General features: G+C 65.2%; 80 protein-coding genes and 5 tRNA genes (1 of these 85 running past the window's edge). 27 read left to right on the top strand and 58 right to left on the bottom strand.

What is annotated here, in order from left to right; translation table 11 throughout:
• Window positions 1-615 precede the first annotated feature (615 nt).
• The 3 genes from BLU17_RS32550 to BLU17_RS21625 all read left to right on the top strand — a co-directional run bounded on the left by BLU17_RS32550 (window position 616) and on the right by BLU17_RS21625 (window position 1,897).
• Window positions 616-900: a hypothetical protein gene (locus BLU17_RS32550; protein ID WP_143189308.1), complete on the top strand. Its 285-nt coding sequence runs from the start codon at window positions 616-618 to the stop codon at window positions 898-900.
• A complete protein-coding gene (locus BLU17_RS34580; RefSeq protein ID WP_425434127.1) occupies window positions 888-1,136 on the top strand; it encodes a helix-turn-helix domain-containing protein in 249 nt (82 codons plus the stop codon). Before BLU17_RS32550 ends, BLU17_RS34580 begins: the two co-directional genes overlap by 13 nt.
• A 257-nt stretch (window positions 1,137-1,393) precedes the next feature.
• Complete coding sequence (locus BLU17_RS21625; RefSeq protein WP_092000985.1) at window positions 1,394-1,897, top strand: hypothetical protein; 504 nt, start codon at window positions 1,394-1,396, stop codon at window positions 1,895-1,897.
• Window positions 1,898-2,084: 187 nt separating this feature from the next.
• On the opposite strand, the gene BLU17_RS21620 is transcribed toward BLU17_RS21625, so the two are convergent.
• A tRNA-Pro gene (locus BLU17_RS21620) sits at window positions 2,085-2,161 on the bottom strand.
• Window positions 2,162-2,336: 175 nt separating this feature from the next.
• On the opposite strand from BLU17_RS21620, the gene sixA reads away from it, so the two are divergent.
• Window positions 2,337-2,801, top strand: coding sequence for a phosphohistidine phosphatase SixA (sixA, locus tag BLU17_RS21615; protein WP_092000982.1), 465 nt, complete (start codon window positions 2,337-2,339; stop codon window positions 2,799-2,801).
• A 203-nt stretch (window positions 2,802-3,004) separates the two neighbouring features.
• Window positions 3,005-3,823 carry a GNAT family N-acetyltransferase gene (locus BLU17_RS21610; RefSeq protein WP_092000979.1) on the top strand — a complete coding sequence of 273 codons (819 nt, stop codon included), beginning with the start codon at window positions 3,005-3,007 and terminating at the stop codon, window positions 3,821-3,823.
• A 113-nt stretch (window positions 3,824-3,936) separates the two neighbouring features.
• On the opposite strand, the gene ppx is transcribed toward BLU17_RS21610, so the two are convergent.
• Window positions 3,937-5,526, bottom strand: coding sequence for an exopolyphosphatase (ppx, locus tag BLU17_RS21605; protein ID WP_425434126.1), 1,590 nt, complete (start codon window positions 5,524-5,526; stop codon window positions 3,937-3,939).
• A 215-nt stretch (window positions 5,527-5,741) separates the two neighbouring features.
• On the opposite strand from ppx, the gene ppk1 reads away from it, so the two are divergent.
• Window positions 5,742-7,805 carry a polyphosphate kinase 1 gene (ppk1, locus tag BLU17_RS21600; protein ID WP_092000976.1) on the top strand — a complete coding sequence of 688 codons (2,064 nt, stop codon included), beginning with the start codon at window positions 5,742-5,744 and terminating at the stop codon, window positions 7,803-7,805.
• A gap of 78 nt (window positions 7,806-7,883) precedes the next feature.
• Here the strand turns inward: ppk1 and phoR are convergent, their stop codons facing one another.
• From phoR to BLU17_RS21545, 11 genes are all read right to left on the bottom strand, one after another.
• The gene (gene phoR / locus BLU17_RS21595) at window positions 7,884-9,197 is read right to left on the bottom strand and encodes a phosphate regulon sensor histidine kinase PhoR (RefSeq protein ID WP_092001029.1); all 1,314 of its coding nucleotides are present in this window, start codon (window positions 9,195-9,197) and stop codon (window positions 7,884-7,886) included.
• A 160-nt stretch (window positions 9,198-9,357) separates the two neighbouring features.
• On the bottom strand, window positions 9,358-10,059 hold the full coding sequence (gene phoB, locus BLU17_RS21590) for a phosphate regulon transcriptional regulator PhoB (protein WP_092000975.1): 702 nt from the start codon (window positions 10,057-10,059) through the stop codon (window positions 9,358-9,360).
• A gap of 59 nt (window positions 10,060-10,118) precedes the next feature.
• Window positions 10,119-10,823, bottom strand: coding sequence for a phosphate signaling complex protein PhoU (gene phoU, locus BLU17_RS21585; RefSeq protein ID WP_092000972.1), 705 nt, complete (start codon window positions 10,821-10,823; stop codon window positions 10,119-10,121).
• Between the two features lie 20 nt (window positions 10,824-10,843).
• Entirely contained in the window at window positions 10,844-11,704 is an 861-nt protein-coding gene (pstB, locus tag BLU17_RS21580; protein ID WP_092000970.1) for a phosphate ABC transporter ATP-binding protein PstB, read from the bottom strand.
• A gap of 14 nt (window positions 11,705-11,718) precedes the next feature.
• Window positions 11,719-12,615 carry a phosphate ABC transporter permease PstA gene (gene pstA / locus BLU17_RS21575; protein WP_092000967.1) on the bottom strand — a complete coding sequence of 299 codons (897 nt, stop codon included), beginning with the start codon at window positions 12,613-12,615 and terminating at the stop codon, window positions 11,719-11,721.
• Window positions 12,612-13,598 (bottom strand): phosphate ABC transporter permease PstC, encoded by a 987-nt coding sequence (pstC, locus tag BLU17_RS21570; RefSeq protein ID WP_092000966.1) that lies wholly within the window; start codon window positions 13,596-13,598, stop codon window positions 12,612-12,614. Before pstC ends, pstA begins: the two co-directional genes overlap by 4 nt.
• Before the next feature lie 196 nt (window positions 13,599-13,794).
• Entirely contained in the window at window positions 13,795-14,826 is a 1,032-nt protein-coding gene (gene pstS / locus BLU17_RS21565; RefSeq protein ID WP_092000964.1) for a phosphate ABC transporter substrate-binding protein PstS, read from the bottom strand.
• 391 nt (window positions 14,827-15,217) lie between these two features.
• Complete coding sequence (gene glmM, locus BLU17_RS21560; RefSeq protein ID WP_092000963.1) at window positions 15,218-16,570, bottom strand: phosphoglucosamine mutase; 1,353 nt, start codon at window positions 16,568-16,570, stop codon at window positions 15,218-15,220.
• 120 nt (window positions 16,571-16,690) lie between these two features.
• Window positions 16,691-17,518: a dihydropteroate synthase gene (folP, locus tag BLU17_RS21555; protein WP_092000962.1), complete on the bottom strand. Its 828-nt coding sequence runs from the start codon at window positions 17,516-17,518 to the stop codon at window positions 16,691-16,693.
• 219 nt (window positions 17,519-17,737) lie between these two features.
• Entirely contained in the window at window positions 17,738-19,627 is a 1,890-nt protein-coding gene (ftsH, locus tag BLU17_RS21550) for an ATP-dependent zinc metalloprotease FtsH (RefSeq protein WP_092000960.1), read from the bottom strand.
• Between the two features lie 192 nt (window positions 19,628-19,819).
• Window positions 19,820-20,482 (bottom strand): RlmE family RNA methyltransferase, encoded by a 663-nt coding sequence (locus BLU17_RS21545; protein WP_092000958.1) that lies wholly within the window; start codon window positions 20,480-20,482, stop codon window positions 19,820-19,822.
• Between the two features lie 272 nt (window positions 20,483-20,754).
• Here BLU17_RS21545 and BLU17_RS21540 point away from each other — a divergent pair, with 272 nt between their 5' ends.
• Window positions 20,755-21,300, top strand: coding sequence for a YhbY family RNA-binding protein (locus tag BLU17_RS21540; RefSeq protein WP_092000956.1), 546 nt, complete (start codon window positions 20,755-20,757; stop codon window positions 21,298-21,300).
• 54 nt (window positions 21,301-21,354) lie between these two features.
• Here the strand turns inward: BLU17_RS21540 and BLU17_RS21535 are convergent, their stop codons facing one another.
• The 6 genes from BLU17_RS21535 to gloB form a co-directional block, all read right to left on the bottom strand.
• On the bottom strand, window positions 21,355-21,816 hold the full coding sequence (locus BLU17_RS21535; RefSeq protein ID WP_092000955.1) for a DUF4149 domain-containing protein: 462 nt from the start codon (window positions 21,814-21,816) through the stop codon (window positions 21,355-21,357).
• An 87-nt stretch (window positions 21,817-21,903) separates the two neighbouring features.
• Window positions 21,904-22,380, bottom strand: coding sequence for a transcription elongation factor GreA (gene greA / locus BLU17_RS21530; RefSeq protein ID WP_092000952.1), 477 nt, complete (start codon window positions 22,378-22,380; stop codon window positions 21,904-21,906).
• 217 nt (window positions 22,381-22,597) lie between these two features.
• Window positions 22,598-25,852 (bottom strand): carbamoyl-phosphate synthase large subunit, encoded by a 3,255-nt coding sequence (gene carB, locus BLU17_RS21525; protein WP_092000949.1) that lies wholly within the window; start codon window positions 25,850-25,852, stop codon window positions 22,598-22,600.
• 129 nt (window positions 25,853-25,981) lie between these two features.
• Window positions 25,982-27,139, bottom strand: coding sequence for a glutamine-hydrolyzing carbamoyl-phosphate synthase small subunit (carA, locus tag BLU17_RS21520; RefSeq protein ID WP_092000946.1), 1,158 nt, complete (start codon window positions 27,137-27,139; stop codon window positions 25,982-25,984).
• Between the two features lie 607 nt (window positions 27,140-27,746).
• Window positions 27,747-29,390, bottom strand: coding sequence for a transglycosylase SLT domain-containing protein (locus BLU17_RS21515; protein ID WP_092000943.1), 1,644 nt, complete (start codon window positions 29,388-29,390; stop codon window positions 27,747-27,749).
• A 154-nt stretch (window positions 29,391-29,544) separates the two neighbouring features.
• A complete protein-coding gene (gene gloB / locus BLU17_RS21510) occupies window positions 29,545-30,375 on the bottom strand; it encodes a hydroxyacylglutathione hydrolase (protein ID WP_092000940.1) in 831 nt (276 codons plus the stop codon).
• A gap of 20 nt (window positions 30,376-30,395) precedes the next feature.
• On the opposite strand from gloB, the gene BLU17_RS21505 reads away from it, so the two are divergent.
• From BLU17_RS21505 to BLU17_RS21490, 4 genes are all read left to right on the top strand, one after another.
• Window positions 30,396-31,232 carry a class I SAM-dependent methyltransferase gene (locus BLU17_RS21505; RefSeq protein ID WP_092000937.1) on the top strand — a complete coding sequence of 279 codons (837 nt, stop codon included), beginning with the start codon at window positions 30,396-30,398 and terminating at the stop codon, window positions 31,230-31,232.
• Window positions 31,229-31,678 (top strand): ribonuclease HI, encoded by a 450-nt coding sequence (gene rnhA, locus BLU17_RS21500; RefSeq protein ID WP_092000935.1) that lies wholly within the window; start codon window positions 31,229-31,231, stop codon window positions 31,676-31,678. Before BLU17_RS21505 ends, rnhA begins: the two co-directional genes overlap by 4 nt.
• A 28-nt stretch (window positions 31,679-31,706) precedes the next feature.
• Window positions 31,707-32,495 carry a DNA polymerase III subunit epsilon gene (dnaQ, locus tag BLU17_RS21495; RefSeq protein WP_281247852.1) on the top strand — a complete coding sequence of 263 codons (789 nt, stop codon included), beginning with the start codon at window positions 31,707-31,709 and terminating at the stop codon, window positions 32,493-32,495.
• 49 nt (window positions 32,496-32,544) lie between these two features.
• Window positions 32,545-32,619, top strand: a tRNA-Val gene (locus BLU17_RS21490).
• 167 nt (window positions 32,620-32,786) lie between these two features.
• Here the strand turns inward: BLU17_RS21490 and BLU17_RS21485 are convergent.
• The 3 genes from BLU17_RS21485 to BLU17_RS21475 form a co-directional block, all read right to left on the bottom strand.
• Window positions 32,787-33,248: a DUF2214 family protein gene (locus tag BLU17_RS21485; protein WP_092000930.1), complete on the bottom strand. Its 462-nt coding sequence runs from the start codon at window positions 33,246-33,248 to the stop codon at window positions 32,787-32,789.
• Window positions 33,249-33,358: 110 nt separating this feature from the next.
• Complete coding sequence (locus tag BLU17_RS21480) at window positions 33,359-34,321, bottom strand: hypothetical protein (protein ID WP_092000928.1); 963 nt, start codon at window positions 34,319-34,321, stop codon at window positions 33,359-33,361.
• Window positions 34,322-34,545: 224 nt separating this feature from the next.
• A complete protein-coding gene (locus tag BLU17_RS21475) occupies window positions 34,546-35,610 on the bottom strand; it encodes a glycosyltransferase family 4 protein (RefSeq protein ID WP_092000925.1) in 1,065 nt (354 codons plus the stop codon).
• A gap of 756 nt (window positions 35,611-36,366) precedes the next feature.
• Here BLU17_RS21475 and BLU17_RS21470 point away from each other — a divergent pair.
• On the top strand, window positions 36,367-38,202 hold the full coding sequence (locus BLU17_RS21470) for an ABC transporter ATP-binding protein (RefSeq protein ID WP_092000922.1): 1,836 nt from the start codon (window positions 36,367-36,369) through the stop codon (window positions 38,200-38,202).
• A gap of 100 nt (window positions 38,203-38,302) precedes the next feature.
• Here BLU17_RS21470 and otsA read toward each other — a convergent pair whose 3' ends face one another.
• On the bottom strand, window positions 38,303-39,733 hold the full coding sequence (gene otsA, locus BLU17_RS21465; RefSeq protein ID WP_092000919.1) for an alpha,alpha-trehalose-phosphate synthase (UDP-forming): 1,431 nt from the start codon (window positions 39,731-39,733) through the stop codon (window positions 38,303-38,305).
• Between the two features lie 100 nt (window positions 39,734-39,833).
• Window positions 39,834-40,586 (bottom strand): trehalose-phosphatase, encoded by a 753-nt coding sequence (gene otsB / locus BLU17_RS21460; RefSeq protein WP_092001026.1) that lies wholly within the window; start codon window positions 40,584-40,586, stop codon window positions 39,834-39,836.
• A 339-nt stretch (window positions 40,587-40,925) separates the two neighbouring features.
• On the opposite strand from otsB, the gene BLU17_RS21455 reads away from it, so the two are divergent.
• The 3 genes from BLU17_RS21455 to BLU17_RS21445 all read left to right on the top strand — a co-directional run bounded on the left by BLU17_RS21455 (window position 40,926) and on the right by BLU17_RS21445 (window position 43,102).
• Window positions 40,926-41,576, top strand: a complete 651-nt coding sequence (locus BLU17_RS21455) for an SCO family protein (RefSeq protein WP_425434125.1) — start codon at window positions 40,926-40,928, stop codon at window positions 41,574-41,576.
• A gap of 75 nt (window positions 41,577-41,651) precedes the next feature.
• Window positions 41,652-42,107: a copper chaperone PCu(A)C gene (locus BLU17_RS21450; RefSeq protein WP_092000913.1), complete on the top strand. Its 456-nt coding sequence runs from the start codon at window positions 41,652-41,654 to the stop codon at window positions 42,105-42,107.
• Window positions 42,108-42,217: 110 nt separating this feature from the next.
• The gene (locus BLU17_RS21445; protein WP_092000911.1) at window positions 42,218-43,102 is read left to right on the top strand and encodes a cytochrome c oxidase assembly protein; all 885 of its coding nucleotides are present in this window, start codon (window positions 42,218-42,220) and stop codon (window positions 43,100-43,102) included.
• Window positions 43,103-43,131: 29 nt separating this feature from the next.
• Here the strand turns inward: BLU17_RS21445 and BLU17_RS21440 are convergent, their stop codons facing one another.
• From BLU17_RS21440 to uvrC, 7 genes are all read right to left on the bottom strand, one after another.
• Window positions 43,132-43,620, bottom strand: coding sequence for a GNAT family N-acetyltransferase (locus BLU17_RS21440; protein ID WP_092000907.1), 489 nt, complete (start codon window positions 43,618-43,620; stop codon window positions 43,132-43,134).
• An 85-nt stretch (window positions 43,621-43,705) separates the two neighbouring features.
• Window positions 43,706-43,978, bottom strand: coding sequence for a DUF2164 domain-containing protein (locus tag BLU17_RS21435; protein ID WP_092000904.1), 273 nt, complete (start codon window positions 43,976-43,978; stop codon window positions 43,706-43,708).
• Between the two features lie 134 nt (window positions 43,979-44,112).
• Window positions 44,113-44,186 (bottom strand) — tRNA-Cys (locus tag BLU17_RS21430).
• 137 nt (window positions 44,187-44,323) lie between these two features.
• A tRNA-Gly gene (locus BLU17_RS21425) sits at window positions 44,324-44,399 on the bottom strand.
• Window positions 44,400-44,467: 68 nt separating this feature from the next.
• Window positions 44,468-44,543 (bottom strand) — tRNA-Gly (locus BLU17_RS21420).
• A gap of 167 nt (window positions 44,544-44,710) precedes the next feature.
• On the bottom strand, window positions 44,711-45,301 hold the full coding sequence (pgsA, locus tag BLU17_RS21415; protein ID WP_092000901.1) for a CDP-diacylglycerol--glycerol-3-phosphate 3-phosphatidyltransferase: 591 nt from the start codon (window positions 45,299-45,301) through the stop codon (window positions 44,711-44,713).
• A 113-nt stretch (window positions 45,302-45,414) separates the two neighbouring features.
• Window positions 45,415-47,652 carry an excinuclease ABC subunit UvrC gene (uvrC, locus tag BLU17_RS21410; protein ID WP_092000898.1) on the bottom strand — a complete coding sequence of 746 codons (2,238 nt, stop codon included), beginning with the start codon at window positions 47,650-47,652 and terminating at the stop codon, window positions 45,415-45,417.
• Window positions 47,653-47,891: 239 nt separating this feature from the next.
• Between uvrC and earP the strand changes: the two genes are divergently transcribed.
• The 4 genes from earP to BLU17_RS21390 all read left to right on the top strand — a co-directional run bounded on the left by earP (window position 47,892) and on the right by BLU17_RS21390 (window position 51,948).
• A complete protein-coding gene (earP, locus tag BLU17_RS21405; RefSeq protein ID WP_092000895.1) occupies window positions 47,892-49,085 on the top strand; it encodes an elongation factor P maturation arginine rhamnosyltransferase EarP in 1,194 nt (397 codons plus the stop codon).
• A 152-nt stretch (window positions 49,086-49,237) separates the two neighbouring features.
• Window positions 49,238-49,795 (top strand): elongation factor P, encoded by a 558-nt coding sequence (gene efp, locus BLU17_RS21400; RefSeq protein WP_092000892.1) that lies wholly within the window; start codon window positions 49,238-49,240, stop codon window positions 49,793-49,795.
• A 282-nt stretch (window positions 49,796-50,077) separates the two neighbouring features.
• Complete coding sequence (locus BLU17_RS21395; RefSeq protein WP_092000887.1) at window positions 50,078-50,287, top strand: CsbD family protein; 210 nt, start codon at window positions 50,078-50,080, stop codon at window positions 50,285-50,287.
• Window positions 50,288-50,562: 275 nt separating this feature from the next.
• On the top strand, window positions 50,563-51,948 hold the full coding sequence (locus BLU17_RS21390) for a sigma-54-dependent transcriptional regulator (RefSeq protein ID WP_092000884.1): 1,386 nt from the start codon (window positions 50,563-50,565) through the stop codon (window positions 51,946-51,948).
• Between the two features lie 103 nt (window positions 51,949-52,051).
• Here BLU17_RS21390 and nagZ read toward each other — a convergent pair whose 3' ends face one another.
• From nagZ to BLU17_RS21280, 22 genes are all read right to left on the bottom strand, one after another.
• Window positions 52,052-53,092: a beta-N-acetylhexosaminidase gene (gene nagZ / locus BLU17_RS21385; protein ID WP_092000881.1), complete on the bottom strand. Its 1,041-nt coding sequence runs from the start codon at window positions 53,090-53,092 to the stop codon at window positions 52,052-52,054.
• Window positions 53,093-53,145: 53 nt separating this feature from the next.
• Entirely contained in the window at window positions 53,146-53,544 is a 399-nt protein-coding gene (gene acpS, locus BLU17_RS21380) for a holo-ACP synthase (protein WP_092000878.1), read from the bottom strand.
• Window positions 53,545-53,596: 52 nt separating this feature from the next.
• A complete protein-coding gene (gene pdxJ / locus BLU17_RS21375; protein WP_092000875.1) occupies window positions 53,597-54,361 on the bottom strand; it encodes a pyridoxine 5'-phosphate synthase in 765 nt (254 codons plus the stop codon).
• Complete coding sequence (gene recO, locus BLU17_RS21370) at window positions 54,358-55,335, bottom strand: DNA repair protein RecO (RefSeq protein WP_092000873.1); 978 nt, start codon at window positions 55,333-55,335, stop codon at window positions 54,358-54,360. Before recO ends, pdxJ begins: the two co-directional genes overlap by 4 nt.
• A 17-nt stretch (window positions 55,336-55,352) precedes the next feature.
• Window positions 55,353-56,258: a GTPase Era gene (gene era, locus BLU17_RS21365; protein WP_092000870.1), complete on the bottom strand. Its 906-nt coding sequence runs from the start codon at window positions 56,256-56,258 to the stop codon at window positions 55,353-55,355.
• 54 nt (window positions 56,259-56,312) lie between these two features.
• Window positions 56,313-57,485 (bottom strand): ribonuclease III, encoded by a 1,173-nt coding sequence (rnc, locus tag BLU17_RS21360; protein WP_092000868.1) that lies wholly within the window; start codon window positions 57,483-57,485, stop codon window positions 56,313-56,315.
• Window positions 57,486-57,709: 224 nt separating this feature from the next.
• Window positions 57,710-58,606 (bottom strand): signal peptidase I, encoded by an 897-nt coding sequence (gene lepB / locus BLU17_RS21355; protein ID WP_092000865.1) that lies wholly within the window; start codon window positions 58,604-58,606, stop codon window positions 57,710-57,712.
• A gap of 33 nt (window positions 58,607-58,639) precedes the next feature.
• Window positions 58,640-60,433, bottom strand: coding sequence for a translation elongation factor 4 (lepA, locus tag BLU17_RS21350; protein WP_092000862.1), 1,794 nt, complete (start codon window positions 60,431-60,433; stop codon window positions 58,640-58,642).
• 180 nt (window positions 60,434-60,613) lie between these two features.
• The gene (locus BLU17_RS21345) at window positions 60,614-60,937 is read right to left on the bottom strand and encodes a glutaredoxin family protein (RefSeq protein ID WP_092001023.1); all 324 of its coding nucleotides are present in this window, start codon (window positions 60,935-60,937) and stop codon (window positions 60,614-60,616) included.
• A 16-nt stretch (window positions 60,938-60,953) separates the two neighbouring features.
• Complete coding sequence (locus tag BLU17_RS21340; RefSeq protein ID WP_092000859.1) at window positions 60,954-62,480, bottom strand: DegQ family serine endoprotease; 1,527 nt, start codon at window positions 62,478-62,480, stop codon at window positions 60,954-60,956.
• Window positions 62,481-62,505: 25 nt separating this feature from the next.
• Complete coding sequence (locus tag BLU17_RS21335; RefSeq protein WP_092001020.1) at window positions 62,506-63,567, bottom strand: MucB/RseB C-terminal domain-containing protein; 1,062 nt, start codon at window positions 63,565-63,567, stop codon at window positions 62,506-62,508.
• Between the two features lie 5 nt (window positions 63,568-63,572).
• Window positions 63,573-64,217 (bottom strand): sigma-E factor negative regulatory protein, encoded by a 645-nt coding sequence (locus tag BLU17_RS21330; RefSeq protein ID WP_092001018.1) that lies wholly within the window; start codon window positions 64,215-64,217, stop codon window positions 63,573-63,575.
• 90 nt (window positions 64,218-64,307) lie between these two features.
• A complete protein-coding gene (gene rpoE / locus BLU17_RS21325; RefSeq protein ID WP_027795258.1) occupies window positions 64,308-64,907 on the bottom strand; it encodes an RNA polymerase sigma factor RpoE in 600 nt (199 codons plus the stop codon).
• A 112-nt stretch (window positions 64,908-65,019) separates the two neighbouring features.
• Window positions 65,020-65,523: a protein YgfX gene (locus tag BLU17_RS21320; protein ID WP_245746957.1), complete on the bottom strand. Its 504-nt coding sequence runs from the start codon at window positions 65,521-65,523 to the stop codon at window positions 65,020-65,022.
• On the bottom strand, window positions 65,520-66,761 hold the full coding sequence (fabF, locus tag BLU17_RS21315) for a beta-ketoacyl-ACP synthase II (RefSeq protein ID WP_092000857.1): 1,242 nt from the start codon (window positions 66,759-66,761) through the stop codon (window positions 65,520-65,522). Before fabF ends, BLU17_RS21320 begins: the two co-directional genes overlap by 4 nt.
• A 194-nt stretch (window positions 66,762-66,955) precedes the next feature.
• Window positions 66,956-67,195, bottom strand: coding sequence for an acyl carrier protein (gene acpP, locus BLU17_RS21310; protein WP_004197638.1), 240 nt, complete (start codon window positions 67,193-67,195; stop codon window positions 66,956-66,958).
• A gap of 169 nt (window positions 67,196-67,364) precedes the next feature.
• Window positions 67,365-68,114, bottom strand: a complete 750-nt coding sequence (fabG, locus tag BLU17_RS21305) for a 3-oxoacyl-ACP reductase FabG (protein ID WP_092000854.1) — start codon at window positions 68,112-68,114, stop codon at window positions 67,365-67,367.
• A gap of 26 nt (window positions 68,115-68,140) precedes the next feature.
• Complete coding sequence (gene fabD / locus BLU17_RS21300; RefSeq protein ID WP_092000851.1) at window positions 68,141-69,076, bottom strand: ACP S-malonyltransferase; 936 nt, start codon at window positions 69,074-69,076, stop codon at window positions 68,141-68,143.
• Window positions 69,077-69,194: 118 nt separating this feature from the next.
• Complete coding sequence (locus BLU17_RS21295; protein WP_092000850.1) at window positions 69,195-70,184, bottom strand: beta-ketoacyl-ACP synthase III; 990 nt, start codon at window positions 70,182-70,184, stop codon at window positions 69,195-69,197.
• The gene (gene plsX / locus BLU17_RS21290) at window positions 70,184-71,314 is read right to left on the bottom strand and encodes a phosphate acyltransferase PlsX (protein WP_245746956.1); all 1,131 of its coding nucleotides are present in this window, start codon (window positions 71,312-71,314) and stop codon (window positions 70,184-70,186) included. Before plsX ends, BLU17_RS21295 begins: the two co-directional genes overlap by 1 nt.
• 136 nt (window positions 71,315-71,450) lie before the next feature.
• A complete protein-coding gene (rpmF, locus tag BLU17_RS21285; protein ID WP_018441573.1) occupies window positions 71,451-71,630 on the bottom strand; it encodes a 50S ribosomal protein L32 in 180 nt (59 codons plus the stop codon).
• A gap of 122 nt (window positions 71,631-71,752) precedes the next feature.
• Complete coding sequence (locus BLU17_RS21280) at window positions 71,753-72,409, bottom strand: DUF177 domain-containing protein (RefSeq protein WP_092000847.1); 657 nt, start codon at window positions 72,407-72,409, stop codon at window positions 71,753-71,755.
• Between the two features lie 394 nt (window positions 72,410-72,803).
• Between BLU17_RS21280 and BLU17_RS21275 the strand changes: the two genes are divergently transcribed.
• Window positions 72,804-73,442, top strand: coding sequence for a Maf-like protein (locus tag BLU17_RS21275; RefSeq protein WP_092000845.1), 639 nt, complete (start codon window positions 72,804-72,806; stop codon window positions 73,440-73,442).
• On the top strand, window positions 73,439-74,170 hold the full coding sequence (locus tag BLU17_RS21270) for an SAM-dependent methyltransferase (protein ID WP_092000842.1): 732 nt from the start codon (window positions 73,439-73,441) through the stop codon (window positions 74,168-74,170). The genes BLU17_RS21275 and BLU17_RS21270 overlap by 4 nt, the downstream gene beginning before the upstream one ends.
• Window positions 74,171-74,258: 88 nt before the next feature.
• On the opposite strand, the gene BLU17_RS21265 is transcribed toward BLU17_RS21270, so the two are convergent.
• From BLU17_RS21265 to BLU17_RS21250, 4 genes are read right to left on the bottom strand one after another with little or no spacing between them, the layout of a single operon-like run.
• The gene (locus BLU17_RS21265; protein WP_092000839.1) at window positions 74,259-75,263 is read right to left on the bottom strand and encodes a S49 family peptidase; all 1,005 of its coding nucleotides are present in this window, start codon (window positions 75,261-75,263) and stop codon (window positions 74,259-74,261) included.
• A gap of 16 nt (window positions 75,264-75,279) precedes the next feature.
• Window positions 75,280-75,708: a Rieske (2Fe-2S) protein gene (locus BLU17_RS21260; RefSeq protein ID WP_092000836.1), complete on the bottom strand. Its 429-nt coding sequence runs from the start codon at window positions 75,706-75,708 to the stop codon at window positions 75,280-75,282.
• A complete protein-coding gene (locus tag BLU17_RS21255) occupies window positions 75,705-76,364 on the bottom strand; it encodes an HAD-IIIA family hydrolase (protein WP_092000834.1) in 660 nt (219 codons plus the stop codon). The genes BLU17_RS21260 and BLU17_RS21255 overlap by 4 nt, the downstream gene beginning before the upstream one ends.
• A 33-nt stretch (window positions 76,365-76,397) precedes the next feature.
• The gene (locus BLU17_RS21250; RefSeq protein WP_092000831.1) at window positions 76,398-77,453 is read right to left on the bottom strand and encodes an RluA family pseudouridine synthase; all 1,056 of its coding nucleotides are present in this window, start codon (window positions 77,451-77,453) and stop codon (window positions 76,398-76,400) included.
• A gap of 869 nt (window positions 77,454-78,322) precedes the next feature.
• Between BLU17_RS21250 and BLU17_RS21245 the strand changes: the two genes are divergently transcribed.
• From BLU17_RS21245 to BLU17_RS21220, 6 genes are all read left to right on the top strand, one after another.
• Window positions 78,323-81,526, top strand: a complete 3,204-nt coding sequence (locus BLU17_RS21245) for a ribonuclease E/G (protein WP_092000829.1) — start codon at window positions 78,323-78,325, stop codon at window positions 81,524-81,526.
• 170 nt (window positions 81,527-81,696) lie between these two features.
• The gene (gene moaA, locus BLU17_RS21240; protein WP_092000826.1) at window positions 81,697-82,818 is read left to right on the top strand and encodes a GTP 3',8-cyclase MoaA; all 1,122 of its coding nucleotides are present in this window, start codon (window positions 81,697-81,699) and stop codon (window positions 82,816-82,818) included.
• A gap of 16 nt (window positions 82,819-82,834) precedes the next feature.
• Window positions 82,835-83,458, top strand: coding sequence for a molybdenum cofactor guanylyltransferase MobA (gene mobA / locus BLU17_RS21235; protein WP_092001013.1), 624 nt, complete (start codon window positions 82,835-82,837; stop codon window positions 83,456-83,458).
• 103 nt (window positions 83,459-83,561) lie between these two features.
• On the top strand, window positions 83,562-84,872 hold the full coding sequence (gene moeA, locus BLU17_RS21230; protein ID WP_092000823.1) for a molybdopterin molybdotransferase MoeA: 1,311 nt from the start codon (window positions 83,562-83,564) through the stop codon (window positions 84,870-84,872).
• A 66-nt stretch (window positions 84,873-84,938) separates the two neighbouring features.
• Window positions 84,939-85,214: a hypothetical protein gene (locus BLU17_RS21225; protein ID WP_028212919.1), complete on the top strand. Its 276-nt coding sequence runs from the start codon at window positions 84,939-84,941 to the stop codon at window positions 85,212-85,214.
• Window positions 85,214-85,711, top strand: coding sequence for a GNAT family N-acetyltransferase (locus tag BLU17_RS21220; protein ID WP_092000821.1), 498 nt, complete (start codon window positions 85,214-85,216; stop codon window positions 85,709-85,711). Before BLU17_RS21225 ends, BLU17_RS21220 begins: the two co-directional genes overlap by 1 nt.
• Before the next feature lie 92 nt (window positions 85,712-85,803).
• Here BLU17_RS21220 and BLU17_RS21215 read toward each other — a convergent pair whose 3' ends face one another.
• A protein-coding gene (locus BLU17_RS21215) for a DNA recombination protein RmuC (RefSeq protein WP_425434122.1) crosses the window boundary here: on the bottom strand, window positions 85,804-85,860 show its end. It continues 1,479 nt past the right edge of the window; 57 of the gene's 1,536 nt are visible here — the last part of the coding sequence; its start codon lies beyond the right edge, outside the window; its stop codon occupies window positions 85,804-85,806.

Genomic DNA, 85,860 nt, shown 5'->3' with positions numbered 1-85,860 from the left:
ATGTCGTCCTTCGTCGCGATTTCGACGGTGTAGTCGTAGAGCCTGCCGAGTTTCTCGATGCCCGTCAGGCGCGACACGGTGAAGAGGCATTCGTCCTGCCACTTCGGCAGGGCCGCGCCGGCAATCTCCAGCGTGCGGGGTTGGTCAAGCCATGACATACGTTGCTCCGTGGTGATTCAGGACAGGAAACCAGAAGACTTCGCGCAGACGCGGACACAGTGGCAATTGGACAACAGGACCGCGCCGACTCGAACGTGCCGGCGGTGTCCGTCCTGCCGAACGGCTTGCCACGTTGCGCGCACAACATTTGGCGATATTCTTCTGCACCCGGAGGACGACGAATTCAATTTTCGGGACCAACATTTAACAAGAATCAAGAATTAATCTATCTCCAATTTTAAATTCGCCTCACCACGGGCGTTTAAACCACTCTAGTTTTCCCAATTAACGCCAGATAGAAAGTTAATAAGACGATGGATTTCCGGGGAGGGCACCTCGTCTCAAAAATGTGGGAGTCACCGGTGGACGACGGAATTGGTTCGCTCGTTAAACCGCCGCGGCCCCGTCGAGCTGCGCGTTCGGACCTGGCTAATCGAGCAGAGGAGACACTCCTGCTTGCTCAAGCGGAACATAACGCCGCAGGAATTCGTGCAGGGGCAAAAAGGTGCCAGCAGGACGGTAAGCCAGCGCATTCGTTCGACACGGCGCACCGGGGACAGCATTGCGTCGGGTAGACGGGTTATGCAGCGACTGAAGTTCGGCGGGAAAGGGAAAGTTCAAATGAAGCAGAAATCTGAAGCCGTGAAGGCAGCGCCTAAACTGGCGAAGGGCGGCGGAAACACGTTTTCCGCGCTCGCGAAAAAGGCAAAAAAGCGACGTTGCTCACGATGGATGAAGTGACGGTAGTCATGAAGCCAGGTGTGCGGCCCACGGCAACGCAAATTGCGGATGCCTTGGGAATCGGCATTGCGAGCCTACGTCGGTTACTTGCCGAGCTTGCTGCGACAGGTGTAGTCCAGCAAGTAAAGGGCAAACGCAACTGCGAGTACTGGATGCCCACGCAGGAAGAGGAAAACTGCCTCCGTGCGGCATGCGAAGCGGAACATACCGCACCAAGGAACGATTCAGGGCTATGACGAATCACTTCGGCGGCAGCAGGCATTAAGCATGCTCGCGCGCGGACGATGAACTCCACTACTGCTGCGCAATTTTCGTGATTTCTTTCCGAGCCTCAAAGTGACGGCTTTGCGGCACCGGCTCTTGCTGGATGCGAACTACACAGAGCGAGAGCTATGGATACTGTGTCAAAACTTGTGCAGAAAAACCTAAGCGCGACGCAGAGCTTCAACTCTCAATCGGTGCTCCTAGCTCGCCGCATGTATCGAACTATCTAATGTGGGAGTTCGATAGCAAGCTCACCCGGTTCTGCGAGGCTTGCAGTGCGGAGTACACACGATATGCAGACGACATTGCCGTCTCGACCTCGTCCCCTCAGCTACTTGACGCGATCGAGGTCGAGGTTCGCCGGCTACCCGGTGAACTCGACTATCTTAGGCTTTCGTTGAATGAGGGCAAGACAGTCAACGTATCGACGAAAAACCGCCGAACTTTGGTCGGGCTAGTTCTTGCTAACGACGGAAATGTTTCGATTGGTCGAGAGGAAAAGAGGCGCTTACGAGCGGCTATGCACAAATTGACTCAAGGCAAACTGCCTGTGGAGGAAACAGCTCGCCTTCGAGGGCAGTTAGCCTTCGCGTACTCGATTGATCCTGACTTTGTGAACGATCTATGCAGGCGAAGCAACTTCGCCAACGTTGCAGCCATCAGCCAACCGGACGCGGGAAACAGCCTCATTGAAGACGATTGTGCTGACTTATTGTTTGCGCTGCAAGATTGATGGATGGATTCGCGCCGGTCCCACACGAACTCGAAAGAGGACAAGAATTCGTCATGATGTTCGCGAGTGTTCGATGCGGACCGCTGGCGTTCGTTACCCGTCACAAGATTTTCCGGTAACAGAGCGGTAACGGAAAGCAAAAACAGAAAGGGGTTACGAGAAAACTCTCGTAACCCCTTGATTCCCTTGGTCGGAGCGATAGGATTCGAACCTACGACCCTCTGATCCCAAATCAGATGCGCTACCAGGCTGCGCTACGCTCCGACGAATCAGTGATTGTATCGGTTCCGCACCCGCTCCGTCAAATCCGCGCCAAGCCGGCAGATCCGCATCCCGCGTCCCGACAACTTGCCGCACTTTCCCAGGGCAGGCACCATGGCAACAGATGCTGCGCAAACCAGCCGCGCACGCGCATCCCATTCCAGCAGAAGGAGACGCCATGCACCTCATCCTCTGGCGCCACGCCGAAGCCGAAGACACCGCCGCCACCGATCTCTCGCGCCAGCTCACCACGCATGGCCGCAAACAGGCGCAGAACGTCGCGCGCTGGCTGCGTACGCGCCTGCCCGACGACGCGCTGATCCTCGCGAGCCCCGCCACACGCACCATCCAGACCGCCGAGGCGCTCACCGACCAGTATCGCGTCGTACGCGAACTCGCACCGGACGCAAGCGTCGAACAGGTACTGAGCGCCGTTGGCTGGCCTGGAGGGCTGACCTCCACGGTCGTTGTGGTCGGTCATCAGCCCACGCTCGGCGAAATCGCAGCGTACCTCCTCTCGGGCGGCGCCGACTCGCGCAGTTGGGCCGTGAAGAAAGCCGGCGTGCTATGGCTCTCGAGCCGCGAGCGCAACGGCAACGATCAAGCCGTCCTGCACGCCGCCATCACGCCCGAACTCGTCTAATCCACGGTCCGCCGCGCTCTTCCTCACTGTTTCCTCGGGCCCGCCCGCGCGCGGCCCCGAGGCGTCTCCAGCCCCCGGCCATCAGGCCGCTTGCTCCTCCGCCTTACATGACGTCATCGAATCGTCACTGCATTTTCATGCAAACGTAACCGCGTATTACTAAATTGCCGGAAAAGTTCTCTTACTTCCGACCAGGACGCCCCATGCGAGATCTGCCGACGCCCACCCTGCCGTTCGCCTCGACGCTGTTCGAGCCGAACCGACGCTTGCCGCGCGCCGAAGAAACGGTCACCGCGCAGCATCGGCTGCAGGTGGCCTGGGCTCGCAGCGACGAAGAACTGCGCGAGGCCCAGCGCCTGCGCTACCGCGTGTTCGCCGAGGAAATGGGCGCCCACCTGAGCGGCCCCGCGGGCCTCGACGTCGACGCCTTCGACGCCTGGTGCGACCACCTGCTCGTGCGCGACCTCGACACGCTCAAGGTCGTCGGCACCTACCGCGTGCTGCCGCCGCACCAGGCAGCGCGCGTCGGCCGCCTCTACGCCGAAAGCGAATTCGATGTCTCGCGCCTCGCGCATCTGCGCCCGAAGATGGTCGAGGTGGGCCGCTCGTGCGTGCACCCCGACTACCGTAGCGGTTCGGTCATCATGTCGCTGTGGGGCGGCTTGGGCGCCTACATGACGCACAACGGCTACGAAACGATGCTCGGCTGCGCGAGCGTCGCCATGGCCGACGGTGGCCACTACGCCGCGAACCTGTACTGCTCGCTCGGCGAGAACGCGCTGACGGCGCCCGAATACCGCGCGTTCCCGCATACGCCGTTGCCCGTCGAAGAACTGCGCACCGGCGTCCCCGCGGTGCCGCCGCCGCTCGTCAAGGGCTACCTGCGTCTTGGCGCGAAGATCTGCGGCGCGCCCGCATGGGACCCCGACTTCAACACCGCCGACTTCCTCACGCTCTTCCGTCTGTCGGAGATCAACGAGCGTTACGCGCGTCACTTCCTCGGCGAAGCCGCAGGGCGCTAAAGCCGCCCCGGCGTTCAGCAGACGAAAAAAAAGCCCGGCTCATTCGCGAGCCGGGCTTTTTTCATCGGCGATTCGCTGCGATTCATTGCGAAACGCGCAGTGCGCGCGAGCGCTTACTCGTCCGTATAAACCACGCGATACGGAATGCCGATCTTGCCCCACTCCGCCGCCTCCTGGACGAGGTTGTAATCCGTCAGCGGATTGTTCTGGACCCAGGCGCTCGGCAGCAGCACCTCGTAGCCGCTGCCCTCCTCCTCCACCTTGATCTGCGGCAGACCGACGTCGGCACGGCGGCGGCACAGCAACGCGGCGAGACGCAGGCAGAACAGCAGCGGCCATTCCACGTCGCGCGTCTGGGAGAGCTTGCCGAGCTTGCCCACGTGGCCGAGCACGAGCGCCGCAAGACGCGCCTGATCGGTGCGCGAGAAGCCCGGCATGTCCGCGTTGCTGGCGATATATGCCGAATGCTTGTGATACGCGCTGTGCGAAATCGACAGCCCGATTTCGTGCAGCGACGCCGCCCAGGCGATGAACATGCGGTTCTCTTCGCGGCGTTCCTCGTCGGGCTCCTCGAACTGGTCGTAGAACTTCACGGCCAGCTCGCCGATGCGCCCCGCCTGCGCGCGATCCACGCCGTAGCGGCGCATGAAGCCTTCCACCGTCACCGTGCGCATGTCCTCATGCTGCGACCGGCCCAGCAGGTCATAGAGCACGCCGAGGCGCAGCGCGCCGTCCGTGGTGTCGACATAGTCGATGCCGAGTTCGTCGAACACCGCGATCATGATCGAGAGCCCGCCCGCCAGCACCGGCACGCGGTCGGGCTTGAGCGCGACGAGCTTGAGCCGGTTCACGTTCTCGGCCTTGATGAGCGCGCGCTTGAGGCGCTCGAGGCCGCCGCGCGTGATGCCGTGCGTCACGCCCGCATCGTTGAAGCCGTTCGCCTCGACCAGTTCCGCGAGCGCGCGCGCCGTGCCCGACGAGCCGATCGCCTGATCCCAGCCGGTCTTGCGATAATCGGAGGAAATGATCTGGATTTCGCGCGTGGCAGCCAGTTCGGCCTGGCGCATCGTGTATTCGTCGACGTTGCCCGAGGGAAAGAACTGCCGGCTATGACTGACGCAGCCGATATACAGGCTTTCCATGCGGATCGGCGTATAGTGCGCGCCGATGATGAACTCGGTCGAGCCGCCGCCGATGTCCACCACGAAGCGCTTGCCGGCACTCGCGGGCACCGAGTGCGCGGCGCCCGCGTAGATGAGGCGCGCTTCCTCGCGCCCCGCGATCACTTCGATGGGGAACCCGAGCGCGGCTTCGGCCTCGGCGAGGAACTCGCCCGCGTTCTTGGCGACGCGCAGCGTGTTGGTCGCGACCGCCCGCACCTGGTCAGGATGGAAATCGCGCAACCGCTCGCCAAAGCGCCGGAGCGCGTCCCAGCCGCGCACCTGCGAGGCGCGGTCGAGCAGCTTGTCTTTCGAAAGACCGGCGGCGAGCCGCACCGGTTCGCGCAGCGCATCTACCGGATAGATCTGGCTGCCGGCATCGGTTTCTTCGACGCGGCCGACAATCAGACGAAAGCTGTTCGAACCGAGATCGACTGCGGCAAGCAGTTGGGGATTGGTGACCATCGAGGGGGCGGGCTCCGTGCGTGCGAATGCGGCCATGCGGGCTTGCTGCGCCGCGGCCGCACTGTCCAAATGCGTCATTTTAAGCGTAGCCGACTTCACCATGTCGCTCCTCGCATTGGTAACGCTGGGCACAGTTTCATCCACTGTGCATCTTCGCAATGCGACTTGTCGATTTCGTGAAAATGCGGCGTAGAATTTATGACATCCACCGAATGTCACAATAAAGTCATATTACTGTGAGAATTTCCGAGCGTCCGTTCGAATCACTCCCTGACATTCCGTTTTCATTGCCAATGTCCATCCGCTATCCCTTACTTAATCGCGAACTGGGCATTCTGGGATTCAACGAGCGCGTGCTAGCACAGGCGTCCGATCCCGCTGTTCCCTTGCTGGAGCGCCTGCGCTTCATCTGCATCACCAGCAGCAACCTCGACGAATTCTTCGAAGTCCGCATGGCCGGGCTTCAGGAGCAGATGCGCGACAACCCGGGCGTGCTCTCGCCCGACGGCATGTCGCTGCAGCATGTGTACGACCTCGTGGTCGAGCGCGCGCAGCGTCTCGTGCATCGCCAGTACCGCATGCTGCACGACGCCGTCTTGCCCGCACTCGAACAGGAAGGCATCTATTTCCACGGCACCGACGCCTGGAACGAAGCGCAAACCGCCTGGGCACGCAAATACTTCCTCGACGAACTGCTGCCCGTCCTCACGCCGATCGGCCTCGATCCCGCGCACCCCTTCCCGCGCGTGCTTAACAAGAGCCTGAACTTCGTCGTGGAACTCGAAGGCAAGGACGCCTTCGGGCGCCAGGCCGTAATGGGCATCGTGCAGGCGCCGCGCGCGCTGCCGCGCCTCGTGCGCATGCCTCAGGAGCTTTCGGGCTTCCAGCATGGCTTCGTGCTGCTCGGCTCGTTGCTCCAGCGCTTCGTGGGCGAATTGTTCCCGAGCCTCGTCGTGCGCAGTTGCAATCAGTTTCGCATCACGCGCAACAGCGAGCTCTTCGTCGACGAAGACGAAATCACGAACCTGCGCGTGGCGCTCCAGGGCGAGTTGCCCGCGCGCCATCTCGGCAACGCGGTGCGGCTCGAAGTGTCGGCGGAAACGCCCGCGCATCTCGCCAAGCGTCTGCTCGACGAAAGCGGCCTCAACGAAAAGGACTGCTATTTCGTCGATGGGCCCGTGAATCTCGTGCGGCTCATGCAGTTGCCCGAGATGGTCGATCGCCCCGACCTCAAGTTCGTGCCGCACGTGCCCGCGATTCCGCGTCGCATCGCCGCGAACAGCAACATGTTCGACGTGATCGACCAGGGCGACGTGCTCCTGCATCATCCGTACGAGAGCTTCCAGCCCGTGCTCGAACTGCTGCTGCAGGCCGCCAACGATCCCAACGTGGTCGCGATCAAGCAGACCATTTACCGCACCGGCACCGACTCGCCGCTCATGGACGCGCTCATGCAGGCCGCGCGCAACGGCAAGGAAGTCACGGTGGTCGTGGAACTGCTCGCGCGCTTCGACGAAGAGACCAACATCAACTGGGCCTCGCAGCTCGAAGCCGTGGGCGCGCATGTCGTCTACGGCGTGGTGGGCCACAAGTGCCACGCCAAGATGATGCTGATCGTGCGCCGCGTGCCCGTGAACGGCCGCATGGTGCTGCGCCGCTACGTGCACCTCGGCACCGGCAACTACCATCCGCGCACGGCGCGTCTCTATACCGACTTCGGCCTCATGACCTCCGAGCCGAAGATGTGCGAGGACGTGCACCACGTGTTCCAGCAGCTCACGGGCATCGGCGGCGAGCTGCAACTGCACGAGATGTGGCAATCGCCGTTCACGCTGCACCCGAAGCTCATCGAGTCGATTCGCGCCGAGGCCGAGGCCGCGCGCGCGGGCAAGAAGGCGCGTATCGTCGCGAAGATGAACGCGCTGCTCGAGCCGACCGTCATCGACGAGTTGTACGAAGCATCGCAGGCGGGCGTGAAGATCGACCTGCTCATCCGCGGCGTGTGCTCGCTGCAGCCCGGCGTGCCGGGGCTTTCCGCGAACATCACGGTGCGCTCGATCGTCGGGCGTTTTCTCGAGCATCACCGCATCTACTACTTCTATGCGGGCGGCAACGAAAACGTCTACCTCTCGAGCGCGGACTGGATGGATCGCAACCTGTTCCGCCGCGTCGAAGTCGCGTTCCCGATTCACGACCGCAGGCTCAAGCGTCGCGTGATCGCCGAAGGTCTTTCGACCTTCCTCGGCGACAACCAGTCTGCATGGCTCATGCAAAGCGACGGTCACTATCGCCGCCGCCGCGCGGGCAAGGCCGTGCGCAACGCGCAGTTGAGCCTGCTGGCGAAGTTTTGTCCTTGATGGCCTGACGCCTGCGGGCGCCGGACGCAAAAAAGCCGCTTCGTATGAAGCGGCTTTTTTATTTGCGGCTACGGGCTCTTACACCGGCGCCGGCTGTCTCCTCGTCGTGCGCGACATCGGGAAACGCACCGTGAACGTGCTGCCCCGTCCTTCCTCGCTCTTTACTTCGAGCGCCGCGTCGTGGCGCTGCAGCACATGCTTCACGATCGCGAGGCCCAGCCCCGTGCCGCCCGTGTCGCGCGAACGGCTGCGATCCACGCGATAAAAGCGCTCGGTCAGGCGCGGAATGTCGGCGGCCGGAATACCGAGGCCGCTATCGGCGACCGAGAATATCGCGCAGCCTTGTTCCGCGCGCCAGACGAGATGCACCGTGCCGCCGTCGGGCGTGTAGCGCACCGCGTTGGTTGCGAGATTGCCGAGCGCGCTCAGGATCTCGGTTTCGGAACCGGTGACGCTCAACCCGTCGTCGAAGTCCGCGGTGATGTGGTGATGGCCGCCCGACAGGCTTTCAGCGTCCTCTCGCACGTGCCCGAGCACCGCACGCATATCGACGATGTGGTCGCCGGGCTGACGCCCCTCGCCTTCGAGCTTGGCGAGCACGAGCAAATCGGTGACGATGTGGCGCATGCGCGAAGCCTGCTGCTCCATCAGCTCGAGATAGCGGATGCGCTCGGCCTCGGAAAGCGGCAGCTCGCGCATCGTCTCGAGAAAGCCCGAGAGCACCGTGATCGGCGTCTTCAGCTCGTGCGAAACGTTGGCCACGAAGTCGCGCCGCATGGCGTCGGTGCGCTCGAGCTCGGTGATGTCCTGGGAGAGCACGAGCTTGCGGTTCTCGCCGTACGGAAACACCTGCACCGAAATCACGTTCTGACGCTTCGCGCCCATGCCGCGCATGATGAGCATGTCCTTGTAATCGTGCGAATTAAGGTAGCGCACGAAGTCGGGCTGGCGCACGAGATGCGTGATGTGCTGACGCAGATCGCGCTTCGCGTCGAGACCGAAGTGAATTTCGGAGATGGCGTTGCACCACTCGATCTGGTCGTGATCGTCGAGCATCGCGACGCCGTTGGGCGACGCCTGGATCGCCTGGATGAAGCGCGAATGCTGCTGCTCGACCTGGCGCACCTGGGCATGCCAGCGCTTCGCGAGCTTGTGCAGACGGTAGTAGATTTCGCCCCAGATGCCGGGGGCGCTAGGCACTTCGCCGTAGACCGGCGCGTCGAGCAGGCGCCAGAGGCGCTGCTTGTGGAACGTGCTGAAAAGCATTTGCGCGAGCAGCGCGGTCACCGCCACGCCCAGCGCGACCTTGGCGCCAAGGATCGCGCCGACACCGGCGCAGACGAGCGCGAGCAGCACGATCGATACGAGGGCGCGCGCCCAGATGATGTTCATGTTCCTGCGATCGAAGAAAAATACGGTCGGATGCGGACCACGCGACATCTTGCGGTCGTCACTCGATTATCGGCGACGGCCAGTTGGCACAAGCTGCGCAATCGGCAACACCGCCCGGTTGCTCGCCTGCGGCCGCGGCCGCCGCACCGGCGGGCGCCGCTCAGGCGCTCTTCGCGAGACGGTAGCCGCTGCCGCGCACCGTTTCGATCATAGCATCGCAACCTGCCGGCTTGAGCGCGGCGCGCAGACGCTTGATATGCACGTCCACGGTGCGCTCTTCCACGAAGACGTGGTCGCCCCACACCTGGTCGAGCAATTGCGTGCGGCTGTGCACGCGCTCGGGATGCGTCATGAAGAAGTGCAGGAGGCGAAACTCGGTCGGACCGAGATCGAGCTTGATTTCCGAGCCTTCGGCATGCGCCGCGACGCGGTGCGTGGCCGGATCGAGCTTCAGGCCATTGATCGCCACGACGTCCTCGGTGAGCTGCGGCGCGCGGCGGCGCAGCACCGCCTTGATGCGCGCCATCAACTCCTTGGGCGAGAACGGCTTCGTCACGTAGTCGTCGGCGCCGATCTCGAGGCCGAGTACCTTGTCCTGCTCGTCGCCGCGCGCGGTCAGCATGATGATAGGAATGTGCTTCGTGCGCTCGTTGTTGCGCAGATCGCGCGCGAACGTGACGCCGGATTTGCCCGGCAACATCCAGTCGAGCAAAATGAGATCGGGCAGCACGTCGCTGATCAGGTTCTGCGCCTGTTCCGCGTTGTAGGCGCGGATCGGGCAGTGACCTGCGTGCTGCAGGTTCACCGAAATCAGCTCGGAAATGGCGGGCTCATCTTCGATGACGAGAATGCTGCTAGGCATCGGCACCTCTTGACCTTATAACCTGTTGAATCTGTTTAGCTTGCTGCAATCGGCGCGGCTTAACTGAGCGCTTCGCGTTCGAGCGCGTCGCGCGACTTGTGCCGCACGTCGGTGCCCTTCACGATGTAGATGATGAATTCCGCGATGTTCTTCGCGTGGTCGCCGATCCGCTCGATCGCCTTGGCGATGAACAGATAGTCGAGGCCCACCGAGATCGTGCGCGGGTCTTCCATCATGTAGCTCACGAGCTTGCGCACGAAGGCGCGGAATTCCTCGTCGATCGCCTTGTCGTCGCGCACGATCTGCGCGGCGGCCACGGTGTCGAGGCGCGCGAACGCGTCGAGCGCGCGGCGCAGGATCGACACGGCCATCTCGCCCGAGACCTTGATCTCGGCGATGTTGACCGTGCGCGAGGCGCCGTCTTCCATCAGGCGCTTGGTACGCTTGGCGATCTTCTCGGCTTCGTCGCCGGCGCGCTCGAGGTTCGTGATCGTCTTGGAGATCGCGAGCACGAGGCGCAGGTCGCGCGCGGCCGGCTGGCGGCGCGCGATGATGTTGCTGCACTCCTCGTCGATCTCGACTTCCATCGTGTTGAGGCGGTCTTCCGCGACGATCACGCGCTCGGCGGCGTCGCTGTCGAATTCGTTGAGCGCCTGCATCGCCGTGATGATCTGCGACTCGACGAGGCCGCCCATTTCGAGCACCTTCGACGAAATGAGGTTCAAATCGGCGTCGAACTGGCTGGACAAATGCTTATCGGACATGTCGGGCTCCCTTGCTTCGATTAGCCGAAGCGGCCGGTGATGTAGTCTTCGGTTTCCTTGCGGACCGGCTTGATGAAGATCTTCTCGGTGTCGCCGAACTCGATCAGCTCGCCGAGGTACATGTACGCAGTGTAGTCCGAGCAGCGCGCGGCCTGCTGCATGTTATGCGTGACGATCACCACCGTGTAGTCGCTCTTGAGTTCCGCGATCAGCTCTTCGATGCGGCCCGTCGAGATCGGGTCGAGCGCCGAGCACGGCTCGTCGAGCAGCAGCACTTCGGGACGGATCGCAATACCGCGCGCGATGCACAGGCGCTGCTGCTGGCCGCCCGAGAGGCCGTAGCCGCTCTGGCCGAGCTTGTCCTTCACTTCGTTCCAGAGCGCGGCCTTGGTCAGCGCCCATTCGACGCGGTCGTCCATCTCCGGGCGCGAGAGCTTCTCGAACATCTTCACGCCGAACGCGATGTTGTCGTAGATCGACATCGGAAACGGGGTCGGCTTCTGAAACACCATGCCGATGCGCGCGCGCAAGAGCGAAATGTCGCGCTTGGTCACGAGCAGGTTCTCGCCGTCCATCAGGATCTCGCCTTCGGCGCGCTGCTCCGGATAGAGCGCGAACATCTTGTTGAAGGTGCGCAAAAGCGTGGACTTCCCGCAGCCCGAGGGGCCGATGAACGCCGTCACCTTGCCTTCGGGAATCTGCAGGTTGATGTTCTTGAGCGCGTGATACTTGCCGTAGAAGAAGTTCAGGTCCTTCACTTCGATCTTCGGCTTGCCAAGCGCCGGCAGGCGCGCGCCCTGGGCGGGATCCGCAGGTTGAAAGCCTGCGACGGGCGACGCGGCGTGCCCGGCGGTATTGAGGTGACTCTCTGCCATGTTCATCGGGAACTCCGCCCTTACTTTTTCGAAAAGACCGTGCGTGCAAGGATATTCAGCCCCAGCACACCCAGCGTGATCAGGAAAACGCCGGCCCACGCAAGCGACTGCCACTGCGCAAACGGGCTCATCGCGAACTTGAAGATCGTGACCGGCAGGTTCGCGATCGGTTGATTCATGTCGGCGCTGAAGAACTGGTTCGACAGCGCGGTGAAGAGCAGCGGCGCGGTCTCGCCGGCAATGCGCGCGATCGCCAGCAGCACGCCCGTCACGATGCCCGCGATCGACGCCTTCAGCGTGATCGACAGCACCATCTTCCACTTCGGCGTGCCGAGCGCGAACGCCGCTTCGCGCAACGCGTTCGGCACGAGCTTGAGCATGTTCTCGGTCGTGCGGATCACGATCGGAATCTGCAGCAGGGCGAGCGCGATCGCGCCGGCCCAGCCGCTGAAGTGCCCCATCTTCGCCACCACGAGCGCGTAGACGAACAGACCCACGACGATCGAAGGAGCCGACAGCAGAATGTCGTTGATGAAGCGCGTAACGCTCGCGAGCCAGCCCTTCTGGCCATATTCCGCGAGATAGATACCCGCGAGAATGCCGATCGGCGTGCCGACGAATGTTGCGATCGCAACGAGCAGCAGGCTGCCGACAATGGCGTTGGCAAGACCGCCGCCGTCGGTGTTCGGCGGCGGCGTGGATTGCGTGAACAACTCCACCGAAAGACCGCCGATACCGAGCGAAAGCGTCGTGTAGAGAATCCACACGAGCCAGATGATGCCGAACGCCATCGCGGCGAGCGAAAGCGTAAGCGCGATCGCGTTGGTCACGCGGCGGCGGCGCTGCAGCTTGTCGCGCATGCGCTCCAGTTCGGGGCCGTAAATCGCACCCGGAATCTTCATGATCGGTTCGCTCATCGCGCACCCTCCGCTTTTTCAAGGCGCAGCAACATGAGCTTCGAGATCGAGAGCACGATGAACGTGATGACGAAGAGGATCAGGCCCAGTTCCATCAGCGCGGCCGTGTGCAGCCCGGGGCTCGCTTCCGCGAACTCGTTGGCGAGCGCCGAGGTGATGCTGTTGCCGGGCGAGAAAAGCGACACGTTGTCAAGCAGGTTCGTATTGCCGATCACGAACGTGACGGCCATCGTCTCGCCGAGCGCGCGGCCGAGGCCGAGCATCACGCCGCCGATCACGCCGGTCTTGGTGAACGGCAGCACGATCTTCCACATCACTTCCCAGGTCGTGCAGCCGATGCCGTAGGCAGACTCCTTGAGCAGCACGGGCGTGACTTCGAACACGTCGCGCATGACCGAGGCGATGTACGGAATGATCATGATGGCGAGAATCACGCCGGCGCACAGAATGCCGATACCGATGGGCGCGCCCTGGAACAGCGCACCGACGATGGGCATGCCGCCCAGCAGCGAGCCGAGCGGTTTTTCGAACCATTGCGCGAAGATCGGCGCGAACACGAGCAGACCCCACATGCCGTAGACGATCGACGGGATCGCAGCGAGCAGTTCGATGGCGATGCCAAGCGGCCGGCGCAGCCACGCGGGCGAGAGCTCGGTGAGAAAGAGCGCGATGCCGAAGCTCACGGGCACCGCGATGATGAGCGCGATGATCGAGGTGGCGATCGTGCCGTAAATGGGCACGAGTGCGCCGAACTGTTCGCTGGGAGGATCCCAGTCGGCAGTCCAGAGGAATGCGAGCCCGAACTTCTGGATCGTCGGCAACGAGGCGATGATCAACGACACGATGATGCCGCCGAGCAGCAACAGCGTGATGATGGCGGCGAGGCGCGCGAGGCCGCCAAAAATGATGTCCCCTGCCGGGCTGGGCGCTTTTTGCTGCGCGGCGTTGCCGGGCGGGTTCGACACGAGCGGGACGTCGGACATGGTGACCTGGTTCCAGTTGCCGCGAGCGCGGGGCTCACGACGTTGATGCAGCGTGGGGACTGCAGATCGCCCGCTTTTCAGCCGTTAAGCCGGAGGGCGGGCGGCACATCAGGGACAGCGCGGATTCGGGCAAACCACAAGCGACAAGGCCGCGCGCTCACGCGGCGGCCCTCTTCACCGTTGCCCGAGCGCTGACTTAGTCGGCGATCGGCTTACCGCTCGCGTCCTTGACCTTCTCCTTCCACTGCGACTTGATTTCGCTTACGACCGATTGCGGCAGCGAGATGTAGTCGAGGCTGTCAGCAGCCGGCGTGCCGTTCTTGAACGCCCAGTCGAAGAACTTGAGCGTTTCCTTGCCCTGGTCCGGTTTGTCCTGTGCGGTATGCAGCAGCACGAACGTCGCGCCGACGACCGGCCATGCGTCCTTGCCCGGTTCGTTCGTGAGGATCTGGTAGAACGACTTCTTCCAGTCCGCGCCGGCGGCGGCTGCCTTGAACGTTTCGGTGGTCGGCTCGACGACCGCGCCCGCCTCGTTCTTCATGGCAGTGTAGACCATGTGGTTTTGCTTGGCGTAGGCCCATTCGACGTAGCCGATCGCGCCCGGCAGACGCTGCACGAAGGCTGCGACGCCGTCGTTGCCCTTGCCGCCCGTACCCGTCGGCCAGTTCACGGTCGTGCCTTCGCCGACCTTGCTCTTCCACTCGGGGTTGACCTTCGAGAGGTAGTTCGTCCAGATGAAGCTGGTGCCCGAACCGTCGGCGCGGCGGACCACGGCGATGTCGAGGTCAGGCAGCTTGACCTTCGGGTTCAGCGCGACGATGGCCGGATCGTTCCACTTCTTGATCTTGCCGAGGTAGATGTCGCCGAGCACCGGGCCCGACAGCGTGATTTCGCCAGCCTTGACGCCCGGCACGTTGATTGCCGGCACGACGCCGCCAACCACCGTCGGGAACTGGAACAGGCCATCCTTGGCGAGTTCGTCGTCTTTCAGCGGAGCGTCCGAGCCCGCGAAATCGACGGTCTTGGCCTGAATCTGCTTGATGCCGCCCGACGAGCCGATGCCCTGGTAGTTGACCTTGCCGCCACCCGACTTCTGATAGGCATCCGCCCATTTCGTATAGATCGGTGCTGCGAAGGTGCTGCCCGCGCCGGTGATGTCAGCAGCCTGCGCTGCGATCGCGAAGAGCGCGCCAGCAACGCCAGCGAGCGCGGTTTGCATCAATTTCATGAGACCTCCAGTGTGTGAGCGGATGAACGACACCGCGAAGCTTAGGGGGTCTCTGTGACAGTACTGTGACGATTCATGAAGCGGGCATGACAGTCTGATTACCGGCTGAAAGGCGCTGTATGGCGTGGAGAATGCAGGATGCGCGGGAGGTGTCGCGGCCTGTCGCGCAAGGCCGGGAGCCGTCAGGAGGGCCGCCTGGCGGGTGCCCGGCGACGGTGCGGCGTCGACGAAGAAGCTCCTCGAAGGAGGTTTGCGCCCCTTTTAAGATGTTTTGAAACGTTTGCCGAATTCCGCCGGAGCGTCGAAAAAATCGCAAAAAGAGGCGCGACGCCGGGACACGGCGTCGCGCGCATGGGGTCGGTTCGAGCCGGCCAGGGCGCGGGGCTCGGTATCAGGCGATCGAACGCTTGACCCCGCCCGCGATCGCCTCGGCGTAATAAACCGCGTCGCGCTCTTCACGGGCCTCGACCATCACGCGCAGCACCGGCTCGGTGCCGGAAGCGCGGATCAGCACGCGGCCCTTGCCTTTGAGTTCCGCCTCGGCGGAAGCGATCGACTGCTGGATCGCGGCGTTGCCCTTCCAGTCGGCTCCCTGTGCGATGCGCACGTTGATGAGCTTTTGCGGAAACAGCTTCACGCCGTCGAGCAACGCGCCCAGCGTCTGGCCGCTGCGCTTCATCGCCGCGAGCACGAGCAGCGCCGAGACGATGCCGTCGCCCGTCGTATGCCGGTCGAGCGAGAGAATGTGGCCCGAGCCTTCCGCGCCGAGCTGCCAGCCGCGCTCGCGCAGTTGCTCCAGCACGTAACGATCGCCCACGTTCGCGCGCACGAACTGCACGCCAAGGCCGTCGAGCGCCTGCTCGACCGCGAGATTGGTCATGAGCGTGCCCACCGCGCCTTCCACCTTGCCGTCGGTCGCGATGCGGTCTTTTACGAGCACGTACAGCAGCTCGTCGCCGTTGTAGAGGCGGCCCTGTGCATCCACCACCTGGAGGCGGTCGGCATCGCCGTCGAGCGCAATGCCAAGGTCCGCGTGATTCGCGCGCACCGCGCGCACGAGCGCATCGGGCGCAGTCGCGCCCACGCCGTCGTTGATGTTAAAGCCATTCGGCGACACGCCGATCGGAATCACGTCCGCGCCGAGTTCGTGGAATACGTGGGGCGCGATGTCGTAGGCCGCGCCATTGGCGCAGTCGATTACGAGCTTCAGGCCGCGCAGGTTGAACGCCTGCGGAAACGTGCTCTTGCAGAACTCGATGTAGCGCCCGCCCGCGTCGTTCAGGCGGCGCGCGCGGCCAAGCTGCTCGGAGGGCGCGCAGTCGAGCGGCAGTTCCAGCTGCTCTTCGATCTGCGTCTCCACTTCGTCGGGAAGCTTGTTGCCGTCGGCGGAGAAGAACTTGATGCCATTGTCGTAGTACGGATTGTGCGAGGCGCTGATGACGACACCCGCAGCCAGCCGCAGCGCGCGCGTGAGGTAGGCGATGCCCGGCGTCGTCATCGGCCCGGCCAGCATCACGTCGATGCCGGCCGCCGAAAGTCCCGCCTCCAGCGAGGCCTCGAGCATGTAGCCCGAAATGCGCGTGTCCTTGCCGATCAGCACGGCCGGGCGCGGCCCCGAGGCTGCAGCCGAGCCCGCGAGCACCTTGCCCGCGGCGTACCCGAGGCGCAGCACGAAATCCGGCGTGATCGGCGCCTCGCCAACCTTGCCGCGCACCCCATCCGTTCCGAAATAACGACGTCCCATCTTTGTATCCTCGATTTGGTACTGCCTTTTGGTACTGTCTTGCCCTGCCATTCGGCCGTCTTGCGCCGCCCTGCGCCCTTCTCACTGCGCGCGCTGGAGAGCGTCCGCCCCGGCTGCGGCTCAGCCGCGCGATGTCCGCGCGCCGCCTGCCATTGCCTCGCGCATCGCCGCCCAGACCTTGAGCGCATCCACAGTGGGCGCGACGTCATGCACGCGGATGACCGCGGCACCCCGCTCCGCCGCGCACACGGCCGCCGCGACGCTCGCCGCCACACGCTCGGGCGCGGGCCGGTTCACGAGCGCGCCAAGCATCGACTTGCGCGACATGCCGGCGAGAACCGGATACGGCGCGACGCCAGATGGGACCTCGGGCGCAGTCTCAGGCAGGTGCGCGAGCAGCGCGTAATTGTGCCCGATCGCCGACTTGCCAAAGCCGAAGCCGGGGTCCACGATGATGCGCGCCTTCTCCACACCCGCAGCTTCGAGGTCCGCGCAGCGCTGCGCGAGAAATTCGCGCACCTCACGCACGACGTCCACGTAGTCGGGCTCGCCCACCTGCATCGTCTGCGGCTCGCCGAGCATGTGCATCACGCACAGGCCGCAATCGCTGTCGCGCACGGCCTCGATCGCGCCTGGCATCCGGAAACCCCAGATGTCGTTGATCATATCGGCACCGGCTGCGAGCGCCGCGCGCATGACTTCGGGCTTGTAGGTGTCGATCGACAGCGGCACGTGCGCGCCTTTGAGCTTCTCCACGAGCGGAATCACCCGCTCGAGTTCCTCGCCGAGCGGCACCGGCGGCGCGCCAGGCCGGGTCGACTCCCCACCGATATCGATGATATCGACCCCGTCGAGCATCATCTGCTCGGCTCGGCGCAGCGCATCGTCTAAAGCGAGGTAACGACCGCCGTCGGAGAACGAATCGGGCGTGGTATTGAGAATGCCCATGACGAGCGGACGGGCGAACGTCAGAGCGAAACGGCCGCATGAGAGCGGCCCAGGTGGGAGATTACCCTGCGAGATGGTATTGGGCACGTCAGGAAACGTCAGATGTGTAACGAGATACAGCGGCGCGACATGGCGGTCGTTCGGCGGCCAGTCCCGCGCCAGAAATGCAAACGGGCCGATGTGAACATCACACCGGCCCGCAACCTTACTCGATACGGATCACGCCGGCGCAGTCGCGCTACCCGGCTTGACCTCACTGCCCGCGCTGCCGCCCGACGAAGAGGCGTCGCCCGGCGACGGCGTGCTCTTGGGCGAGCGCGGCGGACGGCCGGCCATGATGTCGTTGATCTGGTCGGCGTCGATCGTTTCCCACTCCATGAGCGCGGCGGTCATGGCTTCGACCTTGTCGCGATTCTCGTCGAGCAGCCGCTTCGCAAGGTTGTACTGATCGTCGAGCACGCGGCGGATTTCGGCATCGACCTTTTGTTGCGTCGCTTCCGAAATGGCGCGCGTAAAGCCCTTGCCGAACGGGCTGCCGTCGTTGTCGTCGTCGGCGTAGACCATCGGTCCGAGCGCGTCGGTCATGCCAAAGCGCGTGACCATCGCGCGAGCCGTTTGGGTCGCCTTGTTGAAGTCGTCGGACGCGCCCGTGCTGACCAGGTTCATGAACAGCTCTTCCGCCACACGGCCGCCGAACAGGATGGCCAGACGGTCGAGCAGATAGTCCTTCGAATACGTCTCGTTGTCGTGCTCGGGCAGTTGCCACGTGACGCCCAGCGCGCGACCGCGCGGAATGATCGTGACCTTGTGCACCGGATCGGCCTTCGGCAGCAGCTTCGCAATGACCGCGTGGCCCGATTCGTGGTATGCGGTGGCGCGCTTCGCCTCTTCGCGAATGACGGCCGACTTGCGCTCCGGACCCATGAAGATCTTGTCCTTCGCGTCCTCGAAGTCCTGCATTTCGACGATGCGCTTGCCGCGGCGCGCCGCGAAGAGCGCGGCTTCGTTCACGAGGTTGGCGAGATCGGCGCCCGAGAAGCCCGGCGTGCCGCGCGCAATGACAGCCGCGTCCACGTCGTTGGCGATCGGCACCTTGCGCAGATGCACCTTCATGATTTGCTCGCGGCCGCGGATGTCCGGCAGGCCCACATAGACCTGACGGTCAAAGCGACCCGGCCGCAGCAGCGCCTTGTCGAGCACGTCGGAACGGTTGGTCGCCGCGATCACGATGACGCCCGAGTTCGCCTCGAAACCGTCCATCTCGACGAGCATCTGGTTCAGCGTCTGCTCGCGTTCGTCGTTGCCGCCGCCCATGCCGGCGCCGCGATGACGACCGACCGCGTCGATTTCGTCGATGAACACGATACACGGCGCATGCTTCTTGGCCTGTTCGAACATGTCGCGCACACGAGCCGCGCCCACGCCGACGAACATTTCAACGAAGTCCGAACCCGAGATGCTGAAGAAAGGCACTTTTGCTTCGCCGGCAATGGCGCGCGCAAGCAGCGTCTTACCCGTGCCCGGAGGGCCGACAAGCAGCACGCCGCGCGGGATACGCCCGCCAAGCTTCTGGAATTTTTGCGGATCGCGCAGGAAGTCGACGAGTTCGGACACTTCTTCCTTGGCTTCGTCGCAGCCGGCGACGTCGGAGAAGTTCACCGCATTGTTGTTCTCATCGATCAGGCGGGCGCGCGATTTGCCAAACGAAAACGCCCCGCCTTTGCCGCCCCCCTGCATCTGTCTCATCATGTAGAACCAGAACACGATGATAAGTATGGTTGGCCCAAGATAATACAGCGCGGAGACAAGCGCATTCGGCTCTTCGTCAGCTTTGCCGCTTACCTGGACGCCATATTTCATCAGGTCGCCGACCATCCAGATGTCGCCCGGAGAGACGATCTGGTATTTCTGGCCATCAGCCGGAGTGACCGTGAGGTTCCGCCCCTGCACCACGACGCTCTTGACTTTGCCGTTCTTCGCGTCGTCCATGAACTGCGAATAGGAAACGCCTTCCTGGACACGGGGCTTGTCGAACTGCTTGAACACCGTAAACAGCACCAGTGCGATTACCAGCCACACTGCTGCCTTCGAAAACATGTTGTTGTTCAAAGCACCACTCCTTCACTCATAGATGGGCGCCTACATTTGCCTTGCGACACCACCAAAGCATTCTAATCCAGTACACGGACCCCTGCCATAACGTTTCGCTACCGCAGGAATAGCCCCGGCGCCTTGCCCCGTCCGCCTCTTCTACCCATTCAGCGGCCGGATCGCGCCATTTGCACGGCAATCGTGCCCCGATTAACGGGGACGCTTCAGATGTTTACCCAATATAAACGTTTCGGACGATTTATCGCGCGAAGCCTTCGGTTTGCGCGCAGCCACTACCTTGAACTGCTGCTTGAATTTCTCGACGATCTGGCTGTAACCGCTGCCGTGGAAGCACTTGACCAAAAGGGCCCCATCGGGTTTCAGGTGATTCTGCGAGAATTCCAGCGCGAGATCGCATACGTGTTCGATACGCGCCGCATCGGCCGACGCAACCCCCGAAAGATTGGGCGCCATGTCGGAAATTACAAGATCGACCGGGCGGCCGCCCACCAATTCTTCCAGTTGCGCAAGCACGTCGTCCTCGCGGAAATCGCCCTGCAGGAACTGCACGTCGGCGATGGGCTCCATTGGCAGGAGGTCGAGCGCGATGATCGTGCCGTCGATGCCGCCCTGACGCTGCTCGTCGCGCTTCGCGCTCTGTGCGAGCTTGTTGCGCACGTACTGGCTCCAGCTGCCGGGCGCCGCGCCGAGATCCACGATCACCATGCCGGGGCGGATCAGCTTGTCCTGCTCGTCGATTTCCTTCAGCTTGTAGGCAGCGCGGGCGCGATAGCCCTCCCGCTGCGCCATTTTCACGTACGGGTCGTTGATATGGTCGTGCAGCCACGACTGGTTGAAGCGATTTTTTGCCATTAAAGATGAACTCTTGCTGCGTGATTCCGCGCTTTTAGCGGATAATACGCGTTTAATTCGTGCGGCCGTCGCGGCTCGCCTGCCCGGATGACCGTTTCTCCGGCGGCCTATGGTGTCCGCGCCCTGCCGTTCCCCACGGTTCTCCGTTGTTCCGACGAGCTTGCCCGCCAGCGGCCCGCTACCCGCGGACCGCGTTCACGTCTGTCCAGTCTGTCGAATCAGGCCTGTCGACCCGCGCGGCGCCGTCATTTTAGTCGAGTCTGCCACATCCCATGCCCGCCCTCTCTCTTTCCGCCGAACAGCGCTCCGAACTGCGCTCCCAGGCTCACGCGCTCAAACCGGTCGTGCTCATCGGCGCCGAGGGACTGACCGACGCCGTTCTCAAGGAAATCAAGGTCCACCTGGCCGCGCACCAGCTCATCAAGGTGCGCGTGTTCGGCGACGAGCGTGAGGAGCGCCTCGCGATCTACGAAGAGATCTGCGACCGCCTGAACGCCGCGCCGATCCAGCACATCGGCAAGCTGCTCGTCATCTACAAGCCCGAGGAAGTGAAGGCCAGGACCACCACCGCCCGAGCCGGCGCGCGGGGCACCGTGTCGCGCCCCTCCGCCGACGTGCCGAGCGCGCGCGAAGCGGGCAAGCGCGGCGCGGCACCCCGCGTCGTCAAGGTCGTCAAGGCCACTGACAACCCGATGCGCAAGCCGAAAGCGCAAAAGGTGACCGTCAAGGGCAACGAGCGCGTCACGCAAGGCGGCAACATCAAGCGCGCCAAGAAGCGCCAGACCGGCTCCAAGCGGATTCACCAGGGTTCGAAGTAAAAAGCGCGGCCTTCGAGCCGCGCTTTTTTTGCGCCGAACCGGCTTGGGGCCCGTTCAGCGCGCGGTCGTTTCCAGGCGCTGCGGCACCATGCCGCGCGCCGAAGGCAGCAACCATACCAGCCACGCGCCAAGCAGGCTTTGCACGAGATAGAAGAGACTCGATACGCCATGCAGCAGCCCGAAGCGGCTCGCATATGGCGAACTGGCCACATCCATGCCCGCGCTCATGGCCTGAACGCGCAATGCGTTCATGAATGGCTGCAGCGCGAAATAGCCAATCAGCACGCACAGCAGCATCGCGGCCAGAATCCAGCGAAGGCGGCGATAGCCCGCCGCGCCGCGGCGCGCCAGCACGTTCGAAAGCCCAAGCAGCAACACGCCGCACACTACGCCGACAATGCCTTCAAGACGAAAGAGCTGCGCGGCGATCTCGCCGGCCACCACCCTTTCGAGCGAGGCGAACAACACGGGCGCGACCGCGTAACCAATGGTCAACTGGCTTCCAACCCACAGCATGGCCAGGAGGCCGAAGAGCCGGTGCGGAACGAGCGAAAGGGGAACGGCAGAACCTGCGTGACTTGCGGTACTCACGTGGATGCGCCCTCAGACGTAGCGAACCTCGATGACCTCGTACTCGCGCACGCCGCTGGGCGCTTGCACTTCGGCGACATCGCCTTCGGACTTGCCGATCAGCGCGCGTGCGATGGGCGAGCTCACCGAGATCAGGCCGTGTTCGAGATCGGCTTCATCGTCGCCGACGATCTGGTAGGTCACCGTCTTGCCCGAGTCAAGGTCTTCGAGATCCACGGTCGAGCCGAACACCACGCGGCCGTCTGCCTCGAGCGTGGCCGGGTCGATGACCTGCGCGGCCGCCAGCTTCGATTCGATTTCCGCGATGCGGCCTTCGATGAAGCCCTGCTTTTCCTTCGCGGCGTCGTATTCCGCGTTTTCAGACAGATCGCCTTGCGCGCGCGCTTCGGCGATCGAATTGATGACCGCCGGACGCTCGACGGATTTCAGGCGCTGCAGCTCTTCGCGAAGTTGGTCTGCGCCGCGCTTGGTCAAGGGAATCGTGCTCATAAACAACTCGTATGGCCGCTTGGGCCCTCAATGAGGCCGCAGCACGAGCGCTTGCGCGACATGTTGCGGCCATAAAAAAATTCCGCGGTTAAGTGCATCCCGCAAGGGCGGCGGCGCGGTCTGGCGCAGCCTGAAAACCCTGTTGGGACGCCGCTTAACCGCGGCACATTCAGCTTTTTAGCCTGCCTCGTTCAGTATTGGACAGACAGTCGAAGTCTTAGTTTAGGCGAGCATGGAGGCCTTGTAAATCATAGACTTCCAGGTTCTTCAGGTAGCGCAGGCCCTCGACGGCCGCGCGTGCGCCCGACATCGTCGTGTAGTAGGTGACCTTGTTCGCCTGCGCGCTCATGCGGATCGAGCGCGAGTCGGCGATCGCCGAGCGGGTTTCGTCGACGGTCGTGAACACGAGCGAAATCTCGCCGTTCTTGATCATGTCGACGATGTGTGGACGGCCGTCCTTCACCTTGTTGACGACCTTCACCGGCACGCCGGCCGCCTCGATCGCGGCGGCCGTGCCGCGCGTCGCGACGATCGGGTAGCCGAGTTCGTGCAACATGCGCGCGACTTCGACGGCCTTTGGCTTGTCGGCGTCCATCACCGTGATGAACACGGTGCCCGACTCCGGCAGACGCGACCCCGCCGCGAGCTGCGACTTGAAGAGCGCTTCGCCGAAGGTCTGGCCCACGCCCATCACTTCGCCCGTGGAGCGCATTTCCGGTCCGAGCACCGGATCGACGGTCGGGAACTTGATGAACGGGAACACCGCTTCCTTCACGCTGAAGTACGGCGGCACCACTTCCTTCGTCACGCCCTGCTGCGCGAGCTTCTGGCCGACCATCGCGCGCGCCGCGATCTTCGCGAGCGGCAGGCTCGTCGCCTTCGAAACGTACGGCACGGTGCGCGAAGCGCGCGGGTTCACTTCGAGGACGTAGATCACGTCCCTCTTCGAGCCGTCGCTCTGGGGCACCTGCTGGATCGCGAACTGCACGTTCATCAGGCCGACCACGTTGAGCGCCTTCGCCATCGCGGCCGTCTGGCGCTTCAGTTCCGCGACCGTTTCCTGCGAAAGCGAGTACGGCGGCAGCGAGCACGCCGAGTCGCCCGAATGCACGCCCGCCTGCTCGATGTGCTCCATCACGCCGCCGATGAACACGGCGTCGCCGTCCGAGATGCAGTCCACGTCGCATTCGATCGCGTCGTTCAGGAAGCGGTCGAGCAGCACCGGCGAGTCGTTCGACACCTTCACGGCCTCGCGCATGTAGCGTTCGAGGTCGCGCGGCTCGTGGACGATTTCCATGGCGCGGCCGCCCAGCACGTACGACGGGCGCACGACGAGCGGGTAGCCGATTTCGTCGGCGAGCTTGAGCGCTTCGTCTTCGGCGCGGGCCGTGCGGTTCGGCGGCTGGCGCAGGTTCAGGTCCTGCAACAGCTTCTGGAAGCGCTCGCGGTCTTCCGCGGCGTCGATCATGTCGGGCGACGTGCCGACGATGGGCACGCCATTCGCTTCGAGGTCGAGCGCGAGCTTCAGCGGCGTCTGGCCGCCGTACTGCACGATCACGCCGACGGGCTTTTCCTTGTCCACGACTTCGAGCACGTCTTCGAGCGTGAGCGGCTCGAAGTACAGACGGTCGGACGTGTCGTAGTCGGTCGAAACGGTCTCGGGGTTGCAATTGACCATGATCGTTTCGTAGCCGTCCTCGCGCATCGCGAGCGCCGCGTGCACGCAGCAGTAGTCGAACTCGATACCCTGGCCGATCCGGTTCGGACCGCCGCCCAGCACCATGATCTTCTTGTTGTTCGTCGGGTTCGCCTCGCACTCTTCCTCGTAGGTCGAGTACATGTAGGCGGTTTTGGTCGCGAACTCGGCCGCGCAGGTATCCACGCGCTTGTAGACGGGGCGCACGTTCAGCTCGATGCGGCGCGCACGCACGTCGGCGGGCTTCGCGCCGAGCAGCTTCGCGAGACGGCGATCCGAGAAGCCGCTCTGCTTGAGGTAGCGCAGTTCGTCCTTCGAGAGGCTTGCGAGCGTGCGGCCCTTCACGGCCGCTTCCTTCCTGACGATTTCCTCGATCTGCGCGAGGAACCACGGATCGATCGCGGTTTCCTCGAAGATTTCCTCGCGCGTCATGCCCACGCGGAACGCGTCGCCCACGTACCAGATGCGGTCCGGACCGGCTTCGCCGATCTCGCGAATGATCTCGTCGCGGCTCGTGGTCTTTTCATCGAGGCCGTCCACGCCGACTTCGAGGCCGCGCAGCGCCTTCTGGAACGACTCCTGGAACGTGCGGCCGATCGCCATCACTTCGCCCACCGACTTCATCTGCGTGGTGAGGCGCGGGTCGGCTTCGCGGAACTTCTCGAACGCGAAACGCGGAATCTTCGTGACGACGTAGTCGATGGTCGGCTCGAACGAGGCCGGCGTCTGACCGCCCGTGATCTCGTTCTTCAGTTCGTCGAGCGTGTAGCCGACGGCCAGCTTCGCCGCGACCTTTGCGATCGGGAAGCCAGTGGCCTTCGAGGCGAGCGCCGACGAACGCGACACGCGCGGGTTCATCTCGATCACGATCATGCGGCCGGTGCGCGGATCGATCGAGAACTGCACGTTCGAGCCGCCCGTATCGACGCCGATCTCGCGCAGCACCGCGAGCGACGCGTCGCGCAGGATCTGGTACTCCTTGTCGGTGAGCGTTTGCGCCGGCGCCACGGTGATCGAGTCGCCGGTGTGGATGCCCATCGGGTCGAGGTTTTCGATCGAGCAGACGATGATGCAGTTGTCCGCCTTGTCGCGGACCACTTCCATCTCGTATTCCTTCCAGCCGAGCAGCGACTCTTCGATCAGCAGTTCGCGCGTGGGCGAGAGGTCGAGGCCGCGCTTGCAGATTTCCTCGAATTCCTCGCGGTTGTATGCGATGCCGCCGCCCGAGCCGCCCAGCGTGAACGACGGACGGATCACGACCGGATAACCGCCCGTGCCGGTGGCCACGGCGATTTCGGCGTGAACCCTGGTCGCCTCTTCCATCGAATGTGCGACGCCCGACTTCGCCGAGCCGAGGCCGATCTTCGTCATCGCGTCCTTGAACTTCTGGCGGTCTTCGGCCTTGTCGATCGCTTCCGGCGACGCGCCGATCAGCTCGACGCCGTACTTCTTCAGCACGCCGTGGTGATGCAGGTCGAGCGCGCAGTTCAGCGCGGTCTGGCCGCCCATCGTCGGCAGGATCGCGTCGGGGCGCTCCTTCTCGATGATGCGCTCCACCACTTCCCACGTGATCGGCTCGATGTAGGTGACGTCGGCCGTGTTCGGGTCGGTCATGATCGTCGCCGGATTGCTGTTGACGAGGATGACCTTGTAGCCTTCTTCCCTCAGCGCCTTGCAGGCCTGCGCGCCCGAATAGTCGAACTCGCACGCCTGGCCGATGATGATCGGACCCGCGCCGATGATGAGAATGCTCTTGATGTCTGTCCGCTTGGGCATAACGCTCTCGCTAAATATTCCTGTGTCTTTTACGTCTTGCGGCGCGCGCCGCCGCGCGCCTGCGGGCGTCGCGCGTGGGCCGCTCCGAAGCGGCTCGCTGCGCGCCCTGCTCTGCTCGTGGGGTCGCTCTTAAGCCGTGCCCGTGCGCTTTTCGCCCTTCGCGTTGTCCATGAGCGCGGTGAAGCGGTCGAACAGATAGCCGATGTCGTGCGGGCCCGGCGACGCTTCCGGGTGGCCCTGGAAGCAGAACGCGGGCTTGTCGGTCAGCTCGAAGCCTTGCAGCGTGCCGTCGAAGAGCGAAACGTGCGTGACGCGCGCGTTGGCCGGCAGCGTGTCGGCATCGACCGCGAAGCCGTGGTTCTGCGACGTAATGACGACGCGCCCGTCGCCGAGATCCTTCACCGGATGGTTCGCGCCGTGGTGGCCCGTCTTCATCTTCATGGTCTTCGCGCCGACGGCGAGACCCATGATCTGGTGGCCAAGGCAGATGCCGAACGTGGGAATGCCGCGCGCGATGCATTCCTGCGTGGCCTTGATCGCGTAATCGCACGGCTCGGGGTCGCCAGGGCCGTTCGAGAGGAACACGCCGTCCGGGTTCAGCGCGAACGCGTCTTCGGCGGTGGCCTGCGCCGGCAGCACGGTGACGTGGCAGCCGCGCTCCGCGAGCATACGCAGGATGTTCTGCTTCACGCCGTAGTCGAACGCGACGACCTTGTACTTCGGCGCCGACTGCGTGCGGTAGCCTTCGCCCAGACGCCACTCGGTGGTCGTCCATTCGTAGGACTTGCCGGTCGAGACGACCTTGGCGAGATCCATGCCCGCGAGGCCCGGGAACGAGCGCGCGAGTTCGATGGCCTGGGCTTCGTCGTCGGAACCGGCGAGGATCGCGCCGTTCTGCGCGCCCTTGTCGCGCAGGATACGCGTGAGCTTGCGCGTGTCGATGCCGGCGATCGCGACCACGCCTTCGTCCTGGAGATACTCGCCGAGCGTGCGCTCCATGCGAAAGTTCGAGGCGAGCACGGGCAGGTCGCGAATGATCAGACCGGCGGCATGGACTTTCGTGGCTTCGACGTCTTCGGCATTGACGCCGACGTTGCCGATGTGCGGATACGTGAGGGTGACGATCTGGCGAGCGTAGCTCGGGTCAGTCAGGATTTCCTGATAGCCGGTGATGGCCGTGTTGAACACGACTTCACCGATTGTATGACCCGGCGCGCCGATCGAGTAACCACGAAAGACCGTGCCGTCGGCGAGCGCGAGCAGAGCGGGAGAGAAAGACGGCAACACGGGAGACTCCTTGGGGGGAGCACCCTGTGCCGACCTGTTATCCGACGTTACGATCTTGCGACCTGGGAGCGGCTGCGGCGTCGGCATCCTTTTCCACCTCTTGCGGCTGGTTCGGGATGCGCGCGCGGCTCGCTCACTACGCGACCTCTTCGTGCGGTCGGCCGTTGTGGCGCCGGGCCACGAGCGCGCGCTTGTTACACGTGATCGGGCGGCAGCCAGCCTGTTGACGGTGAAGCGCGGGCGGCGGATGAACGGATGGGAGAAGGTAGGCGCTAGGGTGCGGGTTGATAAGCTCAAACCTTGAAATTATAGCGCGAAAGTCACGCTTCCTTCAAATTGCAGGATAGCGCCGCCGACGGAACACGCGCTCGCGGCCCGTTCCTCAACCTTTTCCACTATAGCGGGCAGGCACGAGGCCGCAAGCGGCGCGTGGGCGATAGTTGCTCGTCGCGCCTTCAATTGTCGCAAACACAAATGAAAACGCCGTCACCTGGGTGACGGCGTCAATCGGAACAAGAGGAACAAGAGGAACAAAACGGAAAAGTGATCGGAGCGAAATACCGTGCGCTGCCCCCGCAACGCACGTTTGAACACCCTTCGCCAGCCGCTATCTGGATTTGTGCTTCTGCGTGTGGGTTTCGGCCTTAGGGCGGCTCGCCGCACCCTTCGACGCCTTGCCAGGCGCAGCGCTCGTTGCCTTGGTCTTGACAGGTTCGGAAACCTTGACGACCTCGGCGCGCACGCGACCGTGCTTCTTATCGTATCGCGACTTAGGTCCCGTGTCTGCAACGCGGGTGCCGATTCGCTGCACGCCGCCACCGGAAACGTTCGTTGCCAGACGCTCCGGACCCGGTTCGGCCGGCATCGCCTTGTTGACGGGCACGTGCAGCACGAGCACCTGCCCCGGCGTGACGAAGTCGCGCCGGGTCTTGTTCCACCCCTTCAACTGCCCGAGCGACACGCCGTAGCGGCTTGCCACCATTTCCATCGACTGCTTGCGGCGCACGCGGATCAGCATCTTGCGCGTGTCGGGCACGTCGGGCTCCATGGCCAGCACGGCGCTTTCCGCAACGTCGGCGCTGATGTCCTCGTCGTCACCGTCGTCGGTGCGCGGCACCACGAGCGTCGAACCTGCCTTCAGGCGCATGCCCGCCGGAATCTTGTTCACCGACATCAGGGTGTCGGCGTCCACGCCAATTTTCTGCGCGATCGCGGCGGGCGTGGCGCGCGAGTCGGTCGTGTAGACGGTCCACGAGGAAAGCTGGCCGGCGTACGCCTTCAGGTTGCGCTCGAACGCGCTCGCGTTGTCGAACGGCAGCAGGATCTGCGGGTCGGTCGCGCCGAGAATGACCGGCTTCTTGAACGAGGGGTTGAGCGAGCGGAACTCGTCAGTCGTCATGTTCGCGAGCTTGGCGGCGACGTCCACGTCGATATCGTGCGAGGTCGTGACCGTGACGAAATACGGGTGATTAGGAATGGATGGCAGCGTGAGCCCGTATTGCTGCGGGTTCATCACGATATTCTTGACCGCCTGCAGCTTCGGTACGTAGTTGCGCGTTTCGCTGGGCATGCGCAGGCTCTGGTAGTCCGTAGGCAGGCCCGCCGCCTCGTTGCGCGCAATGGCGCGCTGCACGTTGCCCTCGCCCCAGTTATAGGCCGCGAGCGCGAGGTACCAGTCGCCGAACATGTCGTGCAGGCGCGAGAGATAGTCGAGCGCGGCACTGGTGGAGGCCAGCACGTCGCGGCGCTCGTCCTGCCACATGTTCTGCTTGAGGTTGTAGGTGCGGCCGGTGCCCGGCACGAACTGCCACATGCCGGCCGCCTTCGCGACCGAAAGCGCCTGCGGGTTGTAAGCGGACTCGATGAACGGCAGCAGCGCGAGCTCGGTAGGCATATGACGCGCCTCGAGTTCCTCGACGATGTGATAGAGGTACTTCTGCGAACGCTCGGTCATGCGCGCGACGTAGTCGGGCCGCTGGGCGTACCAGTTGGCGTTCATGTCGACAAGATCGCCCTGCAGGTCGGGCATCTGGAAGCCGCGGCGAATGCGCGCCCAGAGATCGGCGTCGGGACTCGTGAGCTGGTCGACCGAGCCTTGGTCGACGTTGATGGTTTCTTTTGCTGCGGAAGTCTTTCGAATGAGGTCGGCGTTGGCCTGGGCGTTGGTTTGAGCCAGAGAATCCGCAGACGGCCCCCCGCTCGCACAGGCGGCGAGCATGAGGACCAGCAGCGCACTGATTATGAATCGCATGAAAATCTACATCCGCATGGCTGGAATTTGCAGCCGATAGTACGGAACGCGTCCGTTTCCGTCAATCGGAATTATTGGAAAAAAACCATGAAAATCCGCAGGTTGGGTGCGATTCCATACGATTGGGTTGAGCATGCCCCCTGATCGGGGTCGGTCAGCGGAAGCGGTTCTTCCACTCGCGCATCAGCGAAAAAGCGGCAAGCCGGTCCGGCACCGTTTCGTGCAGCGCTTCGGTGAGTGCGGCCTGCACCGCCGTATCGCCTGCGCGCAGGAAAGGATTGACGGCGCGCTCGTGCGCGATCGTGGTGGGCAAGGTCGGCACGCCGCGCTCGCGCAGCGCCGCCGCCTCGCGGCTCCAGTCGTGCAACGCGGCGTTTGCCGGATCGCAGGCGAGCGCGAAGCGGATGTTCGAGAGCGTGTATTCGTGTGCGCAATGCACGTGGGTGTTGCCGGGAAGCGCCGCCAGCGCATCGAGCGAGGCGAGCATCTGCGCGGGCGTGCCTTCGAAGAGGCGACCGCAGCCGCAGGCGAACAGCGTGTCGCCGCAGAACACATGTGGCGTGCCGGTCGAGTCGGCGGGCTGGAAATACGCAATATGGCCGCGCGTGTGACCGGGTACGTCGATCACCGTGAAGTCGAGCGCGGGCGCGTCCAGATGAACGGCGTCGCCGCCCTTCACGCGCGTGACGAACGGATCGAGCGGCCCGAGCGCCTCGCCGGCCGGACCGTAGACGGGCACCTGGGCGTCGGCGAGCAGGTCCGCCACACCGCCGACATGGTCCTTGTGGTGATGGGTGAGTAAAATAGCGACGAGCCGCCAGCCGCGCTTCGCCAGACAGGCGCGAACCGGCGCGGCGTCGCCCGGATCGACGGCCACGGCATTGCAACCGTCCGACACGACCCAGATGTAATTGTCTTCAAAAGCCGGAACCGGTACGTATTCGCACGCGGCGCGCGCAGGCGTTTGCTCAAGCGGACTCTTCATGGGGCGACGTATTCTTCGACATGTCTGACCGAACGATTATAGACTGGCCCGCCTGGACTGCCTCGCCTGCCGGAAGGTACGTGCTCGGCTGGGAGCAGGAACAGCTCGACCGCGTGGTATCGAACGTATTCGGCTACCATGCGCTGCAGCTCGGCCTGCCGCAGCTCGATGCCCTGCGCGAAAACCGCATGCCGTGCCGCGGACTCGTGCTCGACGCCGCGAGCGCCGCCAGCGCGCCCTACGCGGTGCCAGGCGGCGCGCGCGACGGCGCAGGCGCTGCCGGCGGCCAGCCGCTCCACGCGCCCGCCGGCCGCAGCGCCGTCTGGTGCGACTATCTCGATCTGCCGTTCGAAGCGCAGAGCGTCGATCTCATCGTGATGCCGCACACGCTCGAATTCACGAGCGACCCGCACCGCCTGCTGCGCGAGGCCGAACGCGTGCTGATGCCCGAAGGGCAGCTCGTGATCGTCGGCTTCAACTCGCTTTCGCTCTGGGGCGCGCGCCAGTCTGTCGCGAAGCGGACCGGCCATCCGTTTTTGCCCGCGCGGCAGGACCTGATCGCGTTCACACGTCTGAAGGACTGGATCAAGCTGCTCGGCTTCGAGCTTGAACGCGGACGCTTCGGCTGTTATCGTCCGCCGCTCGCGACCGACCAGTGGCTCGGCCGCTACGGCTTCATGGAAGCCGCCGGCGACCGCTGGTGGCCGATTTTCGGCGCCATCTACATGGTCACGGCGATCAAGCGCGTGCGCGGCATGCGCCTCGTCGGGCCGCTGAAGGTCAAGAAGCCCGTGCTGGCGGCAAGTCTGAAGCCGGCCGCCACCACCCCTTCCCCAACACGCAACAAGGACACATGAGCACACCCGACTTCGTCGAAATCTTCACGGACGGTGCCTGCAAGGGCAACCCCGGCCCGGGCGGCTGGGGCGCGCTGCTGCGCTTCGGTGCGCAGGAAAAGGAACTGTTCGGCGGCGAGGCCGGCACGACCAACAACCGCATGGAGCTGATGGCGGTGATCGCCGCGCTCGACGCGCTCAAACGCCCCTGCAACGTGATCGTGCACACTGACTCGCAGTATGTGCAAAAAGGCATCAGCGAGTGGATTCACGGCTGGAAGAAGAAGAACTGGATGACGGCCGCCAAAACGCCGGTCAAGAACGACGACCTCTGGAAGCGTCTGGATGCGCTCGTCGCCCAGCACCAGATCGAATGGCGCTGGGTGAAGGGTCACGCCGGCCATCCGGAGAACGAGCGCGCCGACGCACTTGCGAACCGCGGCGTCGCCACGCTCGCGGAACTCTGAGTCCGCGCCGCGCGCGGGTCGGCAAGGTCTGACATCGCGTCCCGCATCACATCATCGAGCTTTACACGACATGCGCCAGATCATTCTCGATACCGAAACCACCGGCCTGAACGCCCGCACGGGCGACCGCATCATCGAAATCGGCTGCGTCGAGCTGGTGAACCGCCGGCTCACCGGCAAGAACCTGCACTTCTACGTGAACCCGGAACGCGACAGCGACCCAGGCGCGCTCGCGGTGCACGGCCTCACGACCGAGTTTCTCTCCGACAAGCCGAAATTCGCCGAGGTCGCAGGCGAAATTCTCGACTTCGTGCGCGGCGCGGACATCATCATCCACAACGCGCCGTTCGACATCGGCTTTCTCGATGCCGAACTCACGCTGCTCGGCAAACCTCCGTTCAGGGAGCATTGCGGCGAAGTGATCGACACGCTCGTGCAGGCCAAGCAGATCTTCCCCGGCAAGCGCAACTCGCTCGACGCGCTGTGCGACCGCTTCGGCATCAGCAACGCGCACCGCACGCTGCACGGCGCACTGCTCGACTCGGAACTGCTCGCCGAGGTCTATCTCGCGATGACGCGCGGCCAGGAGAGCCTCGTCATCGACATGCTCGGGGAAGGCGCCGCGCCGGGCGCGGCGGCCGCGCCGCGCGTACGGTTGGAGGCGATCGAGTTGCCGGTGATCATGGCAAGCGGCGAGGAACTCTCTGCGCACAACGCCGTGCTCGACGATCTCGACAAGGCGCTCAAGGGAACGTCCGTGTGGCGCGCCAAGCCCGTCCCGGCGGAAGAAAAAACAGCTGATACGCAGAATGCTTAAAAAAGGGCTTTACAAGATCGGAAAAGACCCGCATAATTTAAATCTCTTCGGGTGGTTAGCTCAGCGGTAGAGCACTGCCTTCACACGGCAGGGGTCACAGGTTCAATCCCTGTACCACCCACCAGAATTCCTGGTGTTGGTAATGACAAACACCGAAGAATAAAAAGCCTCGTTGCGAAAGCAACGAGGCTTTTTTGCTTTGCGCGATTCAAACCGATATCGCGTGCCCGGCAACTGGCGTGACGCCAGCTACGCACGCCACCGAAGGAAGCGCAATCTCACCGCGCTCCGCTACTCACCCCCATCGAGACCGATGCCGCGCGCCATGCCCGTCGCCGCGACCACCATCACGACGACCAGCACCGTCTGCCACGCGCCGATGCGCGCGTATTTCGGCGCGCGCGCGAGGTCGGGCACGTCGCCGCGGCGCACGGCGAGGCGCCAGCGCAGCAGCGCCATCATCGGCGCGATCTCGAGCAGCAGGATCAGCACGAGCGCTCCCATCTTCACGTGAAAGAGCGGTTCGTGGAGATAGTACGCAGCGCCCTTCTCGAAGCCGCCAAACGCGCGCATCGCGCCAGTGGCAATCAGCACGAGCGCCGAGCCGCCCCAACCGTTGTCGGCGCTGAAGATTGCGGGCAGATCCTCGGTCGAGGTGCAACGGCGCAGTCCGCGCGTGCGCCTCAGGATCGATGCGAGCGCAAAACCGAAGGCGAGCAGATGAACGGCGGCGAACAACCAGCGTGTGAGCATTGCGACTCCTTCGAGCGAACGACAGGAACAGCACGCAAAAGCGAACCGGGCTCGATCGGGCTCAAGCCCGGGCGCGGCGTACGTAAAGCACGCGGGCGACGGCGGGCGCGTCAGACCTGCTTCAGCGCCGCATCGAGCGCGCGCGCGGCCGTGCGGTCGCCCTCGGAGGCAAGCGGCACGCGAAACACGGTCTGGCGATTGTGGCCCGCCGCAGCCGGCGAGTCCCACAGCAATTCGATCTTCGGCCGACGCGCGGGCTTGCCGGCATGTGCGGACGCCGCAGCCGGTCGCGGCGCGGCGTTCGCGCTTCGCTCGGGCGTCGCAGCGGGCGACTCGACGGGCTGCGCCGCGGCGGGATCAGGGGAATCCATGGCGGGGGTGACCGGCTCGGCAACACCAGCGGCGGTCACGGGATCGCCGGACGGCTCCTGAGCCGGCGCGGGCAAGAGCGCGGGGACTGACGCGACCGCCCCTCTCTGATGCGCCCCGAAAGGCCACCGAACCGACAATTCGCGCGCGTCGTACTGCCCGACCTTGCGGCTCTCCTGCCAGACGACGGTCGTGCGCGTAACGGCATCGATCGACACGGCGAAGCGCCCGATCGCGAAGCGGCGCGCCGCGATGTTGGTGCGCCAGAGCGCGCGCGGCCGGCAGATCCAGACCACGGCCGCGTAGAGCGCGGGCGCGGCGACGAGCCAGCCATTGGTGTCGGCCACGGTGTGGACGGTACGCCGCCAGCCCGCGGCCCAGACGAATGCCCCGATGGAGCCGATCGCGAACAGGAAGCCGAGCGCGCCGAAAACGCGCAACGCCTGGCGCAGCCACTGCGGCAGCGGGTGAAACGGCCGTTCGACGCGCGCCTTCGCGCCGGGCAATACGATCAGCAGGAACAGGAAGACGAGGTTCAGGCACGCCGCCGGCGACGACGCCATGCCTTCGAGCGCGGCGAGAAAATTCATCTGCGCCATGGAATGCAGCCAGCGCGCGAGAATCACGAGCCCGATCGCGCGCAACGCGAAGAGCGTCCCGGCACCGGGTACGGTGGCCGTGGGCGTCGGTCGGGTTCTCGCCAAGGGACTACTCCTGTGCTCTGTCATCGTGGTGGGCGCCGCGGATTTTACGGCACGGCCATTATAGGGACATTTAAGCAAGCACCTCACTCGCCGCCGCCTTGTCATTGCCCCGCCCCGCCACCCGCTGACGCATGTGACAGCGCCCCGGTGCACAGGCACCGGGGCGCTGGGGAAAAGCGGAGGGAAAACCGGGCGCGCCGTAACGCGCCCCTTCCCGTACAACCTTAACCGGCGGCGACTTCGCGCAGCACGGTGCGGCGCTTCTGGCGCAGCAGTTCTTCGTAGACGGCGACGTAGTTCTGCGCCATGACCTTCGACGAGAAGCGCGCTTCGAACGCACCGCGCACCTTCTCGCGCGGCAGCGTCGACAGACGCTTGACCGCCGCGACGGCGCTGATTTCGTCTTCGACGACGAAGCCCGACACGCCGTGCTCGATGACTTCCGGCACCGAGCCGCGCTTGAACGCGATCACCGGCGTGCCGCAGGCCATGGCTTCGATCATGACGAGGCCGAAGGGCTCCGGCCAGTCGATCGGGAACAGCAGCGCGTGCGCGTTGCCGAGGAACTCGGTCTTCTCCGCTTCGCTGATTTCGCCGATGTACTCGACGTGCGGCAGCGACATCAGCGGCTTGATGACTTCCTCGTAGTACGCGCGGTCAGCCTTGTCGAGCTTCGCGGCGACCTTGATCGGCATACCCGCCTTCCCGGCGATGCGGATGGCCGTGTCGAGGCGCTTCTCCGGCGAGATACGGCCGAGGAACGCGAGGTAGCTGGGCTTCACGTCCGGAATCGGCTTGAGCAGGTTTTCCGGCAGGCCGTGGTAGACGGTCTGCTGCCAGTTCGCCTGTTGCAGCGGAATGCGCTGATTGTCCGAGATCGACACGACCGGCACGTCGTTGAACGCATTGAAGACCGGCTGCAGTTCGGGCAGATCGAGACGGCCGTGCATGGTCGTCACGAACGGCACCGGCTGGCGCTGGAACAGCGAGAACGGGTAGTAGTCGATGTGGAAATGCAGCACGTCGAATTCGTCGGCGCGGCGGCGCACTTCTTCGAGCAGCAGCATGTGCGGGGCCATCACGTCGCGAATCGTCGGGTCGAGGCGCAACGCCTGCGGCCAGAATGCTTCGAGCTTTGCCGAGGTGACCGAATCGCCGCTCGCGAAGAGGGTGACGTCGTGGCCCTGTTCGACCAGCGCTTCGGTCAGGTAGGAGACCACCCGTTCCGTGCCGCCGTACAGCTTGGGAGGAACCGCCTCGTGCAACGGAGCGATTTGAGCGATTCGCATAGTGGTGAACTCCTTCCTCGTAATAAATCGGGCAAAAGACTGCAAATTTGACAATCGACCTAGGCAGGCTGCGGCTTCCTTGTCGCCACGCGCCGTACAGGCGTTCCGTACCGCTAACCGCGCCGGGAAACCGGACGCAGATCCGGCGCAGTTGTGAAGTGGCAAGAGCGCACACGCGGCGGTTCAGGCCTTAAACGCGCAGGGGTCGCGGTCGTTGACACACAAGCTGTCAAATTCCCTACGTCGTTCGAGTCGGCATTATCCCGGTCTGGGGAAATTGCCGGCCGGATCATTTCAAAGTCTTTACGTTGTTACAAACCGGAAACATTCCGCAACCCATTGTTTTCCAACAAAGTTCTAGATTAGGTGCTGCACTGCGGAAAACAACCGCGCGTTTGTCGCGCGAAGGACGAGCATGGCTCATTCCGTCTTCCCGGCATGAATCCGCGGCCGGCGCTTACCAACGGGCACAGCGCCGTTCCGAATGCAATCCGTAATTCTATCTCTAAAACGGTCCGGGATTCCGCTTGAACCTCTGCTGCAACACCGTGTCCGCCATCCGTATCCCGGGCGTCCATGTCGCGATATGATGCGCGTCCGCCGGGCACAGGCGGTGCGCCTCGTGCGATGGGTGTTTACAATGCGGGAAGTCCGCCTTCGTTGCCGCGCGCCTGAAGCCGTTCGTCGCCGTTGCGCGCCTTCTTACTTCTTTGAACTTGAACGGACGAAGTTCCGTCAGACCGACCACCGATCAATTTGGAACATCTGACCATCGCCCAGCGTAACGCCCACAACGCAAAGCTCGCGAGCTATGCGCGGCGGCCGCTCGCGTTCCTTTTCCGCTACATCAAGCGCCATCCCCTCGCCCACGCGATCGTGCTCGCCAGCGTATTCGCGGCCGTCGCCTGCGCGCTTGCGTCGCAGTACGCCATCAAGCATCTGATCGACGTGCTCGGCGAGGGCCGGCACCATCCGGGGCCGCTCTGGACCGCGTTCGCCATCCTCGTCGGCCTGATTGCCGCCGACAACCTGCTCTGGCGGGTCGGCGGCTGGTTCGCGGCCCATACCTTCGTCACCGTCACGGGCGACCTGCGGCGCGACCTGTTCCAGTATCTGACCGGTCATTCGCCCAGTTACTACGCCGAAAAGCAGCCCGGCACGCTCGCGAGCCGCATCACGGCGACCTCGAACGCCGTCTACACGGCCGAGAACACCACCGCCTGGAACGTGCTGCCGCCTTGCATCGCCGTGGCCGGCGCGATCGTCATGATCATTTCGGTCAATCCGCTCATGGCGGGCGGCCTGCTGCTCTGCTCGGCGATCCTCTCGGTGATCCTCTTCAAGCTGGCCGGGCGCGGCTCGTCGCGTCACCACACCTTTGCGTCCAAGGCGGCCGCGGTGGACGGCGAACTCGTCGACGTGATCGGCAACATGGCGCTCGTGCGCGCCTTCGGCATGACGTTCCGAGAGCAAAAACGCTTTCGCGCGACCGTCAAAGCCGAACTCGATGCGCGCCGCTCGAGCCTGCTCTACCTCGAGAAGCTGCGCCTGCTGCACGCCGTGATCACGGCCATGCTGTCGGCCGGTCTGCTCGGCTGGGCGCTGTGGCTGTGGGACCAGGGCAAGGCGACCTCGGGCGACATCGTGCTGGTGAGCTCGCTCGGCTTCACGATCCTGCACGGCACGCGCGACCTCGCCGTGGCGCTCGTGGACGTGACCCAGCACGTCGCGCGCCTCGCCGAGGCGGTGCAGACCCTGCTGGAGCCGCACGGCATGCCCGACCGCGACGACGCCACGGAACTCGTGGCTCAGGGCGGGCGCGTCGATTTCGAGGGCGTGACCTTCGCCTATCCGCACCGCAAGCCGATCCTCGACCACTTCGACCTGCGCATCGAAGCCGGCCAGCGCGTGGGCCTGATCGGCAAGTCGGGCGCGGGCAAGACCACGGTGCTCGCGCTGCTCCAGCACTTCTACGAGACCCAGGGCGGCGCCATCAAGATCGACGGACAGGACATCGCGCGCGTGACCCAGGACAGCCTGCGCCATGCCATCGCGCTCGTGCCGCAGGACATCTCACTCCTGCACCGCACGGTCTACGAAAACATTGCCTACGGCCGCCCCGAGGCGAGCCGCGAGGAAGTGCTCACCGCGGCGCGCGAGGCACGCTGCGCCGACTTCATCGAGGCGATGCCCGAAGGCTACGACACGATCGTGGGCGACCGCGGCGTGAAGTTGTCGGGCGGCCAGCGCCAGCGCGTCGCCATCGCGCGCGCAATCCTCAAGAATTCGCCGATCCTGCTGCTCGACGAAGCCACCTCCGCGCTCGACAGCGCCTCCGAAGAGGCCATCCAGCAGGCGCTGGACCGGCTGATGGTGGGCCGCACGGTCATCGCGATCGCGCACCGTCTCTCGACGCTGCACAACTTCGACCGCATCATCGTGATGAGCGCGGGCAAGGTGATCGACGACGGCAGCCCCGAAGAGCTGCGCAACCGCCCGGGCCTCTATCGCGACCTCCTTGCCAAGCAATATGGCAAGCCGTCCACGCTGCATCTGGGCAACAAGAAGGCCGACGAAAAGCACGTCGCCTGACATACGCCGCGCCGCGCAAACCAAAAAGCCGCTTCAGCCAGTCGACCGAAGCGGCTTTTTTCTGCCCGGCGCCGTTGCCGCGCGCAGGGAGTTCTCGCGGTCAGCCCTGCGCGGGTTCGAGCGGCGGCAAAACCGCCCGTTGCCGCACGCTGACCTGGTTGAGATCGCGCATGAAGCGGTCGCGCCAGACCGAGACATTGTTCTCGCGCAACTGCGCCATCATGTCGGCGTAGCGCGCAAGGCGTTCCGCGAGCGGCATCGAAAGCGCGGCGTTGAGCGCGTCGGCCATGCCGTCGATATCGAGCGGGTTGACGATCAGCGCCCCCGATAGCTCCTGCGCCGCGCCGGCAAAGCGCGAGAGCACGAGCACGCCCGGATTTTCCGGATCCTGCGCCGAAACATATTCCTTGGCGACGAGGTTCATGCCGTCGCGTAACGGCGTGACATAGCCCACGTGCGAGGCGCGGAACAGCGCGGCCAGCACCGCGCGCTCGTACTGACGATGGATGTACCAGATCGGCGTCCAGTCGAGCTCCGCGTAACGACCGTTGATGCGCCCGGACTCGGCCTCGAGCCGCAGCCGGATGTCCTGATACGCGTGCAGATCGGCGCGCGTGGGCGGCGCGATCTGCACGAACGAAACCTTGTTGCGCTGCGCCGGCGCCTGGTCGAGCAGGCGCTCGAAAGCGCGAAAGCGCTCCACGAGCCCCTTCGAATAATCGAGCCGGTCCACGCTCATGATGACCTTGCGACCGTGCAGCGTGGCCTTGAGCGTGCGCACCGGCTTGCCGCGCTCGCCGGCTCTGGCGAGTTCCGCGATTTCGTCGGGATAGACGCCGATCGGGTAATCGCCCGCGCAGAGCGTCTGCCCGAATGCCTCGATGCGCGTGAGGCCATCGGGCCGCGTCGTGGTCGTTCCGCCCGCCTCGTTCGCGATGTAGTCGCAGAAGGCGCGCAGATCGGGCTTCGTCTGAAAGCCGAGCAGATCGAACGAACACAGCGCCTGCACCAGTTCGCGGTGCGGCGGCACCGCCAGCAGCACCTGCGAGGCCGGAAACGGAATGTGCAGGAAGAAGCCGATGCGGTTTTTCACGCCCGACGCGCGCAGTGCCTGGGCGAACGGAATCAGGTGATAGTCGTGAACCCAGATCACGTCGTCTTCGCGCAGTAGCGGCACGAGCTGCTGCGCGAGCCACGCGTTCACGCGGCTATAGCCTTCGTATTCGTGACGGTCGTACTGGACGAGATCGGCGCGGTAGTGAAACGCGGGCCAGAGCGTGGCGTTCGAAAAACCGCGGTAATACTGGTCGTAGTCGCGGCGCAACAGGCCGATGGTCGCGAAGGTCACGGGGCCGCGCTCCTCGAGCGCGATCTGCGGCTGGCCGGCAGTCAGGACCTCGCCGCTCCAGCCAAACCACATGCCGCCGGTTTCCTTGAGCGCGTCGTAGACGCCGACCGCGAGGCCGCCCGCGGCCGGACCGCCTTCGGAAATCGGCGCGACGCGGTTCGACACAATGATCAATCGGCTCATGAGATGCGGGATCCGTGCGGAAAATCAGGAAGGTACGGCTCGCGCGCGGGGGCGCCGCGCGGCGGGTAATCGGCGGGGATGAAACGAAGCATGCGCGCGGTCACCGGACGCCGGGCATGGCCGCGACGAGCGACGCGAGCCAGCCGAGCAGCGCCTGAACCGAGTCGACGCGCATCTGTGCGATGGTGTCGCCGCCGCCGACCTTGATCGACATCCCGCCCTGAGCGTTGACGACGGTGAAACCCTTCTCGTCGGTCAGATCGTCGCCGGCGAACACGGGGCGGCGGCCCGCGAACGGCGGCTCGTCGAGAAAGGCGCGCAGCGCGCGGCCCTTGTCGACGTCCTTCGGCTTGATCTCGTACACCATCTTGCCGGGCTGCAGCACGTAGGCGTCGGCGTAATCGGCGGCGAGGCGCTCGGTCGCCGCGCGCGCGGTGCCCTCGTGGTCGGGCGCGTTGCGATAGTGGAGCGCGAGCGACGCGCCCTTGATCTCGAGCAGCATGCCCGGATGCGTGCGCACCACCTCCGCGAGCACCTGCTCCATGTGCAGCAAGCGCTGGTCGTTAAAGCCGATACGTTGCGTGTCGCCGTTGGCGTCGCGCCGTTCGGCGCCGTGCAGACCCGCGACGGGCAGATCGGGCATGCCGAGAAAGCCGTCGATACTGTCGATGCCGCGCCCCGAGACGATCGCCACCGCGCCATGCGTCGCGCGCCGCAGCTCGCGCAGCAGCGCGAGCATGTCGGGACGCACGAGCACGCCGTCGGGCGTGGGCGCGAGATCGACGAGCGTGCCGTCGAAATCGAAGAAAAATGCCGTCTGTTCAGGCGGCAGGACTGCCGGAAGTGCTTGCATTACGGTCTTTTCACCCATCGGCCTGCTGGCCGGGTATGGCTCCGGGCGGTTCAGACGCCGGAGAAAGTGTGCGAATCTTACCGCGCCTTCAGCCGATTATCGAGAAAGTAAGGGGTGGAGCCGTCAGGAAGGGCCGCCGTCGCCGACTCGTCGTACCCGTGGCCGACACCCGCGCTACGCCGCGACCTTCCTTCGCTGCGGCATATCGACGCGAACGGCACGCGCACTGGAGCGCTTGCGACGGGGCGGACCCAATTTTGCTACAGTCCCAGCGACAAGCCGAGCCTCTCGCCGGACGACGCGCGGCCACCATAATTCACCGAGTCGACGAGACAGCCTTTGTTCCCTTCCTTCGAGCCTTCGCTGAGCATGTTCCGCGCCCGCCTCGCCGGCGCGGCGCGGAACATGCGGCGGGCGGCGACCATGGCGGGCGCCGTGCTGCTCTGCGCTTGCTCGCACTCGTCCGGGCCGTGGCAGTTGACGAACGTGACCGGTCACCTGCCCGACCTCGACTTCGCGCTCACGGCCGACAATGGCCAGCCAGTGACCGGCGCCAGCTTTCGCGGGCGCACGACGCTCGTCTATTTCGGCTACACGCATTGCCCCGATGTCTGCCCGGAAACGATGGCGCGCCTGATGCAGGTCATAGCGGAACTGGGCCCCGACGCCCGCGGCGTACGGATACTCTTCATCAGCGTCGATCCCGCGCGCGACACGCCGCAGGCGCTGCATGCCTACGTCGGCGCGTTCGATGCGCAGCATGCGCGCGGTCTGACCGGTACCGCTGCGCAAATCGAGTCCCTCGCAAAGCGCTACCGCGTGGCCTACCAGATGGAAAAGCGCGATCCCGACGGCAGCTACGAAGTCACGCACAGCTCGGCCGTCTATGTCTTCGACGCACAGGGCCATGCGCGCCTGCTAGCCACCGACCACGACACACCGGACGCGATCGCACACGACGTGCGCCGCGTCATAAACGACAAGACGTGAACGCATGGGGACTCGACGGTCCAACTTCGAGTCTTTCGAGTCTTATTCGCAACAGGCAACGCAACAGGAAACCTCATGACGAAGAACTTCAAATCGCTTACCGTCTCTCTCGGCTGCGTATTCGGCACCCTCGCCGCTTTTGCACCCGCCGCGCACGCCGCCGGCGCGCTGAGCGCGCAAGACGCCTGGGTGCGCTGGCTGCCCAACGATCTGCCGGCCGCGGGCTATGTGACGCTCAAGAACGAAGGCGACCAGCCGGTCAACCTGGTGGGCGTCTCCAGCGACGCCTACGGCATGGTGATGCTGCATCAGACGGTCTCGAACGGCTCGACGCAAAAAATGGTAATGGTGGACAAAGCGACGGTGCCGGCGCACGGCACGCTCGCGATCGCGCCGGGCGGCTATCACCTGATGCTGGAAAAGGCGAAGCACAAGATCGCGCCCGGCGACACGGTGAATGTGAAGCTGCAGTTTTCGGACGGCGAGACGCTGGAAACGCCGTTTGCGGTGAAGTCGCCTTCTGGGCAGTGATGTGACGGCGCGCGAATGCGGTGTGGTTGCGCGCAAGCACGTCGAACCCGATGCCAGGCCCGCGATGAACCCGATGCCAGGCCCGCGATGAACCCGATGCCAAACCCGCGATGAACCCGCTCTACTGGCTCGAACCCTGGGAGCCCTCGCCGACCGTCGTGATCTGCGTGTTGATTGCGGCGGTTCTGTTCGTGCGCGGCAAGCGGCATGCGCGGATTTCGCTCGCGCGGCAGATTTCGTTCTGGTTCGGGCTCGGCGCGCTCTACGTCGTGCTGCATACGCGGCTCGACTATTTCTTCGAGCACGAGTTCTTCATGCATCGGGCGCAGCATCTGGTGCTGCATCACCTCGGGCCGTTCTTCATCGCGCTCGCCTATCCCGGCGCGGCGCTGCGCGCGGGCATTCCGTTCGCATGGCGGCAGCGCTTCGTGGGGCCCGCGCTCGCCGCGCGGCCCGTGCGCGTGGCGCTCGACGTCGTCATGCATCCCGTCGTCGCGGTAACGCTCTTCGTCGGGCTCATCTACTTCTGGCTCTTTTCGCCGGTTCACCTCCTCGCGATGCTCGACTGGCGCCTCTATCGCGTCATGAACTGGAGCATGGTGATCGACGGGCTGCTGTTCTGGTGGCTCGTGCTCGATTCGCGCCCGGCACCGCCCGCGCGCCTCTCGCCAGGCAAGCGTGTGCTCGTCGTGATCGCGGCGATTCCGCCGCAAATCGCGCTCGGCGCGTTCATCTTCTTCACGCCGCGCGAACTCTATCCCGTCTATTCGATTTGCGGCCGCGCGTTCACGTGGCTGTCGCCCATGCGCGACCAGCAGATCGGCGGCCTGCTGCTGTGGATTCCGGGATCGATGATGAGCGTTGTCGGCGCGTTAATCGCATTGCGCCACTGGATGCGGCTATCCGCACGCGGACGTCTGCAGCAGGACAGGCGTTCCGGCCTGCGCCCCGAGGATCGGGCACGCCGCAGGGAAGACCGCACGCTGCACACGTGAACCAAGGCGCGGCGTGCCGGGGCGCTGCGTTACGCCGAGCGCATCCACACGTGCGGAATGCCGTCCTCGTCGTGAATCTCGCCGATGGGCGCGAAACCAAATGCGCCGTAGAACTTTTGCAGATGTGCCTGGGCATGCAGCCGCATCGCCGCGTCCGGCCATTGGCGCGCGATCTGCGCGATGGCGCGTTCGAGCAGCGCGTTGCCCAGCTTGATGCCGCGATGGGCCGGCGCCGTCACCACACGGCCGATGCGCACGTCGGCGTTTTCCGCGTCGGGCAACAGCACGCGCAGATAGCCGGCCAGTTCACGCGCACCGTCGCGCTCGCTCCACGCGAACAGATGCCACGCGCCGACGTCGAGACCATCGATATCGCCATACACGCAATTCTGTTCGACGACGAACACGTCGGAGCGCAGCTTGAGCATGGCATAGGCCTCGCGCGCATCGAGCGCGTCGAAAGGTTTCCATTGCCAGTCGAATTGGGCCAGCGGCAAGGCGGGGAACTGCGCGGTCATGATCTGTGATTTCCGTCAAAACGTCGTGATTGGCCACGATTATGCCGTGCGACGCGCGCGCCACAAATCCGTCGACGGGCCGCGCTCACTTTCGCCGACGCGGCTGCGCGTACTTGCGCCAGTACTGGAACGGCGTCTCGTGCAGATCGAGATCGAGATCGACGATGCGCGCCTGCATGCTCGCCTGGGCATCGGCGATCGCCTTGTTGTAAACCGCTGGCGCGATCTCTTCGAGAAAAAAGCCAAGCAGCGCACCCGCCGCGACGTTGCCGATCGGCTCCTCCATGTCGGCGTCGAAATAGCGCTGGATGGATGCGATCGCCTCGGCGCGTGCGTCTTCGGGAAGTTCGATGGGCATGTCGGGAAACCGGAGAAGACCAGGAAGAAACGTCCCGCTATTTTGGACCACGTGCGCTGACGAGACTCGAAAACAGGCAAAAACCGGCTGCGCAAAAAACAAAAGCCACCCGAAGGTGGCTTTTGTTCTGCATCTGGAGGCGCGAGCCGGAGTCGAACCGGCCTACACGGCTTTGCAGGCCGCTGCATAACCGCTTTGCTATCGCGCCAAAAGCGGACTGACCGAACCAGGGAAAACGAGGCAAGCTGCTTGCCCCCACAACAACCGGTCAGATTTGTGCGGTGACCCGACACGTGAATCAGGGCCCGCCAAACAAAAAGGGAAGCGCTGCTTCCCCGTGGCATTTGGAGCGGGAGACGAGTCTCGAACTCGCGACCTCAACCTTGGCAAGGTTGCGCTCTACCAACTGAGCTACTCCCGCAAATGTCTTGCTCTTTTGCTGCTTCGGCGCCTCGTTTCCCAACCGCGAAAACGCCGCACCTCAAAATCTGGAGCGGGAGACGAGTCTCGAACTCGCGACCTCAACCTTGGCAAGGTTGCGCTCTACCAACTGAGCTACTCCCGCATATCCGCCTTGGACTTCGCCTAACTGGCACCTATCTTCGGCTATCTCTACCGCATCTGCTTGCTTGCTACTGCGTCGTGCAGCGGAGAAGTGAGATTATGTATAACCCGCTGAATCGTGTCAACCCCCTCGCGCCGATCTTTTTGAAAAAGATCCGTAGCCCCGGGTCACAAACTCCCGCGCTCGCGGATCTGCGGCCACGCGAGCTTCATGTAATAAAGCATCGACCAGATCGTGAGGAACGCCGCTACGTAGATGAGCCACGCGCCCCACACGCGCGAGTCGAAAAGCGTCACGCCGCCGAGCGTGAGCGGCGCGTAGAAGAGCAGCATGGGAATCGCGACCATTTGGCACGCTGTCTTGAACTTGCCGAGCGAATTCACGGCCACGCTCTTCGACGCGCCGATCTGCGCCATCCATTCGCGCAGCGCTGAGATGGCGATTTCGCGGCCGACGATCACGAGCGCGATCACGGCGTCGAGCCGCTGAAGGTGCACGAGCACGAGCAGCGCGGCCGTCACCATGAGCTTGTCCGCAACGGGATCGAGAAACGCGCCGAATGACGAAGTCTGATTCCACTTGCGCGCGAGAAAGCCGTCGAACCAGTCGGTAAGCGCTGCCAGCACGAAGATCAGCATCGCCGAGACGTCCTGCTGCATCGGGGTAAGCATCGTATGCGGCAGATAGAACACACCGACCACGAGCGGAATCAGCACGATCCGCAGCCAGGTCAGGAGAATCGGAATATTGAACGGCATCGGCTGGCGCTATCTGTCGGGGAAGATGCAATTATGGGAGATGCAATTGTGCCGCGTCGCCGCACCTGCCACAAGCAAACGTAAGGAACGGCCAGGGCAACCCGTCGGGCGCATCAGTGAAGCTGCTGGTAGATCTGTTCGGCAAGCGCGCGCGAGATGCCTTCCACGCTCGCCAGATCCTCCACGCTCGCCGCCATCACGCCGCGCAGGCCGCCAAAGCGCGCGAGCAGCCGCTGACGGCGCTTCGCCCCCACGCCTTCGAGTTCCTCCAGGCGCGAGGTCTGGCGCGTCCTGGCGCGTTTCGCGCGCATGCCCGTAATGGCAAAGCGGTGCGCCTCGTCGCGGATCTGCGCGACCAGCATGAGCGCGGCGCTCTCCTTGCCGAGTTCGAGCGGCGCGCGGCCGTCGGCAAATACGAGCGTTTCGAGACCCACCTTGCGCCCCTCGCCCTTCGCCACGCCCACCAGCATCGCCGGATCGAGACCCAGTTCGCTGAACACCTGGCGCGCGATCTCGACCTGGCCCTTGCCGCCGTCGATCAGCACGATGTTGGGCAGCGTGCCGCCCGGCGCCGGGGTTTCGACTGCATCGGCGGCTTCAGCGGACCCAGCGAGTTCCGACGCCGCGTCCGGGTCGGCGGGATCGGGCGCCGGCACGGGCGGCGGCTCGCCCGCTTCGTTGCGCGCAGCCTGCGCGACCATCTTCTCGTAGCGGCGCGTGAGCACCTGGCGCATGGCGGCGTAGTCGTCCCCCGGCGTGATGCCGGCGATGTTGTAGCGCCGGTACTCGGACGACTGCATCTTGTGATGGTGATAAACCACGCATGACGCCTGGGTCGCCTCGCCCATCGTATGGCTGATGTCGAAGCACTCGACGCGCAGATGCGCGAGATCGTCGAGCTCGAGCCCGAGCAGTTGCGCGAGCGTGCGCGTGCGGGCCTGCTGCGAGCCCTGCTCCGAGAGCAGGCGCGCGAGCGCGAGCCGCGCATTCTGCTCGGCCATCGCGAGCCATGCGCGCTTCTGCCCCTGCGGCTGACGCAGCAGCGTGACCTTGTGGCCCGCCTGCTCGCCGAGCACGTCCACGAGTTCGCGATTCGCGGGCGGATGGCTCACCACCAGGACGGGCGGCACGCGGTTGCCGAAATAGTGCTGCGCGATGAAGGCGTCGAGCACTTCGGACTCGATGCCGATCCCGCGCTTCCTGCGCGCATCCGCTTGCGATCCGGACGCAGGCGCAGCGGTTTCGGGATCGCCCGTATCGTCTTCGTCGTCCGCAAGGTCGGCCGCGATGGCGAGCGGGTCGGGCGCGAGTGCGTCGTCGTCACGCGTCGCGCCTTGCGCCGCATCCTCGTTCGCTTCGTCGACGTAATCCTCCACCGTCTTGCGCGCCAGCGACGGCAACGATTTCAGCGCGCTCGCCGCGACCACGGTCTCGCTGTCGATTTCCTCGGCGACGCCACCCTCTTCGTCCGTCAGCGCGCGCTCCACGTGCGCGGGAAAATACGCCTTGTCGCCCAGATGCCGGCCGCCGCGCACCATCGCGAGATTCACGCACACGCGCCCGCCCAGCGCCACCACGGCGAGGATATCGACGTCGCTTTCGCTGCCCGTTTCGATGGCCTGTTGATGCAGCACGGTCGACAGCGAACTCATCTGGTTGCGCACGGCCGCCGCCTGCTCGAACTTCAGCTCGGAGGCGAACGCGTGCATCTTCGTCTCGAGCTCCTTCATGACCTCGTTCTGGCGGCCGAGCAAAAAGCGCGACGCGTTGCTCACATCGCGCGCGTAATCCTCCTCGCTGATCGCACCCACGCACGGCGCCGTGCAGCGACCGATCTGATGCAACAGGCAAGGCCGCGTGCGGTTGTTGAACACCGAGTCTTCGCAGGTGCGCAACTGGAACACGCGCTGCAGGATCTGGATGCTCTCGCGCACGGCCGAAGCGCTCGGAAACGGCCCGAAGTACTGGTTGTTGCGATCGACGGCGCCGCGGTAGTACGCCATGCGCGGAAACTTGTGGCCCGTGATCTTGAGGAACGGATACGACTTGTCGTCGCGAAAGAGGATGTTGTAGCGCGGCGTGAGCGCCTTGATGAGATTGTTCTCGAGCAGCAGCGCCTCGGCCTCGGAGCGCGTGACCGTGGTTTCGATACGCGCGATGCGCGTAATCATCATGGCGATGCGCGGCGAGAGCTGCGTCTTGGTGAAGTAGCTCGACACGCGCTTTTTCAGATCGCGCGCCTTGCCGACGTAGAGGACCGCGCCGTGCGCGTCGTAGTAGCGATAAACGCCCGGCAGATGCGGCAGTTGCGCGAGCGCCTTTTTCGGGTCGAAAACGTCGGTGTCGGTCATCCAGTTTCGCGGGACGTGCGGTGCGTCGATGTGATGGGGACGTCGGGAATCGCACCGCCGTCGCGACGCGTTCATGGCTGTATCCTAGAATCGCAAGTTTAGATCATTCCGCGCCGCGCCGAACCTGCCGGCCGGGCGGCCCGCGCCGCTTCGCGCATCCTCGAGGCCCGGCGGTCGCGTGTTTGCCGCGCTTCGTCCGCAGTTCGTCCGCAGTTCGTCTCTTCGCTCACTGCCTCGCCATGACTGAAGTCCACTCCCCCTCCGCGGTGCCCGATATGACCGATACGCGCGTCGCCTGCGATCTCTTTTGCGCCGTGATCGACAATTTCGGCGACATCGGCGTGTGCTGGCGGCTCGCGCGCCAGCTCTCGCACGAACACCGCTGGCAGGTGCGCCTGTTCGTCGACGACCTGCACGCGTTCCAGAAGCTCTGCCCCACGCTCGACACAAACCGCGCGACGCAGGCGGTCGAGGGCGTGCTCGTCGAACATTGGCGCGAGCCCACGCACGCCGGCGATACGCTGCAGATCGCCGATGTCGTGATCGAAGCGTTTGCGTGCGAGCTGCCGCCCGTTTATGTGGCCGCCATGGCCGAACGCGCGCGCAAGCCCGTCTGGCTCAACCTCGAATATCTGAGCGCCGAGGACTGGGTGGCCGACTTTCATTTGCGGCCCTCGCCTCACCCGCGTTATGCACTCGCCAAGTACTTCTTCTTTCCCGGCCTCGGCCCCGGCACGGGCGGCGTGCTCAAGGAGCGCACGCTCGACGCCGGGCGCGCCGCGTTCGAACGCTCGCGCGATGCGCGCGCCGAGTGGTGGCAGCGCGCGACAGGCGGACCGCCGCCCGGCCCCGAAGCCACCGTGATCTCGCTTTTCGCCTACGAGAATCCCGCCGTCGACGGCCTGCTCGAGCAGTGGTGCGGCAGCGCGAAGCCAGTGGTCCTGCTCGTACCGGAGGGCCGCATCTCGGGCGCGCTCGCGCGCTTTTTCGGCGAACCGGCGTTCGCCGCGGGTTCGCGGGCCACGCGCGGCGCGCTGCGCGCGCATGCGCTCGCGTTCACGGAGCAGCGCGGCTATGACCCCCTGCTCTGGGCAAGCGACCTCAACTTCGTGCGCGGCGAGGATTCGTTCGTGCGCGCGCAGTGGTCCGCGCGGCCCTTCGTCTGGCACATCTACCCGCAAGCCGACGACGCCCACCTGCCCAAACTCGACGCCGCGCTCGCGCACTACGCCCGCACGCTGCCCGAGGCGCCGCGCGCCGCGCTCGAACGCTTCTGGCATGCATGGAACGGTCGCGGCGTCCTCGACTGGCAGGATTTCGCCCAGCATTTGCCCGTCTACGCGGCACGCGCGAACGCGTGGGCGGGCGAACTGGCGCAGGTGGGCGACCTCGCCGGAAATCTCGCCGAATTCGCAAAAAGTCAGTTAAAATAAGCGGTTATCCGACGGCAGCCGTCTCAAGCGCTTCGACTTTCGCATCCCTCTTCGGCACAGGCTTGAAAGAGGGTCGCACCATCCGAATCCGCTTGCGACGTTTGCCGTCGAGCACACTCGAAGCTACTTAATCTGGACAGGACAGTTTTTTTATGAAGACCGCACAGGAACTCCGCGTCGGCAACGTCGTGATGATCGGTAACGACGCGATGGTCGTGCAGAAGGCCGAATACAACAAGTCGGGCCGCAACGCCGCCGTCGTGAAGATGAAGTTCAAGAACCTGCTGACCGGCGCGGGTATGGAAACGGTGTACAAGGCGGACGACAAGTTCGACGTCGTCGTGCTGGACCGCAAGGAAGTGACGTATTCGTACTTCGCCGACCCGATGTACGTGTTCATGGACGCCGACTACAACCAGTACGAAGTCGAGGGCGAGATGATGGGCGACGCCCTGAACTACCTCGAAGACGGCATGGCTTGCGAAGTCGTGTTCTACAACGAGAAGGCCATTTCGGTCGAACTGCCGACCGTGCTGGTGCGCGAAATCATCTACACGGAACCGGCCGTCAAGGGCGACACGTCGTCGGGCAAGGTCCTGAAGACCGCCAAGCTGAACACCGGCTTCGAACTGCAAGTGCCGCTCTTCTGCAACATCGGCGACAAGATCGAAATCGACACGCGCACGAACGAATACCGCAGCCGCGCATAAGCCCGACCGCGCGCTCCGCAGCGCAAGGGCGTCCGCCGATTGCAGTGGCGGACACCGTTGTCAAAGCGCCCTTCGGGGCGCTTTTTCTTTTTATCTCGAACGTGTATGTTTTGAGAGTGCTACGGAAAACCTTACCGGTTATGCGCACTGAATTGCGTAGTTGCCGCCTCACGGGGTGCGAGGCTGGCGCGCACCGGCAAGGTTGACATATCCGCGGCACGGTTTCTGCTGCTGGTGATCGAGCATCCATTCCGACGCTCTTTCCTCAATCAGGAGAAATAGATGAACAACGACATAGCTGAAGGCAAGTGGAAGCAGATGATCGGCAAGGCCAAAGCAGCGTGGGGCGAACTCACGGACGACGAGCTCACGAAAGCCGAGGGCCGCGCGGACCGACTCGCCGGGCTGATCCAGGAACGTTACGGGAAAACACGCGACGAGGCGGAACTGGAGGTGCGCCGCTGGTTCGACGCAAACCGGCCGCGCGACTGACGCGCCGTCGCCGGCATGGCCGATACGATCGGCCACTTGCAGCCAGGCCCGGGGGCGAGCTCGCCACAGCGCCACGTGCCTGGGGCTGGCGCCGCTGCACGGCTGCTGGCGCAGCACAACTGGGAGAACCGGAACTGAACACCCCGCTTCGAGACATCTCGATGATCTCGGTGAAATCTTTCGTATCGTGCCGCGCGCTGCGCAGCCGTTGCCGGGGCTTGCCCCGGAACGCGGCGCGCCGGCGCAACCGCGCTCATCCGTAAGCCGCTACCGCCATGCCACACGCCCTGATTGTCGAAGACGACCCGAACAGTCTGTCAGGACTCTCCGCGATCCTGTCGGCCGATGGTTTCTCCGTCGACACTGCCGCCTCGCTCGCCGAGGCGCGCGCCGCACTCGCGCGCTTCATTCCCGACGTCGTGCTCGTCGACCTGAACCTGCCCGACGGCGGCGGCCTCGAACTGCTGCCCCACTTGCCCGCGCAGCCGCCGGGCGGCGCGCTGCCCGTTATCGTGATGACCGGCAACGCCACGGTCGAAAGTGCGATCGAAGGTCTGCGACACGGCATCTGGGACTATCTGCTCAAGCCTGTCAACATTCCGCGCCTGCGCAGCCTTCTGGCGCGCATCCCGCGTCCATACGAACTGAGCGAGGAAGTCCGCGCGCTGCGTGCGACGCTGCGCCACATGGGCCGTTTCGGGCCCATGCTCGGCCGCAGCAGCGCGATCCAGCACGTCTACGACACGCTCGAGCAACTGGCGCCCACCGAATCCGCCCTCCTTGTGCATGGCGAGGCCGGTACCGGCAAAGAGGTCGCCGCGCGCACGCTGCATCAGTTGAGCCGCCGCCGCAAAGGGCCGTTCGTCGTTTGCGACGCGCGCTCGCTCATCGCCGAGGCGGCCAGCGGACGCCCGCTCGCGAGCGTGCTGTTCGGCCATGAACGCGGCGCCTTCTCAGGCGCGGAGCAGCGCGAACCCGGCCTCGTCGATCAGGCGAGCGGCGGCACGCTCTTCATCGACGAACTCACCGACCTGCCGCGCGAGCAGCAGGAAACGCTGCTGCGCGCGCTCGATTCGCAAACTTTCATGCGCGTAGGCGGCAACAGCGAAGTCGGCACGGATTTCCGCCTGATCGCGGCCACGCGCGCCATCCCGCGCGAAGCCGTGCAACAGGGCACTCTGCACGACGATCTGTGGCGGCGCCTCGACGCCGCGGCGGTCCAGTTGCCGCCGCTGCGCGAGCGCGACGATGACGCCGCCCTCCTCGCCTGTGCGTGCGTCGACGAGCTCAATCAGGAGGCGCAAGCGCATGGCCTCGCCGGTGCGACGCGGCTCGTCGCGCCTTCGTTCATCCGCGAATGCCTCGCCTACGACTGGCCCGGCAACGTGCGCGAACTGCACGAACGCGTGCAGCGCGCATGGCACGCCTCGGGCGAGGTGCTGGAAACCCTGCAGGCCGAGGAAAGCAGCGGCGCGGGCTCGCGCGAGATGAACGGCGGCCGCGTGCAGGTGACCGTGGGCACGCCGCTCGCCGACGTGGAAGAAATGCTGATCCGCGCGACGCTCGACGCCGTGGGCGGCACGCGGCATCGCGCCGCGTCCCTGCTCGGCATCAGCCCGAAGACGCTCTACAACAAGCTGCAGCGCATGCGGCTGAACTGAGTCCGCAAAGGCGCACCATGCAAAAAGGCTGCCCTTCGTGTTCGAAGAGCAGCCTTTTTCATGCCGACGCTACTGCGGCGGCTGCAAACAGGATTGGGACCAGTCAGGGCAATACGCTGCGCAACAATGCCTGTGCCTCGATGTAGCCCGGGTCCGCCACGAGCTTGTCCCAGCGCAGCGCCTTGCCGCGCGCGCGCATGCGCCTGATGCGCTGGCTCGACGCCTTCGCCGCGCGACGAGGGTCGCCGGCACGCAGCGCATCGAGCACCTTCTCGGCCTCGTGCGGCTGGTTGCAGATCAGCACCATGTCGCAGCCTGCTTCGAGCGCCGCGCGCGCCCCCTCGGTGAGCGTGCCGCCCTGACGCGCGGCTTCCATCGAGAGATCGTCGCTGAAGATCGCGCCGGTGAACCGCAACCGCTTGCGCAGGATCTCCTCGACCCAGATGCGCGAGAAACCCGCGGGCTTCGAATCGACCTTCGGATAGATCACATGCCCCGGCATCGCCGCCGAGAGCGACAGACCGAGCCAGTCGTAAGGCAGCGCGTCCTCGCCGAGGATCGCTTCGAGCGGACGCTCGTCGACAGGCACCGCGACGTGCGAGTCCGCGGTCGCGAAACCGTGCCCTGGAAAGTGCTTGCCGCAATTGGCCATGCCCGCCAGCGCGAGCCCGTGATTGAGACTCTTGGCGAGCAGCGTGACGACGCGCGGGTCGCGATGGAACGCCCGGTCGCCCACCACCTTCGACTGGCCGTAGCCGAGATCGAGCACGGGCGTGAAAGAGAGATCGATGCCGCACGCGCGCAATTCGCTCGCGAGGATGTAACCCACCGCTGTCGCGAGCTTGGTGGCGAGCAGCACGTCCTTGTCCCACAGCGCGCCGAGGCGCCCCATGGCGGGCAGCACCGTGAAGCCGTCGGTGCGAAAGCGCTGCACGCGACCGCCTTCGTGGTCGACGGCGATCAGCAGATCTTCGCGCACCGCGCGGATCGCGTCGGTGAGCGCGACGAGCTGCGCGCGGTTCTCGTAGTGACGCGCGAACAGAATCACGCCGCCGGTCACAGGATGCGCGAGGCGGCGCACGTCGTCGTCGGTCAGCGCGGTACCGACCACGTCGAGCATTACCGGTCCGGAAAGTTTCTTCATCGATCTGTTTTGTGTAGATGCCGCGCGGCGCACGGCGAAGCCTGGCTGCGGGATTAGCGGCTCGTTTCCGCGATCACGAACGACACCGCGTAGTCGTGCTCGTCGGTGATGCTCACGCGCGCCGTGATGCCGCGCTCGTCGAGCCACTTCGCAAGCTCGCCCGACGCGACGATCACCGGGCGCCCGCTGCGCTCGTTGAGGGTTTGCATGGCGCGCCACGTCATCGGCATGCGCATGCCCAGGCCGATCGCTTTCGAGAACGCCTCTTTCGCGGAAAAGCGCGTGCACAGATACGCGAGGCCCCGCGCTTGCGAGCGCGCCTTGCGCGCCTCGTAGACGGCGAGTTCGTCCGGGCCGAGCACGCGCGGCGCGAAGCGCCCGCCGGTGCGCTCCATGACCGCCGCCACGCGGCTCACCTGGATGATGTCGGTGCCGATTCCGTAGATCGCCATGGGATTCCCGCCGGTGAATGTCGTTTGCGTGCTCGCCGCAAGGGGCACAGCGTCAGGCGCGCGCGCCGAGGCGCGCCGCGACCATGATCGCCTTCATTTCGCGCACCGCGTTCTCCCAGCCCGCGAAGATGGCATGCGCCACGATCGCGTGACCGATGTTCAGCTCGACGATGCCTTCGATCGCCGCGATCTGCTGCACGTTCGTGTAGTGCAGGCCGTGCCCGGCGTTCACCTTCAGGCCGAGGCTGTTGCCGCAGTTCACGCCGGTCACCACGCGTTCGAATTCGCGCGCCTGCTCGCCGGCGTCGTGCGCCTCGGCGTAGCGGCCCGTGTGCAGTTCGATGACGGGCGCGCCGGCTTCGTGGGCCGCGCGGATCTGCGTTTCGTCCGGGTCGATGAAGAGCGAGACGCGGCAGCCCGCGTCGGCCAGTTGGCGGCATGCGGCCGCGACGGCGTCGAAGTGGCCCGCGACGTCGAGCCCGCCTTCGGTCGTCAGCTCCTGGCGCTTTTCGGGCACGAGGCAAACGTCGTGCGGCCGGATCTCGCAGGCGATGTCGAGCATCTCGGCCGTCACGGCGCATTCGAGATTCATGCGCGTCGTCAGTTGGGGGCGCAGCGTGCGCACGTCGGCATCGACGATATGCCGGCGATCCTCGCGCAGATGCAGCGTGATCGCATCGGCGCCCGCCTCTTCGGCAAGGCGTGCCGCGCGAACCGGATCGGGATAGGCGGTGCCGCGCGCGTTGCGCAGCGTGGCGACGTGGTCGATGTTGACGCCGAGGTCGATCACGTTTGGCGAAGTGAGAAAGAAGCTCATAGGTTCTGCAGGTCGATCAGTATCTGGCGCGTCGCGAGCGGCGTGCCCCCGAGGTAAGCATTCAGCAGGAAGCGCATGAGCGCCTTGCTCTGCGCAACGGTCTGAGGCCGATGGTAATCGTCCTCTTCCATGTCGAGCAACGTCTGGCCCGAAAGCACGGGCCATTGCGCCGGCCATTCGTCCGACGCTTCGCGCACGCCGCGTTCCGGGTCGAACACGTAGCGCCCTTCGGCCACCACGGTCTTGCGGTTCACGGTGCGGTTCAGCGCGAGCGCGTAACCCGTTTCGCGCAGCAGCACGCGCTCGAACGAGCGCAGCACCTGCACGGGCGGCTCGTCGTGCGCGAGGCGCGTGAGCGTCACGACGTAGTGTCGAAAGAGTTCGGGATGGGGGTCCTCGCGCGCGAGAAACTTCACGAGCAGCTCGTTCACGTAGAAGCCGCACAGGAGCGCGTCGCCGGTTAGCGGCAACATGCCGCCCACCCATTCGGCGCCCGTGAGCGTGCGCACCTCGCCCTTGCCGGTCCACGAAAGCGCAAGCGGCTGGAAGGTTTGCAGCACGCCGCGCAGCGCAGAATGCGGACGCTTCGCGCCCTTCGCGACGAGCGCGACGCGGCCATGATCGCGCGACAGCACGTCGATGATGAGGCTCGTTTCGCGGTACGGATAGCTGTGCAGCACGAAAGCCGGCTGTTCGGCGATGCGGTAGTCGGGTGTTGCGCTGCGCGAAGCGCGCGGCAATTGCGAGCGCGCCGTGGTCTTGCGGGCATTGCGCGGTTCGGCGCGGCCTTCGGGCACGGCGTCGGCGCATTCGGCCAGGGCGTTCGTCGCGCCAGCCGCCTTCGTCACCTTGCCGGCTTTCGCGGCCTTCGTGCGCGGATTGCGCGTGTCGCGGGCGTCGAATGCCTCGCCGGCCTGCGCCTCGCCGTGAGCGGGCCAGTCGTCGTGCAGGGTTCCGGCTGCGCCGTCACTCATACGCGTGCCCGTCGTGCTTACTCGTAACCGTAGGCGCGCAGCCCGGCTTCGTTGTCGGCCCAGCCGCTCTTCACCTTCACGAAGGTCTCGAGGTAGACCGGACCGTCGAAGAGCTTTTCCATGTCGAGACGCGCCTCGGTGCTGATCTGCTTGAGCTTCGCGCCCTTCTGGCCGATCACCATCGCCTTCTGGCTGTCGCGCTCGACGAGGATCGTCGCGAAGATACGGCGCAGGCGGCCCTCCTGCTCGAACTTGTCGATGAGCACGGTGCTCGTGTACGGCAGTTCGTCGCCGGTCCAGCGGAACACTTTCTCGCGCAGGATTTCGGCCGCAAGGAAGCGCTCGCTGCGGTCGGTGAGATCGTCCTCGCCGTAGATCGGCTCGCCTTCGGGCAGATACGGCTTGAGCGTTTCGAGCAGGCGCTTGATGTCGTCGGGATTCTTCGCCGAGAGCGGCACGATCTCGCGGAACTCGCGCAGACCCTGAACCTGCTGGATGAACGGGTAAAGCGTGGCCTTGTCGCTCACCCGGTCGATCTTGTTCGCGATCAGGATCGTGGGCGCCTTGGGCGGAATCAGGTCGAGCACTTTCTGGTCGTCGGGACCGAACTTGCCCGCCTCGATCACGAACAGCACGGCGTCGACCGAACTGAGCGTCGAGGTCACCGCGCGGTTGAGCGACCGGTTGAGCGCCGTGCTGTGGCGCGTCTGGAAACCGGGCGTGTCGACGAAGATGTACTGCGCGTCGTCGATCGTGTTGATGCCGGTGATGCGATGGCGCGTCGTCTGCGCCTTGCGCGACGTGATGCTGATCTTCTGGCCGACCAGCGCGTTCATCAGTGTCGATTTGCCGACGTTCGGACGGCCGACGATCGCGACCATGCCGCAACGGAAACCGGCAGGAGTGGAGGTGGGAGCGTTCATGATCGGACCGGAATAGAAAAACGGGAGGCGCGCTCGTGGCGCGCCTGAGTGGGATCAGTGGCCGGCATCGGCCGCGCGCACGGGGACTGCCGCGCTGGTTTCGGCGTGTTCGTCGGTGTTGGCACCGCTGCCGCCGGACGCGGTCTGCACGCGCTCGACGACGGTGCGCAGCGCCGGTTCGGCTTTCGCCGCCGCCGAACGGTGGCCGATCGAGCCGGCGCTCGGCACGGCGTCGAAGCCCGAAGGCTTGTCTGCGGCCTTGTCGGCAGGCTTGTCGCTGGTTTTATCGACGGCGCGCTCGGCCTTCTCGGCGGGCTTGTCCTTCTCGGCCGGGCGCTCCTGCACGTGCGCCGCACGAATCACCGCTAGCGGCGCGGCTTCGCCCGCCGCCGCTGCCGGCGCGGGTCGTTCTACGCGTGTCGAGACGCGCTCGCGACGCTCCGGCGCACGCAGGTCGAGCGCACCCTGCACGCCCGTCACGCCCGGAACGACCTCAGGCTCGGCTTTTGGGGCACGCGCACCCTTGGAACGGCGCGGCTTGGCGACCAGCGCGGGGGCGGCCGCCATGACCTCGTCGAGCGCTTTTTTCGCCGCGGCTTGCTCGGCCGCGCGGCGGCTGGCGCCCGAGCCCGACACCTTCACGTCGAGCTTGGGCACCGTGCATTCGACTTCGAACTGCTGATTGTGCGCCGCACCATGCGTGGCGACAACCGTGTAGGTCGGCAACGCGATCTTGTGGCCTTGCAGGTACTCCTGCAGCAGCGTCTTGGAATCCTTGCCTAGCGTGCGCGGATCGATGTGATCGAGGATCGGCACGTAGAGGCGCTTGATGACGGTCTGAGCCGCGTCGAAGCCGCCGTCGAGGAAGATCGCGCCGAAGATCGCCTCCAGCGCGTCCGCGAGAATCGACGGACGGCGGAAACCGCCGCTGCGCAACTCGCCCTCGCCAAGACGCAGGCCGTCGGCAATATTGAGGGCCTGAGCGATCTCGTAGAGCGACTGCTGCTTGACGAGATTCGCCCGCACGCGCGAAAGATCGCCTTCGTCCAGCTTGCCAAAGCGTTGGAACAATAGGGCAGCCACCGCGCAATTCAGAACCGAATCACCGAGGAATTCGAGGCGTTCGTTATGCGTGGCACTGTGACTGCGGTGGGTCAAAGCCTGGCGCAATAATTCCGCATTGCGAAATTCGTAGCGCAAACGGCTTTCCAACGGAGATTGGGGCATGGGGAGAGTATAACGCGCCCGCCGCCCCCGGCGAAAACGGGGGGCGGCGGGCGAAAAACCGTGATGAAGCGACGTTACCGGGGGTTCTTCAAGTAGCGCGCGAAGATGCGATACAGCCAGGACTCGTGTTCGCGCATACGTTTTTTATTGCTGCTGCTTTGCTGCCCTACTGCTGCATTGCGCGGCGTCTGCATCGTGCATGGCGCACGGCCATCGAACGCCCGTCACTCGAACGAACCGATGCGACGCAGATTGCTGAAGTTCATCCAGATGAAGAACGCGCGGCCCACGATGTTCGCATCGGGCACGAAACCCCAGTAGCGGCTGTCCGCACTGTTGTCGCGGTTGTCGCCCATCATGAAATAGTGGCCGGGCGGCACCTTGCAGACCACGCCGCGCGCGTTGTACTGGCAATTGTCGCGATACGGATAATCCTCGGCGCCCACGATGAACGGCGGCACCGCGGGGTTGTTGAGGATGTTGTTCTTGCGGCCGTTGCCGAGGTCTTCGGTGAACTGCTTCGCGTAGCCAATGCGCTCTTCGTCGAAGTAATCGCCCTGCGGCACTTCCGGAACCGGCTTGCCGTTCACCGTAAGCTGCTTGTCCTCATAGGAGACCACGTCGCCCGGCAGGCCGATCACGCGCTTGATGTAGTCGACCGATTCGTCTTTCGGATAGCGGAACACGACCACGTCGCCGCGTTCAAGCGGACGGCCCTGCGTGATCTTCGTATTCGTGATCGGCAGACGGATGCCGTAGTCGAATTTGTTCACGAGGATGAAGTCGCCCACCAGCAGCGTGGGCACCATCGAACCCGACGGAATCTTGAACGGCTCGACCACGAACGAGCGCACGAGGAACACGACCAGGATCACGGGAAAGAAGCTCGCCGTGTATTCGAGCCACCACGGCTGACGCAGCTTCTCGTTGCGCAGGTTTTGGCGCGTGACGGGAGCGTTTTCATCGGCGAAACGCTCGCCGACACGCTCCTGCTGACGGTCGAATTCCGCGACCGCCGCGTCGGCGGCGAGACGCCGGCGCGGCATGAAAACCAGTTTGTCTGCAACCCACGCGACACCCGTCAAAACGACGAGCACAAAGAGTATCAGCGCAAAATTCATGTAGAGGTCCGTTGTGCGGCTTATTTGCGTAGCTTATTTGTCTTCGACACGAAGGATGGCGAGGAAGGCCTCTTGCGGAATCTCGACCGAGCCGACCTGCTTCATGCGCTTCTTGCCTTCCTTCTGCTTTTCGAGCAGCTTCTTCTTGCGCGTGATGTCGCCGCCGTAGCACTTGGCCAGCACGTTCTTGCGCAGCGCCTTGATGTTCTCGCGCGCGATGATGTGCGCGCCGATCGCCGCCTGGATGGCCACGTCGTACATCTGGCGCGGAATGATCTCGCGCATCTTCGCCGCCACTTCGCGGCCGCGGTACTGCGACTGCGAGCGGTGCACGATGATGGACAACGCATCGACCTTGTCGCCGTTAATGAGCATGTCGACCTTCACGACGTCGGAGGTGCGGTACTCCTTGAACTCGTAGTCCATCGACGCATAGCCGCGCGACACCGACTTCAGGCGGTCGAAGAAGTCGAGCACGATTTCGGCCATCGGGATTTCGTAGGTGAGCTGCACCTGGCGGCCGTGGTACTGCATGTTGATCTGGTTGCCGCGCTTTTGCGTACAGAGCGTGATGACCGAGCCCACGTAGTCCTGCGGCATGTACAGGTTCACGGTCACGATCGGCTCGCGGATCTCGGCAATCTTCGAAGGCTCCGGCATCTTCGCCGGGTTCTCGACCATGATCTGGCTGCCGTCCTGCTGCACGACTTCGTACACCACGGTCGGCGCCGTGGTGATGAGGTCCATGTCGAACTCGCGCTCGAGGCGCTCCTGCACGATTTCCATGTGCAGGAGACCGAGGAAGCCGCAGCGGAAGCCGAAGCCGAGCGCCTGCGAGACTTCGGGCTCGTACTGCAGCGAGGCGTCGTTGAGCTTGAGCTTTTCGAGCGATTCGCGCAGCGCGTCGTACTGGTTCGCCTCGACCGGATAGAGGCCCGCGAACACCTGTGGCTTCACTTCCTTGAAGCCCGGCAGCGGCTCGGCGGCCGGCTTCGCGACGTGCGTGACGGTGTCGCCCACCTTCGTCGCGGCCAGTTCCTTGATGCCGGCGATGATGAAGCCCACCTGCCCCGCCGAAAGCTGTTCGAGATCGCGCGACTTCGGCGAGAACACGCCGACGTGCTCGACCGGATACTGCGCGCCGGTGGCCATCAGCTTGATCTTGTCCTTCGGACGCAGCGTACCGTTGACGATGCGCACGAGCATCACCACGCCGACGTAGTTGTCGAACCACGAGTCGATGATGAGCGCCTGCAGCGGCGCGTCCGGGTCGCCCTTGGGCGGCGGCACCTTCGCGATCAGCGCTTCGAGCACGTCGTCCACGCCGAGGCCCGTCTTCGCGCTGCAGCGCGTGGCGTCGGTCGCGTCGATGCCGATCACGTCCTCGATTTCGGCGATGGCGTTCTCGGGATTCGCGGCCGGCAGGTCGATCTTGTTGAGCACCGGCACCACTTCGACGCCGAGTTCGATGGCCGTGTAGCAGTTCGCGACCGTCTGCGCCTCGACCCCCTGGCTCGCGTCCACGACGAGCAGCGCGCCCTCGCACGCGGAGAGCGAACGGCTCACTTCGTACGAGAAGTCGACGTGGCCCGGCGTGTCGATGAGGTTCAGGTTGTAGACCTGGCCGTCACGCGCCTTGTACGAGAGCGCAGCGGTCTGTGCCTTGATCGTGATGCCGCGCTCGCGCTCGAGATCCATCGAGTCGAGCACCTGCGATTCCATTTCGCGGTCGGACAAGCCGCCGCACAGCTGGATGATGCGATCGGCGAGCGTCGACTTGCCATGGTCGATGTGCGCAATGATCGAGAAGTTACGAATATGATCCATTCAGTGCCGATCAAGCGAAAAAGGCGCGCCCCAACGATAGCTGGGCACGCCTCGTAAACAGATGAAAAACCGGACTATTTTATCCGAAAAGGGGTCCCACGGGCGAACCGTCCGGTGATGTAGCGGATCCGTCATGCCATGGGAGACGTATCGCGCGGCGCGGCGCGCCGGTTGCGCGTTTCACGCACCACCCGGCGGGATGGGCGGCACGCACGGTATGTCGGCGCTCAGGCCCAGCGTGGCGCGCACGCGCGCCTCGTCGAGACGGTAATGGCACAGTTCGATACCGTCGCAGAGCAGCACCGGCACGAGTTCGTCGTAGCGCGCCTGCAGCGCGGGGTCGGAATCGACGTCGATGATGTCGAGCCGCGCGCCCGCCGCCGAGGCGAGCGGCTCGAGCGCCACGCGCATCTCGTCGCACAGATGGCACCACGCGCGGCCGTACAGCACGAGGTACGCGCTCGCACGATCGAGCGCGCCCTGCGCCCCCGACGAAGTCCGCATGGGCGTGCCCATCCGGTTACTTCTGCCCCGGCGCGCGCGGACGCAGCGGCACGAACTGCGTGTTGTCGCCGCGCCGCACGAGCACGGCCACCATCTTCTGCGGATCGAGACGGGCGGTCACGTCCTGGAATTGCTTCGCGCTCGTGATGTCCGTGTCGCCCACGCGCAGGATGATGTCGCCCTTTTGCAGACCGGCGCGGGCAGCCGGGCCGTCCACCGAGTCCACCATCGCGCCGCCCTTGATTTTGAGCTGGGCCAGTTGGTCAGCGGGAACGTCGACCACCGCCAGGCCGAGCGCATTCGATGCGCGCGGCTTGGGCTCGGGCGCCTTCTTCTGATCGGCCTTGGCGCCCTTATCGGTTTGCATTTCGGCGACCGTGATCGGCAGATCGCGCGTCGCGCCCTTGCGCCAGATCGTGACGGTGGCCCTGGTGCCCGGCTTCGTGTCGCCGACCATGCGCGGCAAGTCGGTCGCGGCATCGACGTTCACGCCGTTGAACTTGAGGATGATGTCGCCCGGCTGGATGCCGGCCTTGTCGGCCGGGCCGCCCGGTTCGACGCTGGAGACGAGCGCGCCTTGCGCCTTCGGCAGGCCGAGCGAGTCGGCCACGTCCTTCGTCACTTCGCCGATCGCGACGGCGATGCGGCCACGCGTGACCTTGCCCGTCGACTTCAGCTGATCCGCCACGCGCATCGCCTCGTCGATCGGAATCGCGAACGAAATGCCCATGAAGCCGCCCGTGCGGCTGTAGATCTGCGAGTTGATGCCGATCACCTCGCCTTGCATGTTGATGAGCGGCCCCCCGGAGTTGCCGGGATTCACGGCCACGTCGGTCTGGATGAACGGCAGATAGTCGCCGGTATCGCGCCCCTTCGCGCTCACGATGCCCGCCGTCACGGTGTTCTCGAGGCCGAACGGCGACCCGATCGCGACGACCCACTCGCCCACCCGCACCTTGTTCGAATCGCCCATCGTCACGGCCGGAAGGTTCGACGCCTGGATCTTCACCACGGCGACGTCGGTGCGGTCGTCAACGCCGATCAGCTTCGCCTTGAATTCGCGCTTGTCGGTGAGCGTGACGTAAATGCTGTCGGCGTCGTCGATCACGTGCGCGTTGGTCATCACGTAGCCGTCGCCCGAAAGGATGAAGCCCGAGCCGACGCCGCTGTTCTGCTCGGTGTCATTGCCGCTGTCCGGGCCCGAGTCCGAACCGCCGCCTTGACCGCCACCGCCCTGCCCGCCGCCTTGTCCACCGCGCGGCGACTGGCCGCCCTGCGGCCCCTGCGGAAGCGGAATGCCGAAGAAGCGGCGGAAAAATTCCGACATGTCGCCGTCGTCCATGCCCGGCGGCAGGCCGCGCTGCGACGTCGAAACACGTGTGGTGGTGCGGATATTGACGACCGACGGCCCCACTTTGTCTACCAGGTCGGCAAAATCGGGCAGATTGGCAGCCGGCGCCGCCGATGCCACGTGCGGCGCGAACGGCAGGCACGCCGCCACGACCGCGGCCGCGAAGAATTTGCGCAGCGGGAGAATCGTCATATCGAAGTCAGCCGAAGGAAGGAGGTTACCTGGGAGCCTTGTATTCTATGGCAGACGCGAACTGCTGCAACGTGCTCTGGGGCACTTCGCCAAGCAACGTAATGAAGTAATCGCCGCTGCGCTTCACGAGCACGTGAGTCGCGCCGCTGCTGCCCGAGCCTTCCTTGCGGCTGTTGTTCCTGACCGGTTCGACGAACACGGAAAGGGTGGAAAGGCCGTCCGAGAACACGGCCTGATCGACGGGAATGGGCGGGTCGCTCGCGTCGCGCGAGGCCATGGGGCGGCGCACCTCGCGAATCTTGAGGAAGCCCGGCGCGGGCGCGCCGAACGACCAGCCCTGCGCCTCCATGTCGACCGGCTGAAGCGGCGGACGCACCACCGTCCAGCCCGCGCGATTGCGCATGCCGTTCACGATGGGAGTCTTGTCGACTGGCGCGCCAACGCGCACCTGTGTGAACGCGAGCTGCTGAAGCACCTGGCCGTTCGACGGATCGAGTATTTGCGAACGCAGCAGCAGACCGGTTTTCGCGTCGGCCCACAGCTTGTAGGCAAAGCGGAAGCTATCCTTCGGATCGAGCTCGATCACCTGGCTGTCGAGGCCCGCCACGCGGTCGGTGCCAAGCATCTTCGGCTCGTAGACGGCCAGCACCCGATCCCCGTTCGTGGAAAGGAGCGCGGGGAACGCGTCCTTGTTCTGGCGCTTTTCGACGACAAGCAGCTTGCGCTCGGGCACAAACGTGTAGAGATCGTCGTTGTGGCGCAGCATCGTGCGCGGCTTGCCGTCGAGGCTTTCGAGCTTCTCGAACTCGCCGTCGGCCTTCGAGGCGTAATGCGTGATGCGCGAGGACTGCACGAACTCACCGCGCTGGTAGACGAACGTGCCTTCGTAGTTCTGCTGCTGGGCGGCCTGCTGGATGCGGTCGAGCCATTGTGCGGCGCTCTGGCGCGCCGCAGGATCGGCCGCCGACGCGCCTTGCGCGTGGGCGCGCGAAACGGCGGACAGAGCGGTGAACATCACGGCTGCACAGCAAAGGAATGCCGGCAACCGCCCCCAGATCGTCTTGTTATTCAACCGCACTGTCTGCATCAAGCTTATTGGCCTTGCGTAGTGAGAGCGGCAGACCGGATGTACGGCACGGAATCCGACATGACCGGCTGCTGCGCGAACTGCTGGTGCGCCTGGAGATATTCGTCAAGGCGCGCATCGCGGATGATATTACCGTCCTGGGCGCCGGGGACGGATGCCGGCAGGCTGTTCATCGCCACGCGCTGCACGGCGTCGCCCCGCGAGGGTTGCACGGCGGCGATTTGCGGCGCGCCGGCCATCCCCACGCCGCGCATTTGCGGCATGACGATCCAGGTGAGCGTAGCGGCAGCGGCCGCCACGGCCAGCGACGGCACCACGCGGCGGCGCAGCGCGAGAATGCGGCCAACGCGTCCGACGTGCTCGCCTTGCGCCTTCGGCCGCGCGGCGGGCGCGAGCAGATGCGGCTCCGCCTCGAAACGCGCGGCGAAACCCGTCATGAAGGCGCGGCTCGCGGCCTGACTGAGGGCCAGGTCGTCCGAGCGCAGCACGTCGCCGATCAGGTGGTACTCCGACCAGGCAGCGCGGCCTTCGCCGTCGAGTTCAAACAAATTACCGTTCAGATGCTCCCCGGCCGACTCTTCACCGTCGACGAAGGCGGACAGACGCTCGCCGCGCGAGCTTGATACCGATTGCATCGAGACCGACCCCATGATGCTCCCCATTCCCTGACAAACGTCCCTGGTGACACCAACAATTCCGGTGAATCGCATCGCCGCCCGTGGCGAAGCTGGTTGTTCTTCTTACCAGCGCTTGCCTTCCGGAGTGTCCAGCAGCGGACGCAATTTTGCCGCAATGGCTTCCCGAGCGCGGAAAATTCTCGATCTGACCGTGCCGATGGGGCATCCCATCATCTCGGCGATCTCTTCGTAGCTCAGGCCTTCAATTTCCCGAAGCGTGATGGCAGTGCGCAGTTCTTCCGGCAAAACCGCCATCGCGGCATTGACCGTTTGTGCGATCTGCTTGCTCATCAACATCGACTCGGGCGTGTTGATATCCCTTAGTTGATCGGCGTCCGAGAAAGTTTCCGCTTCTTCAGCGTCGGCTTCGGTGGATGTCGGAGCCCGTCTTCCCTGGGTTGCAAGGTAATTCTTCGCCGTATTGACGGCAATTCGGTACAACCACGTATAAAAAGCGGATTCGCCGCGAAACTGCGGGAGCGCCCGGTAAGCCTTGATGAAGGCGTCCTGGGCCACGTCCTCGACCTCGGCGGGGTCCCGCACGAGGCGCGAGATCAGCCGGATGATCTTGCGGTGGTATTTCGAGACCAGGAGCTCGAACGCGGCCTTGTCGCCTTTTTGCACGCGCTCGACCAGAACCTGATCAATTTCTTTTTCGCTCACCTGAAAAATCCGTTAGCACATCAAGTAGACGCGGGGGCACTATTGTAGCGTCCTCGCCACGGTCCCACGTTACACGAGTAACAGCCGTTACAAGCGTTACAGCGAGGCGCGTTCAGCGTCCGGCCGCGCTGCGCGCGCGCACGGCGAGCATGCGAAAAGTTTGCGCCGGAACGGCGTCTGCGGCGAGAACAAGTGTCGTGCGGCGAGCGCCCTCTTCCACGACGAGCGCGAGCAACCACGCGCCCCATTGCGACGCGCCGGCAAGCCGGCCAGTCACAAGACAGGCGCCATCTCGCGAATATGCCGCAAGCGAATCAGGCCCGATTTCCAGAAATGCGGGTTGATTGCGACGCGACGCCGCAGACGCGAGGCCGGCGCTGGCGAGGAACGCCAGCACAAGCGGCAACGCGCGCCAAGTGCCTAGCCATGGCGCGAGCGTCGCATAGACCGCAGCCGAAGCAACGCTCACGCCTGCGGCAACAAGCAGTTGCAGCGCGAAGGAAGGACGCAGGAAAAGACGCGGCGCGCTCCCGCGGCGCGAGGGAAAAGCGGGGATGCGGCCGTCCGGCGCTTGCGATTGCGCCGGTGCGGCCGCTGTTTCGTCGACGTGGGTCAAGCGTAGCGCTTGAAGACGAGCGTGCCGTTCGTGCCGCCGAACCCGAACGAGTTCTTCAGCGCGACGTCGATCTTCATGTCCCGCGCGGTGTTGGCGCAGTAGTCCAGGTCACATGCCGGATCCTGGTTGAAGATGTTGATCGTCGGCGGCGACACCTGGTTGTGCACGGCCAATACCGAGAACACCGACTCGAGCCCGCCCGCGCCGCCCAGCAGGTGGCCCGTCATCGACTTGGTCGAGTTCACCACGAGGCTCTTCGCGTGATCGCCGAACGCACGCTTGATCGCCGTGGTTTCCGCGAGATCGCCGAGCGGCGTCGACGTGCCGTGGGCGCTGATCCAATCCACTTCGTTCGGGTTCACTCCCGCGTTGCGCAGCGCGTACTGCATGCAGCGGCGCGCGCCGTCGCCGTCTTCGAGCGGTGCGGTCATGTGATATGCGTCGCCACTCATGCCGTAGCCGGCGACTTCCGCGTAGATCTTCGCGCCGCGCTTCCTGGCGTGCTCGTACTCTTCGAGGATCATCACGCCCGCGCCCTCGCCCAGCACGAAGCCGTCGCGGTCCTTGTCCCACGGACGGCTCGCCGTCGCCGGGTCGTCGTTGCGCTGCGAGAGCGCACGCGCAGCCGCGAAGCCGCCGATCCCGAGCGGCGAAACGGTCGATTCCGCGCCGCCCGCGATCATCACGTCGGCGTCGCCGTACTCGATGAGGCGCGAGGCCTCGCCGATGCAATGCAGACCGGTCGTGCAGGCCGTGACCATGGCGAGGTTCGGGCCCTTGATGCCGTATTTGATCGACAGGTGGCCCGAGATCATGTTGATGATCGAGGCGGGGACGAAGAACGGCGAAATACGGCGCGGACCGCGATTCAGCAACTCGGTTTGCGTGATTTCGATCATCGGCAGGCCGCCGATACCCGAGCCCACCACGACGCCCACGCGCTCGGCGTTTTCTTCGGTGATTTCGAAGCCGCTGTCCTGCATCGCCTGGATACCCGCGGCAATGCCGTAATGGATGAAGGTATCCATGTGGCGCGCTTCTTTCGCCGGCATGTAATCTTCGACGTTGAAGCCCTTCACCTCCCCGGCGAAGCGGGTGGAGAAGTTCGTAGCGTCGAACTTCGTGATGTTGGCGATGCCGGACTTCCCGGCGACCAGATTGGCCCAGCCGTCGGCAACATTATTGCCAACAGGCGAAATCAGCCCCAGGCCTGTAACAACAACTCGACGGCGGCTCACGGTAACCCCTTTTCCATAGATGACAAAAACAAAAGCCACAGAGGCCACAGGAAATGCTCCTGTGAGCCCTGTGGCTAGTTGACCGGCAGATGCCCCGCAGCGAACGCAGCGGGTGTACGCGGTTTCACGGGCGAGCGTCCTCGCGGGCCGCCAGTGCGCAAATTGCGTGCGCGACCCAGGCGGGAGTCGGGCGCTTAGGCCTTGACGTTCGCGCGAGCGTAGTCGATCGCTTGCTGGACCGTCGTGATCTTTTCGGCTTCCTCGTCGGGGATTTCCATGCCGAATTCGTCTTCGAGGGCCATGACCAGTTCGACGGTGTCGAGCGAGTCGGCGCCCAGATCGTTCACGAACGAAGCCTCGTTCTTGATTTCAGCTTCGGCGACGCCCAGTTGCTCGGCGACGATCTTCTTGACGCGCTGTTCGATGTTGTCCATTACCCCTCCAAGGGAAAAAAGTTAGCTCATGAATGCGAGTGCGCGCATTTTATCAGGTTTGACCTGGCAGAAAAGCGGCGCTCAAGGTTCCGGAACGGCTGTCCGCGACGGCGTTTGCGCAAGGGTTTTGCATCAGACGCATCAAGGCGCGGATAGTACCTGAATCCGGTTAAGACATATACATGCCGCCGTTCACGTGCAACGTCGTGCCCGTGATGTAGGCCGCCTGCGGCGACGCGAGGAACGCGACCGCGTGCGCGATGTCCTCCGGGCTGCCGAGGCGGCCAAGCGGAATCTGCTGTTTGAGTGCTGCCTGCTGCTCCGCCGGCAGATCTTTCGTCATGTCGGTGTCGATGAAGCCCGGCGCCACGCAGTTCACGGTGATGCCGCGGCTGCCGATCTCGCGTGCGAGCGCGCGCGTCATGCCCGCCACGCCGGCCTTCGCGGCGGCGTAGTTGGCCTGGCCCGGGTTGCCCGACGAGCCCACCACCGAGGTGATGTTGATGATGCGGCCCGTGCGCGCCTTCATCATCGGCCGCAGCACGGCGCGCGAAAGGCGGAACACCGACGTCAGGTTCGTGTCGATGACCGAGTCCCACTCCTCGTCCTTCATGCGCATCGCCAGGTTGTCCTGCGTAATGCCGGCATTGTTGACGAGGATCGCAAGACCGCCAAATTCCTTGACCGTTGCGTCGATGAGCGCTTCGGCAGCCGCCGCGTCGTTCACGTTCAACACGGCGCCGCGGCCCTTCAGGCCCGCTTCTTCGAAGGCGGCCGAAATGGCCTGGGCGCCGGCTTCGCTCGTCGCCGTGCCGATCACCGTCGCGCCCTGGCGGGCGAGTTCGAGCGCAATCGCCCGGCCGATGCCGCGCGATGCGCCGGTCACGATCGCGGCCTGATTGTCGAGAGTCTTTTCCATCGTTCGAATCCGTTAGCGGTAGTGGCTTATGCCTTGAGAAGCGCAAGCGCTTCTTCGAGCGACTTCGGGTCGAGCACCGAAGCGCCGACCAGATTGCCGTCGATACGCTTGGTGAGGCCCGCAAGCACCTTGCCCGGACCGCATTCGATCACGTGCGTGACGTCTTGCGCCGCAATCGCCTTCACGCATTCGACCCAGCGCACGGGCCCCGCAGCCTGACGCACGAGCGCATCGCGGATCCTCGCAGGATCGGTTTCGAAAGCCACGTCGACGTTGTTTACCACCGGGATTTGCGGTGCGTTGAGCGTGACGTTCGCGAGGTATTCGCGCAACTGGTCCGAAGCCGGCTTGAGCAGCGACGAATGAAACGGCGCCGACACCGGCAGCGGCAGCGCACGCTTGGCGCCCTTTGCCTTGGCCACTTCGCACGCCTTTTCGACCGCACCCTTGTGGCCCGCGATCACGACCTGTGCCGGGGCGTTGAAGTTGACGGCTTCGACCACGCCGCCCGCGGCCGACGCTTCCGCGCACACCGCGCGCACAGTGTCGTCGTCGAGGCCGAGCACGGCGGCCATGCCGCCCTCGCCCACGGGCACCGCGCTTTGCATCGCCTGCGCGCGAAAACGCACGAGCGGCACGGCGTCGCGGAACGCGAGCACGCCCGCGGCGACGAGCGCCGTGTATTCGCCAAGGCTGTGGCCCGCGACGATGGCGGGAGCCGCGCCGCCCGCCCGCTGCCAGGCGCGGTACACGGCGTACGCGGCGCTCAGCATGACCGGCTGCGTGTTGGTGGTGAGATTGAGCTCGTCGGCAGGGCCTTCGGCGATCAGCTTGCCGAGGTCCTGATTGAGCGCGTCCGACGCTTCTTGCAGCGTCTCGCGCACGATGGCGTTCTCGGCGAAGGCGTCGAGCATGCCGACGGCCTGCGAGCCTTGCCCGGGAAAAACGAATGCGAACTTCATAACATCCCCAAATTCGATCAAAACGGTGGGCAATGCGCTCGAATGAACCGCTGCCGGCCGCACACGGCGTAGGTGCGTGCGGCCTGGCGGCGGGAGCGCGAAAACCCGCTCAGGAATTTTAGAAGCGGATGACCGACGCGCCCCAGGTGAAGCCGCCGCCCACGCCTTCGATCAGCACGTTCTGGCCGCGCTTGATGCGGCCGTCGCGGACGGCGACGTCGAATGCGAGCGGAATCGAGGCCGCCGAGGTGTTGCCATGCTCACCCACGGTCACCACCATGCGTTCGGCGGGCAGGCCAAGCTTGCGACAGGTGCCCTGCATGATGCGGATGTTGGCCTGATGCGGGATCAGCCAGTCGATCTGGTCGGCTCTGAGCTGCGCCTTGTCGAGCGCCTCGATCGCGACCTTTTCGAGCACGTTCACGGCCAGCTTGAACACGGCCTGGCCGTCCATGTGCAGGAACGCGTTGCCCGCGATCACGCCGCCGTTCACGTTGCCCGGCGTGCACAAAATGTGCGCGTAGCTGCCGTCGGCGTGCAGCGCGCTCGAGAGCACGCCCGGCTCGCTCGACGCCTGCAGCACGACCGCGCCCGCGCCGTCGCCGAACAGCACGCACGTGGTGCGGTCATTGAAGTCGAGGATGCGCGAGAAGGTTTCCGCGCCGACGATGAGCGCCGTGCGGTGCTGGCCGCTGCGGATCAGGCAGTCGGCCACCGAAACGGCGTAGGCAAAGCCCGCGCACACGGCCTGGACGTCGAACGCCGCGCCGTGATTGCGAATGCCAAGCTTGTTCTGCAAGAGGCAGGCCGTGCTCGGGAAAACGAAATCGGGCGTGGAGGTCGCGACGATGATGAGGTCGATCGACTGCGGATCGACGTCGGCGGCCGAGATCGCACGCTGCGAGGCGGCGAGCGCGAGATCGCTCGTGGTGACGTCGGGTGCGGCGAAGTGGCGCGCGTGAATGCCCGTGCGGGCCACGATCCACTCGTCGCTCGTTTCGACGCCTTTCGCGGCGAGCCGTTCGGCAAGTTCCTGGTTGGTGACGCGCTCAGGCGGAAGATAACTGCCAGTGCCGAGCACGCGGGAATAGAGAGTCGATTGAGCCATTATGCCTTCGAGGATGATGCGGCGCCGGGCGGTACGCCGCCCGCGCCCTGGCTGGGCGTAACCACAGCCTGCGCGGCTTGCACGATCGGGGCGCCGCCGGGCTCGCCTGCCGCCTGTTCGAGCGAACCGGCGTTTTCTTTCATGGCGTGCGCGAGGCGCTCCAGTACGCCATTTTTGACGGCATCATACCCGCGATTGATCGCACACTCAAACGCATAGGCGTCGGCCGAGCCGTGGCTTTTGATGACCAGGCTCTTCAGGCCGAGCAGCGCCGCGCCGTTGTACTGGCGATGATCCACACGCTTCTTGAAGCGCATCAATACGGGCAGCGCGGCAACCGCCATGAGCTTCGTGAGCCACGAGCGGCCGAACTCTTCCTTGATCATGTCGTTGAGCATCTGCGCGAGGCCCTCCGACGTCTTGAGCGCGACATTCCCGACAAAACCGTCACAGACGATGACGTCGACGGTGCCTTTGTAAATGTCGTTGCCTTCGACGTTGCCGCGGAAGTTCAGCGTGCTTTCGCGCAGGAGTTCGCCCGCGCGCTTGATGGTCTCGTTGCCCTTGATGATCTCCTCGCCGATATTCAGGAGCCCGATGCTAGGGCGCTCCTTGCCTTCAAGCGCGGCGACGAGCGCGTGCCCCATCTCCGCGAACTGCAGCAGATGCTGCGGCTCGCAGTCGACGTTCGCGCCGAGGTCGAGCATCGTCGTATAGCCGCGTGGATTGGGCAGTGCGAAGGCGATGGCCGGGCGCTCGATGCCGGGCAGCGTTTTGAGCACATAGCGCGAGACAGCCATGAGCGCGCCCGTGTTGCCGGCCGACACGCAAGCCTGGGCCTCGCCCTCTTTCACGTGGTTGAGCGCGACGCGCATCGACGAGTCTTTCTTCTTGCGCAGGGCGACCTCGACCGGATCGTCCATTTCGACGACCTCGGTGGCGGGAACGACGGAAAGCGCAGGGTGATCCGCCGCCTTCAGCTTTTTCAACTGGGCGCGAACCGCCGACTCGACGCCCACGAGCATAAGATGCGCGTCGGGGTGCGAGCGGACAAAATGGACTGCGGCGGGCACCGTCACAGACGGGCCGTGGTCGCCTCCCATGCAATCTATCGTGAGCGTAACAGTCATGGAATGCGACGGATTTCAGGCACAAAAAAGCGGCAGTTGAATGCCGCCTTTTTTGCCGAGCCGAAATATGGTCAAGCGAACAGAATCGACAGGTGCGGCGCCATGCGGTAAACCACCGCGCCGCACGCTGAAGCGATTAGTCGTTCTTGGTCTTGACGACTTTCTTGCCGCGGTAGTAGCCGTTCGGGCTGATGTGGTGGCGCAGATGCACTTCACCCGTGCTCGGTTCGACGGCCAGCGGCGCGCCCGTGAGGAAATCGTGCGAGCGGTGCATGCCGCGCTTCGACGGCGACTTCTTGTTTTGTTGAACTGCCATGATAACTCCTGAAAATTTTCCGAATTCTAACACAGCCCGATCCGGCCGCCGCCACCCTTGGGGAGTGGCCGGACTCCGGGCTCAGGCCCACGCGTCTGGTACTGCCTGCCCCTTGCAGCCGCCTAGTGCTTGCTGCCGGGACCGTCCTTCTTGAGCGATTCGAGCGCCGCAAACGGGTTGACGCGCTCCTCCGTCTCGATTTCCTGCTCTGGCACGTCGTCCACGGAGTCCACGCCGTCCGCGCCATCGGGACCCGAGGCGAGACTTTCGTGCACTTCCGGACAGACTTCGTGCTTCGGCACCAGCGGCAGCGAGAGCAACAACTCCTCTTCGATCAAGTCGACGAGATCGAAATGGCGCGAGCCCACGATCACTTCGACTTCATCGTCGTCGAGCGGAAACTCCTCCGCCTCCTCTTCCGTCTGGACGATACGGAAGGTCGCATCCGCATTGAATGCCTGTTCGTAGGGAGCGAGGCACCGCTGGCACGTGAGCCACGCGCCACCGTGAACTGCAAGCCGCAGATAAGGCTGCGGCCCTTCGGTGCCATCGTTCTGCAATTCCTGCTGCACGAAGCCGGCTACCTGCCAGGTGAACGCGGTGTCGCGATCTGGCGCCTCGGCCGGGACTTCGTTTAACATGCGCGGCAGTTGCGAGACGCGTACGACGCCCGCTGCCTCGCGCTCGCTGCGCGCGAATTCGAAAATATCGAAGTCACGCGGATTCAGAGCGCCTTTATCCGCCGCTGGGCCGGCAGACTTGCCAGGATGTTCGGTCATGTGCCCTCTCCTGCTTCTCAAGGCTTGCTGCCGGTGAAGCGATGCGAAAAGCCAAGGGGCTCGCGACATTCAGCTTGCACAGGCTATTTACCTCACCTGTTATGTTACCGGCCTCAACTCCATTAGCACCACCGCCAACAAGGTCTTCGAGCTGCCTTGCAGCTACAAAAGCGCCCGCAAAAGACGTGCGACGAGAGCGTACCAATGAAAAGCCCAAAATCATATCGCCTTTATCTTTGTGAGTCAAACACTTAAGCTCGCATACACAAGGGCCTGCGGTACCAAGGTTTTCGACATCTTTTGACGGGATCCGAGATATTCCGCCCCCCGTTTTTCTGCCGCAGGCAGCCCGGACATCGACACGTCACAGCCGTTTTCCCTATTCCGATCGAACATGCAGGATTCTCCCTCGCAAGCCCCGCACAAGGGGCGCCCCGCTCTCATCCTTGCCTCCAGCTCGCGCTACCGGCGCGAGCTGCTCGAACGTCTGCGTATTCCGTTCGAGACGGCCGTGCCCGCCATCGACGAAACGCCGCAGCCCGGCGAAGCACCCGAAGCGACGGCGCTGCGCCTCGCCGCAGCCAAAGCGCGCGCCGTAGCCGCCGCTCTACCGCCTGATGCAGGCCGCGCGCTCGTGATCGGCTCTGACCAGGTAGCCACTTTCGACGGCCGCCAGATCGGCAAGCCCGGCACGCACGAACGCGCGCTCGGGCAGTTGCAGGCCATGCGCGGCCGCGAGGTATTGTTCCATAGTGCCCTGAGTCTGCTCGACACCGCTACTGGCCAAACGGATACCGTCGATGTCGTCACGAAGGTGCGCTTTCGCGACTTGCCCGACGCCGCGCTCGACGCCTATCTGCGCGCAGAGACGCCCTATGACTGCGCGGGCAGCGCGAAATCGGAAGGGCTCGGGATCGCCCTGCTCGAAGCCATCGAATCGGATGACCCCACGGCCCTGATCGGCCTGCCGCTCATCGCGCTCACGCGCATGCTGCTAACTGCGGGCTATCCGCTGCTGGAGGCCGAAGCATGACGAATGCAACGACGGGCACGCTATATCTGATTCCGAACACGCTCGGCGACGGCGACGACGCCGCGCTAGACGCCGTCCTGCCCGCACCCGTGCGCGAACGCGCGGGCACGCTCGCGAGCTACATCGGCGAAAACGCGAAGACCACGCGCGCCTTCCTCAAACGCGTGGGCACGACGCGGCCGATCCAGGAAATCGAGATCCGCGAACTCAATATCAACACGCCGGCGGGCGAAATCGACAGGCTGCTCGCGCCGCTGCTCGCGGGCATCGACACGGGGTTGGTTTCCGAGGCAGGCGTGCCCGCCGTCGCCGATCCAGGCGCGCAGCTCGTTCGGCGCGCGCACGAGCGCGGCATCAGGGTCGTGCCGCTCGTGGGGCCGAGCTCGATCCTGCTCGCGCTGATGGCGTCGGGGCTCAACGGCCAGAGCTTCGCGTTTCACGGCTACCTGCCCGTCGACGCGAACGAGCGCGTGAAGAAGCTGCGCGAACTCGAGCAGGCCTCGCGCAAGAGCAAGCAAACGCAGATTTTCATCGAGACGCCCTACCGCAACCGCACGCTGCTCGACGCGTTGCTCGCGACCTGTGCGCCGTCCACGCTCGTGTGCGTTGCCGCCGATCTCACGCTGCCGACCGAAACGATCGTGAGCCGCGCCGTTTCCGACTGGAAGAAAAAGTCCGCGCCCGAGCTGCACAAGCGGCCGGCGATTTTCCTGCTGCTGGCGCACTGAGCCGTTTTCGCCGCGCAAAACGAATCGGCCGCTGCGCACTCGCGCAGCGGCCGATTTTCTTATGGACGATCCGGCGCCGAAGCAGCGCTCAGTGCAGCGCCAGTCTGCCGCCCATCAGCAGCGAATGGACAGCCGCCGAGCCGATGTTCGCGCCGACGCGCTTCGCAACCCGGTCGGTGAGGCTCTGCTTGACCGTGTAATCGACGACGTCCGGCGCCTTGATGACTTCACGCGCCACGTAATCGGTGCTGCCGAAGCCGTCCGCGAGGCCGAGTTCCACGCTCTTCTGACCGGTCCAGAAGAGGCCCGAGAAGATATCCGGCGAGTCCTTCAGGCGCTTGCCGCGGCCTGCCTTCACGGCGTCGATGAACTGCTGATGGATCTGGTCGAGCATTTCCTGGGCGTGCGCGTCCATTTTGGGCGTATCGGGCGAAAAGGGGTCGAAGAACCCTTTGTTTTCGCCCGAGGTGCGCAGGCGCCGCTGGATGCCGAGCTTGTCCATGAGGCCGGTAAAGCCGAAACCGTCCATCAGCACGCCGATCGAGCCCACGATGCTCGCCTTGTTGACGTAGATCTTGTCGGCTGCCGCTGCCACGTAGTAGCCGCCCGAAGCACACATGTCGCCCACCACCACATAGAGCGGGATGGCCGGGTATTTCGTGCGCAGACGGCGGATCTCGTCGTTGATGATGCCGGCTTGCACCGGGCTGCCGCCAGGGCTGTCGATATGCAGGATCACGCCGGCGGTGCCATCGTCGTCAAAGGCGCTGTCGAGCGCGCTGATGAGGTCGTCGGCGTTCGCCGGCGTGTCGGAGCCGATCTCGCCGTCGAGCGAAACGAGCGCCGTATGGCGCCCCTCGCCCTCCACGCGCGCGCCCGAAATGTCGAGCACGGCCCAGGCGATGACGACCAGGACGGCGAGAAAGGCGAAACGAAAGAAAATTCGCCAGCGCCGCGCCGCGCGTTGCTCGTTGATCGCGGCGAGCGCGATGCGCTCAAGCGCCTCGCGTTCCCAGCCGGAGGCGAGCGCGCCGCGCTCTGACGAAGCCCCGCGGGACGTTTCGTTCGAATCAGGGGTCGGATTGTCGGCCATGCGAGCGGATAAAAGGTCAGGATGCGGAGGGACGGGAGTCCGAGGGTAGATCGGGACGCAAATCATCGTCCGGCAGCCAGAATACCGCACGGCCCTCGGGCGTGTCGCGTTCCTCTACGCGCACGGGGCGCAAACGGCCGCCACGGCACGGTCCGCCCACGCACTTGCCCGTGTCGGGCTGGTAGATCGCGCCGTGTGTCGCGCACATCAGATAGAGTCCCGACGACTCGAAAAACTGGCCTTCCACCCAGTCGAGCTCCATCGGCACGTGCGCGCAGCGGTTCAGGTAGCCGTACACCTCGCCGCCGTAGCGCACGAAGAACACCACGGCGTCGCCGCCCGCGTAGGTCGCACTCATGCGCCGGCCCTCGCCGCCCTCGGCCAGTTCGTCTGCGGCGCATACGCGGACCGGCTCGTGCGTCGACTCCCTGGGCGCCTCGCTCATGCGTGCTCCCGCAGCCAGCCGGCCAGCGCGCCGACGTCCTGCGCGACGAAGCGCGGCTCGAGTTTCTCCAGCGCTCCCGGCGCGTGCGCGCCGTATGCGACGCCGATGCCCGCCGCGCCCGCATTGATCGCCATCTGCAGATCGTGCGTCGTATCGCCGACCATGACCGTGCGGCCGAGATCCTGCCCCAGTTCGCGCGTCAGCTCCTGAAGCATGGCCGGATGCGGCTTCGAGAAGGTTTCGTCGGCGCAGCGCGTGCCGTCGAAAAGACTCGTGAGCCGCGAGTCCGCCAGCGCGCGGTTGAGCCCGACACGGCTCTTGCCTGTCGCGACGGCGAGCAGATAGCCGGTGTCGCGCAGTTCCGCGAGCATCTCGCGCACGCCCGCGAACAGTTCGGTTTGCTGGTCCTTCAGCAAGTAATGAACGCGATAGCGCTCGACGAGCCTCGGATAGTCGGCCGGATCGAGCGTGGGCGCGGCGATCTGCAGCGCCTCGCGCAAACCGAGGCCGATCACGTAGCTCGCCGCCTCGTCGCCGGGCACGGGCAAGCCAAGGTCGCGGCAGGCGGCCTGGATGCTGCGTGTGATATGGGCGGTCGAATCCATCAAGGTGCCGTCCCAGTCGAACACAATCAGGTCAAATTGCTGTCGGGCCATGCGGGGCTTCTCCAAACGCTGTCATCTTCGTTGTCATTCGGGTCGGGCCGGGTCGGGTCGGGCCGTTTCAGGCGCCGCACCTTCGCCCGCGCCGCACTCGCGTTGCGCCCGCAGCGCCTCGACGAAGCCGCGGCAATCCTCCGGCAACGGCGCCTCGAACTGCAGCGGCGCGCCCGTGATCGGGTGAGTGAGCTTCAGCCTGTGTGCATGCAGGAACATCCGCTTGATGCCCGGCCGCGCGCCGTTGCGCGCGAGCGCCTTGTTGAGCGCGAAATCGCCATACTTGGCGTCGCCGACGATCGGCAGCCCGAGGTGCGCGAGATGCACGCGGATCTGGTGCGTGCGCCCCGTCTTGAGTTCGGCTTCGAGGAGCGCGTAGCCAGGCCAGCGCTCGATCAGATTGAACACGGTATGCGAGGGTAACCCGTCGGCCTGGACGCGCACGCGGCGCTCGCCTTCCGGGGTCAGGTACTTGTGCAGCGGCTCCTTGACAGCGCGGCGACGGCCCCAGTCGCTCGCCCATTCGCCATGGACGCAGGCGAAATAGCGTTTGTCGGTCTGGTTGTCGCGCATTTGCGCGTGCAGGCCGACGAGCGCGGCGCGCTTCTTGGCGAGCATGAGCACACCGGAGGTTTCCCGGTCGAGGCGGTGCACGAGTTCGAGGAACTTGCCGTGCGGGCGCGCCTCGCGCAACTGCTCGATCACGCCGAACGCCACGCCGCTGCCGCCGTGCACGGCCACGCCGGCCGGCTTGTCGATGACGAGCAGCGCATCGTCCTCGTAAAGCACGGGAAACTGGGCCGCCGGAACGGGCGCGGCGCCCGGGGGCGCACTGGACTGCGAGGTGCGGATGGGCGGCACGCGCACGACGTCGCCTTCCGCAAGCCGGTACTGCGCGTCGACCCGGCCCTTGTTCACGCGCACTTCCCCGCTGCGCAAGATGCGATAGATGTGGCTCTTCGGCACGCCCTTGCAGACGCGCACGAGGAAATTGTCGATGCGCTGACCAGCCGCGCCCTCGTCGATTTCGACGAACGAAACCTGGTCGCTTGCGACCTGATTCTGGGATGTTTTGCCTAACCCTTTCATTCTGAATATAATTTGCCCAGCGCCGACGCAATGGTAGGTCGAATGGCCCAGGCCAAACGGCCAAATGTTCTGCGAACCACCCGATGGACACCCCAAGGGGGTTATCCTGGACCTGGACCACGCGGCGTGCGCAGGCAGCAAGCGATAAACGGTTATTTTACTTGCGCCCGGGGCTGGTTGCTCACCCCGCTTTGAGAAGCAACGAGTTGCACGCACGGAATACCGCACCGGCAGGGATGGCGCCCACAGGCACATTCGGTCAGGATCGGCTCCGACGGTAACGGAACATTGGTATAAAGAATTTATCCGGCGCGTCCCGCCGCGCGGTCGAAGTGACCGCCGATGGAGGCGCTGGTGGCGAAAATACGGCGAGCGCCCGAAAATCGTCCCGGCAACGTGCGGGACACGGCGACGTCAAAAGTGGCGAGACACCCGAGGGGGAAGACGGGCGTTCCTGAAAGCTTCCCGTGCGCGGCCCTGATTTGGAACATGAGGCCGCGAACCTGATCCAGCCGCAAAGCGCGCGCGGTTCGCCGCTGCGGCGGGCATCTGTTGCGGCCGTTGCGATGGGTACAACCCTCTGCGCTGCCCGCAGGCGGATCGGAAGCGCAGGAAAACGCCGCCGTCGCGAACCCGCGGCATGTCTCTTCGCTTCTTGAAGCCGTATTTCGCATGTGCCCACGCGGCCCGTCCATGGCAACGCAACGCCGGACCGGTGTCCCAAAAAGGCAATTCTCCCCGCCATCGTTCCTGCTCCAGCGTGCTTGTGACAACACAATAAGGCGCGGCTCGCCGCGGCCCGCACTGTGCTGCCTGGCGTCGCCGCCGCGCACCGTGCCGGCCGCGCACGAACGCACTGGAGTCGTTCAATGAAACGAATGCTGTTCAACGCGACGCAGCAGGAAGAACTGCGCGTCGCCATCGTCGATGGACAGAAGCTCATCGACATCGACATCGAAACCGCCGGGCGCGAACAGCGCAAAGGCAACATCTACAAGGGGATCGTCACCCGCATCGAGCCCTCGCTCGAAGCATGTTTCGTCAACTACGGCGAAGACCGCCACGGCTTCCTGCCGTTCAAGGAAGTCGCCCGCCAGTACTTCCGCGAAGGCGTCGACATGCGCGGCGCGCGCATCCAGGACGCCCTCCGGGAAGGCCAGGAGCTGATCGTCCAGGTCGAGAAGGAAGAGCGCGGCAACAAGGGCGCCGCCCTCACCACGTTCATCTCGCTCGCCGGCCGCTACCTCGTCCTCATGCCGAACAACCCGCGCGGCGGCGGCGTGTCGCGCCGCATCGAGGGCGACGACCGGCAGGAGCTGCGCGAAACCATGGCGCAGCTGCAACTGCCGGACGGCATGAGCATCATCGCGCGCACGGCCGGCATCGGCCGCTCCGCCGAAGAACTCCAGTGGGACCTGAACTACCTGCTGCAACTGTGGCGCGCCATCGAGGCCGCGTCGCAGGCCGGCCAGTCGGGCCAGCCGATGCTGATCTATCTGGAGTCGAGCCTCGTGATCCGCGCGATCCGGGACTATTTCCAGCCCGACATCGGCGAAATCCTCATCGACACCACCGAGATCTATGACCAGGCGCGCGCCTTCATGGATATCGTGATGCCGGACAATGTCAACAAGGTGAAGCGCTACCACGACGACGTCCCGCTCTTCTCGCGCTTCCAGATCGAGCACCAGATCGAGACGGCGTACTCGCGCACGGTGCCGCTGCCCTCGGGCGGCGCGATCGTGATCGACCACACCGAGGCGCTCGTCGCCATCGACGTGAACTCGGCGCGCGCGACCAAGGGCGCCGACATCGAGGAAACCGCCGCGCGCACCAACCTCGAAGCCGCCGACGAAGTGGCGCGCCAGTTGCGTCTGCGCGACCTGGGCGGCCTGATCGTGATCGACTTCATCGACATGGAGTCGGCCAAGAGCCAGCGCGAAGTCGAGCAGCGCCTGAAGGACGCGCTGCGCCACGACCGCGCGCGCGTGCAGATGGGCAAGATCTCGCGCTTCGGCCTGATGGAGCTGTCGCGCCAGCGTCTGCGCCCGGCCCTCTCGGAAGGCAGCCACGTCACCTGCCCGCGCTGCAACGGCACGGGCCACATCCGCGACACGGAATCGTCGGCGCTTCAGGTCCTGCGCATCATCCAGGAAGAGGCGATGAAGGAAAACACCGCGGCGATCCACTGCCAGGTGCCGGTCGAAGTGACCGCCTTCCTGCTCAACGAAAAGCGCTCGGAGATCAACAAGATCGAGTCGCGCTTCAAGGTCGCCGTCGTCCTGATCCCGAACAAGCATCTGGAAACGCCGCACTACAAGCTCGAGCGCCTGCGTCACGACGACGCGCGCCTCGACGACCCGCGCGCCTCGTGGAAGATGGCCGAGGAGGCGGCTCGCGAACTCGAGTCGGAAACCGGCTACAGCAAGCGCAGCGCCGAAGCCAAACCCAAGCAGGAAGCCGCGGTGAAGGGCATCACGCCCGAGCGTCCGGCGCCGAGCGCGCCGGTCAAGCCGGCCGCGACCGCGCCCGTCGCCGCGCAGGTGGCCGTCTCGCCCGCGGGCGGCGGATTCTTCGGCTGGGTCAAGCGCCTCTTCGGCGGCGCGCCCGCTGCGGCACCCGCGCCGGCACCGGTCGCGCAACCCGAAAAAACCGCGCGCCCGACTCGCGAAGCACGCCCCGAACGCGGTGAAAAGACCGGCGGCGACCGCAACCGCAATCGCCGCACCGGCGGCCGCGACGCGGCAAGCCGCGGCGAAGGCGCAAGCGGCGCGCGCACCGGCCAGTCTGCAGGCCGCCGCGAGGACCGCGAACCACGCGAACCACGGGAACCGCGGGAACCGCGTGAAGCACGCGAAAGCCGTGGCGCCCGCGAGCCGCGTGAACCGCGCGAGCAACGTGAGCCGCGCGAAAACCGCGAAGCACGCGCCGAACGCGAACAGCGCATCGAGCGTGTCGAGCGCGGCCAGGATCGCAGCGAGGTGACGGCGGAAGCCGGCGCCGCGCGCGGCGAGCGCCAGGAACGTGGTGAACGCCGCGAGCGCGGTGAACGTGGCGAGCGTGGCGAACAACGCCGCCGCACGCAAGCCGCCGAGGCTGCCGAAGCCCAGGAAGCGCGTCTTGATGCTGCATCGGCTGCCGCCGAAGACGCCGAAGCGCCGCAGACGGAGCTGCCCGAAGGCGTGAGCGCGGGCGCCGACGAAGAAGGCGCGCCGCGTGAAGGCGAAGAGCGCCGCCGCCGCCGCCGTGGCCGCCGCGGCGGTCGTCGCGAGCGCGACACGGAGACCGCAGGCCTGACGCCGGACGCGGAAGCACAGGAAGGCGGCGAGGAAGCCGCGCCCGTGCAACCGGCCATCGAGCAGCCCGCCGTTGCCGCGCAGGTGCACGAAGCGCCGGCCGTCGAAACGCGCGCCGAGTCGGTCGTCGAAACCGCGGTCGTGACCGCGCTGCCGGCCGCAGCCGTTGTCGGCGAAACCGGGCACGCGCCCGCTGCTGCGGTGACGGCCACGCCTGTCGAAACCGTCGCGCCCGCGGCAGAACAAGCCCCGGCTCCGGTCGAACCGGCTTCGGCGCCTGCCGAGGCCACGCCGGCCGCCGTCGAAACCACGCCCGCGCCTGCCGTGGCGCCGAAGGCCGCGGAAACGGCGGTGCCCGCCGCAGCCGTAGAACCGACGGCACCGGTGGCTCCGGTCGAGCCGGTCCAGGCTGAAACGCTGCCCGTCGTGCGTGAAGATCGCGTCGAAGCGCCTCAGGCCGAAGAACCGGTGGCAACGCCGGCGGCGCAACCGGAGCCTGCTCGAACCGCCGTCGCGGCCGCACCTGCGGTCGTCGCGATCAGCGAGCCGGCTGTGCAGAGCCCGGCCCAAGCTGTTCCGGCTACGGCCGACACCCTGCGCCCGATGCTGGAATCGGCGGGCCTCGTCTGGGTCAACACCGACGCCGACAAGCTGCGCGCCGCCCAGCAAGCCGCCGCGCAGGTGGTGAAGCCCGCGCGGGTGCCGCGAGAGCGCAAGGCGCTGCCGCCGGTCGACAGCACGCCGATGCAGCAGGTCGAAACCACGCGCCAGCCGTAAGCGCTGCCTGCGCGCCTGGCCGCAGCGTCGGACTCTCGGGTCCGACGCTGCCCCCCCCCAAAAGCCCGCCGCTCCCGGCGGGCTTTTTTTTTGATATATCAGCGTTCTCCCTCGTCTGTCGGCCGTAGCTGGTTCGGCTAAAATCGAGACAACGCGAGAACGAAGAGACCATGACCCGACGCATCATCCCCGTTGCCGACGCTCGTTCGCTGCCGCCCGGCCTACCCAACCCGGCTGCGGGAACGGTGCGCGCGCCGTCCGGCGCGGTCTTCGACGCGCTAGCAAGGCCGCTGCGCGACCTGCGCATCTCGGTCACGGATCGCTGCAATTTCCGGTGCGTCTACTGCATGCCGCGTGCGGTGTTCGACAAGGACTACCCGTTTCTGCCCCATTCCGCGCTGCTTTCGCTGGAAGAAATCGAGCGGCTCGCGCGGCTTTTCGTCGCGCAAGGCGTCACCAAGATCCGGCTTACGGGTGGCGAACCGCTGCTGCGCAAGAACATCGAATTCCTGATCGAGCGCCTCGCCGCGCTGCGCACGCCCGGTGGCGAACCGCTCGACATCACGCTCACTACCAACGGGTCGCTGCTCGCCCGCAAGGCGCGCACGCTGCGCGACGCGGGCCTCACGCGCGTGACAGTGAGTCTCGACGCGCTCGACGACGCGCTCTTTCGTCGCATGAACGACGCCGACTTCGCCGTGGCCGACGTGCTCGACGGCATCGCCGCGGCGCAGGCCGTGGGGCTCGCGCCGCTGAAGGTCAACATGGTCGTCAAGCGCGGCACGAACGACGGCGAGATCGTGCCGCTCGCGCGTCACTTCCGCGGCACGGGTGTCACGCTGCGCTTCATCGAGTACATGGACGTGGGCACGTCGAACGGCTGGAACATGGCGGAAGTGCTGCCGTCGTCGGAAGTCGTCGCGCGCATTGCGGAGCATTGGCCGCTCGTGCCGCTCGAGCCGCACAGCGCGGCCGAAACGGCGCAACGCTGGGGCTACGCGGACGGCGCCGGCGAAATCGGCGCGATTTCGAGCGTCACGCGCGCGTTCTGCGGCGACTGCACGCGCGCGCGGCTTTCCACCGAAGGCAAACTGTACCTGTGCCTCTTCGCCTCGATGGGCTACGACCTGCGCGCGCTGCTGCGCAACGGCACGACCGACCAGGCGATTGCCGGCGCGATCGCGCAAGTCTGGGAAGGCCGCGCCGATCGCTACTCCCAGTTGCGCGGCAGCGCGCAGGCGCCGGGTTCCGCCGACGAGCGGCGCATCGAAATGTCCTATATCGGCGGCTGAGTAGCCCATGAGGCCGATGAGCGCCAACCCTGTTCCCACCGGATCGATCACCGGCCTCGTGCTCGCGGGCGGCCGCGGCCAGCGCATGGGCGGCGCGGACAAGGGCCTGCAGATGCTGCACGGCACGCCGCTCGCCTCACAGGTTCTCGCGCGCCTCGCGCCGCAGGTGGGCATGCTCGCCATCAGCGCGAACCGCAACCGCGACGCCTACGTGGCGCTCGGCGCGCCGTGGCAAGCGAGTGTGCTCGCCGACACTTTGCCCGACTACCCCGGCCCGCTCGCGGGGCTGCTTGCGGGGCTGCGCGCGGCGCGCACCGAGTGGCTGCTCACGGTGCCGTGCGACTCGCCCTGGCTGCCCGCCGACCTTGCCGAGCGCCTCTGCGATGCTGCACTCGCCCGACACGCCGACATCGCGACCGCGACGACGACGAACGCCGACGGCGCCGTCTTGCTGCATCCGGTGTTCGCGCTGGTCCGCACATCGCTCGCCGACGACCTCGCCGCGTTCCTCGCTGCGGGCGAGCGCAAGGTGCGCGCGTGGTACGCGCGCCACACGGCCGCCGAAGTCGCCTTTGCCGATGAACGTGCGTTTTACAATATCAATTCCTTACAGGAACTGGCCGACTTCGAACGCGCCTGAATTGCAATCGGGCGGCGCGCGGCCAGCCGCCGTCCCCGGCACACGGCCGGCCCGCCCGGACGATCGCCGCACACACCGTGCGGATGCGACGCTTCCCCACTCGATGACCACGCTTAATCACCCCTCCGGCAACGCCGGATGCATCAGCCAGTACGATCCGCAAGCATTGCCCGTCAGCGCCGCGCAGGCCATCGTGCTGCAGTGGGTGACGCCGATCGCGGCAAGCGAACGCGTGCCGCTGCGCGAAGCGCTCGCTCGCGTGCTGGCGGAGGACGTGATTTCGCCCATCGACGTCCCCGCCCACGACAATTCCGCGATGGACGGCTACGCGTTCGACGGCGCGGCGCTGGCTGCGGCCGACGCGTCCGGACGGCTCACGCTCGCCGTGTGCGGCAAGACATTCGCCGGCCACCCCTACACGGGCGAAGTGGCCGCCGGCATGTGCGTGCGCATCATGACCGGCGCGCCGATGCCTGCGGGCTGCGACACCGTCGTGCCGCAGGAACGCGTGCAAGCCCACGGCGAAGTCGTCTCCTTCGAAGCGCGCGCCGTCACGCGCGGCGCGAATGCCCGCCGCAAGGGCGAAGACCTTGCGCGCGGCGGCGCGGCGCTCGCGGCCGGCCGCGTGCTGCGCGCATCCGACATCGGCTTGCTGGCCTCGCTCGGCATGCTTGAGGCGAACGTCAAGCAGCGCCTGCGCGTCGCCTATTTCTCGACCGGCGACGAGCTGCGCTCGCCCGGCGAGCCGCTCGCGCCCGGCTGTATCTACGACAGCAATCGCTATGTGCTCGGCGCCATGCTGCAGCGCCTGAACGTCGAGCCGATCGACCTTGGCGTCGTGCGCGACGACCCCGCCGCGCTGGCCGCCACGCTGAAGCTGGCTGCCGAAACCGCCGATGTCGTGCTAACCTCCGGCGGCGTCTCGGTCGGCGAAGCCGATTTCACGCGCGCGCAGTTGCAAACGCTCGGCGACGTCTCGTTCTGGGGCCTCGCCATGCGCCCCGGCCGCCCGCTCGCGTTCGGCCGCATCTGGTCGGGCGGCCGCCCCGGCGCGGGCCGCGCCGCGCTGCTCTTCGGCCTGCCCGGCAACCCGGTCGCGACAATGGTCTCGTTCTACCAGATCGTGCGTCCCGCTCTCATGGCGATGGCGGGCGCGAGCCCGCAGCCCGTTGCGCTGGTGCCGGCGCTGAGCGATCTGCCGATCAGGAAGCGCGCGGGCCGCACCGAGTTCCAGCGCGGCCTCGCGCGCCGCGACGCGAGCGGCCAGTGGCGCGTCGCGCCGACCGGCTCGCAAAGCTCGGGCGCGCTCAGCACAATGAGCGAGGCGAACTGCTTCATCGTGCTCGCCCACGAGGCCGGCGACCTCGATGCTGGCGACGCCGTCGACATCATGCTGTTCGATGGGCTCGTCTAGTGCGGCGGCACGGCGAGCCCAGTCAAGGTAACCACACGTCCAAACCTGCATACGGACCGACACATTATGAAAAAACAGATCTCGTTCATCGCTGCGGGCCAGACCGCCAAGGCGCTCATCCTCGTGTACCTGACCTTCAGCGTGCCGATCGTGCTGCTCGGCGTGCTCGTGGCGTTCGTGCGCTATGGGTCGGTCGAGCTTTCCACCATCTTCAGCGCGCTGCTGCTGAACGCGATTGTCGGCTTCATCCTGCTGTGGATCGCCTGCCACGCATACAACTGGGTCGCGTCGCGCTTCGGCGGTATCGAGATCCATCTCTCCGACGTGCCCGAGGAAGCCTGATGGCCGCGACGATCCGCGCCGCCACCCCCGCCGACGTCGGCGCGATGCATGCACTGATGTATGAGCTCGCCGAGTTCGAAAAGCTCACGCACCTGTTCACGGGCACCGCCGAGGGCCTCGCCGACGCGCTGTTCGGCACGCGTCCCGCAGCCGAGGCGCTGGTGGCGGAAGACGCCGGCCGCATCGTCGGCTATGCGCTCTTCTTCCACAACTATTCGACCTTCCTGAGCCGCCGCGGTCTGTATCTCGAAGACCTCTACGTCCAGCCGTCGCAGCGCGGCACCGGCCTCGGCACGGCGATGCTGCGCGCGCTCGCGGCGCTTGCCGTCGAACGCGGCTGCGCGCGCTTCGAGTGGACCGTGCTCGACTGGAACACGCCGGCCATCGGCTTCTACGAGAAGCTCGGCGCGACGGTGCTGCCCGACTGGCGCGTCGTGCGTATGACCGGCGAGGCGCTCGAAAAGCTCGCCGCGCCTGCGGAACCGGCCATCGGTTAAGTCCGCCGCCCACGCTTCAATGCAAACGGGCCGCCTGCATCAGGCGGCCCGTCGTCTTTTGGGCTTTGGCGCCCCGGCGAGGAAGTACGCCCTCACTCGTCGCCGGCTCCCCCTTCGCCTCCCGGCTCGCCGTTGCGCAACGCGTCGCC

Source organism: Paraburkholderia lycopersici (assembly GCF_900096975.1).
Classification (GTDB): domain Bacteria; phylum Pseudomonadota; class Gammaproteobacteria; order Burkholderiales; family Burkholderiaceae; genus Paraburkholderia; species Paraburkholderia lycopersici.
Note: the sequence above shows the minus strand (reverse complement) of the source record. Positions and strands in the feature narration are given on the sequence as shown.

Bases quoted from the DNA above. Each gene is read 5' to 3' on its own strand.
- BLU17_RS21340 (WP_092000859.1), bottom strand. From the start codon at position 62,480: ATGACGATTCTCCCGCTGCGCAAATTCTTCGCGGCCGCGGTCGTGGCG.
- BLU17_RS21445 (WP_092000911.1), top strand. From the start codon at position 42,218: ATGAACCCGCTCTACTGGCTCGAACCCTGGGAGCCCTCGCCGACCGTC.
- BLU17_RS21450 (WP_092000913.1), top strand. From the start codon at position 41,652: ATGACGAAGAACTTCAAATCGCTTACCGTCTCTCTCGGCTGCGTATTC.
- BLU17_RS21295 (WP_092000850.1), bottom strand. From the start codon at position 70,184: ATGGCTCAATCGACTCTCTATTCCCGCGTGCTCGGCACTGGCAGTTAT.
- greA (WP_092000952.1), bottom strand. From the start codon at position 22,380: ATGAGCACGATTCCCTTGACCAAGCGCGGCGCAGACCAACTTCGCGAA.
- BLU17_RS21485 (WP_092000930.1), bottom strand. From the start codon at position 33,248: ATGCTCACACGCTGGTTGTTCGCCGCCGTTCATCTGCTCGCCTTCGGT.
- mobA (WP_092001013.1), top strand. From the start codon at position 82,835: ATGAGCGCCAACCCTGTTCCCACCGGATCGATCACCGGCCTCGTGCTC.
- BLU17_RS21535 (WP_092000955.1), bottom strand. From the start codon at position 21,816: ATGCTGTGGGTTGGAAGCCAGTTGACCATTGGTTACGCGGTCGCGCCC.
- BLU17_RS21275 (WP_092000845.1), top strand. From the start codon at position 72,804: ATGCAGGATTCTCCCTCGCAAGCCCCGCACAAGGGGCGCCCCGCTCTC.
- BLU17_RS21475 (WP_092000925.1), bottom strand. From the start codon at position 35,610: ATGCGAATCGCTCAAATCGCTCCGTTGCACGAGGCGGTTCCTCCCAAG.
- moaA (WP_092000826.1), top strand. From the start codon at position 81,697: ATGACCCGACGCATCATCCCCGTTGCCGACGCTCGTTCGCTGCCGCCC.
- phoU (WP_092000972.1), bottom strand. From the start codon at position 10,823: ATGTCCGATAAGCATTTGTCCAGCCAGTTCGACGCCGATTTGAACCTC.
- fabG (WP_092000854.1), bottom strand. From the start codon at position 68,114: ATGGAAAAGACTCTCGACAATCAGGCCGCGATCGTGACCGGCGCATCG.
- uvrC (WP_092000898.1), bottom strand. From the start codon at position 47,652: ATGACCGACACCGACGTTTTCGACCCGAAAAAGGCGCTCGCGCAACTG.
- ppx (WP_425434126.1), bottom strand. From the start codon at position 5,526: ATGACGCATTTGGACAGTGCGGCCGCGGCGCAGCAAGCCCGCATGGCC.
- pstB (WP_092000970.1), bottom strand. From the start codon at position 11,704: ATGAACATGGCAGAGAGTCACCTCAATACCGCCGGGCACGCCGCGTCG.
- ppk1 (WP_092000976.1), top strand. From the start codon at position 5,742: ATGTCCATCCGCTATCCCTTACTTAATCGCGAACTGGGCATTCTGGGA.
- BLU17_RS21435 (WP_092000904.1), bottom strand. From the start codon at position 43,978: ATGCCCATCGAACTTCCCGAAGACGCACGCGCCGAGGCGATCGCATCC.
- plsX (WP_245746956.1), bottom strand. From the start codon at position 71,314: ATGACTGTTACGCTCACGATAGATTGCATGGGAGGCGACCACGGCCCG.
- glmM (WP_092000963.1), bottom strand. From the start codon at position 16,570: ATGGGACGTCGTTATTTCGGAACGGATGGGGTGCGCGGCAAGGTTGGC.
- BLU17_RS21545 (WP_092000958.1), bottom strand. From the start codon at position 20,482: ATGGCAAAAAATCGCTTCAACCAGTCGTGGCTGCACGACCATATCAAC.
- lepA (WP_092000862.1), bottom strand. From the start codon at position 60,433: ATGGATCATATTCGTAACTTCTCGATCATTGCGCACATCGACCATGGC.
- BLU17_RS34580 (WP_425434127.1), top strand. From the start codon at position 888: ATGGATGAAGTGACGGTAGTCATGAAGCCAGGTGTGCGGCCCACGGCA.
- BLU17_RS21335 (WP_092001020.1), bottom strand. From the start codon at position 63,567: ATGCAGACAGTGCGGTTGAATAACAAGACGATCTGGGGGCGGTTGCCG.
- folP (WP_092000962.1), bottom strand. From the start codon at position 17,518: ATGGGCATTCTCAATACCACGCCCGATTCGTTCTCCGACGGCGGTCGT.
- pstS (WP_092000964.1), bottom strand. From the start codon at position 14,826: ATGAAATTGATGCAAACCGCGCTCGCTGGCGTTGCTGGCGCGCTCTTC.
- BLU17_RS21225 (WP_028212919.1), top strand. From the start codon at position 84,939: ATGAAAAAACAGATCTCGTTCATCGCTGCGGGCCAGACCGCCAAGGCG.
- BLU17_RS21270 (WP_092000842.1), top strand. From the start codon at position 73,439: ATGACGAATGCAACGACGGGCACGCTATATCTGATTCCGAACACGCTC.
- nagZ (WP_092000881.1), bottom strand. From the start codon at position 53,092: ATGAAGAAACTTTCCGGACCGGTAATGCTCGACGTGGTCGGTACCGCG.
- BLU17_RS21395 (WP_092000887.1), top strand. From the start codon at position 50,078: ATGAACAACGACATAGCTGAAGGCAAGTGGAAGCAGATGATCGGCAAG.
- BLU17_RS21345 (WP_092001023.1), bottom strand. From the start codon at position 60,937: ATGCGGACTTCGTCGGGGGCGCAGGGCGCGCTCGATCGTGCGAGCGCG.
- BLU17_RS21250 (WP_092000831.1), bottom strand. From the start codon at position 77,453: ATGAAAGGGTTAGGCAAAACATCCCAGAATCAGGTCGCAAGCGACCAG.
- moeA (WP_092000823.1), top strand. From the start codon at position 83,562: ATGACCACGCTTAATCACCCCTCCGGCAACGCCGGATGCATCAGCCAG.
- pgsA (WP_092000901.1), bottom strand. From the start codon at position 45,301: ATGCCGTTCAATATTCCGATTCTCCTGACCTGGCTGCGGATCGTGCTG.
- earP (WP_092000895.1), top strand. From the start codon at position 47,892: ATGACTGAAGTCCACTCCCCCTCCGCGGTGCCCGATATGACCGATACG.
- fabD (WP_092000851.1), bottom strand. From the start codon at position 69,076: ATGAAGTTCGCATTCGTTTTTCCCGGGCAAGGCTCGCAGGCCGTCGGC.
- efp (WP_092000892.1), top strand. From the start codon at position 49,238: ATGAAGACCGCACAGGAACTCCGCGTCGGCAACGTCGTGATGATCGGT.
- BLU17_RS21505 (WP_092000937.1), top strand. From the start codon at position 30,396: ATGTCTGACCGAACGATTATAGACTGGCCCGCCTGGACTGCCTCGCCT.
- BLU17_RS21265 (WP_092000839.1), bottom strand. From the start codon at position 75,263: ATGGCCGACAATCCGACCCCTGATTCGAACGAAACGTCCCGCGGGGCT.
- BLU17_RS21440 (WP_092000907.1), bottom strand. From the start codon at position 43,620: ATGACCGCGCAGTTCCCCGCCTTGCCGCTGGCCCAATTCGACTGGCAA.
- BLU17_RS21625 (WP_092000985.1), top strand. From the start codon at position 1,394: ATGTGGGAGTTCGATAGCAAGCTCACCCGGTTCTGCGAGGCTTGCAGT.
- BLU17_RS21330 (WP_092001018.1), bottom strand. From the start codon at position 64,217: ATGGGGTCGGTCTCGATGCAATCGGTATCAAGCTCGCGCGGCGAGCGT.
- BLU17_RS21220 (WP_092000821.1), top strand. From the start codon at position 85,214: ATGGCCGCGACGATCCGCGCCGCCACCCCCGCCGACGTCGGCGCGATG.
- acpS (WP_092000878.1), bottom strand. From the start codon at position 53,544: ATGGCGATCTACGGAATCGGCACCGACATCATCCAGGTGAGCCGCGTG.
- rpmF (WP_018441573.1), bottom strand. From the start codon at position 71,630: ATGGCAGTTCAACAAAACAAGAAGTCGCCGTCGAAGCGCGGCATGCAC.
- phoR (WP_092001029.1), bottom strand. From the start codon at position 9,197: ATGAACATCATCTGGGCGCGCGCCCTCGTATCGATCGTGCTGCTCGCG.
- BLU17_RS21390 (WP_092000884.1), top strand. From the start codon at position 50,563: ATGCCACACGCCCTGATTGTCGAAGACGACCCGAACAGTCTGTCAGGA.
- pstC (WP_092000966.1), bottom strand. From the start codon at position 13,598: ATGTCCGACGTCCCGCTCGTGTCGAACCCGCCCGGCAACGCCGCGCAG.
- carB (WP_092000949.1), bottom strand. From the start codon at position 25,852: ATGCCCAAGCGGACAGACATCAAGAGCATTCTCATCATCGGCGCGGGT.
- recO (WP_092000873.1), bottom strand. From the start codon at position 55,335: ATGAGTGACGGCGCAGCCGGAACCCTGCACGACGACTGGCCCGCTCAC.
- pstA (WP_092000967.1), bottom strand. From the start codon at position 12,615: ATGAGCGAACCGATCATGAAGATTCCGGGTGCGATTTACGGCCCCGAA.
- rnc (WP_092000868.1), bottom strand. From the start codon at position 57,485: ATGCCCCAATCTCCGTTGGAAAGCCGTTTGCGCTACGAATTTCGCAAT.
- BLU17_RS21245 (WP_092000829.1), top strand. From the start codon at position 78,323: ATGAAACGAATGCTGTTCAACGCGACGCAGCAGGAAGAACTGCGCGTC.
- lepB (WP_092000865.1), bottom strand. From the start codon at position 58,606: ATGAATTTTGCGCTGATACTCTTTGTGCTCGTCGTTTTGACGGGTGTC.
- acpP (WP_004197638.1), bottom strand. From the start codon at position 67,195: ATGGACAACATCGAACAGCGCGTCAAGAAGATCGTCGCCGAGCAACTG.
- otsA (WP_092000919.1), bottom strand. From the start codon at position 39,733: ATGAGCCGATTGATCATTGTGTCGAACCGCGTCGCGCCGATTTCCGAA.
- BLU17_RS21540 (WP_092000956.1), top strand. From the start codon at position 20,755: ATGCCCGCCCTCTCTCTTTCCGCCGAACAGCGCTCCGAACTGCGCTCC.
- pdxJ (WP_092000875.1), bottom strand. From the start codon at position 54,361: ATGAGCTTCTTTCTCACTTCGCCAAACGTGATCGACCTCGGCGTCAAC.
- BLU17_RS21260 (WP_092000836.1), bottom strand. From the start codon at position 75,708: ATGAGCGAGGCGCCCAGGGAGTCGACGCACGAGCCGGTCCGCGTATGC.
- BLU17_RS21255 (WP_092000834.1), bottom strand. From the start codon at position 76,364: ATGGCCCGACAGCAATTTGACCTGATTGTGTTCGACTGGGACGGCACC.
- BLU17_RS21280 (WP_092000847.1), bottom strand. From the start codon at position 72,409: ATGACCGAACATCCTGGCAAGTCTGCCGGCCCAGCGGCGGATAAAGGC.
- phoB (WP_092000975.1), bottom strand. From the start codon at position 10,059: ATGCCTAGCAGCATTCTCGTCATCGAAGATGAGCCCGCCATTTCCGAG.
- BLU17_RS21610 (WP_092000979.1), top strand. From the start codon at position 3,005: ATGCGAGATCTGCCGACGCCCACCCTGCCGTTCGCCTCGACGCTGTTC.
- sixA (WP_092000982.1), top strand. From the start codon at position 2,337: ATGCACCTCATCCTCTGGCGCCACGCCGAAGCCGAAGACACCGCCGCC.
- gloB (WP_092000940.1), bottom strand. From the start codon at position 30,375: ATGAAGAGTCCGCTTGAGCAAACGCCTGCGCGCGCCGCGTGCGAATAC.
- era (WP_092000870.1), bottom strand. From the start codon at position 56,258: ATGAACGCTCCCACCTCCACTCCTGCCGGTTTCCGTTGCGGCATGGTC.
- otsB (WP_092001026.1), bottom strand. From the start codon at position 40,586: ATGCAAGCACTTCCGGCAGTCCTGCCGCCTGAACAGACGGCATTTTTC.
- BLU17_RS21515 (WP_092000943.1), bottom strand. From the start codon at position 29,390: ATGCGATTCATAATCAGTGCGCTGCTGGTCCTCATGCTCGCCGCCTGT.
- rnhA (WP_092000935.1), top strand. From the start codon at position 31,229: ATGAGCACACCCGACTTCGTCGAAATCTTCACGGACGGTGCCTGCAAG.